Consider the following 110100-nt stretch of genomic DNA (forward strand, 5'->3'; position numbering starts at 1 on the left):
CGCGCCGACCCCCTGGCCGCAGCCCCAGATGTCCTTCCAGGCCTTGGCGCCGGTGGTCGCCTTGTCGAAGTCCATCTTCGACGGATCGGCGACTGGCAGGTTGTCCGGGTCCATGCCGGCAGCGACGATCGACGACTTCAGGTAGTTGCCATGGATGCCGGTGAAATAGTTGGAATAGACGATGTCGTTGGCATGGGCCTCGACGATCGCCTGCTTGTAGGCGTCGGAGGCGCGCGCTTCCGTCGTGGCGATGAAGGGGGAGCCGATATAGGCCATGTCGGCGCCCATGGCCTGTGCGGCGAGGATGCCGCCGCCCGTGGCAATGGCTCCGGCGAGCAGCAGCGGCCCGTCGAACCATTCGCGGATTTCCTGTACGAGCGCAAACGGCGAGAGCGTGCCCGCGTGGCCGCCCGCGCCGGCTGCGACCGCGATCAGCCCGTCGGCACCCTTGCGGATCGCCGAATTGGCGTGCCGGTTGTTGATGATGTCGTGCAGCACGATGCCGCCGTAGGAATGCACGGCCGCGTTCACCTCGGGGACGGCCCCGAGCGAGGAAATGACGATCGGTACCTTGTACTTCACGCACATCATCAGGTCGTGTTCGAGCCGTTTGTTCGAGGTATGGACGATCTGGTTGACGGCGAAGGGTGCGGCCGGCTGGTCCAGATGTGCGGCGTTGTAGGCCGAAAGCTCCTCGGTGATCATGGCGAGCCATTCGTCCAACTGGCTTTCCGGCCGCGCATTGAGCGCTGGAAAGGCACCGACGATCCCGGCCTTGCACTGCGCGAGCGTCAGTTCCGGATGCGAGATGATGAAGAGCGGCGAGGCGACCACCGGTATGCGGAGGTTCTCGGAAAGGACCGCGGGAAGTGCCATGAAAGACCTCGGTGTTTTACGTTTACGGAAACGTCAATTTATTTAGCAGAGGATCGGGGGATGGAAAAGACCGTGTCTGCAGGTCAATTCGGAGCCTGTCACGAAGAGAATGTCGGCTGCTCGGGGTGGCCGCAGGGAGAGCCTGATCCGGCTTGCCGACGGTGACTTGGTCGAAACCAGGCCACTTTTTTCTGAGTATCTTCCCTCCTGCGGACGCGAGGCCTTGCAGATCGGCGGGGCAGCCGTTACCGAATCGCTAAACAACGGTGACGGGATCGGCCCGGCTGCCGATCGATGAGGGACATCAGTGAACGGATTGGAAGCGGCCATCAGGAACGCTCTAGAGCGATCGGATCGCACCAATGCGGAGACGCGTGCCCGGATCTATCAGTCGGCGCGGCACGCGCTGGAAACCGGGTTGCAGAAGCAGGGCATCACCGACCCCGAGATCATCGCCCAGCAACGGCATAAGCTGGAGGCGACGATCCACGCCATCGAGCTGGAGGAACGCGGCCGGCTCCCGGCCGTCGAGTCCGAGGTGAGGCGTCCTCTGTCGGGCGATCTGGCCGCCGAGCTGTCGCAGCACCCTGCTGCACCTGCGGTGCGGGCGGTCCGCGAGCCGGCAGTTCCCGCCGTCGAACCCGGTCCGGGCGAGCGCCGCGAAGGGGCAGCTGCCGCGAGTGATTTCGGTGACCTGCGGGCGGAGCGTCTGCATCGAGGTGCAGAAAGCGTCGATACGTCGATGGATCGGAACGAGATCCGGACCGAGGCTACGGCGATGGAGGTCCGTCCCGAGACGCCGATCCACCCGCGGAAAAAGCGGCGCGGCCTCTTTGCCCGGCTCTTCATGCTCGCTGTCCTCCTCGGGGCGATGGGAACGGGGGCATGGTGGGTATATACCTCCGGCCTCATGTTGAGCGAGGCGGAGCGGGATACCAGTGTCCCCAATCCGCCGCCCCAGGCCGTGGAGGAGGATTTTTCCGGCACGCAGGAGCCGAAGCCGCTGGAAACCCGTAACGGTTTTTCCGACGAATGGATCGAGATTTTCGAACCGAAGCGCATCGACGTCATTCGGCCGCGCGCCAATGCCGCGGTCGATGTCGTCACTGCCCGCGACGGAACGGCCATGAATGTCGTTTCGCGTTCGGCCGACGCCGACGGAAATGTCGAAATCACGGTGCCGACCGATGCACTTCGCGAGATGGCCGGCAAGACGTCGACCTTCGCCCTCACCGTGGAAGCCTCGGGTGACCAGCCCGTGCAGATCGCCGTCGAATGTGACTTCGGCCGGTTGGGTGACTGCGCGCGCCATCGCTTCACGGTCGATACCCAGAAGACGGACGTTCTCTTCCGTGTGACCTTCGACAGGTCCATGGCGCCGGCGACGCCCGGCCGGCTCCTGCTGAATGCCGGCCTCGGCGGAGCCGGACAAGGCGTTAATCTCTATTCCGTCCGCCTCTTGCCTGGGCAGTGATAACCGGAAGCCGCCGCACTATCCGGCGGCTCTTCACGAACTGGTGAGGAAATTCGGCCCCTTGCCGATGATCTTCTTGTCCATCTTGCCGATCTTCTCCTCGTCCTTGCCTTCGTAGTCTATCGAGGTGAGGATGTGACGGATGGCGTTCAGCCGGGCGCGGCGCTTGTCGTTCGCGCGGACTATGGTCCACGGCGCATGATCGGTATGCGTTTCCTCGATCATCCGGTCGCGCTTCTTCGTGTAGTCGTCCCACTTGCCGAGCGCGGCGATGTCCATCGGAGAGAGCTTCCAGATTTTCAGCGGGTCGTGGCGCCGGTCGTGAAAACGTTCGACCTGCATTTCCCGGCCGATGTCCAGCCAGAACTTGAAGAAATGGATGCCGTCGGCAGCGATCAGCTTCTCGAAATGTGGTACCTGCTTCAGGAATTTCTCGTATTCTCCTTCCGTGCAGAAGCCCATGACCGGTTCCACGACCGCCCGATTGTACCAGGAGCGGTCGAAGAGCACGAATTCGCCACCGCTCGGAAAATGCGGCACATAGCGCTGAAAATACCACTCGGTCCTCTCCGTCTCCGTCGGCTTCGTCAGCGCCACCACGCGCGCCGAGCGCGGGTTCATGTAGGAGAGCGTCACGTGGATGGTGCCGCCCTTGCCGGCCGCGTCCCGTCCCTCGAACAGGGCCATCACGCGCTGGCCAGTCTTCTGCAGCCAGAACTGCACTTTGACGAGCTCGATCTGCAGGAGCCGCAGTTCCTTCTCGTAGTCATCCTCGTCGAGCTTCTTGTCGTAAGGATAGTGCCCGGAGGTCAGCGACTTGTCGTCGATCCAGTCGGGAAGATGCGGATCGTCGATGTCGAAGACTCTTTCCTTCCCGCCGATCTCAAGTATGACCGCACGGCCTTCTGCTGGCTTATTCATTGGCATTTCCTTCGTCGCCGACCGGAGATGCACCAGTGAGGACATATTCGCGACGCCAACACAAGCGTGGGCCGGGTCCTATCGTCGGGGGATATCCCGTGGCGGCCGTGGCAGATGCCGTAAACATCTGTCATGAATTGTGTTTATCAGGGGTCGCATGGGTTTCTGGAAGTGGCAGGCGAGGGCTGCGTGGCTGAAGATCGCGGTGCTTTGAAAGTGGTGATGTCGCGCCTTCGCGCAGGGTGGAGCTTTCTGGCCGCAGCGGCTCTTGTTGCGGTGGCCGCCTACTTTGCCGGCGCGCAGCCGCCGTTCTCTCTCGTTCTCTGGTTCCTTGCGGTGCTGGCGGTGCTCGTTCGTGAGCCGGCTCCTCCGCGCATGCAGGAAGAACCTACAGAGCGTATGGAAGCCGTAGAAGCCACGCTCTCGCAGGTGGAGTCCGTGCTCGGAGCGCTTGACCTGCCGGTCGTGGTCATCGATGGCGACGCGACCGTGCTCGCCCAGAACAAGGCTGCCGAGAAGGCTTTCGGTCCTTTGCTTTCCGGGCTTCATATTTCCACCCGCTGGCGTTCGCCCGGCATCCTCGACATGATCCGCGAGACGATCGAGACAGGCGAGCCAAATCAGATCGAACATTCCGAGCGGCTTCCCTCCGAGCGGGTCTATATCGTCCGCTCGGCGCAGGTCGAGAAACTCGCAGGCGCGCTGCCGCAACTCTTCCTCCTGTCGTTTCGCGACATATCCGAACTGCGTCGGCTCGACCGGATGCGCAGTGACTTCGTTGCGAATGCGAGCCACGAGCTTCGAACGCCGCTCGCTTCGCTGCGCGGTTTCATCGAAACCCTCCAGGGACCCGCCCGCGGCGATCCGAAGGCCCAGGAGCGATTTCTCGCGATCATGCTGGACCAGGCGACGCGCATGAGCCGGTTGGTCGACGATCTCCTGTCGCTTTCCCGGCTCGAGCTCAAGGCACATATCGCGCCGGACCAGACGGTCGATCTCATCCCCGTTCTGGGGCATGTGCGGGATTCGCTGGCGCCGCTCGCCGCCGATCTTGGCGTTGATATTCGCCTGCACCTGCCGGAGGGGAAGGTCGAGGTCCTCGGCGACCGCGACGAACTGGTGCAGGTTTTCGAAAACCTCATGGAGAATGGCTGCAAATACGGGCAGGAGGGCAAAGTCGTCGACGTCTACCTTCGTCACGGCGACGGCGCACCGGTGGAAGTGAGTGTCGTCGACCACGGGCCCGGCATCCCGGCCGAGCATGTTCCCCGTCTGACGGAGCGTTTCTATCGTGTCAGCGTGGCCGACAGTCGGTCCAAGAAAGGTACCGGCCTCGGTCTTGCGATCGTCAAGCACATCCTGACGCGTCACCGCGCACGCCTGATCGTCCGCTCAGAGATGGGCAAGGGAACCGACTTTACCGTCCGCTTCTGACATAAAGCCACTGTCGAAATGTAGATCATTGTCGAAAACGCATTAAATATCAATCAGTTAATCTGTCACAAATCTTTCACCAAAGTGACATAAAAGGGAAGGGCAACAGTGAGTATGAACGTGCTGCTGATGCACGGGGACGGTGAGGCCGTTTGCGGCTGCATCCACACACTAGCCCACTCACGGGAGATTGAAATGAACACCCTGAAACTTTCCCTGGCAGCCATGGTCGCCTCGGTTGCTTTTGCCGGCGCTGCTGCCGCTCGTGACCAGATTCAGATTGCCGGTTCTTCGACCGTTCTGCCTTACGCGTCGATCGTTGCCGAAGCCTTCGGCGAAAACACCGATTTCGCGACCCCGGTCGTCGAGTCCGGCGGTTCGGGCGCCGGCCGCAAGAAGCTCTGCGAAGGCGTGGACGAAAACACCATCGACATCGCCAATTCTTCTTCGCGCATCAAGCAGTCCGACATCGACGCCTGCGCCAAGAACGGCGTGAAGGAAATCCAGGAAGTCCGCATCGGCTATGACGGCATCGTCTTCGCCTCGGACATTAATGGTCCCGAGTTCGCCTTCACCCCCGCTGACTGGCACATGGCGCTCGCTGCCAAGGTCGTCAAGGATGGTCAGCTCGTCGACAATCCGTACAAGAAGTGGAACGAGATCCGCGCCGATCTGCCGGATCAGGAAATCCTCGCCTTCATTCCTGGCACCAAGCACGGCACCCGCGAAGTCTTCGACGAGAAGGTTATCATCGACGGCTGCAAGGAAGACGGCGCCTTGGAAGCACTCAAGGCAGCCAATGGTGGCGATGAAAAGGCGGCCGAGAAGGCTTGCATGGCGTTGCGCACCGACGGTGTCTCCGTTGATATCGACGGTGACTACACCGAGACGCTGGCTCGTATCGATGCCAACAAGAACGCCATCGGCGTATTCGGTCTGTCGTTCTACCAGAACAACACCGACAAGCTGCGCGTTGCCACCATGTCCGGCGTAATGCCGTCCGTTGAAACGATCGCCAAGGGCGAGTATCCGGTTTCCCGTCCGCTCTACTTCTACGTCAAGAACGCTCACCTCGACGTGATCCCTGGCCTCCAGGAATACATCGAGTTCTTCGTTTCCGACGAGATGGCTGGCCCGGATGGCCCGCTGGCAGCCTATGGTCTGGTTTCCGATCCGGAACTCGCCAAGACCCAGGCGGCTGTGAAGGCTCGCACGCCGATGGGCGCGCTGAATTAATCTACGCCGACCGGTGGCGCGATGATCGCGCCGCCGGTCTTGCTCTTTCTGGAGGTTGCTGGCGAGATGAGTCCGGGCATCGTTGTCCTTGTCGTGGCGGCAATTTCGGCCGTCGGGTATGTTCTCGGTCGGCGTCGTGCCGTGTCTCTCTCGGCGAGTGAGCGCGTCAGGCTTCACTCTCTCCCCGGCTACTACGGTCAGACTGTTGCGCTGTTTGCGGCCGTTCCGGCCGTTATCGTGCTGGCCGCGTGGCTGGTCGTTCAGCCTCTCCTCGTCGAAACGCGCGTCACCGGTATGATACCCGACAGCGTTATCCCCGAAGGTGGCGCGCGCAGCCTCGTCATGGCCGACGTCCGCCGGATCGCAGACGGCATCGACGCCGTGCTGGCGCGCGGCGGTATCAGCGAGGGAGAACTTTCCGAGATGCGGGCGGACGCCACCGACGTCCGGGGTTTCCTGGCCGAGGTCGGCGTGGCGCTGGGTAACGACGTACCGCCGCCTGTGTTCGAGGCAGCCAAATCCTACCGTCAGATTTCCAAGACCGGCAACTTTGTCGCCGGCGCTTTGGCCCTGGCCCTTTCGATCGGCTTTGCGCTCTGGGCGTATCGCCGCATTGCGGTCGATCTGCGGGCGCGGAACATCAGCGAGCGGTTCGTCCGGGCCTTGCTTGTTTCGGCGTCGACGATCGCCATTCTCACGACGGTCGGCATTATCGCCTCGCTGTTCTTTGAAACCTACTCCTTCTTCAGGGTCTATCCGGCGCAAGAGTTCTTCGTTTCCACCGTCTGGAACCCGCAGTTCCGCGGTGGTTCGGAACTGGGCATCCTGCCGCTGCTCTGGGGCACCTTCTACATTTCTCTGGTGGCGCTCATCGTCGCCGTTCCGCTCGGCCTGATGATCGCGGTCTACCTTGCCGAATATGCCGGGCCGTCCGTGCGCAGCGTGGTCAAGCCCGCCATCGAGGTCTTGGCCGGCATCCCGACCATCGTCTACGGCCTCTTTGCCCTCGTCACCGTCGGACCGTTCCTGCGCGACTGGATCGCGCAGCCGCTCGGCCTCGGAAACTCTTCGTCTTCGGTGCTGACGGCGGGCATCGTCATGGGAATCATGATCATCCCGTTCGTGAGCTCGCTGTCCGACGATATTATCAACGCTGTCCCGCAAGCTCTGCGCGACGGCTCTTACGCCCTCGGCGCCACGCAGTCGGAGACGATCAAGCAGGTCGTGCTTCCGGCCGCCCTGCCCGGGATCGTGGGTGCCGTGCTCCTGGCGGCGAGCCGCGCCATCGGCGAAACGATGATCGTCGTGCTCGGCGCGGGCGCGACCGCCAGGCTTTCGCTCAATCCGTTCGAGGCGATGACGACCGTCACCGTCAAGATCGTCAGTCAGCTGACCGGCGACACCGAATTTGCGAGTCCCGAGACGCTGGTTGCCTTTGCCCTCGGTCTTACCCTTTTCGTTCTCACGCTGGGGCTGAATGTGCTGGCGCTCTACATCGTGCGCAAATACCGGGAGCAGTACGAATGACCGAGATTTCCACGTTCGGCGCCTCGGTTGCCGAATCCCGAGGCAAGTCGCTGTTTGCCGCCGATGAGAGAACCCGCCGGCGCAATGCTGCCGAAGCGCGTTTCCGGATGATGGGCCGTATCGCCGTCATCATCGGCATTGTCGCCCTTATCGGGCTGCTGGCCTCGATTCTGTCGAACGGTATGTCGTCCTTCCAGCAGACATATGTCTCGCTCGATATCTTCCTCGATCCGGCAAAGTTGGACAAGGCGGGCGACCGCAATCCGGAGGCGATCGCCAAGGTGTCCACCTTCGGTTATGCGCCGCTGATCCAGAAGGCTCTCCAGGATGCTATGGTCGGGAAAGGCATCGCCGGCGACGGGGTAAACCCAAAGGCCGCCGCGGAACTGATCTCCAAGGAAGCCCCGGCGGACCTGCGCAGGTTCGTTCTCGCCGATCCTTCGGCGATCGGCCAGACGGTCCATTTCGATCTTCTCGCCGCCGGCCGCATCGACGGCTACTACAAGGGGCGCGTGACGATGGAGAGCGCCAAGCTCGACCGCAACATATCGCCCGAGCAGTTGATGCTTGCGGACAAGCTGAAGGAAGCAGGCATTCTGACGACCAGATTCAACTGGTCCTTCTTCACGGCACCGGACGCCTCGGATACGCGCCCGGAGGCCGCCGGTCTCGGCGTCGCCATCATCGGCTCCGCTTACATGATGCTCATCGTCTTCGTACTTTCGCTGCCGCTCGGTGTCGCGGCCTCGATCTACCTCGAGGAATTCGCGCCGCAGAACAGGTTCACCGACCTCATCGAGGTGAATATCGCCAATCTCGCCGCGGTGCCTTCCATCGTGTTCGGTATTCTCGGCCTCGCTGTCCTCATCAATTTCGTAGGGTTGCCGCAGTCCGCGCCGATCGTCGGTGGTCTCGTACTGACGCTGATGACGTTGCCGACAATCATCATTGCCACGCGTGCAGCGCTGAAGGCGGTGCCGCCGTCGATCCGCGACGCGGCTCTCGGCGTCGGGGCCTCGAAGATGCAGGCAACCTTCCACCACGTGCTGCCGTTGGCGATGCCGGGCATCCTGACGGGTACGATCATCGGCCTGGCCCGTGCCCTCGGAGAGACTGCGCCCTTGCTCCTCATCGGCATGGTGGCGTTCGTGCGCGAATATCCGTCCGGGCCACCCGAAGGCTTCTTCGATCCGGCCTCCGCTCTTCCCGTGCAGATCTACAACTGGACCCAGCGCGGCGATCCCGCCTTCGTGGAGCGCGCCTCCGGTGCGATCATCGTGCTTCTCGTATTCCTGATGATGATGAACCTGATTGCGATCGTTCTTCGCCGTCGCTTCGAGCGCCGTTGGTAAGAGGGCTGACAATGAGTAACATGCCGACCACAATGACGACCACGACGAAGGCTGCAACAATGAACGAATCGAAGATCTCGGCCCGAAAGGTTCAGGTGTTCTACGGCGACAAGCACGCCATCAAGGATGTGGAGATCGAGATTCCGCCCCGCTCGGTCACCGCCTTCATCGGACCTTCCGGCTGTGGCAAGTCGACCTTCCTGCGTTGCCTCAACCGCATGAACGACACGATTGCCAATTGCCGGGTCGAGGGACATATCTCCATCGACGGCGAGAACATCTACGATCCCAAGGTGGACCCGGTTCAGCTGCGTGCGAAGGTCGGCATGGTGTTCCAGAAGCCGAACCCGTTCCCGAAATCGATCTACGAGAACGTCGCCTACGGCCCGCGCATTCACGGGCTTGCCCGCAAGAAATCGGACATGGACGACATCGTCGCGTCGGCACTGCAGAAAGCCGGTCTCTGGAACGAAGTGAAGGATCGCCTCGATGCACCGGGCACCGGGCTCTCGGGTGGTCAGCAGCAACGTCTCTGCATCGCCCGCGCCGTTGCAGTCAGCCCTGAGGTCATCCTTATGGATGAACCTTGCTCGGCGCTCGATCCGATCGCAACCGCGAAGGTCGAGGAGCTGATCCACGAGCTTCGCGCGAACTACACGATCGTGATCGTCACGCACTCGATGCAGCAGGCGGCGCGTGTGTCGCAGCGGACGGCGATGTTCCACCTCGGCGAGCTCGTCGAGGAAAACGACACCGACAAGATGTTCACCAATCCCGACGATCAGCGCACGCAGGACTACATCATGGGTCGCTTCGGCTGACGCCCCGTCCAACCGCGCAGACGCACTCATTCGAGGATCACGACATGTCATCGACCCACATCTACTCCGCCTTTGACGAGGAACTGAAATACCTGATGCGCCGCATCTCCGAGATGGGCGGACTTGCCGAGCAGATGGTGGGCGACAGCGTCCGCGCTCTGGTTCACGGGGACGCAGCACTGGCGCACAAGGTGATCTCCGACGACGTCATTATGGACGCAGCCGAGCGCGAAATCGGTGACAAGGCCGTCATCACGATCGCCCGTCGCCAACCCGTCGCGAGCGACCTTCGCGAGATCATCGGCGCGCTGAAGATCGCCAGCGACCTGGAGCGGGTCGGCGATCTCGGCAAGAACAACGCCAAGCGGGCAATGGCGGTGCAGAGCGCCGGCATTCCGCGCAAGCTCGCTCGCGGCATCGAGCACCTCTCCGAACTTGCCCTCGTGCAGCTGAAGGAAGTCCTGGACGTCTACTCCACGCGTTCGGCGGAGAAGGCGAAGTCCGTTCGCGATCGCGACGACGAGATCGATGCCGTCTACACATCCCTGTTCCGGGAGTTGCTGACCTACATGATGGAAGACCCCCGCAACATCACCAGCTGCACGCACCTTCTTTTCTGCGCCAAGAACCTGGAGCGGATCGGCGATCACGCCACCAACATCGCCGAAACCATCTACTACATGACCACCGGGGCTCAGCCCGAAGGCGAGCGCCCGAAGGAAGACCTGACGACGGACGTCGGCGCGATCACCGAATGATGTCGTTGCGGAGGACGAGCAAGCGATGCAGCCGAGGATAGTGGTAGTCGAAGACGAGGAGGCGCTGAGCGTACTCCTTCGTTACAATCTGGAAGCCGAAGGCTATGAGGTGGAGACGATCCTGCGCGGCGACGAAGCGGAACTGCGCCTTCAGGAAAGGGTGCCAGACCTCCTGCTGCTCGATTGGATGCTGCCGGGTGTTTCCGGGATCGAGCTTTGCCGCAGGCTGCGCATGCGACCGGAGACCGAACGCCTGCCGGTCATCATGCTGACGGCGCGAGGCGAGGAAAGCGAACGGGTGCGCGGTCTCGCGACCGGCGCCGACGACTACGTCGTTAAGCCGTTTTCCACGCCGGAACTGATGGCGCGCGTGAAGGCCATGCTGCGGCGGGCGCGTCCGGAAGTCCTGTCGAGCGTTCTCCGTTGCGGCGACATCGAGCTCGACCGCGAAACCCATCGGGTCCATCGCAAGAGCCGCGAAGTTCGCCTCGGCCCGACCGAGTTCCGGCTTCTGGAATTCCTGATGACGTCGCCCGGCCGTGTCTTCTCCCGATCGCAGCTTCTGGACGGCGTGTGGGGGCACGACATCTATGTCGACGAGCGTACTGTCGATGTCCATGTCGGCCGCTTACGCAAGGCGCTGAACTTTTCCAACATGCAGGACGTCATCCGCACCGTGCGCGGCGCGGGCTACTCGATGGAAGCCTGATCTCCTAGCGTCCCAAATACGAAAACGGGCCCTGCAGGGCCCGTTTTTCTGTTTGCCATGTTGGCCGAAGCTTACCGTTCCGCCTTGCGACGCTCGGAAACCGGCTGGTAAGCGAGCTTCGCGTGGTAGCTGCAGTAGGGCGAGGAATCGAGAGACTCGCAGCCGCAGAAATGGAATTCGTCGCTCATCGGATCGCCGATCGGCCACTTGCAGGTACGCTCCGTGAGTTCCGTCAAGCCGAGGCGGCGGGAAATCGGAATCACGACATTCGAGGAAGTTACGGCGCGGACCGCTTCGACGACGTCAGTCTGGCCCTCTTCCTTGAGCATGGCACCGCCTGCCGGACGGGCGTTGGCGCGCGTGGGGATGCGCGCAGCAAAGCCAGACGGGCGAGGAGCCGGTGCCGGACGTTTCGGTGTGCGCGCCGGTGCCGTGCCGCCGCCCGACTTCGCGCGTCCAGGCAAGTTCAGACGATGGACCTTGCCGATCACCGCATTCCTGCTGACGCCGCCGAGCTGCGCGGCGATCTGGCTTGCGCTCAAGCCTTCGGCCCAAAGCCTCTTCAGTTTTTCGACGCGCTCATCTGTCCAATTCATGCCATTATCTCCGCCGTCGCGATTTTGATGGCAGAATCCGTCACCGTTGCTTCGAACGAATCCGAAACAAGACTTCCTCGATACTTTCGGTGACTATTTCTGCCGCATGCAATCTTTTAATGTAAATTTAACCTAGTGTGGCGCTGACTCCGTGACAAGAGTCGGAAGAATCAACGGGAATCGATTTTCAAGTTTTCCCCAACTTGCTGGTCCGCGATGGCAGTGAGAAATCAAACCTGTGAAAGCCGTCCCGACATCACAAAAATCCTTTGCCTGTCGCAGTTTTGTTGACAGCGCAATGGGAAATGCCGATAGTGCCAGCCGCCGCCGAAAGGCGGCATTTTTGATTTTTTCGGGGATTTTTCTCCGGGAAATCGGAAGATCGTTCTTGACATCTATCGGTTGCGAAGGAGCTGTTCCGCCATGGCTGAAGCCACGCCGCTTTACGAAACCTACCTGCGCGCGCCTCTGCGTTTCGAGCGCGGCGAAGGGGTTTGGCTGATTGCGGAGAATGGTGAGCGATATCTCGATTTCGCGGCCGGCGTTGCGGTGAATGCGCTCGGACATGCGCATCCGCATCTCGTCGAGGCGCTGAAGGCGCAGGCCGAAAAGGTCTGGCACCTGTCGAACCTCTATGAGGTGCCGGGTCAGGAGACGCTGGGTGAACGGCTGACGAAAGCGACCTTCGCGGACAAGGTGTTTTTCACCAATTCAGGCGCCGAGGCGCTGGAATGCGCGATCAAGACCGCGCGCCGCTATCATTTTTCGAAGGGGCACCCGGAGAAGTTCCACATCATTACCTTCGAGGGCGCCTTCCATGGCCGCACGCTGGCGACGATCGCGGCAGGAGGACAGGCGAAGTATCTCGAAGGTTTCGGCCCCAAGGCGCCGGGATTCGACCAGGTGCCGTTCGGCGACATCGAGGCGGTGAAGGCAGCGATCACCGATAATACGGCTGCGATCCTCATCGAACCGGTGCAGGGTGAAGGCGGCATTCGTACCGCGTCCAACGAGTTCCTGCGGGCACTTCGCCAGATTTGTGACGACAAGGGGCTTCTTTTGATCCTCGATGAAGTCCAGTCGGGCGTCGGTCGCACGGGGAAGCTCTTCGCGCATGAATGGGCAGGCATCACACCCGACATCATGGCCGTCGCAAAGGGTATCGGCGGCGGCTTTCCGCTCGGCGCCTGCCTTGCCACGGCGGATGCCGCGTCCGGCATGAAGGCTGGTACGCACGGCTCCACCTATGGCGGCAACCCTTTGGCGATGGCCGTCGGCAACGCCGTACTCGACGTCATTCTCGCCGATGGTTTTCTGGAGCATGTGCGAGACGTGGCGCTGGTCTTCCGGCAGGGCCTGGCGGCCCTCCATGACCGCTTTCCCGATGTCATTGAGGAGATCCGCGGCGAGGGCCTGATGCTCGGCATCAAGGCGAAGGTGCCGAATGCGGAATTGCTTCAGGCCATGCGTGCCGAGCACGTTCTCGGCGTCCCGGCCGGCGACAACGTCATTCGCCTGCTGCCGCCGCTCATCACGACGGCGGAGGAAGCGCGCGAGGGCCTCTCGCGGATCGAACGCGCGGCCGAACGGGTGCACCGCGCCCACGAAAAGCAGGCGGCGCAAGCCTAAGCAGCAGAAGTTCAGACAGGTTTTCCCATGGCATCTCCGAAGCATTTTCTCGACCTCTCGGCCGTCTCGTCCACCGAGTTGCGTACCATCATGGATGACGCCCGCGTGCGAAAGCAGGCAACCAAAGCCGGAACGGCGGACAAGCCGCTCGCCGGCAAGATGCTTGCGATGATCTTCGAGAAGCCGTCCACCCGCACGCGTGTGTCTTTCGACGTCGGCATGCGTCAGCTCGGGGGTGAGACCCTCTTCCTTTCCGGTACGGAAATGCAGCTCGGCCGTGCCGAAACGATCGGCGACACCGCAAAGGTCCTTTCGCGCTACGTGGATGCGATCATGATCCGCACGACCGATCATTCGCGCCTCCTGGAAATGGCCGAGCACGCGACCGTTCCCGTCATCAACGCGCTGACCGACAGCACGCATCCCTGCCAGATCATGGCTGACATCATGACCTTCGAGGAGCATCGCGGTCCGGTGAAGGGCAAGACGCTCGCCTGGACCGGAGACGGCAACAATGTCCTGCATTCGCTCGTGGAGGGAGCCGCCCGCTTCGGCTACCGTATGAACATGGCCGTACCGCTCGGGTCCGAACCGGACGACAAGTACCTCAACTGGGCGCGCGACAATGGCGGCGAAATCATGCTGTGCCATGAGGCCGAGCGCGCGGTTGAAGGTGCCGATGCAGTCATCACCGACACCTGGGTTTCGATGAACCAGGAGCATAAGGCCAGGGGGCACAATGTCTTCCAGCCCTATCAGGTGAATGGCGCACTGATGGCGCACGCCAAGCCCGATGCCCTGTTCATGCACTGCCTGCCCGCGCATCGCGGCGAAGAGGTCACCGACGAAGTGATCGACGGTCCTCAATCCGTCGTCTTCGACGAGGCGGAAAACCGGCTGCATGCACAGAAATCGATCCTCGCCTGGTGCCTTGGCGCGATCTGAGGTGGTTTGCTCGGGTCTGCAGCGTCCGGCTTGATCTTCTCGCCTGGCGACCCCATGTGAGCGGTAAATTCGGGATTTAAGCGTCCCGACAGTCAAGCGCCGTCGGCGCAAGGAGTACAATAATGGCAGACAGGGCCTCTGAACTCGGCGAATTCGGTTTCGCCGGAGATGACCGCGTTGTTCCGTTTCAGGTGGAAGGTCTCGATGTGCGCGGCCGGGCCGTACAGCTCGGCCCTCTGGTCAACACAATTCTCGCGCGGCACGAATATCCGGCGCCCGTCGCCCGTCTTCTGGCGGAGGCGATGGTCCTCACGGTTCTGATCGGCACGTCCTTGAAATTTCAGGGTAAATTTACTGTTCAGACGAAGAGCAACGGGCCTGTGGACCTTCTGGTTGTCGACTTCTCGACGCCCGAAGACGTGCGCGCCTATGCCCGCTTCGACGAGGATGCGCTGGCAGCCGCGGTCGCAGACGGCAGGACATCACCCGAAGCTCTGCTCGGCGAGGGCATTCTTGCCTTCACCATCGACCAGGGCAACTTCATGCAGCCTTATCAGGGGATCGTGCCTCTCGACGGCACCTCGCTCGAGGAGATCGCCGGGGTTTACTTCCGTCAATCGGAACAGATTCCGACACGGGTCCGTCTTGGCGTCGCCGAGTTCTTCGATCGCGACGAGGAGGGACACCCGCGCCGCGGATGGCGGGCAGGAGGCCTGATGGCCCAATTCCTGCCCGAGGCGCCTGAGCGGATGCGCCAGCCGGACCTGCATGGCGGCGACGGAGACGATGGCGAGTATGTCTTTTCGGAGGACGATGCCTGGTCGGAAGCGCAGGTGCTCGTCGACACCGTCGACGCCGACGAGCTGACCGATCCGCAGATCGGCATAGAGCGTCTCCTATTCCGCCTCTTTCACGAGCGGGGCGTGCGGGTTTACCAGCCGCAGCCGGTCTTCGACCGGTGCAGTTGCTCGCGGGAGAAGGTGAAGGGCGTCTTGAAGAGCTTTTCCGACGAGGAGATCGAGCAAAGCCAGGAAGACGGCGCAATCACCGTCACCTGCGAGTTCTGCTCGACCACCTACCGCTATGAAGCGGCCGAGGTTCGTGAAGGCTGAAATTGAAGGCGCCGCCGTCCAGGCGGGCGGCGCAGTTTTTCATTGCGGTCGGGTGCTGGATTCATCGGGTCTCAGTTGAGGACTCGCAGCATGCCCGGCGCGTCCAGCGAGAAGGCCGGGATCGCCACCTCGAAGAGGTCGCCTTCATCGGTCTCCATCTGGTAATGGCCGAACATGACGCCCGAAGGCGTGTCCAGAGGGCAGCCCGAGGAATATTCGTAGGTGTCGCCGGGCCTCAGCTGCGGCTGTTCGCCGACAACGCCCGGGCCGGTGACCTCATCGACCTGGCCATTCTGGTCGGTAATGTGCCAATAGCGGTTCACCAGTCGAACCGACCTGTCCGAGTGATTGGTGATCGCCACCCGATATCCCCAGACGTATCGTCCGTCATCCGGGTCGGACTGCTCCTCCAGATAGTAAGGCTCGACACTGACTTCGATATCCTGCGTCAGGGCTCGATACATAGGGTTGACCTTCTTTATGCCTTGCTAACCATATCTATCAGCTCGCCGCACGGGTCAAGGAATGCGGACGTTCCGAGCAAGCAAAGTGTCGCGACTTCGTAAAATTGGTCCTAACGACGACCAGTGGTTTTGCCGCTCGCTCTGCTGATGGGTTTGTCCGGCGCTCGCAAGGGGCGCCGGACAGCAGGGGCGGGTTGTGACTCAGGCCGGAACCTTGCGGAGTGCCTGTGCGAAGTCTTCCAGCAGGTCGTCGGTGTCCTCGATGCCACAGGAGAGCCGTACGGTGCCGCCCGAGATGCCGAGTTCGGCGCGGGCTTCGTCGGTCAGGTTCTTGTGCGTGGTCGTTGCCGGATGGGTAATCAGGCTCTTCGAGTCGCCGAGATTGTTCGAGATCTCGACAATCCTCAGTGCATTCTGCAAGGCGAAGGCGGCGGCCTTGCCGCCCTTCAGTTCGAAGGCGACCAGCGTCGAGCCGCCCGTCATCTGCTTGGCGATGATGTCTGCCTGCGGATGATCGGCGCGACCGGGATAGACGACGCGTGCGACCTGTCCCTGCTCGGCAAGGAAGTCGGCGATCTTCGCGGCGCTCTGGGTCTGCTGACGCACACGCAGCGGCAGGGTCTCGACAGCCTTCAGAAGAGTCCAGGCGTTGAACGGAGACATGGCCGGGCCGGTGTGGCGGAAATAGTCCTGGAACTCCTCGTCGATCCACTCCTTGCTCGACAGCACGACGCCGCCGAGGCAGCGACCCTGGCCGTCGATATGCTTGGTCGCGGAATAGACAACGACATGCGCGCCGAGTTCGAGCGGCTTCTGGAAGAGGGGGGTCGCGAAGACGTTGTCGACCACCAGCTTGGCGCCGACTTGATTGGCGAGCCTGGCAACGCCGGCGATGTCGATTACTTCCAGTGTCGGGTTCGTCGGGCTTTCGAGGAACATCACCCTGGTGTTCGGACGGATCGCTTTTTCCCAGTTTTCCAGATGGCGCCCGTCGACCAGCGTACATTCGATGCCGTATTTCGGCGCGAGCGTCTCGACGACCCAGCGGCAGGAACCGAAAAGCGCGCGGGCCGCGACGATGTGATCGCCGGCTCTCAGCTGGCAGAGAATGGCCGCGGCGACGGCCGCCATGCCGGACGCGGTCGCCCGAGCCTCTTCCGCCCCTTCCAGCAGGCACATGCGTTTTTCGAACATGTCGTTCGTCGGGCTGCCGTAGCGGGCGTAGATGAATCCGTCGTCCTCACCCTTGAAGCGCGCTTCCGCCGCCTCGGAGGACTCGTAGACGAAACCCTGCGTCATGAAGATCGCTTCCGAGGTCTCGCCGTACTGAGAGCGAAGGGTGCCTCCATGGACCAGTCGCGTTGCGGGACGCCAGTTCTTGCTCATGCCACTCAGCCTTTCAAACACAAAAAAACCGGTCGCGATTTCGGACCGGTTTCAAGCACCCGGTCTCTTTAGCCATTTGTTTAACGTGGCTGCAAGCCGACCGGCCAAATCACCACGGGATAAGCTTGCCATACGCCTATCCCGGGCTTGCGTCAATTCCTCGACTTTGGTTTTGTCGGGCCAAACGGGATGGGACAAGATGACAAGGACCACGGGTATCCTGGCGGATCGCGCCATTGACGCGCTGTTCGGTGAAGGTCGGCTGAAAAGCGAGGCGCCCCTCGACGCCGACCAGGTGCAACCGGCAAGCCTGGACCTGCGCCTCGGTTCGAAGGCGATGCGCGTCCGCGCGAGCTTCATGCCCGGTCGCGAGCACAAGGTCGCCGACAAGCTCGAACGCCTGACACTGCACGAGATCGATCTCGAGGACGGGGCTGTGCTGGAAACCGGCTGCGTCTACATCGTGCCGCTGATGGAAAGCCTCGACCTTCCGCAGGACATGTCCGCCTCGGCAAATCCGAAGAGCTCGACCGGACGGCTCGACATTTTCACCCGCGTGATGGTCGATCACGCCCAGGAGTTCGACAAGATCCCGGCCGGCTACCGTGGACCTCTCTATCTCGAGATCAGTCCGCGGACGTTCCCGGTCATCGTCCGGCGTGGATCACGCCTGTCGCAGATCAGGTTTCGCGTTGGCCATTCCTTGCTGAGCGACACCGAACTGCTCGATCTGCACCAGGCGGAGACGCTCGTTGCGAGCGAAATGCCGAACGTCTCGGGCGGTGGCATTGCACTGTCGATCGATCTCAAGGGCAGTGGCCCGGACGGCCTGATCGGCTATCGTGGCAAGCATCATACCTCCGTCATCGACGTCGACCGCAAGGCGGCCCATGACGTGCTTGATTTCTGGGAACCGCTCTACAGCCGCGGACGCGACGAACTGATCCTCGATCCGGACGAGTTCTACATCCTCGTTTCGCGCGAGGCCGTCCACGTACCCCCGCTCTTTGCCGCAGAGATGACGCCCTACGATCCGCTGGTCGGCGAATTCCGCGTGCACTATGCAGGTTTCTTCGATCCCGGTTTCGGCCATGCCAGTGCTGGCGGCGCCGGCAGCCGCGCCGTCCTTGAGGTTCGTAGCCATGAGGTGCCTTTCATCCTCGAACACGGGCAGGTGATCGGGCGTCTCGTCTACGAACACATGCAGGAGCGCCCGGCAGGCCTTTACGGCACCGGCCTCGGCTCCAGCTACCAGGCGCAGGGACTAAAGCTGTCCAAGCATTTCCGCGTTGGCTGAGGCGCGCCGCAAAGCCGCGACTTCGCTGCGCAGTTCTCTCAACTCCGCAAGGATGAGATTCTGGCTGTCCTTGAGGTCTTCCTGGTCTCCCGTGCTCGGAATCTCATGCTCGGCCTGCATGGACGAGACGATGATCCCGATGAAGAGATTGAGGACCGTGAACGACGTCGCGACGATGAACGGGATGAAGAAAACCCAGGCGAGTGGGTGAAGCGTCATCACCGGACGCACTACGTCGCCGGTCCAGCCTTCGAGCGTCATGACCTGGAAAAGCGTGAAGGCGGACTTGCCGATATTGCCGAAGAGTTCCGGAAAGTCCGCGGCAAAGAGCTTGGTCGCGGCGACCGAGGAGACGTAGAAGACAAGGCCCAGCAGGAGGAAGATCGAGCCCATGCCGGGGAGCGCAGAGAAGAGCCCGCCGACCACCCGCCGCATGGAAGGCACGACGGATATCAGCCGGAAGAGCCGCAGGACGCGCATTGCCCGAAGGATCGAGACCGTTTCCGTGGCCGGCACGATCGAGACGGCGATCACGAGAAGATCGAAAACCCGCCAGGGGTCGTGAAAGAAGCGACTTCGATAGACCATGAGTCTCGCCACGATCTCCAGGACGAAGATCGCAAGAAGCGTGTGATCCATCGCGTAGAGCAGGGATCCGTAGCGAGCCCACAGGACGGGGGAAGTCTCAAGTCCCAGTGTGACGGCATTCAGTAGGATGAGAGCGGTGATGGCCGTTTCGAAGCGGTTGGATTCGAGAAGGCGACGGAGCAAGGGCATAGTGGCAATCCGGATGTCTGGCAGTCGTCGCCACATTGCTCCGGGAAAGTAAAAACTTGGTGGCTTTGGCGCGCGTCTTGCAAAGCGTCGCCGCGCCGGCTCTTCACACTTGACAGACCGGGGGAACTGTTGGATTTGTGCCCCTGTCGCGGGTGTAGCTCAATGGTAGAGCAGCAGCTTCCCAAGCTGAATACGAGGGTTCGATTCCCTTCACCCGCTCCAGCAACTTCAAGTACTTGCATTTTCGGCGTGTCACTCGTGTCAGTTCCGTGTCACTGACGGTTCTTGGTTCGTGCCTCTGCGACCTTGCGGCTTGATTCGAGGCCGTCGCCGCGGCTGTAGCGGCGGGTCATCTTCGTGGTGGCATGGGTGGCGAGTTCGCGGGCCGCTTCGAGCGATCCCGTCGCCTCCACGGTTTCCGACACTGCTCCGGCGCGGGAATCCATGGACCATACGTCGGCCGGCACGCCCGCCTTGTCCCGCACCTTGCGGAACTTCTCGGTATAGCGATTGTCCCAGTACGGCTTGCCGGTATCCTCGTCCAGCACGACCGGCCCGATCTCCGGAAGCCGATAGGCTTTCAATGCCTCCTGCACCAGCGGAAGCACCTTCAGGTCGCGCGCGACCTCGGCGCCGGTCTTGCTCGTCCTGACCTTCAGGATCATCTCCTTCGAGATGTCTCCGGCCGTCAGCCCGCGCCAGCGGAACGGCCCGCCCTCCGGCGTCGGTGCCCATTCGCCGATCACGTCGATCCGTCGCAAGGCCGTCTCGAACTTGAGCGCCTCGACGAAACCGACGGACGGGCATTCCATCTCGGCGCTCATCTTCACGATCGCGAGGCACTGGTCGTAGCTCATCGCCGTCATGCGAGGGGCTGGCTGCTCGAAGCGCATGTTGGCGAGGATTTCGCGCGCCTGGCCGCATCCCGCGAGCCGCTCTCCGGCGCCATAGGTCAGGATGACCCGCAGGAGCTTGATCGCGCCTGCCGCCCTCCTGTGGCCCCGCTTTCGCCAGTTGTCGAACCACCTGGAGAAATCGGAGGCCCGGAGCTTGTCGATGCGTCGCTCGCCGACCGCCTTTTCGAGAACACGAAGGCTCGGCTCATAGTCGCGGATGCGCGTCGAGTGCTTCACCTTGCGCAGGGTCGCGGTCGGATCATCCTTGTAGCACGCGATCAGCGACTTGATCGTGCCGTCATAGGCTGGCGGCATGTCGCGCTTATCGAGATCGCGCCGCAGCTCTTCCGTCAGCCGGCGGCATTCCACGGCGATCTGCTCGTCCGTCAGGCCATCGGCGAGACGGACCGCCGACAAAAACGAAGGGGCGGATTTGACCGCCCGCTTCGGATTCCAGTAGTGGACGGGCGTCCCGTCCTTGTTGCGCCGGTATTGATATCCCGGTCTGTCAGTCCTCATCCCAATTTTCCTTTCCATCTGGGGCAAGTGCGCCAGGCGGAAGCACGCCGGCATTCTCCTCCGCATCCGTCTCGTCATCCCGCCTCCTTGCCGATGGGATGAGCGTGACCACGAGGGAGCGGATATCGATCTGCACGGCGGCGCCCTGGTTCCTGGCGGCGCGGATTATGCGCTCCATATCGGCCTGACGGAAGGCTCCCCTGCTCATCGGCCCTTCATCCATTGCTTGAAGTCGCCATACATCCTCCGCCAGCGGGCGGCGGCGGCGGGGTCGGTGTCGAGTTCGGCGCGCGACTGGACGGCGAGCATGGTGCGCACGCGGGTCGCGATGTGGATGCGGTCGGTCGTCTCGACGCCGTGGACCTCGAAGAGCCAGCGCAGGAAGGCCGCGTCGCCGCAGGCGATGGCGCATTGCTGGGCGAGGCTTGCTTTCTCCTTCTTCGCCTGCAGCTGCTCGATCTCGCGCTTCTGGCGGCGGATCACCTCGAACGCCTCTTGCGCGACCGTGAGGACGGCGCGGAGGAAGATGGGCGCATTGAACAGCAGCTCCTCGTCGTCAAAGGCGCATCCGCGCTCGACGGTCGCCAGCACCTGCACCTCGCCGGTCATGGAATCGCGGGCGCCGATCTGCGGCCGGCCGACTTCGGCATCGTGCAGCCGCACCCATTCGTCCGAGGCGAAACCGGCCGTGACCTCGGCCCGCTTGTAGATCGCGCGCGCCTCGTCGAGGGTCATGGGGCCTCCGTGGTGGCAAGGGCGGCTTTGATGCCTGGCATGTCTTCGCCGAGGTTTTCGAAGGAGTAGCCGGTTCCTTTGCCGGAAAACCATGCGGCCATATGCTCAATGTGGTCGATCGCCAATTTGAGTGCAGAACGTGTATTGTCACGCTCGATACGAAGTGTGTATGCAGCAGCTCTGGCAGCGTCCCTACTTCCTTCTGCTTCCCGCCGCAGGCGCCACTGCTCGGCGCGTTCTGCCTCAATGGATTCCAGCGCGTTGGCGGCGTGCCTCAGTGTCTCCCGAAGCTCATCCTCCATTTGCTCCCAGCCCGCCGTGTCGCGGATCATCTGGGGCGTGATGGTTCCCCGCACATTCGATTGGGGGGATGGTTCTGCCTCGACAGCCTTTGGCTCGACTTCAAAAACGCCAAGACCGCGCGCTTGCATCTCTTTCAGCAGGTACAGGCCGACATCGATCGCATCACCCGAGTAGTGCTGCTTCAAGGCTGAGACAGCACAGCCAATATTCCACGCCACACCATTGCCCGGTTGATGTTCGTAAGTGTAGGCGCGATGAGGCCCAGGAGGATCATATGCTGCGCCGTACATGCCTAGCGCTCTGGTGAGCGTCAGGTGTATCCCCTCCACAATCGATAGGGGCGCGGGTGTGCGGCGGTTCCAGTCTTCGACCATGACCGCCATGCGTTCCTCGTCAGAAAGATCCGGATGATCCCCTCGACACATGATCATGTTGGCGTTGCACCCTGTGCAGTAGACCGCAGCGCCATGATCGATGCGACCGGTCTGCATGGATCGATACGCCTGCTGGAAGTCCTGCTCGGCTTCACCGCCGCAGAACGGGCAGGGCAGAAGATCAGCCATTGTCCGATCCCTCCGCGATCCTGTCGATGTTCACGCCGAGCACGCGCATCACGGCGTCCGTCTGCCATGTCGTCAGGTCACGATCGCCCTCCAGACCCTCGGTTGCGCCGGGATCGAAGATCCCCGACGCAATGCGCTTGCGGAGATCACTGATGTCCGTCATGTCAACGATGTGTCGGCCGTTCTTGTCTTCGTAGACTGGAACGGCACCTTCCTCGCCGCTGGCGCAAACCTGCCATGCGTAGCAAATGGGATCTCCGTCTCGCGCCGGCCGAATGTGCGTCACCAAGGGCCGACTGTTCGGAGCTTCGACGGCAGTGGTGGCGGAGCTCTGCTGCCTGTCGACGGCCTCCCGGAGCCACTCGACGACATGGCGCATGATATCCATGGCTTCGTCGATCCCGGAGAGATTGGCGATGGATTGATCCCGCAGGGCGGATTGCAAAAGATCATCGGTTGCATCCTGAACGCGATCAGCGATAAACGCCGCGACCTTCGCGCGTCGCCTGTCGGCGTAGGGATCAAGGCTCGTATCATCCGCGATACCGAGATAATTCAGGATCGTGCGGGCGCAGATCGTGTCGTCAACAGACCAGTCATCTGCTCGCGGAGCAGTCTCGGTTCTCGTCATGTCCGTTTCTCCTGACGTCCGGGGCGAATTGCGGGGGTGAGGCCGACGAGCAGGATTTCCTTTTCCTCGCCGTCGCCGGCGACGAGGAGGCGTTTTCCCTCGGTCATGACGCCGTCGAGCTGGAGCCAGAGCTGCAGCGCCTCGCGGATGACCTGGCAACGGTTGATGCCGTGGCGGTGCGCGGCCTGCTGGAGCGTCTCGGCCAGCGCCGGCTGGAGGGTGATGGCGATGTTAAGCATGGCGCACCTCCGGGTAGCCATTGTGCTCGACGCCATCGAGCAGGCGGCCGGCGCGGCGCTTGCCAAGGCACTGCATCCATACGTGATTTTCTCCGGAGGCGGCGAGATCGCTTCCGTTCTCGCCGCGATCTGTCAGGCGGGCCGTGCGGACGTCTTCAACGACCGGATAGCCGAGGCTTTCAGGTCCTCGAGGCGCCCACTCTCCCCATTGCTTGAACAGGAACGGCACGCCGGCCGCGGCGCACTGGTCGCGAAGCGACCGGGCCCAGTCTGGATGCATAGGGCGGGCGTCCGGCCCGCTCTCGCCGCCGGCGACGACCCAGTCGAGATGGGGTTTGCTATTGGGTCCGAAACTCAATCCATCGCCATCGTGGCCGTCACATTCCGGGCATGCCTGATAGTCTTCAATTGCTGACCCGCACTCCGGGCAGTTCTCCGGGACATGTTTTCCGGGAGCGATCCCGCGCCACCCACACTCGTGGCAGTAATCCAGCGGGGAAACTCCGCCCCAGCCGCAGCCACAGCCATAGTCGTGCTGCCACTGTCGAATATCCACCGGCCCCAGCAGCGGCTCGGCACTGATCCAGCGGATCGCGGCGGGGGTATCGAGCAGGATCGGGATGCGCTCTTTGGCCCGGCGCTGGTCCTCGACCGAGACGCCGAGCCAGACATTGGGCAGGGGCGTCCGGACAGCATCAGAGACTTGGTCATGCAGGGCATCGGGATCCTGCGCGCCCCAATGCCAAGCCGCCCATTTTCCGACGGCGCCGGATCTGGCAGGCAGTGCTTTCAGATACTCCCGCATCCGCTCCGGCCGCTTGGTGAGTACCTGAAACGTATGCTGCGGGCAGAGCGCCATGACGGCGAAGACCTGGTCGATCCATTCGTCCGGCACGCCTTCGGCGAAGAGGTCGCCATGGGCGCAGACGAAGATCATCCGCGGTTTCGTCCAGCGCAGCGGCTGGTCTAGCCATTCAGCATTGAAGCGCACTTCGCCGGTCCAGACCGGGCCGGCCTTGGTGTCCCTTGTCAGGCCCTTGCGGCTCGGGTGGTTCTTCAGCCGCGTGCCGGCGAGCTTCATCGCGTAGCAATTGGTGCAGCCGGGAGAGACGACGGAACAACCGGTGATCGGGTTCCACGTCGCATCGGTCCATTCGATCTTAGTACCGTCAGCCATCAGTCATTCTCCCTGACGCGCTTGATTTTCTCGATCTTCTGGGCCGACTGTCTCTCGACCGTGCGGCGGACATCGGCGGCGTCGGCGCCCATGACGTCGATCTTGTCGCCGCCGGCGAAATGCACCCGGAAGGTGATGAGCGGACTGGCGGCCTCAGGCTTGGTTTCAGCGGCCATTGGCGTCTCCGCGCGTCATGCGATCGATATTGCATCGGTGGACGGTGAAGGTGTATGCGCCAACCCACGGGTTGGCATCCCACGCGCCTGGGCCGTTGATGCTGTCCCATAGGTGAGCGTAGATCGAAGTCGCCGGCCCGATGTGTTGTGGGTTGAGGCTCGTGTCGTCCGGCAGGCAACCCTCGGCGACTGCATCTCTTTCGTTGATGGCCTGCAGCCGCTCAACCCGTACGTCAGTGACGATCAGAGTGAGACGTGACGCCCATCTAGGCATGAAGATTGATGGCTTGGACAAGACGCGTGCGGGAATATTGATGTAGTTTCCGGTGTCGTCAGTCTCTGCGCCAGCCTTCTCGACTTTCGCACAAAGGCGCTCAAAGAAACCATCGTCGTCAGCCGTGAGCCGACGGCTATTGGCCCCGTCTGCCTCATAGGTGATCCATATATCTCCGTCTTCGTCCCACGACCTAATGCGGTACTTTTCCTTTACCCAAAGCCGGTCGCCTTTGTAGGCAAGAAGCCGCGCGACGTGCCAATCATTTGTCACATCGGTGTCTCTGGTAAAGCCGTAGAGGGGCGCATCAAACCAGCAATGGCGAACGACTCCTTCCGGCGGCTGTGGCTTTATCACGCGGCGCGTCTGCGTCTTCCTGCCGTCCAGCAGCGCGCGGACCATCGGTGCGGAAAAAAGGATAGGACGATCAGCCATTCGCTTGACCCCTTCTCTGCAGCCAGGCGCGGGCGGCGCGGGAGAGATCGTGATCCTCCTCCGGATTGCCGCGCAGGTTGACGATGGTCAGCACGAGCCGGCAGGCCCAGAGCAGCGTGCGGCCGCTGCGCACGCCGCCGAGGCCCTCGAGGCGGATGCCGGAGAGTGCGCTTTCCCGCGCGACCTCGATATCCGCCGTGATGACGGCGAGGTGGTCCTCGGCGTGACCGAGCTGCTCGACGGCGAAATCATCCACCGGCGGAAGGGCGGCCCGCGGGCCCAAGCGGCGGGCGGGGAAGGGCAGGATGGTGCAGAGGTGCGCCATGGTCAGCCCCTCACACGGTATAGCGCGACGGCGCCGGCCGCGGCGTGCCGGGCGGCAAGGGGTTGCCTTCGCCATCGGTAAAGGCGTCGATATCGTCGCCCAGGCAGTGGTCATGATAGGCGCCGCCATTGACGTCATCGCCGAAATAGGGATCGCCGTCATAGAGCGGTTCGTTGCAGGCTTCGCAGCGGCAGCCTTCGCGCTCCGCCAGACGATCGATGCGCTCCATCTCGGCGAGGATGAGGGCTGCGGCGCGTTTCAGGTCGGCATAGTAGCCCTTCGGCTTCCACCATTCCGGCGCAAAGGGCCAGCCTTCCGGCGGGGCGGAAACATCCTCGCCATCGGCGCGGGAGATGGCGGAGGCGAGATAGCCTTCCGCCGCGGCGGCCAGTTCGCGGCCTGTGTGCTGGTCGTCGTGATCCTCCGTCCAGCCCTCTTTGGTGATCTGGCGGTTGCGCTCGCCGATGACATCGGCGATCGGATTGCGCGGAGGTGCTGTGCGTGACGTCATCTGATCTGTCCTCGTCTAGAGCCTGGTGTCCATCTCGACGGCGATGTAGCGGTCGCGCCAGTCCGGCCAGTCCGGCCAGAGGTTGACGACCATGCGGGGATCGCCGTGGAGAAAGGTGTTCATGAACTTGCGCGCGTCGAAGACCGGCAAGGTGATGGCGTAGGAAATCGCCGCCTGCGCTTCCGCGCAGCGCAGCTCGGCTGCGGCGACGCGCGGTGCATTGCGGCTGTCGTGGACGATGCGGAAGCCGAAATAGCCTGCGGTGGCAAGCGCCGCGCCGGCCACGGATGCGGCGATGACGGCGCCGGGGTGGCCGGCGGCAACGGAAAGAGCCTCAATGAGCGGGGACATGGGGCGCCTCCTGCCGGACAGGATCGCGGTCCGCGCGGTGCTTCGGCGCGAAATAGTCCCGCGCCGCATCTGCGACGGCGTATTCCGCCAGCGCCTGGATTTCGCGAAAGCCGCATTCCTCGGCGATCTGGCGCAACCGCGCCTCGGTCGCCTCGTCGATGTGGATGGTCAGCGTTGCCATGGCGCGCCTCAGATCTGCGTTGCGGCGAAGAAGCCGAGGGCGAGCGCGATGGCGCCGGCGGCGGCAAGCTCGATATCCGGCCGGCGGAGATAAAGGCCGAGCGCGCGAAGGCTTGGCCGGGCGCGGGGCGGGCGGGCGGGCGGAAAATGCGATGGACTGCGAGCGGAGCATGATGTGCCTCCTTCATCCGTTCGGGAAACCGCAGCGGGGAGGCTGCGGAAACCGGAGCGGATCAGGTCATGCGCCGCGCACGGCGCGATCGGCGAGGACGTTCTGCAGCGCTTCTGCGTCAAACCACGCATCAACCTGACGGCCATCTGCGGCGACGTATTCAACGAGAAAACTGGGCGGACGGCGGGAATATTCGGCAACGCCGATGACTTCGCCTTTCTCGCCGGACTTGGCGAGCATCACCTTGTCGTAAAGATTGAATTGAAACTTCTTCATTGCTGCTTCTCCTATCGGAACGGCCCATCCGTTCGGGAAACCGCAGCGGAAAAGCTGCGGAAACCGGAGCGGATGCGTTAGGCGACGCGGCGGGTGGTGCGCTCGGCGACGATGATCGCGGCTTCGTGGGAAAAGGCTTCGATCTCTTCTTCGGTGAAACCCTGGCGCTTGAGGTCGAGGCGGGTCATGCCCTCGCCGGTCTCGATTGCGAAATTCGCCATCCGTTCGGCGATGGTGCTGGTCTCGGTGTTCTTCCTTGCAGGCATAGGCGTCATCCACTCGTTGTGATCCTCCCTTCGACCGCCCGCCGCCGGCCGAGGGGGTGGAAGCCGGCGGCGGGGACTTGCGGTCATCCCGCCCTGGGAGGAGGGGGAGGCGGGATGAGGGGAAGATAGTGGGAAATGTCCCATGCGTCAACGGGGGAATTGAAAATTACCCACGCAGACGTTGTAACGGACTCACGGAAGTCGTGTGACGCGAATTGAGCGCAACAAAAAAAGGGGCGGTATTCCGCCCCTCGAAATTACTGAATATAGCTAAAAACGTGACGCGATTTGCAGTCGTTGCTCAGGGTTGTTCCTTTGAAAAGGCTATGCCGCTCGCGATGAGTGCAGACCAGCAATTCTTGGCGAGAGCGGATGGATCGGAAAAGACCTTGACGGAATGCACGGCATTATAGCCGCGATCTGCCGCCTGCCTCTTCATAAGGGCAATGGCATTTTCCTTGCTCGGGGGTGCATCCCATAGCTTGTTGCGGCAGCTGGTGCCCATGACGCGCTGCTTCTCGTCCGTCAGCGGCGGACCGCCATCGACGATCTCGACGACGGCATTGTCGGCGATCTTGACCGGGCCGGCGAGACCGGTGTGAACAAGGCCAACATCGCTGTTCTGTGCAACGGTTCCGCAAGCGGAGAGGGCGAGCGGCAGGATTAAGACGATGCGCTTCATGCTGATGTCCTTTCCGCTTCGGCCATCAATCGCTTGCGGACATCGTTCTTCCACGCGGACGCAATGCTGGGAATAAAAAAGAGATCGGATAGCAAAAACAACACGCCGGCCATCAGCATGAATGCTCCATAATGGTTCTTGCTGATCATAGCGAACCATCCGCCATAAATCAGAACGAGAATGAGGATAGCCGAGAGCGGCCTGCCGAGGTAGAAGCGATGCGCGCCGAAACTGCCCAGAAAAAACCAGAGCAGATAGGCAACGCCGAGCGACTTCGCCTCATTGGTCACCCGTTGCTCGATGAGGATCTGCTTTTCGGTACTGATTGACATGATCTTGCCCCTTTCCCCGCATGATTGTGCGGAGAGTAGAAGGCAATTTATCCGCTGGCAAGACGGTTCAGACCCCGAACAATTCGTTCATCGTCAGCACGCGGTGGATCGCCGTCACGTGGTCGCGCATCAGCTCGATCTCCGCGACGGGATTGCGCTTGCCGATGACGACGGCCTTTTCCGATCGGCGGCGGTAGATGCCGAGAGAGGCCTCGTTGGGCGCATGTTCGCCATTGCTGCACTGGACGACGACGATATCGCCGATGCGCGGCGGGCGATGCGGGTTCACATAGATCAGGTCGCCGGGGAAGAACTGCGGCTCCATGGACGAGCCCTCGACGAAGAGGGCGTAGATATCCCGCGCGCCGACGAGCGCCGGCGGGCGGCGGACGTAATCGACGACGCCGCCTTCGAACTGGAACGCGCCACGACTGAGCGAGCCGGCCGCCGTGCCCATAACCGGAATGTCGAGGGGCATTGACTGCCTGGGCGGAAGTGCGGGTGCGCTGGTCGCGACGGTCGCGTCTGATCCTGCGATTGGCGCTGGTGCAAGATCGTCCGGCGACAGGCGCACCAGTTCGTTGCGGCCCAGGGCTGCGGCGTCGACGCGAATCGCAGCTGCGAGAACGGCGATCTTGTCGTGCCGGACGGCCTTCTTCCTGCCCTCGACGATATCGCGAATGAAGGTCCGCTCGAGGCCCGCTTTCGTGGCGGCTTCAATGGGACCGATCTGCAGCTCTTCGAGCCGTGTCTTAACGATTGTTTGCAAAGCGTTTGTCATGGCGTGACCGTAGTATTTTTCCCACGAATGGGGAAAGAGGATAAATCCCATTGCAAAGTTGAATTGATCCCATTATAAGAGCCGCATGGAAAAGGCTCTGGCATCAAACCTGCTGCAACTGGCGAGCGCCTATGGCGCGGCGACATCTCTCAGCGATTCCACGATCGGCAGGCTATGTGCCGCCGACGGCCGTTTCTTCTCCCGCATCCGCGACGGCGCGACATTCACGGTAAAGAAATACGACGAGGTAATCGCGTGGTTTTCGCGCCAGTGGCCAGAAGGGGCCGAATGGCCCGCCGACGTGCCGCGGCCTGTGATTATCCCGGAGGCCGCGGAATGACGGGGAAGGGTTATTTTCGCTCGCGGCCGGTCGCGCTTCGCGCTGGCCTGCGCGGGCGCCTCGCACGGGCTCGGACGGCCTGGCGGCCTGTACGGGTGCCGTCCGGAAAAGTTGGCGCTCTGGTCGATTTGATGATGCCGAATGCATGCGGGCCTCCGTGATGTGACGGCCTGACCCTACGGCGCGCGGATGCGCCGTTCACGGAATCCTTTCAGATCATTTTTTCCTTGACCGAAATCAGGGGTGCTTTCGTGTTTTCTTTTTCCTGTGAAGATGCCGGCGCGATCAAGGCCGCGACAGCCGCGAGCATAGAAGCCGTGGGCGGCGTGAGCCGCGCGGCCGATGCGCTTTCGATCGGCTCCTCGACGCTGACGAAATACGCCTCTCCCAACGAGGAGTGGCGGCAGAACTTCATTCGTCTCGATCTCGCCGTCCGGCTCGACCGGGCAAGCGGACATCCTTTCCTCCTCGAAAGCTTTTCCGGCCTCGTGCGGCGTGACGGCGTACATGCGCCCGCCGACGTGACGCCGACCGCCGTGCTTCGGCTCAACGCCATTCTCGACGATGTGGTGCGCGAGGTCGCAACGGCGATCGACGATTCCCGGATCGACGCCGGCGAGCGCCTCGCCATCCGCAAGCGGATCGTCGCGGCCCAGCGGGAGCTGGCGCGGCTCGATGCACTGATGCGGTGAGGGCGCCATGGCCGACGAGACAGCAGACGAGATCAGGGACCTGACAACGAAGATGACGGCGCTGGCGCTGGCCGGCGACAGGGCGGCCTCGATCGGGGCGGCGATGACGTCCGCAGTGCTCGTCTGCGTCTGCCACGACATGACGGACGAGGAGATCCGCGATCTCTTCGATCTGGCGCTCGGCGAGGCACGCGCGGCCGACATCTCGGCCCAGAAGAGGGGCGCGCATTGATGATCGCGGCCTCCGAACATCAGACACGGCGGGAACTGCTGGTGCGGCAGGCGCAGACGGAGCGCGTGCTGCACCTCTTCGTTTCGGAAAAGTGGTCGACCTGGGCGATCGCCCGGCATCTCGGCATGCCGGAGCGCGAGGTCTGTGCGCTGATCGACGACAGCGGATGGGGGCGGTGATGGGCTGGATCGAATGGACCGGAGGCGCAATGCCGGTCGATGGCGACACCGAAGTCGTCATTATGACCGAAGCCGGGCGCATCGTCGAAGGAAAGGCGAGCGACTTTGAATGGGAGCTTTCCGGCTCGCGGCACGACATTATCGGGTATCGGCTGCAGGCTGACGACGACCGGAGCGAGGCATGAACGCACTCGCCCCGATCTCTGCCGACTCCTCCGAACTCGTCGCCACGATCGAGCGGGCGCGCACGGCGCTTTCCGCCGGCGATGTCGAGGCCGCGCTGCTGCTCTCCTCCGGGGCCTATGAGCAGGCCAAGGCGGCGGGCGCCTATGCGGAAAAGGTGAAAGCGAGCCGCGAACTGATCGACAAGGCGCGGCGCATGCAGGCCGATGCGCTCAAGATCGAAAGCCTCTGCTATGTGGCGATGGCCGACGCAGTGGACGAAGCGCAGGTGAACGGCAAGCTCTCGCGTGGTGGCCGGCAGAAAACGGTCCATGACGAGGACCGTTTCACGCTCGAAGAGGTCGGGATCGACAAGCGGCGCCTGCACGAGGCCCGCAGCATCCGCAATGCCGAGCGGGCGGAGCCCGGCTTTATCGAGCGGGTGGTGGAAGCGCGGCTCGACGAGGGGCTGGAGCCGAGCCGGGCGGGGCTGAAACGCGCCGCCGGCCACGCGATCGGCACCAAGACCGCGACGAAGGACGAACGCGGCGACGACCTCTACGAAACGCCGGCAGAGGCCATGCGCACGCTGCTGGCGCTCGAAAGCTTTTCCGGGACCGTGCTGGAGCCGAGCGTCGGCAAGGGGGCGATCCTGCGGCCGCTCGAGGCGGCGGGCTATGAGGTGCGGATCTCCGATCTCGTCGATCGCGGTGTCGCGACGCAGCACGGCGAGTTGCAGCAGGTCGGCGATTTCATGGCCATGCTGGCGGAGGGCGAGGGCGTTGGTGCGGACATCGTCACCAACCCGCCCTACGGCATCGCCAATGCCTATATCGCCCATGCGCTGAGAGCCTTCCGGCCGGGCAAGATGGCGCTGCTGCTCAACCTCAATTTCCTCGCCGGCTTCGACGATCCGGACCGCTGCTTCGTGATGGACGAGAACCCGCCGAGCCGGGTCTATGTCTTCACCCGGCGCCTGCCGATGATGCACCGCGACGGCTGGGAGGGAAAGAAGGCCTCCAGCCAGATGAATACCGGCTGGTTCATCTGGGAGCGCAACGAGGACGGCAGCTACGGCAGCGAGGAAACGCGGGTGATCCGCGTGGACTGGGCGCGCTTTGCCGATGCGCCGGCGCTGCTGCCAGGAGCCGGCGGCAATGTCTCCCCGGCGGTGGTGATGGGCCCGGTCGTCGACGTGGAATTCGCCCGCGAGACGCCGCGGCGGACGGTGGAGGAGCGTGTTGCGGAACGGCTGGACGAGGCAGTGGCCTATGCCACGGGGCTGAAGTTCATCACGGCCGGCGAGCTGCGCCGGCTGCTCGGCGTTCGGCCAAGCACGGGCGACGCCCTGGTCGCGGCGCTGGTGGAACGCGGCATGTTCCTGGGCCCCGCCGACGAGCACGGCCGGTTCTGGGCGCATGGCATGCGTGAGGAAGCGCCATGACCGACGATTACGATGCGCAGAAGGATGGCTTTGAAAGCTATAACGTCTGGATTGCCGCAAACCGCGCGCGCCTGCTTCGCGAGCGTTGCGCGGCGGCGAGGCGTGTCGAGGTCATCGGCCAATGCGAACTCTATCTCGGCGACTGCATGGAAATCATGCCGCACCTCGGGAAGGTCGACGCGGTCGTGACGGACCCGCCTTACGGGATCCGTCGTGATCAAGGAATGGGAGATGGCGGACACTGCGGCAAAACCGGAAAGAAGCGCAAGGCATCGCGCTATACCGGAAGTTGGGATCGGGAAAAGCCTGCCGGCGAAGTGTTTGACGCAATCGTCGATTGCGGAAAGCACATTATTGTTTGGGGTGGGCAGTTTTTTACTGATCGCCTTCCACCGTCCGGAAAATGGTTGTGGTGGGACAAACAGCAAACAATGCCATCGTATGGAGATGGCGAGTTGGCATGGACAAATCTCCCTGGCGAGGCGTGTAGGAAATTTACCTATAGCCTGAACGGCATGATTGCCAGGAGCGAAACTGGCCTGCATCCAACGCAAAAACCAGTTCCGTTGATGATGTGGTGCCTATCGTTCCTTCATCATAACTCGTCTGTTCTGGACCCATTCATGGGCTCAGGGACAACCGGCGTTGCCTGCGCAAAGACAGGCCGTCCATTTGTCGGAATAGAGATCGATGAGACCTATTTCGATATCGCCTGCCGTCGGATCGAGGATGCTTACAGACAGGGCGACATGTTCGTATCAGCGCCGAAGTGCGCGGAACAGGAAACAGAACAGTTCGGCCTCAACCTCGGAGAGGTCGCGCCATGAAGCCCGAATTCTCCCCCGATGCGCTGCGCCTCTTCCTCACCGCCCAGGTGCGGCATGCCGGCAATCTGGCGGCGCATTTCCCGCCGGAGCGGCGGGCGGAGGACATCGCGCGGCGCAATGCCGAGCGGGCGGAAAAGGCGGTGATCGCCAAACGCGCCAATATCTCGAAGGCGGTGCTGCAACAGGCGATGACCGGCGGCCAGCCGGTGATGGCCGCCCATGCCGAGCGGCTGTGGTTCGCGCTCGGCTTCGACCTCGTATCGATGGAAATCATGCTGGAGGGATACCGATGAGCGGATTGCCGAACGGGCGCGACCCGGCGCGCGCCGATTACGACTGGCGGGCCTTCGCCCGTGCACTCAGGGCGCGACACCGGGGAGAGACGCGCGGCATCCGCGCCATCGGCGCCGAGATCGGCGTGACGGCCTCCGACCTTTCCCGCGCCATGGGCGGGCAGATGGTGAGCACGGCCAAGGTGATCGCGCTCTGCCGCTGGCTCGGCGTGCCGGTGGAGCGCTTCTATCTGCCGCCGGAAGAGCAAGCAAAATCAACGTGTTTCAGCAGCCGCCCCGTGGAACGCGGCGGCAAGGACGAAGGAGTCGCAGCATGAAAATCGAGACGAATGCAGGCATGCTGAAAACGGCGCTGAAGGCGCTGAAACCGGTCGTGGAGAAGCGGTTTACGATCCCGGTTCTCAACATGGTCAAGTGCGCCGGCGGGAGCCTGACGGCGACGGACCTCGATTGCGAATTTTCCGTCTCGCTTCCGGCGACCGCCTTCGAAGGCGAGGGGCTGTTGCCCTTCCGTGAGATGCTGGCGTTGACCTCCGTGCTTTCCGCCGACGAGCCGCTGACGATCACCATAGACGCGGCCGGCGGGCCGGCGGTGGTTGCCGGGCGGGATGGGCGCTATCGCCTGCCGACCGCCAAGGTGGAGGATTTTCCGCATATTTCGCTCCCCGACAAAAGGGAGCATATCACCGTGGACGGCGAGGCATTGCGCCAGGCGATCGGCTATGTGCTGCCTTTCGCAAGCGGAGAAGAGACGCGCTATTACCTGAACGGGGTATGTCTGTTCGGCCACGCCGTGGTGGCGACGGACGGGCACAGGCTGGCGCTTTGCGAGGGCGTCAATGCGCATGACTTCAAGAACCTGATCATCTTCACCAAGGCGGCCAAGCTTCTCGCCGGAATGCCGCCGGTGACAAGCCTCGGCGTCTCCGGCTCCGGGCTGCGCATCGTGGCGGCGGCCGGCGGCATGCGGCTCGTCGCCAAGCTGATCAACGGGACCTATCCGCATGTCCGCCGGGTGATCCCGAAGGATGCACCGGCGGCGGAATTCGACCGCGTGGCGCTCACGGGCGCGCTGAACCGGCTGACGGCGCTTTCTCCGCGTAACGCGGTGATGCCGGTCTCGGTGGTTTCCGACGGCAGTGCGGTGGCGCTTTCGGCGAAGAACTTCGACGATGTTTCCGGAGACGAGCGCCACGCGGCAGCAGGTGCGCCGATATCCGCTGTTTTCAACGCGCGCTACCTGCGCGAGACCTTGCGCATGGTCCGCGGGGACACGGTGACGATGAGCCAGATCGAACCGTTTGCGCCGGTTGTCTTCCGGACCGGAGACGAAAAGCGGCTCCTGCTGCTGATGCCGATGCGCAGTCACGACGACATGATCGACAGGGCGCGCGGTTTCCTTGGCGCGGCGAGCGACGAGAAGGCGGCGGCGGCATGAACGACAAGCTGCCGATCTTCGACGAACTGGACCGGATGACGGATGACGGCGCGCGGGCGGACTGGCTGATCCGCCTGCCGCTCTCGCTGATGATGACCTACCAGCAGGCGATCCGCCGGCGCTTTGCAGCCCAGCAGTGGCCGGAGGCGACGGACTATCTGGACGTGGTGCTGACGGCGTGCCGCTCGGTGCGGGACGAGGCCGGGCTTATGCGTGTTGCCTGCGAGACATCAATGGTCGCGGCGAGGAGCACGCTGCAGATAAGTGCCGTGCGGAGGGCGAAGGGATGAACGCAAACTTCTCCCTCGACAACCGCATGACGGTCGTCCTTTTCGCCGGCATGGGTGGCGGATGCGACGGGCTGGAGATGGCCGGTTTTCCGGTGCATCTCGCGATCAACCATGATCCGGTCGCCGTCGCCGTGCACCAGGTGCGGCACCCGCACACGCGGCACGAGCGCTGCGACGTCTTCGAGGTCTGCCCGAAACAGGCGACGCGGGGCCGTGGCGTCCGGGTGCTGCACGCCTCGCCGGACTGCACGCATTTTTCGGTCGCCAAGGGCGGCAAGCCGGTGTCGCGGCGTCGTCGCTCGCTGGCATGGGTGGTCTGCCGCTGGGCGGGGCAGGTGGGGCCGGAGACGATCACGCTCGAAAACGTGCCGGAAATCCAGACCTGGGGGCCGTTGATCGCCAAGCGTTGCCCGAAGACGGGCCGCGTGATGCGGCTCGACGGTTCTGTCGCCGCCAGGGGCGAGCGCGTGCCGGTGCAGCAGCAATGGCTGATCCCTGACCCGAAGCACAAGGGCCGCATATGGCGGGCATGGCTCGCCCACATGCACGGCCTCGGCTACCGGTTCGAGGGTCGGGTGCTCGTCTGCGCGGACTACGGCATTCCGACGATCCGCAAGCGCTTCTTCGGGATTGCGCAGGCCGGCGGCGGCGATATCAGCTGGCCGGAGCGGACGCATGCGCCGCGCAAGCTGGCAAAGAAGCTCGGCCTCAAGCCGTGGGTCGGCGCGCATACGATCATCGACTTCTCGCTTCCGGTGAAATCGATCTTCGGCCGAAAGAAGGAACTGGCCGAGGCGACCAAGCGGCGCACGGCGCGCGGCGTGGTGCGCTATGTCGTCGAGGCGGCGAAGCCTTTCATCGTGCCAATCACCCATAGCGGGGCCGACAGGGTGCATTCGCTCGACGAACCGCTGAGGACGTTGACGACGGCGCATCGGGGGGAAATGGCGGTTGCCGTTCCTCATCTCGCCGTCATGCGCAACAGCGGGAAGCCATACAGCGCGGCCGACGAGCCATTGCAGACACTGACGGCCGGCGGCGCCAATCCGGCATTGATCGCCGCGACTCTGGTGCAGTCAGGCTATGGCGAGCGGGAAGGACAGGTGCCGCGGGCGCTCGACATCGGCGAGCCGCTCGGAACGCAGGTCGCCGGCGGCAGCAAGGCGGCGCTGGTCGCGGCCTTCCTCGCCCAGCACAACAGCGATCCGCGCGCGGACGGCACGAAACACGCCCGCAAGGGCAGAAGCATCGAAGAGCCGCTAGCGGCCGTCACGACCTCGCCGCAGGTCGGCGTCTCCGCCGTCTTCATGGCGCAGCACTCGGCCGGATCGCATCCCGGCCAGCCTGCGCGCGATCTGGCGGAGCCGCTGTCGACGGTGACCTCGACCGGATCGCAGCAAGGCGTCGTTGCCGCGTCCATGCTCAACCTGCGCGGCACCGACAAGGCGGGGCGCGACGCCCGCGAACCTCTGGCGACGGTTTCCGCCGGCGGCAGCCATGCCGGGCTGATCCTCGGCTTCCTGCAGCACTACTACGGCACGGGAGGACAGGACCAGTCGCTCGCCGATCCGCTCGGCGCACTGACGGCCAAGGCCCGGCACGGGCTGGTAACGGTGAAGGTCGGCCGCGAGACATACGTGATCACCGACATCGGCATGCGCATGCTGGAGCCGGAGGAAGGGGCCGCCGCGCACGGCTTTGCCAAGGGCAGCCTGCCGGACACGATCACGATCGACGGGAAGACGCGCAAGCTGACCAAGACCGAGAAATACCACCTCGTCGGCAACAGCGTGCCGCCGCGCATGGTGCAGCTGCTCGCCGAATGCAACGTGCGGCGGGAGCTGGTGAGCCTGGAGGCGGCGGAATGAGCGACGTTGACGAACCGCGGCTCTCGATCATTCCCGGCTGGGTGGTGACCTGCCCGGACCTCAAGGGCAAGGATCTGCAGGTGCTCTGCATTCTCGGCCGCAACGCCAACCGGCGACACGGCTGGACGCGCCGCAGCCAGGTGAAGATTGCCGAGCAGCTCGGCTGCGCGCGTTCCACGGTGCAGGCCTCGATCAACCGGCTGGTGGAGATCGGCGCGGTGGAGCGGCGCGAGGTGGTGAGCGAGAACGGCCGCGACAGCGCGCACTGGTACCGGGTGATCTACGATGCAGCGCCGCCGGCCGGCTATGATTTCGATGCATATCGCGCCGACGAAGACGAGGAATGCGGTCCTATTTCAGACGCGGAAGAGGAGGTACCCCCTGCCGGTATACCGGCACCCCCTGCCGGTCCAGAGTCGGCACCCCCTGCCGGTCCAGAGTCGGCACCTATGTTAAATACCTCCTGTTTAACACCTCCTGAAGAACGGGAGAGAGAAGGCGCGAGCGCGAACGAGGGAAGAGAAGAAAATCCCAAGGCGGCGGTGCGCAAGTTCGACAAGTGGTGGCCGACCTATCCGAACTATGCCGGGACGAGCCGGGACGCGGCGCTGCGCGAATGGATGGCCATGCGGCCAGATGAGCGGGAGGACTGTATTGCGCGGACGCCGGCCTTCATCAGGGCGACCGAGGCGATCAAGGGCACGTTCGTCTATCCCTCGGTCTATCTCAGGGAGCGCAAGTGGCTGCTGATGGACGTGCCGACATCCGCCCTGGCGCCGCTGGTGCTGCACAACCCGTTCTCGCGGCCATGGATGGCGCGGCGGTTTGCCGAGCTTCTGCAGCCAATGGCGGAGCGGGGATGGCCGGCGCTGACGATATGGCAACAGACGCAGATGCGGGATGCCGACCGGGCGCGGGAAATCGAGCGGCAGCGCCGGGCGCGCTATGGCTGGCCGAAGGTGACGGAAATGCACGACAAGGCCGAAAGGCGTGTCGGCATGCTGGTGCACGGGCCGCTCGTGGCGATCGCGGAGAGCTTCGTGAAGGTGCACCGCGACAGCGACGAGGCGGCGCGATGGAAGGCGCTGCACGAGCGGATGGGCTGGCCATGGCTGCCGGAGCCATCGCCGGAATGGCTCTACTTCCCGCCGGGAGAGCCGGAAGACGCGATGGCGGAATTCAGGGCGGCAGTGGACGGCACGAGGAACGGAGCGAGCGATGATGCAGCATAGGGCGATGAACGGCGTGGCAATTGCAACATGCGCTCGGTCGAGCTTCGACGAGCGGGAGGCGGAGGCGCGGCTCGAAATGCTGGAGATGGCATCGCGAATCATCCACGCCGATTCGCCGTGGTTTGCGCTTCGGGTGATGACCGGGCGCGAATTCGTCGTGCAGGACGCGCTCGAAGTCCTGGGGATAACCTCGCTCGTGCCGCAACGGAAAGGGCCGGATCTGCGGCGTCGGCACCGGGTCATTCCTGGCATCATGCAGCCGGTGATCTACGGTTACGTGCTGGTGCAGAGCGACCCGAGCCCGTCTGTTCTGGTGGCGTTCAAGGCGGTCGACAACGTGATCGGCGTGCTTGGCGGAGCGGAGAAGCCTATGCGGCTAAGTTCTTCGGAAGTCGGACGTTTTCAGGCAATGGCCAAGGCCGGAGCCTATGACTGGGAGCAGGATTGCGGGATCGTGGTGAAAGCCGGCGACAAGGTGCGCGTCAAGCTCTTTGCCTACTCCGGGTTCGACGCGGAAGTGATCACACCGAACAGCAAGGGCAAGGGCGACGTGGTCGTATCGGTGAACATCTTCGGGCGCGAGACACCGGTGACCATGCCTATTGCCATGCTCGAGAAACTGTGAGAGTCATTCTTCCACTGGATGAGCTGATGATCCTGAAGTGAGCCTCTGAGAACGCCTAGAAAGCGGGGAGCAATCCCGAGGTCGGTACGCCGGTCAGCCCCAGCCCTGACAGCCTCGACGAGCGAGGCACCGATTCAGGGCCAGTGCGAAAGCTATGACCTGATGACGGATGAGAGCCCGGTGATGAGCCGGGCTTTGTCGTGTCTAAAGGGTATGAAGCGCGCAAAGCAGTTCAGGCCTGCCGGAGCACCGACCAGACAGGAACAGAAGCGCGACGCGGACAAATGGCGTGGCAGTGCCGCCGAGCGTGGGTATAACCGCCGTTGGGGAAAGGCTCGGCTCACGCATCTCGATCGATATCCGTTGTGTCGTGGCTGTGATGCCGAAGGGATGATCGTTGCAGCAACGATCGTCGACCACGTCGATCCGCACCACGGAGAACCTGATAAGTTCTGGGACACGGACATGTGGCAGTCGTCATGCAAATGGCATCACGACAGCGTCAAGCAACGCCTCGAACAGATGTACACACGCGGTCAGGCCACGCTTTCCGATCTCTGGCTTGATAGCCCTCTTGCCGTCCGCATCGCGAAGGGCATGCGGTGCGATGAGGCCTGACAAGGGGGGGGGAGGGCAAAAGTCCACAGCCCCTCAAATGAAGACCGGCAGCCTCACATCAAAAAAGGGGGCGCGATATTTTTGGCGATAACTTTTTTTTCTGCACCGGACGGGGACCGGATGCGGCGCTTCCACGAAACGGGTGATGGCAAACGATGGGACGGCGCAAGGATGATCCCCTGCTGCAGGCCGCCAAGGGCTTTCCCGGTCGGCGTCAAAGCAAGGTCGAAAAGGAAATCGAGGCGGCGGCGGAAGCTGCGGCTTCCATGCCGTCGACGCCCGACAATCCGTTTCCGATTCCGGCGCTGTTCCTGAACGCTCCGGCCTACTGGTCGGAGGCGATCAAGATATGGAAGGAAAAATCGGAGGTGCTTAAGGCGGCGGGTCGGCGCCGTCCTGGATATCGCCACACGCTCGCGCGCTACTGCATGTGGAGCCAGTTCTTTTTCGCTGCAGGCGAGCAGCTCCGGCGGGATCTTCCGAAGGGCGGCGCGACGGTCAAGGTGAAGAAGGGTGACGGCGAGTATGTCTACCGCACGCACCCGAACATCGACTTCATGGCCAAGGCTGAAACGGCGCTGAGGCTCCTCGATGCAGAGTTCGGATTCACGCCCGTGCGCGACCAGGACCTCGTCCGCATTGAAAGCTTCAATGCCGGCCAGGGACGACTCCCGCTCGGCGGCACTCATCCGCCGTCCGCTCCGGCGAAGGACGAAGACAGCGGGAAGCACGTCGCCGGCGGAGACCCCATGGACCTGATGAACAGCGCGGACAGCCCACCGCCGGGCGCGCGCCCGAACTGAGGGCAGCAAAATGGCCGCGCCTTTCCCGCTGGCCATGCCCTATCCGGACTGGCTCGCCGCCGTCGCCGACGATCCGGAATATGCCTGGGCCATCTCCGCGTGGAACAGGGCAGCGGCTGTCGAAGGTGCATGGTTCGATCACGCAAAGGCCGACAGGATCGTCGAGCAGTGGTCGAAGATCTTCCGGCTGACGAACGACCGCTTTCGCGGCGTTCCGTTTCGGCTGGTCAAGTGGCAGGAGATCACGGTCCGCCTACTGGTCGGATGGAAAAAGCCGATCGAGGTCATAGACCCGGCGACGCACAAGCCGAGCGTCGAGCATGTGAGGGTGTTCCGCCGGCTCGACCTGTGGATACCGCGAAAGAACGGGAAGTCGGAATTCCTCGCCACGCTCGGCGTGCTGTTCTTCGTGCTCGAAAAGGTCAACGGCGCCGAGGCTTACGTCTTCGGCCGCAACGAAGACCAGGGCCGCATACCATTCGGCAAGATGCAGGACATCATCCGCGAGGCGAACGGCCTCATGGAAGATGCCCGCGGTAACGAGCGCATCTCGCTGCATGACAAGAGCATCTTCCTGCGCGAAACATCATCGCTCTGCCAACTGCTGACGGGCGCCCCAGACGGAAAACACGGACGATCACCGACCGTCATCGTCGGCGACGAAATCCACGAGTGGAAGACCCGAGATCTCGCCGACACGCTTCGCCAGGGCACCGGCGCACGGCTCCAGCCGATCGAACTCTATGCTTCGACGGCCGGTCGGAAACAGAACCGCACCGGCTACGAGTGGTTCGAAGAGTCGATCGCGATCATGCGCGGGGATCTCGATGATCCGACCACGCTGGTCGTCTATTTCGGGATAGATGACGAGGACGACTGGACCGACGAGGCGGTCTGGCGCAAGGCGAATCCGAGCCTCGGTCTGACGCCGACGCTCGATTATCTTCGCACTGAGTTCAAGAAGGCCAAGGGACGCCCGGCACAGGAAGCCGTTTTTCAGTGCTACCACCTCAACCGATGGGTGGATCAGGTTTCCGGCTGGATACCGCGATCGAAGTGGGCGCTTTGCACGTCCGATGCAAAGTCATGGTCGACGCTTTGGGCCAAACACAAGGGTCGAAAAGCCTATCTCGCCTGCGACGTGTCGTCGACCCGCGACCTGACGGCGCTTGTCGTTGTCATTCCACCCGACGATGACTGCGAAGAGTGGGTGATCATCCCGCTTTTCTGGGTTCCAGAGGCCACGCTCGACGAGCGGGCCGAGCAGGACCGCCGGGTCGACTGGAAAAAGTGGGTGAGGGAAGGGGCCCTGCGCACGACACCAGGCGACAGCGTCGATCAGAGCTTCGTGCAGCAGGCGATCAAGGACGCCTTCGGCCAGTTCGACGTGCAGGCCTTCGGCTTCGACCCGTGGAACGCGCGCAAGCTGGCCGGCGACCTGCAGAACGACGGCATGGATGCCAAGCTGCAGATCGAAATGCGTCAGGGGCATCAGACGCTGGGTGGCCCGACCAAGGAATTCGAGCGGCTCGTCTTTGCCGGGAAAGTCGAGCACGGTGGGCATCCGGTGCTGGCATGGATGGCCGGGCACTGTTCCGTCCGCTTCGACGTGAACCTGAACTACGTTCCGGACAAAAAGAACTCGCTCGACAAGATCGACGGCATCGTCGCTGCCGTCATGGGCATTGGGCTGGCGATGAGCGGCGAGGAAGATGGCATGGCCGACTATTTCAAGAGCCTGGAAGGTGCGAAGTGAAGTATCTCCGGAACATCGCCATCAAGGCCGCCAACACCGTCATCCGGACGCTGACAATCCGCGAACCAGATGGGTGGATTGCCGACTCGATGCGAAGTGATTCCGGCGAAAGCACCACAGCGCCATCGGCGTTGAGCCTTTCAGCCGTCTGGGGTTGCGTCAATCTGCTCGCCGGAACGCAGGCGAGCCTGCCAATCGAAGTCTTTCGCCCCGATCGAAGTGGGCAGCGAGTGCTCGCGCGCGATCACAGGCTTTACCGTATCCTGCATGACAGCCCGAACTTTGATCAGACAGCTGTAGACTTCTGGGAATTCATGGCTGCATCGCTCGAACTGTACGGCAATGCATATGCGAGAATTGAGCGCAATGCCGGAGCTGTTGCATCGCTGCATCCGATAATTCCCGATTTGGTAAAGGTGCGCCGTCTTGCAAACGGCGACCTTGAGTATCGATGGAGCGAGGAAGGCAAGAGCTTCGTCGCAACGAGCAGCGAAGTACTGCATATCCGGGGATTTGGTGGCAATCCGCTGGGCGGTCTTTCGACGCTACAGTTCGCCCGGCATGCCTTAGGCCTTGCGCGCGCCGTCGATCGTGCGGCTGGGAACACGTTTCGCAACGGCCTGAGGCCGTCCGGCGTGCTGACATTCGACAAGTTCCTGACTGCCGATCAGCGGAAGACCGCACACAACGAACTCTTGGCACAGTTCGTCGGTGCAGCCAATTCCGGAAAGCCGATGGTGCTCGAAGGTGGCACCAAATGGGAGCAGCTCACCATCTCTCCCGAAGACGCGCAGATGCTGGAATCCCGATCGTTTTCGGTTGAGGAACTCTGCCGCTTCTTCGGTGTGCCTCCCTTCATGATCGGCCATACCGAGAAGGTTTCTGGATGGGGAACGAGCCTAAAGGAACAGACCATCGGCTTCCAGAAGTTCGTCTTGCGTCGGCGCCTGAAACGTATCGAGCAAGCTCTGATGAAACAGCTCTTGACGGCGTTTGAACGAGCAAACGGATACGTCATCGAGTTCAACCTGGAAGGTCTTCTGCGTGGCGATAGTGAAGCCCGGTCAGACTTCTACCAGTCAGCCCTCAATAACGGTTGGATGACGATCAACGAAGTGCGGGCTCTTGAGAACATGCCGCCGGTTGCGGGTGGCGATGTGCCGCGCATGCAGATGCAGAATGTTCCGCTCACCGCCCAGATCTCCAAGCTTCCGATCGAGCAGGCCGGACAGCAGCAGCTACCAGCGAAGGACGAGACGCGATGAAGACCAAGGATTTTTCCCTGCAGGTCAAGGGCCTTTCTGAAGACGGAACCTTCGAGGGATATGGCTCGATCTTTGGCAATGTCGACAGCTACGGCGAGAAAGTCATGCCGGGCGCTTTCGTCGCATCGCTGGCCAAGCATCGTCGCGAGGGTAGCAACGTACTGATGCTCTGGCAGCATAACCCTTCAGAACCAATCGGCATATGGGAAGACCTTGCCGAGGACGCCAAAGGACTGTGGGGCAAAGGACGGCTTATTCTGGAGGTCCAGAAGGCGCGGGAAACGCACGCGCTGATGAAGGCCAGTGCTATCGGCGGTTTGTCTATCGGATACCGCGAAGTGAAGGTCACGCCGGACGGCAATGTCCGGAACCTTGAGGAACTGGACCTGCGCGAGATATCGCCCGTGTCCTTCCCGGCAAACCGCCGCGCCCGTATCGAATCGGTAAAATCAGAACGCATGGACGAATTCGCCCGGCGGCTGCGCGACGGCGACCCCATGCCGATCAAAGAATTCGAGGACATCCTGCGTGAGGCAGGGGTTCCGAAAAGCATGGCTGTGGCGATCGCCTCGCACGGCTATGCGAAGGCCATTCGGAGCGAGTCCGAGGGCGACAAGGCGAATGACGGCGCTGCCTTCCTGCGCGCCCTTCTCTCCAACTGATCCTCAACTCCGAAAAGGATATCACCATGCGACGCAACATCTATTCCATGGCCGCCCTCGGCATTCTTGGCGCCATGACTGCCAACGAACGCGCGGCCGGACGTTATCTGCGGGACGGCGATGGCCATCCGTCGCCAGCCGAGCTGGCCGGAAAGGTCAAAAAGGAATTCAACGATGCGCTCGATGCCGTCAAGGCCGTCGCCGAGGAGGCGCTCGGCAAGTCCAAGAGCGGAGAGCAGCTCACCGCTTCGCTAAAGGAAAAGGCCGATGAGGCTTTGATCAAGATGAACGTGCTTCAGGAGCAGGTCTCCGAAATCGAGCAGAAGCTTGGCCGTGTCACCAAGTCCGAGGACGAGCGGCCGAAGTCGCTCGGCGAGCGCTTCGTCGAAGACGAGAATGTCAAGTCGTGGCTCGCCGAAAATCCGACCAAGGGCAAGGCTGACATGCGGATCAAGGCGACACTGACGTCGCTCACCACGGATGCCGCCGGCTCTGTGGGCGATGCCATCGCGCCGACACGGCTCGCTGGTATCCAGCCGCTCCCGCAGCGCCGGATGACCGTGCGCAGTCTCATCGCGCCAGGGCAGATGGACGGGTCTACCGTCGAATATGTCCAGGAAACCGGGTTTACGAACAACGCCGGCATGGTGGCCGAAGGTGCTGCCAAGCCGTCGTCCGATATCAAGCTCGACCTCAAGAGCACGTCGGCCAAGGTCATTGCGCACTGGATGAAAGCATCCAAGCAGGTGCTGGAAGACATTCCGCAGCTGCGCTCGATGATCGATGCTCGCCTAACCTACGGTCTCGAATACAAAGAGGAGAGCCAGCTTCTGAACGGCGACAATACGGGCCAGAACCTGCACGGCATCATTCCGCAGGCGACGGCCTATTCGGCTCCCATTGCCCTGGCCGATCTCAACATGCTTGACGTCATCCGCCTTGCCATGTTGCAGGCGTCTCTCGCCGAGTATCCGGCCAGCGGCACGGTCATGAACCCGATCGACTGGGCATCGATCGAAACGCTGAAGGACAACATCGGCCGCTACATCATCGGAAATCCTCAGGGCGGCGTAACGCCGACTCTGTGGCGGCTCCCCGTCGTTGAGACGCAGGCGATGACGGTCAACAAGTTCCTGACCGGTGCCTTCATGATGGGCGCTCAGGTCTTCGACCGCTGGGACACCCGGGTTGAGGTCGGCTACGAGAACGACGACTTCACCAAGAACCTTGTGACGATCCTCGGCGAGGAGCGCCTGGCACTCGCCGTCTATCGCCCGGAGGCCTTCATCTACGGCGACTTCAACACCGCGCTGGCGGCCTGAACGGGCCGGTAGCTGCCGGCGGGCGGCATCCGCCCGCCGCATCGAAAGGAAGATAGATGACCAAGAACCTCAATTGGAAAGTCCTTCGTATGCACGAAGGCGACCGCATCTACCACGAAGGCGAGGTCAGGCAAGGTTCCATGGAAGAACTTGGTCATCTCTCGCCGCTGACACTGCAGCTGATCGAACCGGAAGCCAGAAAGGCCGAGGGTGCTCCGCTCAACAAGGCCGAAGGCGCCGCACCGGCGAACAAGGCCAGAACCGGCCGCAAGGCCAAGTAGAGGCCAGTTGGCCGCAAAAGGAGAGTGAACATGAAACGCTACAAAGTAACCGTAACCACTGCCGCGGATGGAACGGCTACGGCCTATACGCCGCGCCTTTCGGGCGAAGTCCATGCCGTGCACTACGTGAAGACGGATTTCGCGGACGGGGTGGACTTCACCATCACGTCGGAAGCGACAGGCCAGGGGATATGGACCGACACCAACATCAATGCGTCGGAAGTCGTACAGCCTCGGGTTCCTACCCATGATCAAACCGGTGCAGCGCTGCTCTACGCAGCTGGTGGAACCGCGGTCGCCGATCGCATCGCTGTCGCCAACGATCGGATCAAGATCGAGGTCGCCCAAGGTGGTGACACCAAGGTCGGAACCTTCCACATCCTCGTCAACTAAGGCTGCATTACATGATCGCCCCCGTCCTCGTCACCGCCGCCGATCCGATCGTCACTGCTGCGCAGGCCATGCGGCAATGCCGGATCGATGCCGATGCCCTGGATGCGGGGGCGATGGCGGAGGTCACGACGCTGCTCGAAGGCTATATTGCGGCGGCGACGGCTTTGCTCGAAGGGTGGAACGGCATCCTTGGCGGGGTCTGTCTCGGGCTCCAGACCTGGCGGCAGGATTATGACGACATCGCCCAGTGCCTTTCGATCCCGCTTGCGCCTGTCACCGGCATCACGTCAGTGACATGGCGTGACTCCGCAGGGCAGGTGTCGACGATCGATCCAGCCGAATACAGCCTCAGGACATTATCCGGTGGCTGGAGCGTCTGCCGCTTCCGTGACGCCTATGCCCTGCCGAGCGATCTCGACGAGGTTGGTGCTGTCAGCATCACTTTCACGGCCGGTTACGAGACCGTGCCGGCACCGATCGTGCAGGCAATCCTGCTGACGGTCGGCGCCTGGTACGAAAACCGGGAAGAGACGGTCATCGGGGTTTCGGCTGCATCGCTTCCGGAGGCCGTCGCCGTCGATCGACTGGTCGGTGCCTACAAGCGGGTCGCGCTCTGATGCGTGCGGGGAAGATGGATCGGCGCGTAACACTGCTGAAGTGGCAGGAGACCGGCCGCGATGCGATGAACACGCCGATCGAGGGATGGGCCGCGGTTGCCACCGTCTGGGCGCAGCAGCGGCCGGAGCGCGGCGGCGAACGGTTCACAGCTGCGCAGATCGCCGGGGCACGGGTCATGACGTTTCATATCCGCTATCGCACCGATATCGGCGTGAAGGACCGACTCTCCTACGAGGGGCAGATCTTCGAGATCAGCGACGTGCGCGAGCTCGGCCGTCGCGTTGTCAGCGAAATCGATTGCGTCGCGGTGCAGGAGTGAGGCGTGAAGGGAACCCGCGTCGAAGGCCTGCGAGATCTTGATCGTGCGCTCGGCGAGCTGCCGCGCCAGACGGGAAAGCGCGTGGCGGTCAAGGTGCTGAAGAATGCCGGCGGTCCGCTCGCCGAGGCCGGCGCCACGAATGCGCCGCTTGGCCCGACTGGAAACCTGAAAGCGAGCTACGGTGTCGGAACGAAGCTGACCCGGCGGCAATCCAAGCTGAACCGCAAGCAAAGCCCGGTCGAGGTCTATGTCGGGCCGAACGATCCAGCGGCAATCCAGACGGAATTCGGAAACGAGCACCAGGAGGCCGAGCCGCATCTGAGGCCGGCATGGGACGCCGGCAAGGAAAAGGCGCTCGACGACATCAAGACCGGGCTTTGGGACGAAATCCAGAAGGCAGCGAAGCGGCTCGCCCGCAAGGCCGCGAAAGGCAGATAGGCCATGGAAGAGGCGATCACCGCCCTGCTGCTCGCCGATGCGCGGGTGCGTTATCTTGTTTCCGATCGCCTGCACTGGGGTCGACTTCCGCAATCCGTGACCGGAACGCCTTACGTGATCCTTACAGTGATCGGCGGTCTTCCCGACTATGTCGCCTCCGGACGCTCAGGTCTCAAGCAGAGCCGCCTGCAGATCGATGGATATGCAACGACGCCGACAGTCGCCCGCGATTGCGTGGATGCGGTCGTCCGCGTGCTCGAGCTTAGTCGCGGGATATTCTCCGGGGTCCGGCTGCAAGGGGGAACCGTCGCAGGGGAGCGGGATTCCCAGCCTGAAAGCCCTGCCGGGAAGGCCGCACTCTACCGTCGATCGACGGATTTCATGCTCTGGCATTCCGCCTGAGCCTTCTACAACCTCGAAAGGACACGACCATGCCTGACACACAGGCCCGTATCGGGCACGGCATCACGATGGAAATGGCGGATCTGGCCACGCCCACCGTCTTCACCTATCTCTCCGAGATCTATGACGTTACGCCGCCTTCGGACACGACCGATACGCCGGACGCGACGCATATGCAGAGTCCGAACAAGACGCGGGAATTCATCGACGGTCTGACCGATCCCGGCGAGGCTTCCTTCGAGATGAACTATGTTCCAGGCTCTGCTTCCGACAAGGCGCTGATCGCCGCCAAGGGCAAGCGCAAGTGGCTTCGCCTGACCTTCCCGAACGGCGTACAGCTTCTCTTCATCGGCATTCGTCAGGGCTACGAGAAGAATGCCCCGACCGACGACAAGATGACGGCATCCGTCACTTTCAAGGTTTCCGGCGAGCCGATCCTCACCGATCCGACCGCGCCGCGCAACATTACCGCGCCCGCGATCACCGGAACGGCCAAGGTCGGTTTCCCGCTCACTGTCGATCCCGGCATCTGGGCCGGTGCGGACACGCTCACCTATCAGTGGGAAGTCGCTGCAACGCCTGTCACCGGCGCGACCGGGCTCGCCTATGTTCCGGTGACGGCAGACATCGGCAGCACCGTGACCTGTGTCGTCACTGGCGCCAATGACGACTTCTCGACGGATGCCGAGAGCGCGGCCACCGTTGCCGTTATCGCCTGAGGCATGCCATGACGAACGAGATCAGGGGCATCGTTTCGAAGGATATTTTGGGCGAACGCCTGGACCTCAAGCTTGCGGCAAACGAATGGTGCGAGCTGGAGGACGAGCACGGCAAATCGACCGACGAGATCCTGACGGACTTCTTCGGCATGGTCGAAAGCGGGAAGCTGCGTATCAAGATGCTGCGCTCGCTGTTTCGCGCTTCGCTCTCCTCCGCAAAGCCGGGGCTCACACTGCAGGGTGCCGGCGACATCATGGCCAAAATGGACCTGGTCGAGGTCGGGCGCATCGTCGGCGAGGTGATCGTTGCATCGCTGCCGCAGCAGAATCAGGAGGAAAATGCGGCGCCGGGAAAGCCGAAGCCGCCGGCAAAGCGAAACCGCTGAACTGGCGGGATCTTCATTCCGCATGGATCGAGGCGGGGCAGGCCACCGGCGAATTCTGGAGCCTGACCCTCCGGGAAATCCTGATGGTGCTCGCCGCCGCCATGAAGCGGCGGCGGCACGAGCATGACGAAATGGCATGGGCCGCGTGGCATACGGCCTATCTGACAGCCTACGCGCCGCAGAAGGCGCGGGAATTCGTCAAGCTCGAAAAGCTGCTGTCGCGCACGGAGAACCGGCAGACGGCAAAGTCCGGCGACTGGCGCAGCCAGCTCGCAAAGGTCACGGCCTGGGTGAAAGGCAGATAGTCAATGGCAAATGCGGTGATCGGTGCCCTGCGCGTCGTCCTCGGGATGGATACCGCGCAATTCGACAAGGATGCCGGCAAGGCGCAGGCCAAGGCCAATGCGTTCGGCGCGGCGCTGAAGACTGGCTTCACGATTGCCGCCGGCGCTGCCGCCGCGGCGGCCGGCGCGCTCGGCATCGCCGTCAAGGGGGCGATCAACGAGGCAGATGACATGTCGAAAGCCGCGGCGAAGCTCGGCATTCCGATCGAGGAGCTTTCGCAGCTACGCTATGCCGCCGACCTTTCCGGCGTCTCAATGGATGGGCTTTCGACCGGCGTCAAGAAGCTGTCTACGATGCTCGCCGATGCAAAGAACGGCAGCAAATCGGCGATTGATGTCCTCAAGCAGATCGGTGTCACGGCGACGGACTCCTCCGGGAACCTGAAATCCTCCAGCGTGGTCATGGGGGAAATCGCCGACCGGTTCGCGGCGATGCCGGAGGGCGTGGAGAAGAGCGCGCTTGCGGTCAAGCTGTTCGGAAAATCCGGTCTCGATCTCATTCCGATGCTGAACGGCGGTTCCGCGGCGCTCAGGGAGATGATGGCCGAGGCTGATGCACTGGGCCTGACGCTCACGGCAGAGACCGGAAAGGCGGCCGAGCAGTTCAACGACAACCTTTCGCGCATCAGCTATGCCGGGAAGGGCGTCGTGACGCAGCTGACAGCTACGCTCGCGCCGGCGCTCGCCGTCATCAGTGACGGTTTCGTGGTCGCCGCGCGCGCGACCGTCGGTCTTCTGCAATATCTGCCGCAGATCGCCGAATATGCGGCGGTTGCCGGCGGTGCGCTGGCGGTTGCCTTCGGGCCGGCACTGCTATCAGCGGTCGGATCGGCAACCGTTGCGATCGGAACCGGCCTTGTCGGCGCGATCCGCGCTGTGACCGTCGCGGTTGCATCCAATCCGCTCGGCGCGATCGCTCTCGGGATCGCTACGGCGATCGTCGCCATCTATCATTTCCGCGACGAGATAAAGCAGGCCGTCGGCGTCGACGTCGTGCAGGTCGTGAAGGATGCCGGAAACGTCATCATAAACTCGTTCCGGGCGGCGATCGAAGACATCAAATTTGCCTGGTCGAGTTTTCCGGACATCATCGGCGCCGCCGTCATCGGGGCGGTCAATGCCGTCGTTTCCGGCGTGCAGACCATGATCGCCAAAGCCGTCGAAATGCTGAATTCGTTCATTTCCACGGCAAACGGCATTCTATCCACGATCGACATAGAGATTCCGCAGATACCAGCTCCGGAGTTCCAGGGGGCAACGCTCAAAAACGATTATGCCGATCGACTGAGCAAAGCGGTTTTCGACCGAAACAAGGCCATCTCCGATATCATGGCCAGTGACCCGATCGGGAGCGTGACGACGGCGATCAGCAGCAGCTGGTCTTCTGCCAGCGACGCAACGAAATCGCTGACTACGGACATCAATGCGCTTGGAACGGCGCTGGATACCACGGGCGGGAAGGCCGGCGGAGCGGGAACCAAAGCCGAGGACCCGTGGGAAGGACTGCGAAAGGCCACGAAAGATACCAACAAGGCGATGGAAGACATGCAGAAGACCGCCGAAGGCATGGGGCAGGGGATTGGCTCTTCCTTTGCCGAGGCGATCAAGGGCACCAAGGACTGGCGAGACGTTGCACTCGATGCCCTCAAGTCCGTTCTCGCGGCCATGGTGCAGAATGCGTCGTTTGGTGGCGGTTTCGGCGGATCGCTGTTGAAGGGTCTGTTCGGCGGGCTTGTCGGGTTTGCCAATGGTGGAACCATTCTTCCGGGCGGGTCCGGGGGAATTGACAGCCAGGTCGTCGCCTTCCGCAAAAGCCCGACGGAACAGGTCGATATCTACGATCCAAGCAAGTCGCGGGCGAGCGGCGGTGGCACATATGCCCCCGTCTACAACATCGATGCGCGCGGGGCGGATGCGGGGGCGGTGGCGCGGATCGAGCGGGCCTTGAAAGCGGTCGACAGTTCCGTCGAAAGACGGTCGGTTGCGGCGGTGAACCAGCACAAGACGAGGGGCGGGCTCTATGGCAAGACTGCTTAACTGGCCGTCCGGGCTCGGTATCCGTGCGTCGCAGCCGCTTTCCGGACCGCGGACGGTCGGCGCGGCATCGTCCACGTCGATCGGAAACTTCACCCAGACGGTCGCCTCGGCCTTCGGCGGGTGGACATACGCCTTCACCTTCCCTGTCTGCAAGGACAGGGCCGCGCGGCGGCTACGCGGATGGGTTACTGCGCTACATGGCGGGGCGAACGCGACGCGCGTTCCCTTCATCGACGGCGACCTGATGACGTTTTCCGAGGCCGGCGCGAGCTACAGCGCCCAGGTGGAGCGCTTCGGCAATACATGGTCTAACGGCGAGGGATGGAGCAACGGGGAGAACTGGGCGGCGTCCATGCCTGTCGTTTCGGTTGCTGCCGCTGCGGCATACGACACGACGATCGTCAGCCTCACCAATGAATTCTGGGGGCACGGCCTCGATGACGGCGACTTCATCGGCTTCTTTCCGTTCCATCTCGGGAAATACATGGTGATGCAGGTGATCGCGCCCGGCACCTATCGCATCTGGCCGCCGCTGCGCAAGGCTCTCACCACGACCGACAAGGCAACACTGAACCCGGTGCTCGCCATGCGGATGGCGGGCGAGGGGGCGGCAAGCCTTTCGCGCGGGCTTGCGATGATGGAAGAGACAACGATCTCCCTTTTCGAGGTCGAAGATTACAACGTGCGCGACTATTTTGCGGACTGAGGTCAACGGCAAGCCATGGCTTTTCTGTTCTCCGAGGCGGACCGGCTTTTTCTCCGGCGCCCGCATATCGCCCGTGCCTGGTTCGCGGAGCTGATGCTGCCATCCGGAACGTGGCGGCTGCACAACGGCGTCGGACGGAAGACCGTCGGCGGCTTTGAGTGGATCGGCGTGTCCGATCCCGCAGGACGGCAGATCGTTTCCATTTCTGCGGTGCAGGATCCGCGCTTCGGGCAGGCAGCGAAGGTCGATATCGTGCTCTCCGGCGTTTCGGCGGAGTTCATCCGCTCGGTGAAGGACGAGGCGCGGCAGATCGAGGGGGCGCTCGCCAACATCTATTGGTGCGCTTTCGACCAGGAGACGCAGGAAGTCTGGTCCGGCGGGCTGAAACCGCTCTTTCCTGGCTATCTCTCTTCTCCGCGCCGGACGTCGCAGGGGATCGGCGTCAGGACGGTGTCCTTTACGGTCGAGAGCCTCTGGCAAAGCCAGAACTACCCGTTCGGCGGGCGATGGACGCCGGCCGACCAGGAGCGCCGCTACGCCGGTGACAAGGGTCTGCAGTTCGTGGGCATCAAGGTCAACGAGATCATCAAGGCATGAACGAGCTTTCGGAAAAGCTGCGGACGCATATCGATGCGGCCAACGCGCGCGACATGGTCTGGGGCGTCGACGACTGCACCGCGTGGGTGGCCGCATGGCTCGAAACGGCGCTAGACACGTCTATTGAACTGCCGCGCTGGACGACCCGCGATGAGGCCATGCAATTGATAGACGCAGCGGGCTCGCTCGAGGCGCTCTGGAACGACGTGCTCTGCAATGCCGGTTTGCACGAGACCGGCGATCCGCAGGAAGGCGATGTCGGGCTCATCCGCTCCAGCAAAGGGGATGTCGGCGGCATCTTCCTGCATGGCGGTTATTTCGCGTGGCGGGGCGAACCGCGCGGCATCGCGATCCTGCGTCCTCGCCTCATCCTTCGGAGCTGGTCTATCCGATGAAGTTTCACATGCTTCACCGCGTCTATCTGCTCGCCGGCGTTTCCTACTTCGCCACGGCGCCGGACGTGCTCGCGGACCCGGTTTCGCTGCTCGCAACGGCAATTCAGGGGTTTCTGCTTTCGAGCACGGCCATCGCCGCAACGGCGACAGGCGCTATTGCAACGATCGCTGCCAATGCGATCGTGATAGGCGGCCTCGCGGCCGTCTCGCTGCTCGGCGGCCGGCGCGGTGGCGCGATCAAGCCATCCGACGCCAAGTCCACATTCGAAGCGGCCGACAGCTCGGTCATCGAAGGGATCGGCCGCGTTCGTGTCGGCGGGATGAAAGCTTTCGGCAATACCGACGGCTCGACGCGCTGGCGCCTCGTCGCCCGCCTGCAGGGGCCGATCGACGCGATCGAGGCCTATTATGTCGGCGGTCGCGAGGTCGTGGTCGATCCGGACGGCAGCGTCACCAGCCCTCCCTGGCCGAAGCGCAGCGGCGGCAGCTGGATGAAGATCGAGGACAAGCTCGGCACGGGTTCGGAAACCGCTTGGTCAGCGCTGGTGACGGCCTTCCCGTCGCTCTGGACATCGGCACACCGAGTGCGCGGGATCGCGCAATCGCTGGTCACCTATTACAATCCGGGCCTTACATCCGGAACCTACCTGAAACTCTATCAGGCGGGCGTGCCAGACACGGAATGGCTGGCGCGCGCCTCAAAAATATACGATCCGCGAACAGGTCTGACGGCATGGTCTGACAACGGCATCCTCGCTTGCGCGCACGTGCTGCGGCGCGACCCTGCCTTCGGTTTCGACGGCTTCGACTGGGATCTGATCGCCGCATCAGCGAACAAGGCCGACGTGCTGGTTGCGACCAAGACCGGTACGGAAAAGCGCTCGCGCGTCTCCGGTATGTGGGCATGGGAGAGCGAGCGCGGCGCGACCATGCAGCAGCTGATGGATTCCGCCGGCGTCGTGCTGCGGATGACGGATGCCGGGAAAATCTGGTTTGACCTGATCGACGACGTGCCGACATCCGAGATCGATTTCGATCCGATCGACATCGTCGAATATTCGTGGAAATCCGGCCCGGAGGCGGTGGAGCGGCCGAACATCTGCCGGCTCGAATACTATTCACCAGAGCGTAACTACGACATGGCGGAGATCGACCTTTCCGGCATCGCCTGGGCGCGGGTGCAGGACGAGATCGACCGCTACGGTCCGAAATATCTCGACATCAAACTGCCGTTCTGCCCCTCTGCATCGCAGGCGCAGCGGATCGCCCGGCGGATGTTCGCGCTTTCCCGCGCCGACAGCGGCGTGATGCGGACGAACATGGTGGGGCTGGCGGCCTGGGGGCGGTATTACGGCCAGATCACCGAGCCGGACACCGGGGATATCGAGCTCGTCAGCCTCGCGGCTCCTGAGATAGACGACGAAGCGGGGCTCGTCGACATTCCCTTCGCGATCTGGCCGACGCTTTCGGCGTGGAACCCGGCCGTAGACGAGGCCGATGCGCCGGACGAGGTGCCGGAACTCGGCTATACGTCGGATATCCCGCAGCCGAATGCGCCGACGGCGATGGTGCAGGTGGTCTATCCGGATACATCACGGGAATTCCGCATCGGCTTCTCGCTCACCGGAACTTACGACCTCTCGGAGGCGAATTACCGAACCTATACGGGCGCGCTGCCGAACGGCTGGACGGCGATGACCGAGGGGACAAATTTCGCTTATGTCGCCGGCGATCTGGAAGGCGTCACGGTCGATTGTCGCGTGCGGATTTTCAACGGGGAGGACGGCAGTCCATTCTCGGAGATCCTCAATGGCATCGTTGCAATCGACAACACGGCCCCGACCATGCCCGTGGCATCGAGCGGGGGCATAGACGCCGGGACGCTGAATGTGTCCGTCCATGGCACGAGCCTGAACATGGTGGCGATCCGGATGAGGAAACGGATCTACAACGATATTCTCGGTTGGGGCGACTGGTTCGACGTCGTTACCTATGCCGGACGTCCGATGCAGGATCTCAACTTCAGCGATTCTGCCGCATCGCAGGAAGTGCAGTGGCTGCTTCAGTGCCTGACGAGCAACGGCACCGAGGGACCCGGCCTCGTCTATCACTATACGCCGCCGGCGCCGTGAGCCGGTCTGTGTTCGAAAAACAGCACATCAAAACATTATGGAGAGGTAGATGGCGGTCCTGACAAAGGCGGCAGAGAGCGTGTTTGCGCCCTACAATATCGACGGAACAGCGCGACAAATAGTCCCCGGTGACGCCGCAGTCTGGGGAACAGAGATCGAGACTGTCCTAGACGACGGGATCGGCGCGGCGAACGATCGGATCGATGCAATAGAATCCGAAATATCGGTTATCGACGGCCGTATTGATGCTATCGAGTCGATTGCCACATCAGGCGCCCAATGGAAACAGCCGGTTGCGGTTTCCACAACTGCAAATATCACTCTTTCCGGCGAGCAGACGATTGACGGTATCACGACTAGTGCAAGTCGTGTTCTCGTCAAGAACAATACGACCGCATCGCAAAACGGCATTTGGGTGACGGGGTCTGGGGCGTGGACAAGAGCAACAGACGCCGATTCAGCCGCGGAAATCCTCGGAATGGCCGTCTACGTTACGGGCGGAACAGCAAATGGTGGAAAGCAGTTCATCTGCACCACGCCTGCGACTATCGTCGTCGGAACTACTGCGCTGACGTTTCAGCAGATATCCGATCAGTCTGCACTGAATGCAAATCTTTCGTCTGTTACGAACACCGTCAGCAATTTTTCGGCGCATGCAAATCTGTTTCGCAATGGTAATCTAGCCAATGACGGAGATGGTGTTAAGTTATTCTCGCCAGACGCTGGAATCTACTCTGCGTATAGCGCGCGGTTCAACAAGTGTGACAGCCAGGTAATAGCTGACCTTGGATGCACGACGGCGATATATGTCCCTGCGTCCCTCGGCGGAAACGGCAACCTCGTTATCCAGGAGGTTAACCTCGTTGGTGGCTACATTCTGGTATCGATGCTGGTTCATTCCAGCGCTGTGAACTGGACGTTCGGAAATGCAAACGGTCTGCAGGTTTATGCTAGGTATTCCGATGGAACGAACGTCACAATCATGTCATCCAACGGGACGTTGACACATACAGACCTCGGATCGAATACGCGGCGATACACCGGCACGATCGCGCTCAATGCGGCAAAGACATGTGTGCGGATCGACGCCGGACTCAATGATGCTGGAACACGCACAGCAAATTTCTACATTACTGGGTTTTGGGCATCATGGTCGCTCGCACAAATCACGCTCAACCAGACTGCCTATCCGAATTGGACGGCATCCGTTCCTGATGTCCAGTCTCTGCAGAAGGAATCAGCCGACAATACGTCTCGCTTGGCGAGGTTGGTGTTTGACGCTCTCAGCACGGATATCGCCAATCCACTTTGGAGCGTCATTGTTACGCTGATCGGCGATTCAATTACCTGGGGACTCGGAACATCAGATGCCGGCGTTTCAGAGCCACGGGCTCACTCGCTGAGTGACCCGCGTGACGTGCTTACGAGTTCCTCATGGGCGAACAAACTCGGAAGATGGCTCGGGTACAAGGTATGCAACCAGGAGAATTTCAGCAACCCGGCACCAGGCGTCAGGCAATATCGTCAGTCACATCTCATCGCGCCATGGGACAATCCAAACGTGACGGTTAACCTTTCCACCGGCGCTCCGAAGCCGAAGACGTCTACTGCCGCGAGTGGTGGAAAATTATACCGCTACACGAGCGTTCCGCCATCAAACGAAATGCAGTTCACATTTTTTGGTGATGAGATAACAGTCTGGTTCACCACAATCGGGGATGACCCGAGCGCAACGTTTACGGTCTATGTCGACGGATCCGCGGTGGCGACTGTCAGCCATTATGGAGTTCCTGCGGCATATTCACAATCCTATATGATCTCTGCTGCGCTCGGTAAGCATGTCGTCAGAGTGGTGAACAACTCTGCGACACAGAATCTCCGTATCGAGGCGCTGGAACACAACAGAATCTGCCGTGTGGTCAATCAGGGCATCATCGGCACGATGTCTACCGAATGGGTGCCGACTGGAACCCTCTTGGCCGATGGTCTCACGGCGGACTCCAACCACGTCGTCATTCAGCTCGGAACAAACGATAGAGGTCATACGACACAACCGAGGGCTCCACAGCAGATCATCGATAGCCTCACGACTATCATAACATGGATCGGTGAAAACAGGCCAAATGCCAACATTGCCCTGATGGCGCCACCGCAGGCGATCGGAACGAGCGAAGAAGGCGGCGGCGGCACCTATTACTATTCGACTGCTGAGGTTTCCCAGGCAATTGCCATGGTTGCAAGGAGACTTGGTTTACCATTCCTTGATAACTATGCCATGACCGCACAGCTTGGCATCAATGGGGACACGTTCCTGTCGGATAACCTGCACCCGAATGATTTCGGCCATTCTGAGATGTTCAAGAGTATCGTCAGGTTTATTTCCTAGACGCGCTTCGTCCATCTGCATCATGCGAGCCAGCTTCCGCTAACCACTATATCAGGATACATCCATGACCGGAATCATCTCGCCGGCGCAGCTGCGCGCGGCTGCAAAATCGCGCGTGAACGAGGCTAACATGACTTCGCTTCTCGTGGCGCTCGACAAATACGGCGCCAAGGTCGGGCTCGACCGGCCGCATCGGCTGGCGCAGTTTCTCGCCCAGGTGATGCACGAGAGCGGGGATTTTCGCTACGATCGCGAGATCTGGGGCCCGACGAAGGCGCAGGCGCGCTATGACACGCGCACCGACATCGGCAACACGCCGGCGAAGGACGGCGACGGCAAGAAATTCCTGGGCCGGACTGCGATGCAGATCACCGGCCGCGGCAACTATGTCGCCTTTCGAGACTGGTGCCGGTCGATCGGCCTCGACCCGCCGGATTTCGAGAAGCAGCCGGAGCTGATCAACACCGATCCCTGGGAGGGCCTCGGGCCGCTCTGGTACTGGGACAAGGGCAACCCGACCGGCAAGTCGCTCAACGTCCTCGCCGATCGCGGCGACGTGGAGACGATCACCAAGCGGATCAACGGCGGAAAGACCAACTTTGCCGACCGGGTGGAGCGGCTGACGCGGGTTTCGCTGGTGCTGCTCGGCTACCATGCAAGCGAGGTCAGGACATTCCAGAAGGCGGCCGGCATCGAGGTCGACGGCGATGTCGGGCCGGAGACGCGGGCGGCGCTGCAAAAGGCGCTGCTGGCGCTGACACCCGGCGAGGCGGCGCGGCCGGAGGTGAGCGCATCCCCCGTCGTCGAGGAAAAGCCCGTCCTGCCGCCGAAGGTGGAGAGGGAGGTGAAGACGAAGGCCGACCGCACGAGCTGGCTCGTCGCGCTCGGCGGCTCTATCGGCACGACCATGACCGGGCTGCTCGGCGCGCAGTGGCAGACGGTGCTCGCGATCGGCGGTGTCTCGCTCGTCGCGCTCGCGCTGATCATCCTCCTGCGCGGGCAGATCATGGCCGCGGTGCGCGAAATCCGTGCCGGCGTGGAGGGCTGACCGATGGCTGATTTCATTATCCCGATCATGCTGATCGTCGGCGGCGTGTGCTGGTCATTCCTGCGCATGTATGCCGACATGATGCGGCCGGTTCCCCTCGGCTGGGGGCCGGGTTATGCCGGGCCGGCTGCGGCGCTCGCCGGCGTGGCGTGGCTCGCGCATTCGGTTTCCGGATTGATCGGCTAAGCGGTGACACACTCAAGAGGGATTGCCATGTCTGAAATTCGAACTCCACCGGTGACGGCGGTTCTTTTCGAGGATCGCGACGATTTCTTTCGATCGGATATCGCCGGCTCCATCCATATCGCGCGCCATGAAGACGATCCGAAGGAAGTGTCGTTCTGGTATCGCTGCCCTTGCGGCTGCGGCGCCAAAGCACCGCTTTCGGCCGGGGACGGATACAAGCCAGTCGATGGCCCGTCGTGGACGTGGAACGGATCAACGACCGCGCCGACTCTCACGCCGAGCGTGCATCACGTCGGACACTGGCATGGATGGCTGACCGACGGAGTTTGGAAATCATGCTGACGTTTGGAATCGCGGATTACCTAAAACTCGGCGTCGCCGCGCTGGCCGGCGCGCTGCTCGTTTCCGGGCCGCTCTATCTCGCCGGACGGAGCGACGGGAAGGACGCCGGCCGACTCGAAGCGGCGAAAGAGGCCGGGCAGCGCATCACGCAAATGGAGAAGAACAATGCGGAGTTCAATCGTCTTTCGGATCGCGATCAGTGTCTTGTGTTCATGCATGACAGCGGCCTGCCAGCCGAGGCTTGCGACTAACGGCGCCGGCTATCAGTTCGTGCGGTTTGCCGATCCCGCTGCGGCGCGGGCGGCATCGCAGGACGCGACGGCTGGGCCGTCGATCGCCTCCAACAACCGCCAGTGCGCGCGCGATGCGGCTTGCCGGAAGTGACTTTCGCCGATCGAACCACGGACCATCTCGAAGATTGAAGGGGCAGGGGCTTGAGCGAGGACAGCGATATGACCACAGTGAAGGCGCCAGCCTGGAAATGGGAGTGGAACCTCAACACGATCGTGATCCTGATCGGGTTCGCCGGCGGGATTGCCGCATGGGGAGCGACCTGGGCGCGGCTGACGGATGGGCAATCCGCCAATCGCGCCGCGATCGACCGGATCGACAAGCGCGTGACGAGCCTCGAGGCGCTGCCGCGGCTGATCGACAATCACGAATTCCGCATCGGCAATGTCGAGAAACAGGCGACCGATTCGGCGACGGCCATGCGGGCGGTGGAAAGCACGCTCAACAGCCTCGCCACAGACATGCGGGTGACCCGCGAGATCCTGCAGCGGATCGAGGCAAGCCAGAGCGGGCGGGTGCGGTGAGTGTGCGGAAACAGACACGCTCCATAGGCATCATGAAAAATCTTGAGTGACACGCCGCATTGTGATTACTCACCGTTCTCGAAGCTTCCCAAGCTGAATACGAGGGTTCGATTCCCTTCACCCGCTCCAGCTTCTTCCTTACCCTGCGTCGTTCCTGCGTTCCGTGCGTCTTCCGCGTTGCCCTGTCCGCAAGGCGGCGAGGCCGAATAGCGTGCAAAGCGTGAACACGGCGCCACCCAGGAATGTGCCCTCCGCGCCGGCGAGGTCCCATAGGCCGCCGGCGATCATGCTGGCGGCAAGCAGCGCCATTCCGGTAATGAGGTTGAACATTCCGAATGCCGTGCCGCGCAGCTCGGCCGGCGCCGTGTCGGCGACGAGTGCCGAGAGGAGCCCTTGGGTGAAGCCCATGTGCAGACCCCAGAGCGTCGCTCCGGCAGCCAGCCCGATCAAGCCGGAGCTGAACGCCAGGACAAGATCCGCGGCAAGCAGCAGGAAAAGTCCGGCGACCAAAAGGGTCATGCGGTCCATCCTGTCCGACAGGGCACCCGCCGGATAGGCGGAAAGCGTGTAGGCGACGTTCATGACCACCATCACCAGCGGCACGAATGCAATGGGAAGGCCGATATCTTGCCCCTTGAGCACCAGGAAGGCTTCGCTGAAGCGCGCCAGGGTGAAGGCCGTCGCAACCGCGACGATCTTCCAATAGGCCGTTCCGAGACGAACGAGTTCGGCACGGCGGAGCGGCATGCGTGCGGTCCGTCGTGCGGCGATGTTCGGTGGCTCTCTCACCGCAAACATTATGAGCCCGGCCGAGAGAAACGCCGGAGCGACGGCGATCCAGAAGACGGCCGTGAAGTTGTCGGCGAAGAGCCACATGAAGAGGATGGCGAAGAGCGGCCCGAGGAGTGCGCCGAGGGTGTCGAGCGACTGTCTGAGACCGAAGCTTGCGCCTCTGAGCTCAGGAGATGCGATGTCGGCGACCAGGGCGTCACGCGGCGCGCCGCGAATGCCTTTGCCGATCCGGTCGACGAAGCGGGCCGCAACCAGCCATCCGATATTCGGTGCGAGCGGGAAGACCGGTTTGGTCACGGCGGCGAGTGCATAGCCGAAGGCGGCAAGCAGCTTGCGTTTGCCGAGCCAGTCGCTGAGAGCGCCGGAGAAAACCTTCGTGATGGAGGCAGTCGCCTCGGCGATCCCTTCGATGACACCGACGGCAAGGGTCGATGCGCCGAGCGTCCCGACGAGATAGAGCGGTAGCAGGGCGTGGATCATCTCGGATGAGACATCCATGAACAGGGAGACGAAGCCTATGGTCCAGACGGCGCCGGGCACGCGTTTCCAGGTGCCCCAGGCGGACCCTGCCTGTTCTTCTCCCATGCCCTTCTCCTTTTGCCGGCATGTGATCTTCACGCTCGCCTGCGCGCATCCTTCGCGGCAGCGCCTTTGACAGTCAAGCCTGGCCACCTTCAGGCGTGGCGCCGGGGTGGTCGACCGCGGCCGTAGCCGTCGCTGGGTTCGTCGCCGGCACCGTAACCGGGCGCGGCTCGTGCGGCGTCTTGTTCCAGAAGAAGGGCTTCGCCTTCAGCTCGAAGGCCGCGCGCCAGGCGGCATAGGAAACCATCATCCAGTAAACAGGTATGGCGAGCCAGCGCCAGCCGAGAAGGCGTCGCTCATACTCGATCATGGCGGAGACACCGAGCCCGAGAAAGACGGTGTAACTGCCGAAGATGTTCATCGCGTCGACGCTGAAGAGCAGGTTCTTCAGAGGATGGATGCTCTCGGCAGGGCTTTGGAGCATCGCTGCGGCCGAAGCGATGACGAAGACGAGGATGGCGGGGTGCCCAAGTGAGGAAATGAGCATGCCGCCGATCAGCAACTGGAAGACGATGAAGGCGCCGGTCCCCATCTCCCGGCGGGCCCGTCCCGGATCACGCATCACAACCAGCCAGGTCTGGAGCCAACCCTTGAACCAGCGCGTTCTTTGCCCGACCCAGACAGGTGCCTTGATCGGCGCGTCTTCGAACGTGTGCCGACGGATCGTCTCGGAGCGATAGCCGAGCCGATAGAGACGCATGCCGAGGTCGGCGTCTTCGGTTACATTGTAAGGATCCCACCCACCGGCGGCGCGTAGCGCGGCTGTCCTGAAATGGTTGGAAGTGCCGCCGAGCGGCAACGGCATGCGATAGCGGGCAAGCAGCGGCAGAAGCGCGCGGAAGAGTGCCGCGTATTCGAGCGCGAATACCGTGCTGATACAGGACTCACGCATGTTGGTAATGATAAGCGGCGCCTGCAGGCAGGCAACCTCGGGAGCCGCCGTCCGAAAGCGGGCGTGGGCTTCCTTCAACTGACCCGGATGCGGCCGATCTTCGGCGTCGTAAATTGCGAGATAGTCGCCGCGCGCACCGGCGAGTGCATAGAGGAGCGCCTTGGGCTTGGTGCGCGGTCCGCCCGGCGGTACGGCGATGATCTCCATATGCGGTCCGGGCCGCAGCCTGCGGATTGCCTCGATGGTATCATGGTCGTCGGCCTCGCAGACGAGCTTGACGTCGAGCCGGGACCGTGGCCAGTCGAGCCGCTCCAGCGCCGCGATCAGTTGGGCCGCGACCGGCGCCTCGCGGTAGAGTGCCACCAGCACCGAATAGACCGGCAGCGGGTCGTCGGCGATCAGCATCTCCGGCAGTATCTCGCGACGGCGAGGGCGGAAGAGTGCCCCGAGCCGCAAGATCATCGCTGCGAAATAGAGCGAGGACAGCAGCACATGGAGTGTCAGCGCGACCGGCCCGGAGGCGAGCAGCAGCGCGGCCGCGCTGCCGGTCAGGAGTGTGCCCGCGACGAAACCCTGTCGACCGGTCATGACGATGCGCGCCGAGTGCTGCGGGTTTTCGTCGAACAGGGCGTTGGAGACGGAGGCAACCCGGCGTGTTGCACCTGCCTGCCATACCGCCCGGCGGAGAGAGGAAGTCGATGCGACCGCCAGCGCGGCCTTGAGCGTCGGATGGCGAACAAGCCGTTCGGCAAGATCGGCAAGATAGCGCGCTTCCGGGACTATGGCGGTCAATGGTGCCTTGTCCGGAGCGTGCAGGCGCAGGATGGTCGGACGTTGCAGGAGCACATCCAGCGCCGCTCGATCCATGATCTGGTCGGGCGGAATCTCCTCCATGAAGGGCAGGCCGAGCAAGCGCGCCATCGCCGCATAGTACACCTGCTCGTCGACGCTACCGTCGGCCAGTAGTTCCTGTTCGATGGTACTTCCGTTTGCGCGCGCCCGGCGCGCCAGGTTGTTGATGAAGGGTTTGGAGAAGCCGAGTTGGCGCAACGCCAGCGCCTCCGCCTGAAATGCATGGGAAAAGCCTGCGCCGGCAGCGGTTTTGCCGCCGTCGGAACGCGCAGTCGCCACCTGCCAGGCGGCGCCGTTCGGCTCCCCTCGGTATTCCCCGGCTTCCATGCTTCTGATAAACCGTCATCGATCGATGACGCCCCAGCCTATCCCGGATGGATCATAATGGCACACGCAAAAGTTTCATCCCTGAATTTGGAGGGTGTGCTCGCATTCCTTGTGTACGGTTGCATCATGCTATCCCCGGCGGTTGCCCCAGCGCCTGCGTCGGCACAGCAGCTTCCAGTACTTTTCGATGCGAACGAACGGCTGCCGCGCCCCGACTTGTCGACGCTGCTGCGTCTGCGCTTCCTGACCACGACGGACTTTCCACCGTTCAACTTTGCTGACCAGACGGGGCGCCTTGCCGGCTTCCACGTAGAGCTCGCCCGTGAGATTTGCGCTGAACTCGACATCGAAGCCAAATGCCAGATTCAGGCGATGCCGTATGCCGATCTGGAGAAGGCTCTCTCGGAAGGACAGGGGGAGGCGGTCATTGCAGGTGTCGGGGTCACGACGGAGCTCCGGCGTCGCTTCTCATTTTCTCGCCCCTTCATGCAGTTGCCTGCGCGGTTCGTTCGTAACGCCGGCGTCGATATCCCCGGTGGAGAGGTTGCAGGTCTGGCCGGTCGCCCCGTCGGCGTGGTGACGGGCACGGCCCATGAGGCCATGCTGAAGGCCTTCTTCCCCGATATCCGCGCAACCGGCTTTACCGATCGCGGCGCGATGCTGCAGGCGCTGAAGGAAAAGAAAGTAGACGCAGTCTTCGCCGATGCGCTGCAGCTGTCTTTCTGGACGGCGGGCGAGGCTTCCGGCCATTGTTGCACGATGATGGACGGAGCCTACGTCTCGGAAAAATTCCTCGGCGAGGGGCTGACGATCATGCTGCGGCAGGACGAGGAGGTACTAACCGCGGCCATCGATAGCGCGCTTGCCGCGATTTCACGCGACGGAAGGTTGCAGGAAATCTATCTGCGCTATTTCCCCAACAGCCTCTACTGACGGCGGCAGTGGCCCCTCAGGCGGGACGATAGCGAGCGATGGCGCTATGCTCGATCGCCGCGCAGGTGAGCTTGTCCAGCTTCAGCCGGTCACGCAGCAACTGCAGCAGCCGGATTTCCTCCGGGCGGATGCAAAGGTCGACTGCGGTGATTTCCACGGCGAGTGCATAGGCGGTATCGTAACTGCGCGGCGGAATGGCATCACGGACGACTTCCAGCGCGATATCCAGCCCTTCCGGTCCGGCGAGGATATCGGCGCAACGCTGCGACACCTCGATCAGCCGTTCCTTGTCGAAACCCTTGAAGATCGGCAGCACGTCGATCAACTGACCGATACGACCGAGCTCCTTGTCGTTCATCGCGTTGTCGACGGCGGAGGCCATTACCATGACGAAAATCAGGGCTTCCTGGGTGGTCAGGCGCTTGCTCATGTGCGGAAGAAACCTCGTTGTTTTTCCGTAGAGTAGGCGTGGCGTGACGGTGTTTCAAGGCTGACCGTTCAGGCTCTCGCGCGGATCGTCGCCGAAAATGCCTCGCTGCTCCCGGCGCGCGATGGATGTCAGCTCTGAAAGGACCGATCCGTTCGCGGCTTCCGCCCACCCATTGCTCACGAGCCAGGTGCCGATATCCGTCCCGCCGACACGGCAGACGGTCACCAGTGTGTCCTGTCGGTTGACCGCATTGTGGTCGCAGGCAACCGTTCGGTTGCGGATCAGCAGGCGTTGCTGCGTGCGAGCCACCACACCGCAGGGCCAGGGGGGACCACTTCTGGAGGGACACCGGCGCCCGACCTCGGTCGGCGTGACGCCGGCGAGTCTGACCCGGCGACCACGTGCCGCGAGCATGCCTGCAGCACCCGTCCAGGGGCGCTGCAAAAGGATGACTTCCACCTCTTTTTCATCCTTCGCGCCGAGAGGCGGTCGGGGCGCGATGCGTTCCAGCGTCTCGCCGGGTCCTTCGATCGGAGAGGCGAATGCTCCGGGATTGATCGCACGCACGCGGCGGCTCTCGAAGGCAGGCGGAGTCTTCTCTGGCGGGGCGATAGTGATCTCCGCCTTCGCGGCAGGCGGGACGGGTCGCAGATGGGCGCCGGCAATCACCAGGGCCGAACCCCAGGCAAGGATCACGATACCACTTGCAATCACCGCCGCACGACGCATGCCCGAGACATTCTCACTGGCTCGCCCAGATGATCCGGGCGATCCATTCGAGGTCGCCCATGTCGAAGCTGCGATTGGGGTGTTCGGGATTGAGCGAAAGAAGTTCGATCGATTTTGCCGTCTGGCGCGCGAGCACCTTGGCCATCACCTCGCCCTCGCGGGTCTTCACCACGACGCGGTCACCCCGGCGCACCTGAGCGCCCGGTTCGACGATCAGCACGTCGCCGTCCCGGTAGAGCGGCAGCATGCTGTCTCCCTGGATTTCCAGGGCATACACGCCCGCTTTGCGATCCGGTGACGCCGGGAACTCGACAAGGTCCCAGCCCTGGCCCGCCGGAAAGCCGCCGTCGTCGAAAAAGCCGCCGGCCCCGGCCTGCGCAAAGCCGATCAGTGGAATAGCGCCGGGCGTCGCCGGCAGTGCGCCCTGAACCACGCTCACCCGCCCGTCGTTCGGCTGCATGTAGCTCATGAACTGGTCGATGCTTGCTCCGGTCGCCTCGAGCACCTTGGCGATGGATTCGGTCGACGGCCAGCGCATGCGCCCGTCGGCGGCGACACGCTTCGATTTGTTGAAAGAGGTGGGGTCGAGACCCGCCCGTCTGGCAAGGCCGGAGGGCGTCAGTTGATTGCGCTCCGCCAGCTTGTCGATCGCGCTCCAGATACTGTCATGCGATAGCATCGTCGCTCATGCTCCAGGGAAACAACGGGCAGAGACGGGCCTTCCGCTCGGCACGGATTTTATTCAAGCTGATCGCCGGAGTAAAGAGTAAAAGAGGAATAAAATCCTCTCTTGCGGCTACGATCCTGGCGAATATGTGCCGGACGTATAGATTCCGCGTGTCAGGCGACCATGGCCATGTTGATCTTGCCGAGCTGGATCACGGCCTGCGTGCGGCTGTCGACCTTGAGCTTCAGCAGGATCGCCGAAACATGAGCCTTGATCGTCGCTTCCGAAACGCCGAGTTCGTAGGCGATCTGCTTGTTGAGCAGGCCTTCGGCGAGCATGCCGAGCACGCGGCTCTGTTGCGGCGTCAGCGTCCGCAGCCGGGCGATGAGATCGGCGACCTCCGGATCCTCCTGCCCACCCTCATAGAAGGCCGGCGTCCAGATATCGCCTCTGAGGACAGTCTGTATGGCGGTGCGGATGTCGTCGATGCCCGACGACTTGGAGATGAACCCGGAAGCTCCGAGTTCCAGGGACCGGCGGATGGTCGTCTGGTCGTCGCTCGCCGACACGATGACGATCGGCAGATTGGCGAATTCGGCCCTGAGCGCCATCAGTCCGGAAAAACCGCTGACACCCGGCATTGCGAGGTCGAGCAGTAGAAGATCGGCGTCCGGATGCTGCGACGCGGTCTTGCGCGCCGCCTCAAAATCACCCGCCTCGATGACCGTCTTCTTCCCTTCCATGCCGTCGACGGCCTGTCGAAGGGCTCCCCGGAAAAGCGGATGATCGTCTGCGATGATGATGGTGAGTGCTGTCATGTGCTCGCTCCCTCCCAAGAGCGCCCGGCCCGGTACGCCTGCAGGGCGGTCATTTGTCTTTTAGCGACACCTGACAATATATACAATAGTCTAGTGTCTAGGTGCGATCGGGCGCCGGCCCGGTCTTTTCTTCCTTGCTCTTGAACTCCTCGACCAGGCCGAAGAAGCTGCGCATGAAGCGCTCCATGATGCCGATCGATCGTTCGACTTCCTCGTCGGACGGCAGATCTTCTCGCTGGCGTCCGGCAAGCGGCTGGCCGGCAGCAACGGCTGCTTCAAGCGCAGCTACGCGCTTTTCCAGCCGGCCGAGGTCCTCCTCGTAGGCCGCGCGTTCATCGGCCGCCATACGGCAGACCAGCGCGCCGTCCTGTTCGCGACACAGCGTCATGGCACCTGTCCGCGTATCCAGCCGCACGAAGGCGTCCCCGGATCTTTCAAGCCGGAAGCGCCCGTCCACCGGCTCCTCGGCGCTCGCAACCAGCGGTCCGGTCATGCAGAGCAGGATCGCTGGCAAGAGAAGCTGGAATTTCATGGTCTTTCTCCAAAAAAGCGTTGGCCTGCACCCATTCCCGCCCCGTTGCCGTGGACAAAATGCACGGTTTGCGGCAAACCCTCCCTGCGCCGTCACCGGGCAGAAAAGGATGAGCTCTTGCATAGTCTCATATACAAGATAGTACCGTGCGACTTGTGGCAAAAGGCGGAAGCCGACGGTATTTTCTCCGGTGCGGCGATTGACCTCAAGGACGGCTATATCCACTTCTCGACCGGCGCCCAGGTCCGCGAAACGGCCCGGCTGCACTTTGCCGGTGTCGAGGGTTTGCTGTTGGTCGCAGTCCCGGTCTCCACTCTCGGAGACCGGTTGAAGTTCGAGCCCTCGCGCGGCGGCGACCTCTTCCCGCATCTCTATGGCGAGCTGCCGGTTTCCGTGATCGCCTGGCAGAAGCCCCTGCCGCTCGGGCCGGACGGCTTCCACATCTTCCCGGAGCTCGGCTCATGACCGGACCTTTCAAGACACTCGCCCGCCGCGGCCTTTTCCTGCTCGACGGCGAGACGGCGCACGGCCTTTCCATCGCGGCCCTGAAGACGGGGCTCGTCCCCGGTTGCCGCGTGCCCGCCGATACCCGTCTGACGCAGACGGTTGCGGGGATCGTCTTCCCCAATCCGCTCGGCCTCGCCGCCGGCTACGACAAGAACGCCGAAGTGCCGGATGCCATCCTTCGCCTCGGCTTCGGTTTCACGGAGGTCGGCACCGTCACGCCGAAGCCGCAGCCCGGCAATCCGCGGCCGCGCATCTTCCGTCTGGAAAAGGACGAAGCGGTCATCAACCGTCTCGGTTTCAACAACGAGGGCCATGACGCCGCTTTCGCACGGCTCAGTGCGCGTCGTGCGGGCGGCATCGTCGGTGTCAACATCGGGGCCAACAAGGACAGCGCCGACCGCATCGAGGACTACGTCACCGGCATCCGCCGCTTCTATACCGTAGCGAGCTATTTCACCGTCAACATCTCCTCTCCGAATACGCCCGGACTGCGCGACCTGCAGGCCCGCGAGAGCCTGGCTGCTCTGCTGTCGGCCGTGCTTGCTGCCCGCGACGACGAGGCGGCGAGAACCGGCAAACGGCTCTCAGTCTTCCTGAAGATCGCGCCGGATCTCACCGAGGAGGGGATGGATGACATCGCCGCCGAGGTGATGAGCCACAATCTCGACGGCCTCATCGTCTCGAACACGACCTTGTCGCGTGACGGCGTGAGCGATCCGCGTCTGGCCGCGGAGGCGGGCGGCCTCTCCGGCAAGCCGCTCTTTACGCGTTCGACGGCGGTGCTTGCCAGAATGCGTAAGCGCGTCGGTCCGGCCTTGCCGATCATCGGCGTCGGCGGGGTCTCCTCGGCGGAGACGGCGCTCGAGAAGGTGCGCGCGGGGGCCGATCTCGTGCAGCTCTATTCGTGCATGGTCTACGAAGGCCCGGGATTGCCGGGGCGGATCCTGCGCGGATTGCCGGCGCTGCTCGATCGCGAAGGCGTGGCGTCGATCCGTGACCTGCGCGACAGCGGCCTCGATCAATGGCTGTCAGTGAAGCTCTGAGCCACCCGCGCCGGCAGGCGAGCAAGTAGCAGGAGGCCGCGCAAGGCCAGGAACAGGTTGAGCGACAGCCAGAGGCCGTGATTGCCGAAAAGCGGCACGAAGAGCGCCAGCGACAGGCCGTAGCCGGTGAACGCGAGCAGCATCATGTTGCGCATCTCGCGGGACCATGTCGCGCCGATATAGACGCCGTCCATCTGGAACGCCAGCGCGCCGGTGAGTGCGGTGACCGCCGCCCAGGGCAGATAGTCCGCGGCAATCGCCCGGACGTCGGCGGCCGTCGTCATGAAGTCGATGATGGCGCTGCCGAAGACCAGGAAGAACAGGCAGGAGACCAGCGCGAGCCCCAATGACCAGAGTGCGGTGAGCCTGATTGCCCGGTCGAAGCCTTCGCGGAAGCGGGCGCCGACCGCTCGTCCGACAATCTGCTCGGCGGCATTCGCCATGCCGTCGAGATAGAAGCTTGCGATCATGAAGAAATTCATCAGCACCGCGTTCGCCGCCAGAATGCCGGCGCCGAAGCCGGTGCCGATGCGTGTCATCAGCGTGAAGGCGGCAAGCAGCGTGAAGGTGCGGATCATGAGGTCGCGGTTGATCGCCAGGAGTGCCGAAAGCTTGGCGCGACTGAATATCTCGGCGACCGTCGGTCCGTCCTTTCGGTCGAAGCGCGGGATGATGAGTGCGAGCCCGACAACGGCTGCCGTCGCTTCCCCGATGAGCGTGCCCCAGGCGACGCCGGCCACACCCCAACCGAGAACGAGACCAAGATAGATCGAGAGGACGATGTTGGTGCCGTTGAGGATCGTCTGCAACAGCAGCCCGGTCGCTCCGCGGCCGAGCCCCAGCACAAAACCTAGGATGGTGTAATTGGTGAGTGTCAGCGGCCCGGCGAGGATTCGGATCGAGAAATAGGTTGCCGTTGCCACGGCCGTCGTGCCCTCCGGGCCCATCATCCGCAAGCCGACGGAAAGCAGCCACGGTGAGGCGGCGAGAATGATGAGCCCGAGCCCGACGGAGAGTACGAGCGCCCGCCAGAATATGGCCTGCTGCTCGTGTTTGTCGCCGCGGCCGAGAGCCTGCGCCACCAGGGCGGTCGTCGAGGCGCGCAGGAAGCTGACGCTCGAAAAGATGAGGTCGAAGAGAACGGCGCCGATCGCAAGACCCGCGAGCGCCGCCGCATCGCCGGTCCGCCCGACCACTGCGGTGTCGGTGAGGCCGAGCAGCGGGGTCGTCAGAAAGCCGAGCGTCATCGGTACGGCGATCGAAAGCACCATCCTGTGGGTGACGTCAAAGCTGTCTCTTGCTCTGGTCCCGACGTCCACGCGCCCGTCTCCAGCTGGATTGCCAGGGCGGGAATCGCCTAGCTCGCGAGCACCATTGCCCAATAGGGACGGTTTGCGGAAGAGGGATTATGCGCTACGGCAACGCCGAGACCGCGATAGGCGCCGAGCATGTTGTGCAGGTGCTTTTCGGATCGTATCCAGGCATCGACCGCGTCCGCCACCTGCGACTGACCTGCGGCGATGTTTTCGGAGGCCGGCAGCGGTACGCCCATCGACTTCATCCGGAGAAGAAAGTCGTCACCTCTCCCGATCAGATGTGACATCTCACCGGCCCGCGCCATCCGCTGCGCCTGCGAAAGCGCGGCAGCCTCGGCGATCTTGCTGTATTCGAGGGTGGGGAGCCCCTTGCTGTTCCGAAGGGTGTTGACGAGCGGCAGCGCGCCGTTCGTCTCGGCACGCGCCGTGTCGTCGCCGGACGGCACGATGTCCGTCGTCTTGCAGGCGGTGAGGCCACCCGCCAGGCCGATGCCTGTCAGCATGAGGAAGCGTCGCCGCGGCAGGTATCGAAGCACGGTCACGGGCATGTCAGCGTCGGTAGCTCATTAGTCTCAGGACGATGAAGACGGGAATGACGATGGTCGCGCCGAGAAGCAGGTAATCGCCCACCCGGCCGAGCGCGGCAAAGCCGCGGTACCAGAGTTCGAGGATGAAATGCCGGACGCCTTCCAGGATGTCGATCGGGTAGATGCCGAACACCGTCATGACGAAGCCAACAATCAGCGACACGACCAGAAGCTTGACCACAGTGCGGCCCGGCGTATCCCCGAGAAATCTGTTCACCCCATCCGACATGTCCGGTCTCCTGTTTTCCACCACATAAGCAGACGTCTGCCGGCCTGCAAGCACCTCACCCGCCCGCTCTTGCGGGTGTCGCGCAAATAGCTCTTGTGTTTTTTCCCGCTTTCGGTCAAGACCGCGCGCCTTTCCAGGAAAGCCGCCATGCAACAGATCCAGTTCTCGTCCGGTAACCTCACTGCCGATCGTCGCGCCGACTACGCGAAGATGCTGAGCGAGGGTGGCGACCCTGCGGCTGCTGCCGAGCTCATGGAACAGGCGCTTGAGCTTGCACCCGATTGGGCGGCCGGCTGGCTCCGGCTCGCGGAATACAGTGAAAAGGCGGGCAAGATTGAGGCAGCGATCGCAGCATTGCGGCGTGTCGTCATTCTCGACCCGCAGGACGTGTTCGCCGCCCGGCTGAAACTCGCCGTGCTCGGCGCCGAGCCGATGCCGGAACAGCCGTCGAGCCGTTATGTCGAGGCCCTTTTCGACGACTATGCCGATCGTTTCGAGACCTCGCTCGTCGAGAAACTCGACTACAGTGTGCCGGGCAAATTGGCCACCCTTATCCGGGAAGTCGCCGGAGAGCGCCGCTTCCGTCTCGCAATCGACCTCGGCTGCGGCACGGGCCTCTTCGGTGTGGCGATCCGTGACTGCGTCGACAGGCTTGAAGGGTTCGACCTTTCGGCCAACATGCTCGCGAAGGCATCCGTCAAACAGATATACGATCATCTCGGAGAGGCCGACCTGTCGCTTCCCACCGAACGGTCGGGCCTTTTCGGATCGGGGCTCGCCGGGGGTCGCGCCGATCTCGTCGCGGCTGCCGACGTGCTGATGTATCTCGGTAGCCTGGACAACGCCTTTGTGCTCGCCGCAGCTCTTGCTGCACCCGGCGCGCTCTTCGCCTTTTCCGTCGAAGAGGCCGACGCCGGGCAGGGCTTCGAACTCGCGCCTTCCTTGCGCTACCGCCATTCGGAGGCCTATGTCCGGCAGGCGCTGGCCGATGCCGGCTTCGACACACGGCAGGTCACGCGCTCGGTTATCCGCATGGATTCCGGAAAGCCAGTCCACGGCATCCTGTTTCTTGCCGAACGGCGCGCCTGAAGGAACGAAAATTGCGAACTCACTGGTAGGTCAGTATTGCTGACATATCGCGCTTGCGAGCCGAAATGATGCGGTGCACAATATGCACGTTCTCAGACATTCCGGAGGTCGTGACCGTGGCGCAGGTGAGCAGCATGTGGGGCATTTTGAATACCAGCCCGACCCGGCACACGATCGCCGAGGATGTCCAGGGCATCGTCACCGGAAGCATGGTGTCGGCACTCGGCCTTTATCTTCTCGCCAAGGTCGGACTTCTCACCGGCGGCATGGCGGGTGTCGCCTTCCTGCTCCACTACGCAAGCGGCGTCAGCTTCGGGCTGATCTTCTTCCTGCTGAACCTGCCGTTCTACATCCTGTCGCTTCGTCGCGTCGGGATCGATTTCACGCTGAAGACCTTCGCCGCGATCGCGCTGACCTCGCTGATCGTCGAGTTCGAAGGCCGGCTGATCGGCATCAGCACCATCGATCCTATCTGGGGTGCCATCCTCGGCGGCCTTCTCCTCGGTTACGGCGTGCTGGCTCTCTACCGCCATCGTGCGAGCCTCGGTGGCATCGGCATCCTCGCGGTTTACCTGCAGGAACGTTTCGGCGTCCGCGCCGGTCTCGTACAACTCGCCTTCGATCTCACCGTCATGGTCTTCGCTTTCGCGGTCGTCAGCCCGGCGGTGGTAATCTGCTCGGTCGTCGGCGCGGTGGTGCTCAATTTGTTTGTCGCCATCAACCACCGCTCCGACCGCTACGTCGTTCTCCGGTGATTGTGGAGAGCGGAAGTCCCTTGAGCTTGGCACGAAACCGCATTACCGCGTAAACGACAGACGGGGTCTGGTACGGGTGAGAGGACATCGAGCATGGCGATGAGCGACGTGAGGCCGAAGCTGCGGGAGATGATGGCATCGTCCGCCGAGCATCACTCCATCATCGAAGATACGCAGGGGCTTGCGGCAGGTGGCATGCTGGTGACGCTCGGCGTTATGCTGCTCTCCGGAGCGGGGCTTCTGACGGGCGGCACGGCGGGCGTCGCCTTCCTCCTCCATTATGCGACGGGTTTCAGCTTCGGTGCCGTCTTCTTTGCCGTCAATCTGCCCTTCTACTATCTGGCGCTGAAGCGCTTCGGGCTGGCCTTCACGCTGAAGACCTTCGCGGCGGTGGCGCTGACTTCGGTGCTCTCCGAGACCGTGCCGAGCTACATCGGCTTCTCAAACCTCGATCCGCTGGTGGCGGCTCCCTTCGGAGGCCTTCTCATCGGCGCGGGCCTACTCGCCCTCTTCCGCCACCGGGCAAGCCTCGGCGGCTTCGGAATCCTTGCTCTCTATCTGCAGGACCGCTTCGGATGGCGGGCCGGGCTGGTGCAGCTCGCCTTCGACGGCATGGTGCTGGTGTTCTCCTTCTTTCTCGCCAGCTACTACATCATCTTCTGCTCGGTCGTCGGTGCCGTCGTGCTCAACCTGACGCTTGCGATCAATCACCGCAAGGATCGCTACATCGCGATGTGAGCGACGACGGCTTCTGGCGTCGGTCAAGTCAGGCGGCTTGCGCGGGTTCGTCGATCGGATGCTGTGACCGGAAGCTGACGCAGAGCCGGTTCCAGACGTTGATCGTGCCGATCGCCGTCGTGATCTTGACGACCTCCTCGTCGGAGAAGTGCTTGCGGATTTCCTCGTAGGAGGTGTTGGGCACCCCTGTCTGCGCCACGTTGGTCACGGCCTCCGTCCATTCCAGCAACGCCCGCTCGCGGGCGTCATAGAGCGGCGATTCCCGCCAGGCACAGACGAGATTGATCCACTGTTCGCTGAAGCCGTCGTGCCGCGCCTCCTTGACGTGCATATCGACGCAGTAGGCACAGCCGTTGATCTGCGACGCGCGGAGCTTCAGGAGATGGATATGCCGAGGTTCCAGGCCGCAGTTGCGGATGTATTGTTCGAGGGCGAAAACTGCCTTGTAGGATTCGGGCGAGGCTTTGGCGAAATCGAAACGTGGCTGCATTGCGCTTCTCCTTGGTTGCTTGGAAGGTCCTGAATATCGGTCGTTCAACGACCGGTCTGCCGCACGTGGCAGGCGATGAAATCGGTGCCCCGGCCGGCAATCGCACCGTCCTCGTCCACGGCCTGCACGCCGGCGAGAATGTCGGCGATGCTCGTCTTCGCGAGTTCACCGCGGTAGACGCGCTCGGCGGCATGCATGGCGCTCGCGATCCCACAGGGAGCCTGGAAATAGCGCACGGGAAGCGGTTTCGGGCCACGCTGGCGGATTTCGGCGCAGCGGAACGCCGGGGCCGGACCCTCGATCGCCAGAACGATGTTGAGCAAAGAGATGTCCTTCGGCGCGAGCGCCAGCCGGTAGCCGCCCTTTGGCCCCGGCACCGTGGCGAGAATTCCGGCACCCGAGAGCGCCTGAAGATGTTTCAGAAGGTAGCTGGCCGAAACGCCGTGGTACTCGGCCAGAGCGGCAGCCGAGAGCACCTGACCCTCGGCGAGCCCCGCCAGCATCGTCACGCAATGGATTGCCTGTTCTATGCCTTCGCTGAGCTTCATCTTGTAACGTCCTATCGCGGATAAGAAATATCCATGATTCTCTGCGGCTGTCAATTCGCTGGCTGGCGCCACGGTTTCGATTTTCTTTTCCAATTCCGATCCGGCTTCACTACCTTCTCACCGTGAGCGCGACCGATTCCACCACGACGGGTTCCTCCGTCTCTCTTCCCGATGCCTTTCACCGCTGGTTCGCGGACAAGGGCTGGCAGCCGCGCGCCCATCAGCTGGAGTTGTTGGCGCGCGCCGAACGGGGTGAGAGCACGCTGCTGATCGCCCCGACCGGTGCCGGCAAGACACTGGCCGGCTTCCTGCCGTCGCTCACCGATCTTGCGCGAAGGGGCAGACGCAAGCCCGGCACGGCCTTCACCGGCATCCATACGCTTTATGTCTCGCCTTTGAAGGCGCTTGCCGTCGATATCGAGCGCAACCTGACGAAGCCGGTTGCCGAGATGGGCCTGCCGATCACGATCGAGAACCGTACCGGCGACACGCCGCAGTCGAAGCGGCAGCGCCAGAAGCTCAATCCGCCGGACATCCTGCTCACGACACCGGAACAGGTCGCGTTGCTGATCGCCAACGGCGAGGCGGCGCGCTTCTTCAAGGATCTCCGCTACGTCATTTTCGACGAGCTGCACTCGCTGGTCACGTCGAAGCGCGGCCACCTACTTTCGCTCGGGCTTGCGAGACTGAGGCGTCTGGCGCCGCGTCTGCAGACTATCGGGCTCTCGGCGACCGTTGCCGATCCGCCCGATCTCATGCGCTGGTTGGTGGGCCAAGAGCTGGGAAAGACGTGCGAAGCAGGTCTCGTTACCGTCGAAGGTGGCGCCAGGCCCGATATTTCGATCCTGCACACGGAGGACCGAATTCCGTGGTCCGGCCACTCCGCCCGCTACGCGATCCCGGATCTCTACGCGATTTTGAAACGCTTCCGGACGACGCTGGTCTTCGTCAACACACGCTCGCAGGCCGAGCTTCTCTTTCAAGAACTCTGGACGGTCAACGACGACAACCTGCCGATCGCGCTACATCACGGCTCCCTCGACGTCGGGCAGCGCCGCAAGGTCGAGGCGGCAATGGCGGAAAACCGGCTGCGTGCGGTCGTCGCTACCTCGACGCTCGACCTCGGCATCGACTGGGGTGATGTCGACCTCGTCGTCCATGTCGGCGCGCCGAAGGGTGCCTCGCGGCTCGCCCAGCGCATCGGCCGCGCCAACCACCGGATGGACGAGCCGAGCCGCGCGATCCTGGTGCCCGCCAACCGTTTCGAGGTCATGGAATGCCAGGCGGCTCTCGACGCCAATTACCTCGGCGCGCAAGATACGCCGCCCGTCGGAGAGGGCTCGCTCGACGTCCTTGCCCAGCACGTGCTCGGCATGGCCTGTGCCGAGCCGTTCGATGCCGACGCGCTCCATGCAGAGGTCACGTCGGCGGCGCCTTATGCTCGCCTGCCGCGCGAGACCTTCGACCGGATCGTCGATTTCGTGGCCACTGGCGGCTATGCGCTGCGCACCTACGAGCGATACGCCCGGATAAGGTGCAACAAGGAGGGGCGCTGGCGCGTCTCCAATCCGCAGATCGCCCAGCAATATCGCCTCAATCTCGGAACGATCGTCGAGATGCCGATGCTGAACGTGCGGCTGGTGAAACGCAGTCATCTCGGCTCCCTCGGTCGTGGCGGGCCGATGCGCGGCGGCACGGCGCTCGGGCAGGTCGAGGAATATTTCCTCGAAAGTCTTTCTCCGGGCGATACCTTTCTCTTCTCCGGCAAGACCGTCCGCTTCGAGGGCATCCGCGAGAACGAGTGCCTCGTCTCCAACGCGTTTTCGCAGGACCCGAAGATCCCCGCCTATGCCGGCGGCAAGTTCCCGCTTTCCACCTATCTCGCCGACCAGGTCCGCGCCATGCTCGACGATCCGGCCCGCTGGCGAGCATTACCGGACCAGGTGCGCGACTGGCTGGAGATCCAGCGCGAGAAATCGGTTCTGCCGAGGCGAGGCGAGCTGCTGATCGAGACCTTTCCGCGTGCCAGCCGTTTCTACATGGTGGCCTATCCTTTCGAAGGGCGGCTTGCGCATCAGACGCTTGGCATGCTGCTTACCCGACGGTTGGAGCGGATGGGGGCAAAGCCGCTCGGCTTCGTCGCCACCGACTATTCGCTCGCCGTATGGGGCTTGGAGGATATCGGCGCGATGGTGCAGTCGCAGAGGCTGGCGCTCGGCGAACTCTTCGACGAGGATATGCTCGGCGACGACCTCGAGGCCTGGCTTGCCGAATCCTGGATGCTGAAGCGCACCTTCCGTACCTGCGCGGTGATCGCGGGGTTGATCGAGAAGCGCCATCCGGGCAAGGAAAAGACCGGTCGGCAGGTGACGGTTTCGGCCGATCTGATCTACGACGTGCTGCGTACGCATGAGCCGGACCACATTCTCCTGCAGGCGACGAGGCAGGATGCCGCGGCCGGGCTTTTGGATATTGCCCGCCTCGGCGATATGCTAAAGAGAATCAAGGGCCACATCACCCACCGCCGGCTCGATCACATCTCGCCGCTCGCCGTGCCCGTGATGCTGGAGATCGGCCGCGAACCAGTGGCAGGCGAGGCCCAGGAACATGTGCTGGCGGAAGCCGCAGACGAATTGATCGCCGAGGCGATGGCCTAGGACGGCCGCCATCGAAGGGCAAGGCCCGGAAGGAAAAGACAAGCGGATGAACCGGCTCGCCGCCCTGAGAAGCCCGCTTTCGGGAAGCGCCGAACTGACGGCCGAATTTTCCGTCGCCGGCGCCGGTGCGATTTGCGATCCCACCGGAGCACTCTATCTTCCGGACCTCGATCTTCTCGTCGTCTCCGATCTCCATCTCGAAAAGGGCGCCGCCTTCGCCCGTCGCGGGCAACTGCTGCCGCCCTACGATACACTCTCGACGTTGCGGCGACTTGAGACGGTCGTCACACGTTACAATCCGGCGATTGTCGTCAGTCTCGGTGACAATTTCCATGATCGCGTCGGTTCGGCGCTGATGCCGCCGGACTTCCGCGCGATGATCGCGGCGATGGCGCGCGGCCGTGAGTGGATCTGGATCAACGGCAACCACGATCCCGACGGCACCGTCGACCTGCCGGGCAGGTGTGCCGACGAGTTGCGCTTCGGCAATCTGGTCTTTCGCCACGAACCCTCGCTGATCGACGGCAGGGCTGAAATCGCCGGCCATCTGCACCCTTCCGCAACCGTTCGTCGGCGAGAAAAATCAGTGCGCCGGGCCTGTTTCGCGACCGACGGCGCACGCCTGCTGATGCCGGCCTTCGGCGTCCTGACCGGCGGCCTCGACCTGCGCCACCGTGCCTTTTCCGGCCTCTTCGACCAGACGGCGCTGATCGCGCATCTTCTCGGACGGGACCGCATATACTCGGTCCGCTACGCCAATCTCATGGGGTGATCGCACAACGGTTTGTGCCGAGGTTTCGGCTCAGATTTCGCCGGACATCTCCCTCCGCCGACGATCGAGTTCTTCGCTGTAGCGCCTCAGCGTGTAGCTTTCCGTAAGCAGGCCGACGACCCGTCGCTCGATCTGATTGTTCACCACGGCAAGCGCTTCCGCTTTCAACCTGTCGAACATCGCTGCCGCCTGTTTGGCGTTCATCGTGCCGAGCAGAACGTCGTTCTGGTATTTCGCGAAGGATGCGATCGTCGGCGGTTCTGCCGCGTCTTCCCTGAGAGCAGCGTAGACGTCCGGCAGGAGTACGATGCCCGCATATTTGCCTGTCTCGTCCGTCAAGAGGACCCGCTGCGTCGATCCCAAGGGGAACTCTTTGCGGAAGTCTTCGAAGGGCGTGTCTGCGAACGCTGTCCGGACGTCCGCACGCATCATGCGTGAGACGGTCAGATTGCGAATCCAGCCGACGTCGTGCGCGCTGCGTATGGTTTCGCCGCGCAGATGGAAGCGCCAGGTCGCGAAGGAGTATCCGAACGTCATGCGTGCAGTGATCGAAGAGGTGATGACTGCCGCAAGCGCGAGTGCCGTGATCGGGAAGTCCCCCGTCATTTCCAGCGCCAGGAACGTCATCGTCAAAGGGCCGCCGATGACGGCGACGGCAAGGGCGCTCATGCCGACCACGGCATAGATCACCGGCGTGACCGTGGCATGGGCGAACACGTAGGGAGCCGAATAGGCGAAGAGCTTGCCCAGCAAGGCGCCGATGAAGAGCGAGGCGAAGAAGAGACCGCCGCGGAAGCCGGAACCGATCGAAACGGCAGATGCCACCGACTTCAGGGCAAGGAGCACCAGGAGTGTGGGAATCGTGATGCTCTCCCCGAGATTGAGATGCAGCGCGCCGTGGCCGGCCGAAAGCACCTGTTGATCGATCAGGGCCATGAGGCCGACGACGATGCCGCCGAGTGCTGGCCGGAATGTCGGCGACACCGAACTCTTGCGCGCCGTCTCCTCGATCAGCGTAACCCCCTTCATGAGAAGGATGCCCGCACCGGCGCAGAAGACGCCGAGCAAGATCGCCGGAACATAGTCTGCCGGGACAACGCTCCCGAATTCGCCGACGTCGATCATGAAGGCGTCGCCGAAGAGGAGGCGGGTGATGATGGTCGCGATCAGCGCCGAAACCACGACAGGCGCGAGGCTCACGATCGTATAGGTACCGATGATGAGTTCGAAGGCGTAGAAGGCGCCCGTCAGCGGCGCATTGAACGCAGCTGCGATTGCACCCGCCGCACCACACCCGACAAGAATGCGGAGATCAGCGCGGCGCAGTTGCAGCAGGTAGCCGATCTTCGAGGCGATCCCCGAGGAAAGCTGGGTATAGCCGGCCTCCAGTCCGACGGAGGCGCCGAACCCGTTTGAGATCAGGTTCTGGACGGCTACGATGATGCTGTCGGTCAGCGACAGGCGCCCGCCGTGCAGCGCGTTGGCCTCGATCGGGTCGACCATCGGCTTCTTGCGCCACTCCCGCAGGATGAGAAACACCGCACCAATGATGATGCCGCCGATGATCGGCGCGATGAGAACAAGAAATGGATCGATTTCGCTGGCGGCACTCAGCCGCTCGCCGGACGGCAACCTGAACATGAGGCGGTGCAGCGCCTGCGAAATCCAGCTCATGGCCGCGACAACAAGACCGGCCGCCACACCGACCGCCACCGCCGCGGCGATAAGCCCGAACTCGCTCCGGCGGATGAGTACTCGCAGGCGTGCCGGGTCGACAACAGCGCGAATGGAAGACGACGAACGTAACAGGTGCTGGAGCATGATGGTGCGACGAGGGGGCAAAGAGATGCATGCTACTTAGTGCGAACCGCCTGCAGAGGCAAACTCGTAACCGACCTTACCCGTCGCTATGTGAGCACCTGGCGACCTCCATCACGCATGCACCGGTGAAGCCTGCGCAGCTAAAGAGGTTTCCTGCCTGGCCAGGGATTGATGCCGTCTCGCAGCCACAGCAGCGCATCGAGCCAGAAGCCGCTGGCGTGCCGGGCATGGAAGAGATCGAAATGTCCGAGACGGTCCACGCCGAGATCAGCGGGTGAGAGCACGACTTCCGTCGCGGGCGCGTGTCGATAGTATCGAAGGGCTCGTCTGATTGCCGCCACCGTCGCGAACTCATCGTCGGACGCGGTGATTGCCAGGATCGGAGCGGTCACGGCGGCAAAGCTCTTCAAGATCGCTTGCCGTTCGCGCGCGGGATAGCTCCGTTCCATGTGTTCGCGTCGAAAGCTCCACTCGTTCGCGACAGCCGCCGGCAGATCTTCGAGCCAACCGAGACGTTCTCCGGGAAAATAGCCGAAGACCGCAGTCAGAGCCGGCATGACCAGGTGCCACTTGAGGAACAGACGCAGCCGCTCGCGGGCCGCGTAGTCGCGCCAGTAGGCATATTGCGCCCCGACGGTAAGCATCCGGTCGATGCGCCGGGCGTTCGCCGCAAAGCCGGGCAAAAAGCCGCCGATGCTGTGGCCGACGACGGCGACGGGGCCGTCGCCGAGCTTCTCGGCGAAGTCGAGCGCCGCCTCGAAATCGCGCTCGCCCCAGTCGCGCCAGCGAAAGCCGCAGCCGCGAAGACGGCCGGGCCGTGAAAGGCCGATGCCGCGATAGTCGTAGGTGAGGACGTTGAAGCCGTGTTCGGCGAGAAAGCGGGCGAAGTAGTGATAATAGCGGGCGTGAACGCCCGTCGCGGCATTGACGACGACGGTACCGCAGCGGGGATCGACACGGCCGCTCCAGACATGGCCGTGGAGCGTCACGCCGTCCTTGCACCTCAGAGTGATCTCCCGCCCATCGACGGACTGTAGGCCATCGTTTGCAAGATGCCCGGAGCGTTCCTGCGTCCGACTGTATTCCGCCATCGCCTCCTCCTCCTCCTCCGTCACTGTCGACGCGACCGAGGCTAGCAGCGGCTATGTCTTGTGCATACTCACTGGTCGGTATACATGTTTCTTATGGCCACCTCCGAGCTACCGACCCGCGACCGCATCGTTTCCGCCGCCGCCAAGCTCTTCTACGATGAAGGCATCCGGCGCGTGAGCGTCGATGCCGTGGCCGAGGAGGCAGGTGTCACCAAGCGGACGCTCTATTACCATTTCGCCAGCAAGGACGATCTCGTCGCCGCCTATCTGGCGGGACGCGACCAGCCGAGCTTCTCAAAATTCCAGCACTGGTATCGGGAAAGCGAAGGGCCGCTGCCGGAGCGGATCAAGGCTGTCTTTGCGGGTCTCGCAAGGTCGGCGCGTCATCCCAAATGGAAGGGTTGCGGATTCCTGCGAACTTCTGCCGAGCTTGCCAACATGCCCGGCCATCCGGCGATGAAGATTGGCGCCGCCCACAAACGGCGCCTGGAGGACTGGCTGGCGGATATCTTCGCGGGGGAAGGCGTGCAGGAGCCGCGCATGCTTGCAAGGCAGGTCGTTCTTCTCGTCGACGGCGCATTCGCCGTCGTGCTCCTCAATCGCGATCCGGGCTATATCGAGACCGCCGGTGCCGCTGCCGCTACACTGGTTGCCGCGGCGACGGATCGACAGTCAGCCTGACCTGAACGCCTCACCCGTGGTCGCCCACCGCGTATCGCAGGATTACCGCGCCGGTCTTGACAGCTCTGGTTTCGAGCAGTGTCAGCTGCCTCGGAGTTTCTGTCGGCTTGAAGTGCGGATTGCCGCCACCCAGCACGACCGGCACCAGGCAGATCCGGATTTCATCGATCAGGCCCGCCTTCAGCAGGTCGTCGCAGAGTTCGGCGCTCCCGAAGATGAAGATGTCCTTGCCTGCCTGCTCCTTCAGCATCTTCAATTCCGAGACGGGATCGCGAACGATGCGCGTGTTGTTCCAGTCTGCCTTTTCGAGACTGCGGCTGGCCACGATCTTCGCGATCGAATTCATGTAGGCCTTGATTTCCGGTTCATTCGTCGCCTCAGGCCAGTAGGCGGCCATGCCTTCATAGGTTTTCCGGCCGAAGATGAGCAGGTCCGTTTGCCGGCTTATTTCGAGTGCATAGGCACTCAGTTCATCGCCCCAGGCGAGTTCATGAAAGTGCAGATCCCATGGTGCCTTGCCTTCGAAATAGCCGTCCAGCGTCATGAGGTTCCAGATGATCAGTTTGCGCATTTCTTCCTCCACTTTAAAACCAGTTGCAATTAGAAAGCAGTTGAAAATTAGCAAGACTGATTTTACAATGCAAGCGGTTTTTGGAGAGGGAAATGGAAGAGACGCATCGTTCCGGATGTCCGATAAATCTGACGCTCGAGGTTCTCGGCGATCGCTGGAGCCTGATCGTCATACGCGACGTGATGTTCGGCAATCGCCGGCACTTCCGCGAACTCCTGCAGAATTCGGAGGAGGGGATTGCCTCGAACATCCTTGCGGACCGGCTGAAGAAGCTGGTGGAAAGGGGGCTGCTGACGCGCGCTGACGATCCCAGTCATAAGCAGAAGGCGATCTACAGCCTGACCGAAATGTCGATCGAGCTCGTGCCGCTGTTCGCCGAAATGGGCGCCTGGGGCAGGCGGCATCTTGCCGTATCGGAAGATCTTGCGATTCGGGCGGAACTTCTGGAGAAGGGCGGGCGGACGCTCTGGCGGGATTTCATGGACGAACTGCGCTTCCTCCACCTCGGCCTTCCGATGCCCGAGGGCACGCCGTCGGCCTTGTCGAAGCTGACGGAGGCCTATCTGGCGACGAAGGCGAGGATGGAGACCGTCGACGGGTGACCGCGCTCAGTCGCGCCGGAAGATCAGGCTCGCGCCCCACCCAGTGATCAGGGCGAGCAAAACAGCCAGAACGCCATAGGACAGGGGTTGTTCGTGCGCGGCATTGGTGATGGAGTCTTCGAGCCCCGTCTTGATGACCCTGAGCGGCAGTTCGCGTTGTGCAAGGAATTCGCCGCTCTTGAAGAGATAGGCCCGAACCATGTGAACGCCGTTGGGAATATTGGCCGGCAGTTTGAGCGTCGCCTTAAACAGGCTCGCACTGACGAAGCGCACGCCGCCGGTGTCGCTCTGGTAAAGACCGCTGGTCTGCTTCAGGCGGCGGAAGGCCTCCCTGAATTCGGCAAGGTTGGCGGCGCTTTGAAAGTAGCCGGTCGGTGTCAGCGGCATGTAGTCGACGCCCAGCCCGAGATCGACGAGCTCCTGCTGCGCGGTGATCTCGTCGAGCGGTCGCGTGCTTGCCAGCGAATAGGACTGCGGCATCCGCTCGAACGTCATCGAATTGCGGTTAACCCAGATGCCGAAGAGCCGCTCCTTATGGCGGACGGTCGCTTCGTCGCGTGGCCCCTCGAGCGTCACCACCACGTCGTACTGGCCGATGGCGAGAAGCAGCGCGTCGGTGTTCGTGAGCGCCCCGAAGATCGTGAGATCTGCCCCGCGAAAATCGGAGGTGATCGCGATTTCGCTGGTCGATGTGCCGATGTCGAGGCTTTCCATGTCGGGAGCGGTCGACTGGAACGGAACCTGTCCGGCGGCCTCGCTCGCGAGGAACGCCAAAAGGACCGTGACGGCGGCGAAGAGCATCGTGCGCATCGGCATCAGCCCCCCATTGCGCCTGTGGCGATCGAATAAAGATCCTCGGGCGTCACGACCAGATCGATCGCAAGGCGCACGCCGACGGCAAGCACGAGCAGTCCCAGCAGTGCGCGGAGCTGCTCGCCGCGCAGCCTCTGGCCGACCCGGACACCATATTGTGCGCCCACGACACCCGCGACCATCAGCAGGAACGCCAGCACGATGTCCACCGAATAGTTCGTCGTCGCCTGGACGATGGTCGTGTATGCCGTAACGAAGATGATCTGGAACAGCGATGTGCCGACGACGACGTTGGTCGGGATGCGCAGCAGGTAGATCATCGCCGGCACCATGATGAAACCGCCGCCGACGCCCATGATCGAGGTAAGCACGCCGATCCCGAACCCCAGCCCGATGACCGGCAGGATGCTCAGGTAGATCTTCGACTTCTTGAAACGCACCTTGAAGGGCAGGCGGTGCACCCAGATGTGCTGACCCGGCCGCCGCAGGGTTGCCGGCTCGTTGCGCGCGGCCCGCCGCATCGCGTTCAGGCTCTCCATCAGCATCAGGCTGCCGATCGTCCCGAGAAATACGACGTAGAGCAGGGAGATGAAGAGGTCGAGTTGACCGGCGCTGCGCAGCCAGGAAAAGACGTAGATGCCGGCCGTCGCCCCCACGAGACCGCCGACGAGCAGGACGAGCCCGAGCTTCACATCCAGCGTACCCCGTCGGAAATGGGTGATCGCGCCGGAGACGGACGAGGCGACGACCTGATTGGCGCCGGTCGCCACCGCCACGACGGGAGGGATGTTGTAGAAGATCAGGAGAGGCGTGATCAAGAAGCCACCGCCCACACCGAACATGCCGGACAGAAAACCGACGGCCGCGCCCATGCCGAGAATGATGAAGATGTTCACCGACAATTCTGCGATCGGCAGGTAGATTGTCACGGGTAGCCTCTAAATGCGTGCGCCCCGCAGGTGCGGGGAATGGAAAGCGTCGGTTTTCCGGCGGGCTCCGAAGAGGGGCGAGACCGGGTCAAGTCATTGGCAGGCTTGACCTCCGTCATATTTTTCATGCGCCCGTCGGTCAGACCTGTCAATTCCGTGGCATGGCTTTACGCGCGCATTTTTCCGGTTTTGTGACGGCGCACGTCATTTGTTGCGCGCTAGCAATTCCTTCACCAGTTTGTCCGTGACCTTACCGGTCGGTTCCATGCCGACCGAGGTCTGGAAAGCCTTGATGGCGGTGACCGTCTTCTCCCCGAGTACCCCGTCCGGCACGCCGGCGTCGAAGCCGTTGTTGTTCAGGATACCCTGGATGTTGCGGATCGCCTTCTGCATGTCGACGCTGGCGGTCTTTACGCCTGTGCCCGCCCACTCGTCCGGGACGTCGGTCGAGTTGGTTTGCGGGTCCAGGGGCTGCGGCTTCCAGAGATCGACGGCGGCGCGTGCCTTTTCGAGCTGATCCGGCGCCATGACGTTGGCGACTTCGTCGCGCTTCTTGGCGGCGTCCTTGTCACCGGCCTTGGCGGCGATCGCAAACCACTTGTAGGATTCGACCAGGTTCTGCGGAACGCCGTTGCCGCGCGCGTTCAGGATCGCCAGGTTGAACTGGCTGTCGGAGACGCCGAGTTCCGCCGCCTTGCCGAACCATTTGGCCGCTGTCGGGTAGTCTTGTGTTCCCGTCGCACCCGATGCGTGCATGACGGCGAGGTTGTGCATGGCGCTCGCATTGCCCTTTTCGGCGGCGAGCTCGTAATAGTGACGGGCCGTTTCGACGTTGCGTTCGACGCCGCTGCCGTTTTCGTAGAGGTTGGCCAGCCGGTACATCGCCGGGGCGAAGCCCTTGTCCGCGGCCATCTTGTACCATTTCGCGGCTTCGGCGAAGTCGCCGTCGACGCCACGGCCTTCGGAGTAGCGGGCCGCGACCTCGAAGAGCGCGAGCGGGTCCCCCTGCTTGGCGGCGATGACGAGAGACGCTGGCTTAATCGCATCGGGAACTGCGATGGTCTCAACCGGCGTATTTTCCGCTGCGCCCACGTTGGGCGTGGTCTGCCCCGCCGATGCCGCCTGCACCGGGGTGGCGGAGGACAGGGTCTCCGCGGCCTGCAGATCTGCGGCCTTCGTGGGGGCAGCCGGCGTGAGCTTGCTGCTCTCGTCGAGTGAAACGGGTGCCGTGAGCGCCGCCGGGGCTGACGGAGCGGTCCCTGCATCCGAGTTTGTCGGCTCCGTCCGGTCTTCAGCCTGTGCCGGTGTGGCCCTCTCGTCCTCGATGGATGCGTCGGCCGTTTTCTGGGCGTCCGCGCCGGCCCCCGGCTGTTTGGCGCTGACGTCGCCCGCCGGGCCCGCCGTGGTCACTGGCAGCGGCTCGTCGCTGCGCAACAGCGTGTTGACGAGCGGCATTGACATTGCGACGAGCAGCACGGCGCCGACAGCCATCAGAATCGGCCGGCGGTAGCGCGAAAGCATGGAGTCTGCCGCCTTGCCGGTTTCCGTCTTGGCTGGGCCGGCACGATAGGTCCGGTCCATTTCGCTGGCCGCGGCCTGTGCGGCGCGGCGGGCGGCGGCGATGTAGTCGGTACGATCGCCGTCGGCGGCGGGCCCGTTGCCGGACTCGCGCTGTGCAGCTTGCGTCGCCCGAACCCGTTCCAGGATCTTGCGCACGTCCGGTGCCCCCGAGCCGGGCTCGAGCAGTTCGTTGGCTTCTTCGGGCGGCAGCATCTCAGACGCGTCGATGGACGGGCTCGGATCGACCAGAGTGCGCGGCGCGGGCGCGCCGTCGTCCTTCTTCTGGCCGGGAATCAGGCGCTTGCCGAGCCCGGAAAGAAGGCTTGGTTTCGCCACCTTCTTCGGTACGGCCTTTGAATTGTGCGCCGGTTCCGGCGCCTCGAGCGCATATTCTTCCGCTCCCGGGATCGCGGCCGCTGGTGCGATATCACCGGTGATATGCGCAGGCTGCGCCTCGACCTGGGCGTGCCGCTCCACCACCGCCGCAGAGGCGGGGGGCGCTACGGGACCGTCGAGCGGACTACGCTCCCGCGTGCTGACGCGCGTGTCGATCTGGTCGAGCTTTTCGGCGATCTGAACCAGCGTATCGTGCAGGGCCTCGAAGGTGCGATGGGTCCGCTCCTCCGAATTCCGGCTGACCGACTCCAGGTCCTTGAGGTGGTCGGCCAGTGCCGAAAGCGCTGCGAGGTCGGCACCCGAAGCATCCCCGCGGGTCGCCTGCGTATGTGCGTAGCTCTCCATCACCGTCTCTGCCGCCTGGCGAGCCGCCTCGATGATGTATTCGTCGCTGGTGGCGATATAATCTTCCAGTGCCGCGACGCGGCCGGCCATGACACCGTTGCCGGCGCCGGCGTCCGAGGGCGAACTGCTGATCAGCGTCGAGAGGTGGGCGATCTGTTCTTCGAGGCCGCGCAGAGCGGAGGTGTCCTGGGCGGGGGCGACGGCCGTCTCCTCCAGCCGGTCGACGATCGTATTGAGCCGCTGTTCGAGTTCGCGGAATGCGAAATCGCCGGCAGAACCCGTCGGCGCGGGGACCGCAAGGGAGCTGATGCGCTCGGCGAGCACGTCGAGACGGTCCGCCAGCCGGTCACTGACCGCGCCCTGGTCGAGCGCGTCGATCTTGCGGGAAATATCGGCGAGATAGCCCGTGAGTTCGGGCTGGGGTCCGCCCTGCTGGCCGCGCTCGAGCATATCGGAAAGCTGGTCGAGACGCTCCTCGAGCCGACGTGCGGTCTGTTGCGTGCCGAGCTCCTCGATGCGGGCGGTGAGCGCCTCCAGGCGGTGGCCGAGGTCGACCGTCGGGTCCTGCTGCTCGAAGGCTCGTCCGGCAATCGTCTCGATCTGCTGGGCGATGCCGGCGATGCGGTCCTCGATGCGGCCGATCGAGACGGTGTCCGAGCCGGCGCCGGAGTGGCGAGTTCCGGCGGCGATGGCTCGGGTGATTTCGTCGAGCCGCATGTCGATGCCCGCGAACTGCTCCATCAGCATGCGTTCGTTGGGATCGATATGCGCGCCGATGTGCTCGAGCGCCGTGGCGACGGTCACCAGCTTGTCTTCGAGGGCGCGGATCGCTCCGTGGTCGCCGAGATTGCCCAAGTGGCGCTTGATGTCGTCGAGACGGTCGGCGAGCGAGAGGAGTTCGGAGCGCAGTGCGCCGGCATCGAAACCGTCGAGACGCTCTTCGAGATCATCCCAGCGCCGCTCGATATGGCGAACGGAATCTTCGCGTGCGAGCCCGTCCATCAGCGAGCGCAATTCCTCGAATTCCGCCTGCAGCCGTTCGGTGCCCGGCGCCTGATATCGACCGAGCTCGCTGATCCCGTCGGCAAGCCTGGCGATGTCGCGGCGCATGTCCTCGGAAGGGCGCCTGTCTTCGGCGAGTGCACGGATGCTGCGCATTTCCGAGCGGAGAGCGCCGATCTCGGCGGCGAGGCTTTCGGAGATGTCGTGTTTCAGCTCCTGCCGCAGTCCGAGGAGCGCCTGGCTGATTTCGCGGGTCGCGTCCGGCTGGCTGCGTGCCGGTGGCTGCTGCGGGGTGAAGCGCTGGGCGGGTGCCGTGCGATCGGTGTAGCGTTCCTGCGAGCGCGGTTCGGAAGGGCGCCCTCGGCCTTCCTCGAGTGCGCGCTGGCGTTGCCGGATTTCGGCGAGCGGATCGCGCTCGCGAAAATCGCGGTTTTCGGGAGCGAAGTCGCGACGGGGCTCCTGCGAAGGACGCCCGCCTCGCGGGTTGTTGTTCATGAGCCCTTCGATGCGTGCCTCCAGCCCCTCGATGGTACGGCTCAGCGCATCCAGCGAGGATGAGCCGCCGGGGCGGGAAGGATTGGATCGCGATCCGTTCATGTTCGTGCTCGCTTCGAAATTGCCCGCCCCTGGCGGGTTTGGCTTCTAGGCGTGGCTGACGGCGGTGGCGTCGTCGATGGTCTTCTCGGCTTCGAAGTCCTTGCTGTGCAGTCTCCTGACACCCAGACGCTCGGCAGCGCACCCCCGGATCATCACGCTTCACTGCGTACATTTCGCGAAACGTGGTAAACAAGCCGTTAACCTGGCCTCTCTTTTTTAACGATTTGTAAGATTTCTGTGGCTCTCGAGCGCCGCCGTCGGCCCATGTGCCGTTCCTGCGCAGACTCGGTGAAATTTGCAGGCACGAAGAATTGACGTTTACGCAAACGTCAATATTATAGCGACGAAACCGCTGTCCGGAACAGTCTCGGAGGAAGATGACACATGCCCGTCTACAAGGCCCCGGTTAACGATACGCTTTTCGTGCTCAATGACGTGCTTGGCCTCGAACGGTACCACAACCTGCCCGGCTTCGAGGAGGCAAGCCCGGACATGGTCGAGGCCATCGTCGGTGAGGCCGCGAAGCTGGCGGAAGAGGAGCTGTTCCCGCTCAACCTTTCGGGCGACCAGGAAGGCTGCAAGCGCGACGACAACGGCAATGTCACTGTGCCGAAGGGATTCAAGCAAGCCTATGACGCCTATTGCCAGGGCGGCTGGATCGGCCTGGCCGTGCCGCAGGAATTCGGCGGGCAGGGGCTTCCCTACACCCTGCACGCGGCCGTCGGCGAATACATGTCGTCCGCCAACATGGCGCTGATGATGTATCCGGGCCTGACGCAGGGCGCGATCGCGGCCATCCTTGTTCACGGTTCCGACGCCCAGAAGCAGACCTATCTGCCGAAGATGGTTGAAGGCACCTGGTCCGGCACCATGAACCTGACCGAACCACACTGTGGCACAGACCTCGGCCTGCTTCGCACCAAGGCGGTGCCGAACGGCGACGGCTCCTACAAGATTTCCGGCCAGAAGATCTTCATCTCTGCCGGCGAACACGGCATGACCGAGAACATCATCCATCTCGTGCTCGCCCGCATAGAGGGTGCGCCGGAGGGCACCAAGGGCATCTCGCTCTTCATCGTGCCGAAGTTCATGGTCAACGAGGACGGCTCGGTCGGCGCCCGCAACACGGTTTCCTGTGGCGCCATCGAGCACAAGATGGGCATCCACGGCAACTCGACCTGCGTGATGAACTACGACGAGGCGACCGGCTATCTGATCGGCGCGGAGAACAAGGGTCTCGCCGCCATGTTCGTGATGATGAACGAAGCGCGTCTCGGCGTCGGCCTGCAGGGGCTCTCGATCGCCGAAGTGGCTTACCAGAACGCCGCCAACTATGCCCGCGAGCGCATCCAGGGCCGCTCGCTCTCCGGCGTCAAGGCGCCCGACAAGAAGGCCGATCCGATCATCGTGCATCCCGATGTCCGCCGTGCACTCCTGACCATCAGGGCGTTCACCGAGGCCGGCCGCGCCTTCACGCTGTGGACGGCGCTGAAATCGGACATCGCCCACCGCTCGGGCGATGCCGCCGAACGGCAGACCGCGGACGATATTCTCGGCCTGATGACTCCGATCCTGAAGGGTGTCCTGACCGACAAGGGCTTCGATCACGCCGTCATGGCCCAGCAGATCTTCGGTGGCCACGGCTACATCGAGGAACACGGCATGAGCCAGTATGTCCGTGACGCCCGTATCGCCATGATCTACGAAGGTGCGAACGGCATCCAGGCCCTCGACCTGGTCGGCCGCAAGCTCGGTATGAACGGCGGCCGTGCCGTCATGGCGCTGTTCAACGAAATCGGTACCTTCTGCGAGGAACATCGCAGCGACGAGGCGATGGTGACCTACACCAAGGGCCTGAAGAAGGGGTTGAACGACCTGCAGGCGGCTACCATGTGGTTCATGCAGAATGCCATGGCCAAGCCCGACAACGCGGGCGCCGGCTCCACCGATTACATGCACCTCTTCGGGCTGGTCGTCCTTGGTTACATGTGGGCCAAGATGGCGAAAGCCGCCAACGACAACCTCGCCGCCGGCACCGGCGATGCCGACTACTACAAGAACAAGCTGATTACCGGTCGCTTCTACATGGAACGGATCATGCCGGAGACCGCATTGCGCAAGAGCCGCATCGAGACCGGCGCCGACTCCATCATGGAGATGGCTGCGGAAGCGTTCTGACTTTCCCCTTCTCCCCGCCGGGGAGGAGAGGAACAACGAATTTCCGGCGCCCAGGCGCCCAAGGGAGAGAAACCATGACCGAAGTCTATATCTATGACCACGTGCGCACGCCGCGCGGCCGCGGCAAGAAGGATGGCGCGCTGCACGAAGTGCCGACGCCTCGCCTCGCGGCGAAGGCTCTGGAAGCCTTGCGTGACCGTAACGGCCTCGACACCTCGACCGTCGACGACATCATCTTCGGCTGCGTCGATCCGGTCATGGAAGCAGGTGCCGTGATCCCGAAGGCAGCCGCCTTCGAAGCCGGATACGCGTTCAGAGCCCCCGGCATCCAGATCTCGCGCTTCTGCGCCTCCGGTCTCGACGCGGTGAATTTCGCCACCGGCAAGGTCAAGTCCGGCTCCGACGACATCGTGATCGCCGGCGGCGTCGAGTCGATGTCCCGCATCGGCATGGGTATGTCGGGCGGCGCCTGGTACATGGACCCCTCGGTCAACTTCCCGGCTTATTTCATGCCGCAGGGCGTGTCTGCCGACCTCATCGCCACGAAGTATGGCATCTCGCGTGACGACGTCGATGCCTACGCCGTCGAGAGCCAGCGGCGTTCGGCCGAATCCTGGGCGAAGGGCCATTTCGCCAAGTCGGTCATCCCGGTGAAGGATGCCAATGGACTCGTCATTCTCGACCGCGACGAACACATGCGTCCCGGCACCGACATGCAGGCGTTGGCGCAACTGCAGCCCTCCTTCCAGATGCCGGGTGAAATGGGTGGCTTCGAAGCCGTGGCCATCCAGGCCCATCCGGAAGTCGAGCGGATCAACTATATTCACCACGCCGGCAATTCTTCGGGCATCGTCGATGGCGCCGCGGCCGTTCTGATCGGCTCCAAGGCGGGCGGTGAAGCCATGGGCCTCAAGCCCCGCGCTCGCGTTCGCGCGTTCACCAATATCGGTTCCGACCCGGCGCTGATGCTGACCGGTCCGGTCGACGTCACCGAAAAGCTCTTGAAGCGGACCGGCATGAAGATCTCGGACTTCGATCTCTTCGAGCTCAACGAGGCCTTTGCCGCTGTGGTGCTGCGCTTCATGCAGCATTTCGAGGTCGATCATTCGAAGATGAACGTCGCCGGTGGCGCGATCGCCATGGGGCACCCGCTCGGTGCGACCGGTGCCATGATCCTCGGCACGGTCCTCGACGAGCTGGAACGCCGCGATCTCAATACCGCGCTCGTCACGCTCTGCATCGGTGCCGGGATGGGTACCGCGACCGTTATCGAACGCGTCTGATCCGGGGAGGAAGAATATGACCTACAAGAACTTCACCATCGAAACCGACGCCGACGGCATTGCGCTGGTCACCTGGGACATGCCCGACAAGTCGATGAACGTCTTCACCGTCGAGGTGATGGACGAGATCGAGAAGATCGTCGACCAGACCGTCGCTGATGCAAACGTCAAGGGCGTGGTTTTCACCTCCGGCAAGAAGACCTTCTCCGGCGGCGCTGATCTCACCATGATCAAGGGCATGTTCTCCATGCTCGAAGAAGAGAAGGCGAAGGATCCGGACGGCGCGGTCCGCAAGCTCTTCGATGCCGCCGGCCGCATGACCTGGCTGTGGCGCAAGATCGAGACCTGCGGCAAGCCGTGGGTCGCGGCGATCAACGGCACTTGCATGGGTGGCGCCTTCGAACTCTCGCTCGCCTGCCATGGTCGCGTCGCCTCGAATGCGAAATCGGTGAAGCTCGCGCTGCCCGAAGTGAAGGTCGGCATCTTCCCGGGCGCCGGCGGTACGCAGCGCGTTGCACGTCTCGCCAATACGCAGGACGCCCTGCAGATGATGACCACGGGGTCGAGCCTGACCGCCGCCCGCGCCAAGGCGATGAACCTCGTTCATCAGGTCGTCGAGCCGGATCAGCTGATTTCCGCCGCCAAGCAGATGATCAAGGATGGCCTCAAGCCCGTCGCCCCCTGGGATGAAAAGGGCTTCAAGGTGCCCGGCGGCGGCATCTGGACTCCGGCATCGGCCCAGCTCTGGCCGGCTGCCTCCGCCATTCTGCGCCGTGAGACCGCCGGCAACTATCCGGCCGCGCTCGCCATCCTGAAATGCGTCTACGAAGGCCTCCAGGTTCCCTTCGACACCGGTCTCAGGATCGAACAGCGTTATTTCACGCAGGTCGTGCAGACGAAGGAAGCGTTCGGCATGATCCGTTCGCTCTTCGTCTCCATGCAGGAGCTCGGCAAGGGCGCCCGTCGCCCGGCAGGCGTAGAGAAAACCGAGCTCAAGAAGGTGGGCGTCGTCGGCGCCGGCTTCATGGGTGCCTCCATCGCCTATGTCACGGCAGCGGCGGGCATCCCGGTCGTGCTGATCGACCGGGACATCGAGGCGGCCAGCAAGGGCAAGTCCGTGTCCGAAGGCCTCGTCGCCGGCGCGGTCGGCAAGGGCCGGATGTCGAAGGAAGACGGTGAGAAGCTGCTCGCCCTCATCACTCCGTCGGCCGATTATGCCTCGCTCTCCGATGCGAACCTCGTCGTCGAGGCCGTATTCGAGGACCGCGAGGTGAAGAAGGCCGTGATCGAGGCTGTCGAGGCCGTCCTGCCGGAAGGCTCGATCTTCGCTTCGAACACCTCCACGCTGCCGATCACCGGTCTGGCGAAGAATTCCAAGCGTCCGGCCCAGTTCATCGGCGTGCACTTCTTCTCGCCGGTCGAGAAGATGATGCTGACCGAAGTGATCCTGGGCAAGGAAACCGGTGACAAGGCGCTCGCCGTCGCGCTCGATTACGTCGCGGCGATCAAGAAGACGCCGATCGTGGTCAACGATACGCGCGGCTTCTATGTCAACCGTTGCGTCTTCCGCTACATCAACGAAGCCTATGACATGCTGGCCGAGGGCGTTCCGGCGGTGATGATCGAGAATGCGGCGAAGTTCGCCGGCATGCCGGTCGGTCCGCTTTCGCTGAACGACGAGGTGGCCGTCGACCTTTCGCAGAAGATCATGCGGGCCTCCATCGCCGATCTGGGCGAGGCCTCCGTCAAGCCGGAGCACATGAAGCTTATCGACAAGATGGTGGACGAACTCGATCGTCGCGGCCGCAAGAACGGCAAGGGCTTCTACGAATATCCGGCGAAACCCGCCAAGAAGTTCCTGTGGCCGGGGCTCAAGGCGCTCTATCCGCAGCAGAAGCCGGAGAACGTCAGCGTCAAGACCCTGCAGGACCGTCTGCTCGTCACCATTGCGCTCGAGGCGGCCCGCACCATGGAAGAAGGCATCGTCACCGATCCGCGGGAAGCCGATGTCGGCTCCATCCTCGGCTTCGGCTTCGCCCCCTATACCGGCGGCACGCTCTCCTACATCGACGGCATGGGCGTTAAGACCTTCGTGAAGCTCTGCGAGAAGCTTGCCGCCTCCTATGGCGATCACTTCAAGCCGACGCCGCTGCTGCTCGAAATGGCCGCTAAGGGCGAGACTTTCTACGGTCGCTTCGACCCCTACGGCCAAGTCGAAAAGGCGGCCTGAGGCCTGCCTTTCCTTCGCGAGAAGGTGAGAACACGACTATGGAAGCCGGCCCACAAGGCCGGCTTTCTTCTTGGACGCATTGGCAGCGGGGGAGGAGACCTTACGAACCTATGGAATAGGGTCTCCGCAACCCCTGCCGCTCAAGCCAGTCGATCAACGCCTTTGGCTCGTCGGTCTGGATGATGGTGGCGCCGCGGTCGATCCAGAAGCCGTAGACTTCGTCCGGCCGCCCGCCGGACATCGCGAGTCCGTCGCCACGCCCGCCGGCGACCATACCCTCGGGCCGGTCGGTGATCGGATAGGTGTTGATCCAGAGATGGGTGTTGTTGCGGATCGCAACGGCGCGCGCCTGTGCCGAAAACAGGGCACCGCCGTCCGATGTCAGCGTGCGCGTCGCATCCTTGTGCCAGACCACCAGTTCGGCGGCCGGCGCCGCTACCTGCCTGTCGACCCTCTCGATGAAGCTCGCCTCGTGGACCGCATCGTCGGCGAGAATTGGCATGAAGAGTACGTCATCCCCGATGCGATCGAGCACCGCCTTCGTTCGGACGAGCCGTTCCTCGTTCCAGATCGGCGCCTTGACGACGATGCCGTCGGCCATCCCGAGGCGACGTGCGACCGCGACGATTTCGGGCAGGTCCTCCGGTTCGAGCTTGTTGTCGATGTTGACGAGGATCCGCCCGCGGGCGTGGGCCAGCATCTCCTCGAAGGTCGGGACGGTTTCCGCGCTCACCGCGCCGCTCGCCTCGACCTTCAGCCGGCACCGGCGAAGCTCCGCGAGCGTGTGGTCGCTCACCGCGCCGCGGCAGGTGGTGGTACGCTCCAGCGTCGGGTCGTGCATCACGACCAGCTTGCCGTCGCGCGACCGGCGGACGTCGAGTTCGACCAGTTCGACCCCGATCGAAACGGCATTGTCGATTGCTGCTTTCGAGTTTTCCGGACGCACGGTCTTCCCGTTTTCCTTCCAACCTGCCCGGTGCGCCACCACCATCACGTGGTCGCGCCAGTGGTTGGCGTCGCTCAGGCGTTCGCGGATCAGGGAGCTGCGTCCACCCACCGGCATGGAGGCGTCCGTAGCGATTGTCGGTGCCACAAGAAGCACGGCGGCAAGTATCGGGGCGAGGCGGCGCATCGGTCAATCCTCCATCCTGTCTCGTCAGGAAAGCGGATAGGCGGGGTCGGTCACAGAGGCGTGACGGATCGATGAATCTTCGATGACAGTGCTGGGGCCGAGGCTGGTGTCGCGAATTTCGCCCGAAACGTCTTGCAAAAGACGAAATCCGCTCTTAGTTGTACGCCATCGATCTTGCTAGACGAACTCTGTCCCGGCCGTTGGTGCCGTTCTGGCGAACTTCCCTTCAATATCGGTTACACCACCGCAGCGCCTGCATGCTGCACAACTTTCGACGCGATTGAAAAAGGAAATCGTCATGAACACTGGTACCGTAAAATGGTTCAATGCCACCAAGGGTTACGGCTTCATTCAGCCGGACGACGGCGCTGCGGACGTTTTTGTCCACATCTCTGCCGTTGAACGCGCCGGCATGCGCGAGCTCAAGGAAGGCCAGAAGCTCTCCTACGAACTGGCTCGCGACAAGCGCTCGGGCAAGACCTCGGCGGACAACCTTCAGGCTCTCTGATGGAAAGTGCTCTCCGGAGTGCGGCCCGGATGTACCGGCCCGCTTCGTCGAGACCAAGGAAAAGGTCGGGTTCGCCCGGCCTTTTTTGTTTCCGGATGGCGAGCGCTCCTGTCGAGGCGTTGGTCCCTTTACTTGTCGCGGTGGTGCCCTACGCTTCTTATGTGTGGGAAAGGAGCTGCGATGGACGACAATGCAAAAGCACCGGCCAGAACCACGTTGCGCACCATCGAGGTTGACCTGCCGGTCAACGCGGTGTGGCATATCTGGCTGAAGGCCATGGTGCCCGGGATCCAGGGTGCTCTTGCCTTCTCCAACGCGAACGGGAAGTTCGGCGAGGTGATCGCCAGCAATGCCGAAGAGTACTCGTTTCGCATCTATCACGTCTTCGGCGGCGGCCCAGTCGAGATAAGCTACGACACGGATACGACCTCCGTTTCCGTCGCCTATTGGTTTACTGCGCAGGAAGTGCTGGAGACGGGGATAGCCGTCGTGCACACCAATCCGGCGAACGCGCCGCCGGACCTGCCGGAGTGCTACCATTTCCGTCCGCCCTTCGGCTGGATGAACGATCCGAACGGCTTCGGGCGTTTCGGCGGCAGGCCGCATCTCTTCTACCAGCACTACTCGCACGGTCTGCGGTGGAACAACATGCACTGGGGACATGCTGTCTCCTCCGACTATCTTCGCTGGCGGCATTTGCCGATCTTTCTCTTCCCGTCGGAGGATCTGACTGCCCGGCCGGACCGGCGCGGCGGTGCCTTTTCCGGGTCGGCGATCGCTTTGCCGAATGCGCCGGGCATCCGCGTCTTCTTCACCGAGAAGGTACAGGATCGCGCACCGGAGCAGGAGGTCCAGATGACGGCGACCTCCTCGGACCTCTTCAGTGCCGGCCAGGCGGAAGTCATCCTGCCCAGCCGCCCGGAGGGCGAGGGCCTGACCTTCGACTTCCGTGATCCCTACGTCTTCAAGGGGCCCGACGGGCACTGGAAGATGCTTCTCGGCAGCCAGAGCGCGGAGGGCGGGGTCATCCTGCTCTACGAGACACAGGACGTCACCGCCGCAGGGGGCTGGACCTATCTCGGCAAGCTTCTGGTCAAGAAGCGTCATTCGACAACGGCCATCGAATGTCCCTGCATGTTGCCGCTCGACGGCGTGCTGACGGACCCCGCGACCCGCTGGGTTCTGATCTACGGGCTGATGAACAGCGTCGATGCGACGACCGGGCGGCGCAATCTCACCATGGCGGAGGTCGGCTGGTTCGACGGCCGGAACTTCTCCCGCGAGTTCATCCAGGAACTGGACTTCGGCACTGACAACTACGCGTTCCAGGCTTTTCTCGATGGTGACGCCCCGGTCGGCATGGGGTGGCTCGCCAACTGGGCGGATGCCTCCCCGACCATCGACTTTCCGACGGCCATGACGCTGCCGCGCACGCTTAAGCTCGGCGGAAATGGGCTTCTGACGCCGCCGATCGGCGCAGCCGAAAGCCTCAGGGGCCATATTCTCGACCGCACGCGCCTTGCCGTCGGCCAAAGGGTGTCGTTTCCCCATGGCGCGGTCGAAATCCTCTTCGAACTCAAGGAGCCGGGTACACCCTTCGAGCTCAAGTTCGACCATCCAAACGTCGACCTCAGCGTCGTCCAGGAAGAGGCGGGCCTTTCGATCCGCCACCGTGCCGGTGACGGTCCCTCGCCGAACTTCATTGCTCCGGGGGCAAAAGTGCGACGGCTGCGCATCTTCCTCGACTACGGTTCGATCGAGGTTTTCGCCGATCGCGGCCGGTTCGTCGGCACAAAGCGGATCGCCGGATTCGAGCCGGTCAGCGCCGCCCGGTTTGCGGCAGGGGCCGAGAATGTCGCCCACGCGACGGTCTGGTCACTGCGCCTCTGACGGCGTTCAGCCCTTGTTTTCGGCCAGTCCCCGGGTGCGGACGACCGTGACGGTACACGGTGCGTGGGACGCGACTTCGGCCGAGACGCTGCCGAGCAGGGAGCGCATTGCGGAGTTTGCCCTTGCTCCCATGACGATGTGGTCGACGGTGTTTTCGCGGGCATAGTCGAGAATGGCGTGAGCGGGCGATACGGCCTCGATTACGTGAAAGGTCATCGAACCCTCCGGTGCCTTGAGCGGCTCGGCCCAGTGCTTGAGGTCAACCAACCGCGCGATGTGCTTGTTGTTGCCCTCCTCGTCGAGATCGCTTTCCAGGCTGATGCGGGCGATCTTCAGCACGTTGAGGCAGGCGATGCGGGCATTGGGCGCGATTTGCATGATGCGGCTGACCGTGAGCCGCAGCGCATCGGCAAGCTCCGGCGTTCCGTCACGCAGGTCGATGGCGACCATGACGATCGGGGCGTTGGCGAGCGCCGCCGTCGCTTCTTTCGGCTTCAGGAGTTCGATTGGGTCCGGGTTGAACCGGCGCTTGATGACGTCGGCCCACCCATCGCACCGCATCTTGTCTGCACGGGCGGTCAGCACGACCTTCGAAAGGTCCTGCAAGTCCATGGCGAGTTGCGCGGCGGAGGGATAGCGGCGTGCGGGATTGACCTCGAGACAGCGCAGGATCACCTCCTGCAGCGCCTTCGGCAGTTCGGGGCGCAGCGCTCGCGGTGGAAAGGGATCGCGCCAGAGCCGCTTCTTCAGCCCCTTCAGTCGCTGCGGATCGCCGAAAGGTCGTTTGCCGGTCGCGAAGAAGTAGAGAAGCACGCCGAGGGCGAAGAGATCGCTGCGGAAGTCGCTGCGGACACCGAGGATCTGTTCCGGGGCCATGTAGGGAGCGGTGCCGTAAGGCAGTCGGAATTCTTCGTCCATCAGGTCGGGAAGCTCCAGGTGCCGCGCAAGCCCATAGTCGATCAGCACGGCCTCTCCGGTCTCCCGGAACATGACGTTCGAGGGCTTGACGTCGAGATGGACGACGTTCTGCCGGTGGAGGTCTGCGAGTGCCGTGGCGATCTTGAAGCCGAGCCTCGTCACGTCGTCCACGGGCAGGGGCAGTTCATCGAGCAAAGGATAGAGAGACTTGTCTGGCAACTGTTCGAAGACGATGTAGGGCTGGTTGGCGAAATCGCCGTTTGCCACGAAGCGCGGCACGTGCGGACCGGAAAGCCTGGGCAGGATCATCTGCTCCATCTCGAAGCCGACGATCATCGCCGGATCGATGCCGGTGCTGATCTCGGGCACCTTCATGAGCATCGGAAAGGTGATGTCGGGCCGGGTGACGGAATAGAGCTTCGCCATGCCGCCTTTGTGGGCGAGCGCACCGATGGTGAAGCCGTCTATGACGCTGCCCTGTTCGAGCCTGGCCTTCGCAATCATGCCGTCACCTGCCCCTGAATAGCCGGGTGGCGAGGCTTTCAGGGAGCCCCGCCGCCCTTATTCTCGCCGCCGCCGTTTCGATGTCGTAGCCTGCACGGCGGAATTCCAGCTCCCGCGCGTCGCTATCGTAGAGGCCGAAAGCTGCCGACGGATTGCCGTCACGCGGTTGGCCGACCGCGCCCATGACGGCGAGCCAGCGCCGCTGCTGCAGGAGCGGAATGCCGGTAGCCGTGTAGGGAGAGAAGCTGGTGATCTTGCCGCTTGGAGCAAGCGCGTAGAGCGCCGGCTGATGCACGTGGCCGCAGAAGCTGACCCGTGCGGTGCAGGCAGCAAAGTGCGCAGCCGCGGCCTCGGCGTCGGTCACGTAGCGGAAGCGTTGCGGCGAGGAGGCGTCTGCATGGACGTAGAGCCGGCACTCGTCGGTCGCGTCGAACGGCAATGTTTCGAGATAGGCCCTTTCGTCCGCCGCGAGCTGCGTGCGCGTCCACTCCATCGCGGCACGTGCCGTATCGTTCATCGAAACGCCGGGATCGGAGACCGCCTGGTCGTGATTGCCACGGATCACCACGGCACCCTGCTCCGCAAGCTCCATCGTCTTGCGGACGCACCAGCCGGGATCGCCGCCATAGCCGACGATGTCGCCGAGGATGACGACGCGCTCTGCGCCCTGCGCCTCGGCTGCGGCAAGGACTGCCTCGAAGGCCTGACGGTTGGCGTGGATATCCGAAAGAATGGCAATCCGCATGGCCCCTCCCTGGCGCATTTGGAACTTCGGCGTCAATTTAGGGCGTGTTCGGTTCGTGCGCTATTGGCCTGAAGCAGCATAGACCGGTCAGCGGTAAGGCCGCGGTTCACTCTGCGGCCGCACGCTTCAGTCCGGAGACGTGGGTGATGAAGGCACGAAGGGCCGCAGGCTTTACAGGCTTGTGCTGCAGGCCGATATTGTGGCGCTCGGCCTCGGCGCGCACCTCGATCGTCCGGTCGGCGGTGACCAGCAGCGCCGGCACTTCCGTGCTGTAGAGCGTCCGCAACCTCAGGATCGCCCCGATGCCGCTGCCGTCTCCGAGATGGTAGTCGGCGATGATGAGATCCGGAGGCCCGGGACTCGCAGCGACGATCGGGTCGAGCTCGGCGATCGACCCCGCGCACTCCACCTGGCAGCCCCAGCCCGAAATCAGAACGGCCATGCCGTCGAGGATGTTCGGTTCATTATCGATGCAGAGAACTCGGAGCCCGCTCAGGGGCTGCGCCGCCTCTCGCGCGCCCTGTGCGGCTGCCGATCTTACGACCTCCCGAACGTCGCGCTCACGCGGCACCACGACCTTGAAGGTCGTGCCCTTGCCCTTTTTCGAAGAGAGCTGGACGGGGTGGTTCAGAACCTTGGCAATGCGGTCCACGATGGAGAGCCCGAGGCCGAGCCCGGAGGCGGTCTTCGCACCCTCGTCGAGGCGCGCGAACTCCTTGAATACGGTCCGGAACTTCGACGCCGGAATGCCGATACCCGAGTCCATGACCTGGATGACGACATCCTTGCCGCTGCGACGGGCGCCGACCAGGACCTTTCCCGAACGGGTGTACTTAATCGCATTGGAGACGAGATTCTGGACGAGACGCCGCAGCAGGTTGGCATCAGAGTGCACCTTGAGAGAGGTCGGCATCACCACGAGCTTGAGATTCTTCTCCCGCGCCATCGGCCGGAAGTCGGTTTCGATCCGCTCCAGCAATTCCTGCAGGGGAACGGCCGTCAGTCTCGGCTTCATCGCTCCGGTATCGAGACGCGAGATGTCGAGAACTGCGCCGAGGATGTTTTCGACCGACTCCAGCGCGGAGTCGATGTTGCGCACCAGCGTGCTGTTTTCGGACTCTCCCAGTCTCTCGACGAGCGAGGACGAGTAGAGCCGTGCAGCGTTCAGCGGTTGCAGAATGTCGTGGCCGGCGGCGGCGAAGAAGCGGGTCTTGCCGATATTGGCGTCGTCCGCCGCCGCGCGTGCTTCGGCAAGGGCGTGGTTGACGCGGGTGAGCTCGGCAGTTCGCTCGCTCACCCTCTGTTCGAGCGTCTCGTTCGCCTGCTTCAGGGCCTTGTCGGCCGCGACCTGGCTGGTGATGTCGCTGAAGGTGGCGACGATGCCCTTGTCCGGCATCGGATTGCAGCGCACTTCGATGATCCGCTCGCCGCCCTTCAGCACCAGTTGGAACGGTTTGTCGAAGCGCTGGAAATTGCGCACTACCTGCGCCTGCTCTCCCGCCGCCACGTCTCCGCGGTCGGCGAGGATCGCGATGATGTCCGTGAGTGGGTAGCCGACCTGACCCACATGTTCCGGCAGATCGAGAAGGGTGCGGAAGCGCCGGTTCCAGATCGTCAGCCGGTTGGTGCTGTCGAAGACGGCGATGCCCTGGTCCATCTGCGACAGTGCCGTCTGAAGCATGTCCTGATTATATTGCAGGGCCTCGCTCGCTTGGTCGAGAAGCCAGGCGGTATCGGCCGAGGTGTCCTCGGCCTTCTGCAACATCAGCGACAGGACGAGGCGGGCCGACGAGGAGCCGATCGCGCTGCCGAGCAATTGTTCGGAAAAGTGAATGAAGGCCATGTCGGCCGGGCTGTCATCGTCGAGGTGGCGTCCCGCCGCCTGCTCGTAGCTGCGGAATGACCGCTCCATCCGCTCCTCGCCGAGATAGCGGGCGATCGCCGCCTTGAGATCCCCGACGCTGACACGGGTCTTCCAGCCGCGCGTGGCGAACTGCGAACGCGGATGCCGCTTGACGAAGATGCCGGACTGGATGCGCTCGACCGGCTTCAGGTTGCGGCTGACCGAGCCGAGCACGAACGCTGCCGTGTTGAGAAGGAGGCTGAGGACCGTTGCATTCACCAGAGGGTCCGTCCCCGGACCGCTGAAGGTCGCAACCCCCGGGAAGAGGAAGCTCAGGATGGTCGAGGCAAGCTCGGCGTTGTCGCCGACGCCGAAACTCGGCAGGAAGAGGAGATAGGCCCAGACGAAGATGCCGATGCTGAGGCCCAGGATCGCGCCACGTGCATTGGCCCGGCGCCAGATCAGCCCGCCGAAGAGGGAGGGGGCGATCTGTGCGATCGCTGTGAAGGACAGGAGCCCGATCGAGGCGAGGCCGGTCGTGTTGTCGGCGGAGTGATAATAGAGGTAGCCGAGGAGCACGACGCCGAGGATCGAAAGCCGCCGTATGTGCAGCAGCGTCTTGGCGAAGTCGGCGCGCTGGCTCGGTCGCGCGAGCACTTTCTGACGCAAGAAGATCGGCAGGACGATATCGTTCGAGACCATGATCGCCAGCGCGACAGAGGCGACGATGACCATCGCCGTCGCCGCCGAGAACCCGCCGAGAAAGGTGACGAGCGAGACGAGTTCCATCTCGCTGTGGAGCGGCAGCGACAGCACGTAGAGGTCGGCGTCGCCCGTGCCCCCGAAGGTCAGGATGCCCCCCATTGCTGCCGGCAGAACGAAGAGATTGATCGCGACGAGATAGAGCGGCAGGAGGATGCCGGCGGTCTTGAGTTCGCGGGCCGTGCGGTTCTCCACGACCGTCACATGGAACTGGCGCGGCAGCATGATGATTGCGAAGGCCGAAAGCCCGATCAGCAGCAGCCAGCGGCTGATCGGGGTCTGGTACGAGAGTGCCTCCATGACCGCCGGCGATTGGCTGGCGGTTCGCCAGAGATCGGCCGGCCCGTCGAAGAGGAAGAAGACGACCGAGATTCCGAGCGTCCAGAAGGCGACGAGCTTGACCACCGATTCCATGGCGATCGCCAGGATCAGTCCGTCCTGGTGTTCGGTCGCGTCGGTGTGTCGCGTGCCGAAGATCACCGCGAAGCAGGCGAGCGATATGGCGACCAGCAGCGGCAGGTCGATGAAATACAGGTTGCCGGTGCCAATACCGTATTCGGACGGATCGACCATCGCCGCGACCGAACTCGAAACGGCTTTCAGCTGCAGCGCGATGTACGGAATGGTCCCGACCAGAGAGATTCCGGTGACCAGCATGCCGACGATCGGGTTCTTGCCGTAGCGCGCGGCAATGAAGTCGGCACCCGAGGTCAGCTTCTCCGCCTTTGCGAGCTCGGTGATCCGCCGGATGATCGGCATTCCGAGCGTGAACATGAGGATCGGGCCGATATAGATGCCGGTAAACTCAAGGCCCCGCTCGGCCGCGAGTCCGACGCCGCCGAAATAGGTCCAGGAGGTGCAATAGACGGCAAGGCTCAAGGCATAGACCACCGGCCGGCCGCCGGCGGCGACGCCGAAGAGCCGGCTCTTCCGGTCGCCATAGCTCGCCACCGCGAAGAGCAGCAGCAGATAGGCGAAAGCCGATACGAAGATGATCCACCCTGGAAGCACGCTTTCTCCTCATCACGAGCGTCCTGTATCCATTCGGCAAAGCTTACGGGAAGTGCAAGCCTTTTTAAATCGTGGGAAAATTGATCTTAAGTCGAAGATGGGGAGTGATGACGATTGTCGGTTTTCGAACGTCGGGACTTTCATTAACATCACCTTGCATTCGGTTTGATCGGCAAGCGCAGGTTCTTTCACGAAACGTAAGGGGATAGCGATGTTCAACGAGTTCAAGACTTTCATAGCCCGCGGCAACGTCATGGATCTGGCGGTCGGTGTCATTGTCGGCGGCGCCTTCGGCCTGATCGTGAACTCGCTCGTCAACGACATCATCATGCCGATCGTCGGCGCTTTCGGTGGACTCGATTTTTCCAACTATTTCCTGCCGTTGAGCAGCAAGGTCACGGCGACAACGCTTGCCGCCGCCCGTGAGCAGGGACCGGTGATCGCGTACGGCAATTTCATCTCAGTCATCCTCAACTTCCTGATTCTCGCCTGGGTCATCTTCCTGATGGTGAAGGCCGTGAACACGATGCGTGAATCCCTGGAAAAGAAACCGGAAACGAAGGCCGAAGCCGCCCCGCCGCCCGCGGATATCCAGTTGCTCACCGAAATCCGCGACCTGTTGAAGACGAGGGCGAGCTGACGACGACCCGGGCTTAAGTCCGGGATACTGGCGGGACACACCACCTATCACCGAAATCGATCCCAGGCTCACGTATTGTCATGGGATTTTCGATCCGTGATCGGCTATGAACGCCAAAACGGAGAAGCCGAAGCATGTCTTTTGTCGCCAGCCTCAGCCCGCGTGCCGTATCTGCCCCGGAAAGCGGGATTGTCGAGATACTGAATTACGCCCGCGGACGCGAGAACCTGTTTCCGCTATGGGTTGGCGAGGGAGACCTGCCGAGCCCCGACTTCATCAACCGGCCGGCCAGTGATGCGTTGCTCGCCGGCGAGACCTTCTATACCTGGCAGCGCGGTATTCCCGAACTGCGCGAGGCTCTGTCGCGCTACTACGCCCGTCACTTTGCTATTTCGCTGCCGCCGGAACATTTCTACGTCACGGCGTCCGGCATGCAGTCGATCGTTCTTTCCGTTCAGGCGCTCACCTCGCCCGGTGACGAGATGGTCTTCCTGACACCGGCCTGGCCGAACATCGTCTCGGCCATCGAGCTCGCCGGCGCCCGCGCCATTGGCGTCGAACTCTCCTTCGGCCACGGGAGCTGGTCGCTCGACCTCGAACGGCTGGAAGCTGCAATCACGCCGAAGACGAAGGCGATCTTCATCAACACGCCGTCGAACCCGACCGGCTGGACGGCGAAGAGGGAAGATCTGACGGCGATCCTCGAGCTCGCCCGCAAGCACGGCATCTGGATTCTCGCCGACGAGATCTACGCTCTCTACTATTATGGCGCGGCTGCTCGCGCGCCGTCGTTCCTCGACGTCAAGGATGCCGACGACCGCATCATCTTCGTGAACTCGTTTTCGAAGAACTGGTCGATGACCGGCTGGCGCGTCGGTTGGATCGTCGCGCCCCCGGAAACGGGGCAAGTGTTCGAGAACCTCATCCAGTATTCGACATCCGGTGTCGCCCAGTTCGTACAGCGCGGGGCGGTCGCAGCACTCGACCACGGCGACGATTTCGTTCGGGCCAATTTCGAGCGGGCCGCCCGTTCCCGTGATCTGCTCTGCGATGCCCTGATCGCCACCAACCGGGTCGAGACCCTGAAGCCGGAAGGGGCGCTCTACGCCTTCCTGAAGATCGACGGGGTGACCGACAGCCGCGCGGCAGCACTCGACATCGTCGACAAGACCGGCGTCGGCCTCGCACCCGGAACCGCTTTCGGCAAAGGCGGCGAAGCTTTCCTCCGGGCCTGTTTCCTGCGCGATCCGCGCCAGATCGAGGATGCAGCCGGCAGGCTCTGCGACTACATCCTCGATCGCTGACGGCAGCGGAGCGCAGGGTCGGCCTTTCGCGGTTGCGAAAAGAATTTTGCCTTTGTCAAAGTTCGGTACAGAATTGCCTCTACGAAACGGCAGCACGCAGCACGAGTGCTTGTGCGGTTGTCGCGGCCACGTGTAGCGTTGCCTTGCGAATCAAGAGGAGAGTGGACAATGGCGATACTGGTTACCGGCGGTGCGGGATATATCGGCAGCCACATGGTCTGGGCGCTGCTCGACGCAGGCTACGAGGTCGCGGTGCTCGACCGCCTGTCGACCGGCTTTCGCTGGGCCGTTCCGCCCCGGGTTCGCTTCTACGAGGGCAATGTCGGCGACGTAACCCTGCTCGACCGGATATTCTCGGAGAACGCGATCGAAGCGATCATTCACTTCGCCGCGTCCATCGTCGTTCCGGATTCCGTCGCCGATCCGCTTTCCTACTATGAGAACAACACCGGCAACACTCGCGCGCTGCTGTCCGCCGCGGTCAAGGCTTCGGTGCCCCACTTCGTCTTTTCCTCGACGGCTGCGGTCTACGGCACGCCCGACAAGCCGGATCCGGTTCTCGAGATCGCGCCGCTTCGGCCCGAGAACCCCTACGGCCAGTCGAAGCTCATGAGCGAAATCATGTTGCGCGACACCGCGCGTGCCCACGGACTGAAATATGCAGTGCTGCGGTATTTCAACGTCGCCGGCGCAGATCCTGCCGGTCGCTCCGGCCAGTCGACCCGCAGGGCGACCCACCTGATCAAGGTCGCCTGCGAGGCGGCCCTCGGAAAGCGGGAGAAGGTCGACGTCTACGGCACCGATTACCCCACACCCGATGGCACCGGCGTACGGGACTACATCCATGTCAGCGATCTGGTCGATGCGCATCTGAAGGCGCTGGAATATCTGAGGAACGGCGGCGAATCCCTCACCGCCAACTGCGGTTACGGCCGTGGCTACTCGGTCCTCGAGGTGCTGGAAGCCGTCGGTCGGGTGCGGAGCGAGCCGGGCAGCAGCAATGGAGGGCCGCTCGAGGTTTCCTACGGACCGCGGCGTCCGGGTGATGCCGCCTTCATCGTCGCGGACCCGACGCTTGCGCGCACGGCTCTCGGCTGGACGCCGCGCCATGACGACCTCGATTTCATCGTCCGCACCGCGCTTGACTGGGAGCGGCGCCTGGATAGAGGTGAAGTCCAGCAGCGGACCTTGGCCGAAAGCGCCTGAGGCCGGCCGCTCGCCGCCGCGGGAGATTAGCCGCCGATCTGTTGTGCCATCTGGTAGAGCCCGGCGCACCGTGCGCCGGACGCGCAGAAGGCGAGAATCGGGCCTTCGGTCTCCTTGAGGAGCGCCCGCAGCTTCTTTGCCTGTTCCATCGGCACGCCGCCGCCGACGGGCAGGTAATAGGCGGGAAGATTGCTCGCCTGGGCTGCCTCCTCGATTGCCGAGAACTTCGGCTGGCCCCAGCCCTCGCCGTCCGGACGCATGCAGATTACCGCGGCATAGCCCGCTTCGGCGACCTTTGCGATGTCGCTCGGCTTCAGCTGGCCCGAGACGTGGAAATTCTGGGTGACGGGGCGGATATGCACGATACGGCTTCCTTTCACGGAGTGGATGCGGCGGGAGACATGGGCCGAAGGAGCACCTGTCCACTGTCTTGCAGCACAAATATAGATGCATCCATATGTATTCAAGTGGAAGCGTGGCCATAGCGGCAAAATGCCGGCGCTCATAGTGGCGATGCGACAGGGCGTCCCGTCTTTGCCGGCGTCGCTTCCGACAGTCGCCAGTGCCGGATGATAGCCGCCGGCAGCCGCGGTTCACCGGGTCCGAGCGGTAGCCATCCGTCCGGAGAGAAGTAGGCGCGGGTCCTCCTGACGAGTGGACTTCGACCGTCCGGCGCGAGGATGAAATTGTAGCCGTCGGTGATCACGAAGTCGCGGCTGAACTCGACCGAAATCCCGAAGTGTACCGCGGAATAGTCGGCGAGCTGCCGCGCGGCGTCGGTTGCCGGCGCAAAGTCGCTCCAGGTCGTGCGGTCGATGATCTCCGACAAGGCTTCGACGAGCCACGCCTGTGCCGTCTCGCCCGGCATGCCGGCGGGGGCGACGAGCTTCATGCGGATGGAACGGACGTCCCCCTGCGGCGTGCCCTTGGCAATGAAGAAGAGCGAGGCCTCCTCGCCATCGGTGTCGGTGGCCGCGTCGGGAGCGGCAAACCGCGTTTCCGACAGGCATTCGGAGGTGCGGCTATCGTACTCGCTGGGCCGCCAGCCGGGATTCTTGAGCCCGGCACGGTTCAGCTCAGTGCAGAGAGCCGGTCCGCGGATGCGGATTTCGCGAACGAAGGTGCCGGCCGCGGGCTCGATGAAATCGGTAAAGAAGTATCGGGGGACTTCGACCGGCACGGGTTCGAGCCGCCGTCCCTTGAGCGCGACGGGCGCTTCAGTTCCCGACGGTTCCGCAAACAGCCGGTCCAGCCCGTAGCGCCGTGCCAGCGACCTCAGATGGTGCATGTCGTTCGCCAGCAGGAAGGTTGCGACGATGGCCGAGAGAGTGACGACGACGAGGACACCGAAGAGGAGATGGCTGCTCCTCTTGGGCCGTGCAGGCTTTACGCCGACCTTTTTCCGGCTTGTGCGTCGTCTGATGCGGTGCGGCATGCGGGTCTTCTGATTTCGGTACCGGCCGTTTATGGCACGGAAACGGGCGCTTGGCCTATATCTCTCCTGCAGCCGAGCGTTGAGTGTCGACGGTGGTCACCTGTCCTCCCGGGAACGGCCAAGATTGGGCCGATCCGTCCTTCGTCGATATCCGGCGTTGACCACCTGGGAGGTCGTCCATAGGCAACCGGGATTGCAACCTCAAGAAGGATTGTCTCGATGCCGATGTCGCGCCTCCTGCCGGCTACCGCCGGTCTTCTTTGTCTCGCCATGTGCGGTTCCGTTGCCGCTTCCGACCTGTGGAGCGTGACCTCTCCGAAAGGGGCCTGCCACATCTCGTTCGGTCAGGATCCGGTGGCGGAAGGCATCTTTGCCGTCACGCAGCACGATTTTGCCTGTCCGGAGAACCTCAAGGCGATCTCCGGTTATTCGATGAACAATGGCGACGGCACCATCATCTTCTATTCCACTGCGTCCGGCCTTGAACAGGTTGCGCGTGCCGACAAGGAAGAGCCCGGTATCTATGTCGGCATGACGCTGGACGGGGAAACCCTGCAGGTCGTGCACGCCGACGCGGCCGAACCGCAACCGCCGCTGAAACCGGAGCCCGCTGCCGGCGGTGCCGGGTGCCTCCCCTATGCGGATGGTGGTTGCGCCCAGCCGAGCGACATCGGGGCGCCCGATGTCGCGGCCGGCATCACCTCGATCCATATGGTGACGCGGATGAATGTCCGCGCCATGCCGGGCACCGAGGGCGCTGTCCTCGGGCGCGTCGAGGCAGGACAATGCCTCGATATCGTCGGCTGCGTTGAGCAGAACGGCACGACCGTCTGGTGCGAGGTCCGGATGAGGACCTATCGGGGCTGGGTTCTGAAGCAGAACGACCGCAAGGTCTATGCGCGCAACGCCTGCGGCTGAGCGTGGCCTGATTGGAAATCGGCGACAGGACGGCCGCTTCGCGCGCGGCCGTCCTGCAATCTCCGGCTCAGATGTTTTCCACGACCGCCTCGCGCTCGCGGAGGTGCTCCATCCGGTTGTAACGGATGGACGACCAGAGCGAGATGCCGATGAGACCCGCACCGCCGAGCCCGGTGATCACTTCCGGGATGTGCAGCATCGTCTGGCAATACATGATCACCGAGAGGATCAGGATTGCATAGAACGCGCCGTGCTCCAGGTAGCGGTATTCGGCGAGCGTTCCTTTTTCGACCAGCATGATGGTCATCGAGCGGACATACATCGCGCCGATGCCGAGGCCGATCGCGATGACGAAGAGGTTTTGCGAGAGCGCGAAGGCACCGATGACGCCGTCGAACGAGAAGCTCGCATCCAGCACTTCCAGATAGATGAACGCGCCGAGGCCGCCCTTCGCCGCCTCCGTCATCGTCCGTTGCGAGGCGTCGAGAAGGCCGCCGACCACCTCGACGGCGAGGAAGGTGACGAGGCCGTAGATCGCCGAGTAGACGAAGGTCACTGCCTCCGCACCTTCGAGCAGATAGGAGAAGAGCAGGATCATCAGGAGCACAAGGCCGATCTCGATGCCCTTGATCGTCGCCGAGCGCGCCATATGCTTCTCGACGACGTCGATCCAGTGCACGTCCTTCTCGTGGTCGAAGAAGTAGGTGAGGCCGACCATCATCAGGAAGGTGCCACCGAAGGCGGCGATCGGCAGATGCGCGTCGTTCATGATGCGCGCATATTCGGCCGGCTCCCGCGCGGCGAGCAGGAAGGCCTCGATCGGCCCGAGATCGGCGGCGATCACCACGATCGCCAGCGGGAAGACGATGCGCATGCCGAAGACGGCGATCACGATGCCCCAGGTCAGGAAGCGATGCTGCCAGGCAGGCGTCATGTCCTTGAGCTTGTTGGCATTGACGATCGCGTTGTCGAAGGAGAGCGAGATTTCGAGTACCGCGAGAACGGCACAGATGAAGAAGACTGTTGCCATTCCGCCGATCGTGCCGGAGGACTGCCAACCGAGCCAGCCGCCGAGCAAGAGCCCGGCGGCCGTTGCGACGAAGGCCCACTTGAAGTAGTCGAGCATTCCTTTTTGAGAGGGGGTCGCGTTCACAGGTTCGCCCTCCCGGA

The 110100-nt window shown here is 63.0% G+C and carries 119 protein-coding genes, 2 tRNA genes, 1 pseudogene and 1 riboswitch (1 of these 123 only partly in view); of the genes and pseudogenes, 73 read left to right on the forward strand and 49 right to left on the reverse strand.

Going from position 1 to position 110100, the window contains the following annotated elements:
* On the reverse strand, window positions 1-876 hold the 5' portion of the coding sequence (locus EUU22_RS18260) for an NAD(P)H-dependent flavin oxidoreductase (RefSeq protein ID WP_129333410.1). Its footprint begins 84 nt before the window's first position; the window shows 876 of its 960 coding nt (coding positions 1-876); it begins with the start codon at window positions 874-876; its stop codon lies beyond the left edge, outside the window.
* 307 nt (window positions 877-1183) lie between these two features.
* On the opposite strand from EUU22_RS18260, the gene EUU22_RS18265 reads away from it, so the two are divergent.
* Entirely contained in the window at window positions 1184-2350 is a 1167-nt protein-coding gene (locus EUU22_RS18265) for a hypothetical protein (protein WP_129333411.1), read from the forward strand.
* Between the two features lie 33 nt (window positions 2351-2383).
* Here EUU22_RS18265 and ppk2 read toward each other — a convergent pair whose 3' ends face one another.
* The gene (gene ppk2 / locus EUU22_RS18270; RefSeq protein WP_129333412.1) at window positions 2384-3271 is read right to left on the reverse strand and encodes a polyphosphate kinase 2; all 888 of its coding nucleotides are present in this window, start codon (window positions 3269-3271) and stop codon (window positions 2384-2386) included.
* A 222-nt stretch (window positions 3272-3493) separates the two neighbouring features.
* Between ppk2 and phoR the strand changes: the two genes are divergently transcribed.
* The 7 genes and pseudogenes from phoR (at window position 3494) to phoB (ending at window position 11108) form a co-directional block, all read left to right on the forward strand.
* Window positions 3494-4705, forward strand: coding sequence for a phosphate regulon sensor histidine kinase PhoR (gene phoR, locus EUU22_RS18275; protein WP_129333753.1), 1212 nt, complete (start codon window positions 3494-3496; stop codon window positions 4703-4705).
* Between the two features lie 195 nt (window positions 4706-4900).
* On the forward strand, window positions 4901-5941 hold the full coding sequence (locus EUU22_RS18280; protein ID WP_129333413.1) for a substrate-binding domain-containing protein: 1041 nt from the start codon (window positions 4901-4903) through the stop codon (window positions 5939-5941).
* A gap of 66 nt (window positions 5942-6007) precedes the next feature.
* Complete coding sequence (gene pstC, locus EUU22_RS18285) at window positions 6008-7468, forward strand: phosphate ABC transporter permease subunit PstC (protein WP_129333754.1); 1461 nt, start codon at window positions 6008-6010, stop codon at window positions 7466-7468.
* Complete coding sequence (pstA, locus tag EUU22_RS18290; protein ID WP_129333414.1) at window positions 7465-8820, forward strand: phosphate ABC transporter permease PstA; 1356 nt, start codon at window positions 7465-7467, stop codon at window positions 8818-8820. The genes pstC and pstA overlap by 4 nt, the downstream gene beginning before the upstream one ends.
* A gap of 86 nt (window positions 8821-8906) precedes the next feature.
* Window positions 8907-9641, forward strand: a pseudogene (gene pstB / locus EUU22_RS18295) (phosphate ABC transporter ATP-binding protein PstB); the annotation flags it as partial.
* Between the two features lie 44 nt (window positions 9642-9685).
* Entirely contained in the window at window positions 9686-10399 is a 714-nt protein-coding gene (gene phoU, locus EUU22_RS18300; protein ID WP_129333416.1) for a phosphate signaling complex protein PhoU, read from the forward strand.
* A 25-nt stretch (window positions 10400-10424) separates the two neighbouring features.
* A complete protein-coding gene (gene phoB, locus EUU22_RS18305) occupies window positions 10425-11108 on the forward strand; it encodes a phosphate regulon transcriptional regulator PhoB (RefSeq protein WP_129333417.1) in 684 nt (227 codons plus the stop codon).
* 71 nt (window positions 11109-11179) lie between these two features.
* Here the strand turns inward: phoB and EUU22_RS18310 are convergent, their stop codons facing one another.
* Window positions 11180-11704, reverse strand: coding sequence for a GcrA family cell cycle regulator (locus EUU22_RS18310; protein WP_129333418.1), 525 nt, complete (start codon window positions 11702-11704; stop codon window positions 11180-11182).
* Window positions 11705-12127: 423 nt separating this feature from the next.
* On the opposite strand from EUU22_RS18310, the gene EUU22_RS18315 reads away from it, so the two are divergent.
* The 3 genes from EUU22_RS18315 (at window position 12128) to EUU22_RS18325 (ending at window position 15390) form a co-directional block, all read left to right on the forward strand.
* Window positions 12128-13333, forward strand: coding sequence for an aspartate aminotransferase family protein (locus EUU22_RS18315; RefSeq protein ID WP_129333419.1), 1206 nt, complete (start codon window positions 12128-12130; stop codon window positions 13331-13333).
* Window positions 13334-13360: 27 nt separating this feature from the next.
* Window positions 13361-14278, forward strand: coding sequence for an ornithine carbamoyltransferase (gene argF / locus EUU22_RS18320; RefSeq protein ID WP_129333420.1), 918 nt, complete (start codon window positions 13361-13363; stop codon window positions 14276-14278).
* Between the two features lie 122 nt (window positions 14279-14400).
* On the forward strand, window positions 14401-15390 hold the full coding sequence (locus EUU22_RS18325; protein WP_129333421.1) for an Hsp33 family molecular chaperone: 990 nt from the start codon (window positions 14401-14403) through the stop codon (window positions 15388-15390).
* Between the two features lie 71 nt (window positions 15391-15461).
* Here EUU22_RS18325 and apaG read toward each other — a convergent pair whose 3' ends face one another.
* Both apaG and EUU22_RS18335 read right to left on the reverse strand, forming a co-directional pair.
* On the reverse strand, window positions 15462-15854 hold the full coding sequence (gene apaG / locus EUU22_RS18330; protein WP_129333422.1) for a Co2+/Mg2+ efflux facilitator ApaG/CorD: 393 nt from the start codon (window positions 15852-15854) through the stop codon (window positions 15462-15464).
* A gap of 201 nt (window positions 15855-16055) precedes the next feature.
* Window positions 16056-17240, reverse strand: coding sequence for an O-succinylhomoserine sulfhydrylase (locus EUU22_RS18335; RefSeq protein ID WP_129333423.1), 1185 nt, complete (start codon window positions 17238-17240; stop codon window positions 16056-16058).
* A gap of 47 nt (window positions 17241-17287) precedes the next feature.
* Window positions 17288-17366, reverse strand: a riboswitch (SAM riboswitch).
* A 73-nt stretch (window positions 17367-17439) separates the two neighbouring features.
* Between EUU22_RS18335 and EUU22_RS18340 the strand changes: the two genes are divergently transcribed.
* Entirely contained in the window at window positions 17440-18537 is a 1098-nt protein-coding gene (locus EUU22_RS18340; RefSeq protein ID WP_129333424.1) for a 2'-deoxycytidine 5'-triphosphate deaminase, read from the forward strand.
* On the opposite strand, the gene EUU22_RS18345 is transcribed toward EUU22_RS18340, so the two are convergent.
* The gene (locus EUU22_RS18345; protein WP_129333425.1) at window positions 18505-19314 is read right to left on the reverse strand and encodes an ion transporter; all 810 of its coding nucleotides are present in this window, start codon (window positions 19312-19314) and stop codon (window positions 18505-18507) included. The genes EUU22_RS18340 and EUU22_RS18345 overlap by 33 nt on opposite strands.
* Before the next feature lie 148 nt (window positions 19315-19462).
* Between EUU22_RS18345 and EUU22_RS18350 the strand changes: the two genes are divergently transcribed.
* Window positions 19463-19536: transfer RNA gene (locus EUU22_RS18350), tRNA-Gly, on the forward strand.
* Window positions 19537-19586: 50 nt separating this feature from the next.
* On the opposite strand, the gene EUU22_RS18355 is transcribed toward EUU22_RS18350, so the two are convergent.
* From EUU22_RS18355 to EUU22_RS18435, 18 genes are all read right to left on the reverse strand, one after another.
* The gene (locus EUU22_RS18355; RefSeq protein WP_129333426.1) at window positions 19587-20729 is read right to left on the reverse strand and encodes a site-specific integrase; all 1143 of its coding nucleotides are present in this window, start codon (window positions 20727-20729) and stop codon (window positions 19587-19589) included.
* Window positions 20719-20937: a hypothetical protein gene (locus EUU22_RS18360; RefSeq protein WP_129333427.1), complete on the reverse strand. Its 219-nt coding sequence runs from the start codon at window positions 20935-20937 to the stop codon at window positions 20719-20721. Before EUU22_RS18360 ends, EUU22_RS18355 begins: the two co-directional genes overlap by 11 nt.
* The gene (locus EUU22_RS18365) at window positions 20934-21464 is read right to left on the reverse strand and encodes a hypothetical protein (RefSeq protein ID WP_129333428.1); all 531 of its coding nucleotides are present in this window, start codon (window positions 21462-21464) and stop codon (window positions 20934-20936) included. Before EUU22_RS18365 ends, EUU22_RS18360 begins: the two co-directional genes overlap by 4 nt.
* Window positions 21461-22330 (reverse strand): Lar family restriction alleviation protein, encoded by an 870-nt coding sequence (locus EUU22_RS18370; protein WP_129333429.1) that lies wholly within the window; start codon window positions 22328-22330, stop codon window positions 21461-21463. The genes EUU22_RS18365 and EUU22_RS18370 overlap by 4 nt, the downstream gene beginning before the upstream one ends.
* On the reverse strand, window positions 22323-22961 hold the full coding sequence (locus EUU22_RS18375) for a hypothetical protein (RefSeq protein WP_129333430.1): 639 nt from the start codon (window positions 22959-22961) through the stop codon (window positions 22323-22325). Before EUU22_RS18375 ends, EUU22_RS18370 begins: the two co-directional genes overlap by 8 nt.
* Window positions 22958-23200, reverse strand: a complete 243-nt coding sequence (locus tag EUU22_RS18380; RefSeq protein ID WP_165351208.1) for a ribbon-helix-helix protein, CopG family — start codon at window positions 23198-23200, stop codon at window positions 22958-22960. Before EUU22_RS18380 ends, EUU22_RS18375 begins: the two co-directional genes overlap by 4 nt.
* Window positions 23193-24377 carry a DUF5131 family protein gene (locus EUU22_RS18385; protein ID WP_129333432.1) on the reverse strand — a complete coding sequence of 395 codons (1185 nt, stop codon included), beginning with the start codon at window positions 24375-24377 and terminating at the stop codon, window positions 23193-23195. The genes EUU22_RS18380 and EUU22_RS18385 overlap by 8 nt, the downstream gene beginning before the upstream one ends.
* Complete coding sequence (locus EUU22_RS25330) at window positions 24377-24553, reverse strand: hypothetical protein (RefSeq protein WP_165351209.1); 177 nt, start codon at window positions 24551-24553, stop codon at window positions 24377-24379. The genes EUU22_RS18385 and EUU22_RS25330 overlap by 1 nt, the downstream gene beginning before the upstream one ends.
* The gene (locus EUU22_RS18390; protein WP_129333433.1) at window positions 24543-25262 is read right to left on the reverse strand and encodes a hypothetical protein; all 720 of its coding nucleotides are present in this window, start codon (window positions 25260-25262) and stop codon (window positions 24543-24545) included. Before EUU22_RS18390 ends, EUU22_RS25330 begins: the two co-directional genes overlap by 11 nt.
* Complete coding sequence (locus EUU22_RS18395) at window positions 25255-25587, reverse strand: hypothetical protein (protein WP_129333434.1); 333 nt, start codon at window positions 25585-25587, stop codon at window positions 25255-25257. The genes EUU22_RS18390 and EUU22_RS18395 overlap by 8 nt, the downstream gene beginning before the upstream one ends.
* A 10-nt stretch (window positions 25588-25597) precedes the next feature.
* Window positions 25598-26098 carry a hypothetical protein gene (locus EUU22_RS18400; RefSeq protein WP_129333435.1) on the reverse strand — a complete coding sequence of 167 codons (501 nt, stop codon included), beginning with the start codon at window positions 26096-26098 and terminating at the stop codon, window positions 25598-25600.
* Between the two features lie 15 nt (window positions 26099-26113).
* Window positions 26114-26449 carry a hypothetical protein gene (locus tag EUU22_RS18405; RefSeq protein WP_129333436.1) on the reverse strand — a complete coding sequence of 112 codons (336 nt, stop codon included), beginning with the start codon at window positions 26447-26449 and terminating at the stop codon, window positions 26114-26116.
* Window positions 26433-26630 (reverse strand): hypothetical protein, encoded by a 198-nt coding sequence (locus tag EUU22_RS18410; RefSeq protein WP_129333437.1) that lies wholly within the window; start codon window positions 26628-26630, stop codon window positions 26433-26435. The genes EUU22_RS18405 and EUU22_RS18410 overlap by 17 nt, the downstream gene beginning before the upstream one ends.
* A gap of 237 nt (window positions 26631-26867) precedes the next feature.
* Window positions 26868-27077, reverse strand: a complete 210-nt coding sequence (locus tag EUU22_RS18415; protein ID WP_129333438.1) for a hypothetical protein — start codon at window positions 27075-27077, stop codon at window positions 26868-26870.
* 77 nt (window positions 27078-27154) lie between these two features.
* Window positions 27155-27343 carry a hypothetical protein gene (locus EUU22_RS18420; protein ID WP_245485122.1) on the reverse strand — a complete coding sequence of 63 codons (189 nt, stop codon included), beginning with the start codon at window positions 27341-27343 and terminating at the stop codon, window positions 27155-27157.
* Window positions 27344-27644: 301 nt separating this feature from the next.
* On the reverse strand, window positions 27645-28025 hold the full coding sequence (locus tag EUU22_RS18425) for a hypothetical protein (RefSeq protein WP_129333440.1): 381 nt from the start codon (window positions 28023-28025) through the stop codon (window positions 27645-27647).
* Window positions 28022-28357 carry a TM2 domain-containing protein gene (locus EUU22_RS18430; protein WP_129333441.1) on the reverse strand — a complete coding sequence of 112 codons (336 nt, stop codon included), beginning with the start codon at window positions 28355-28357 and terminating at the stop codon, window positions 28022-28024. Before EUU22_RS18430 ends, EUU22_RS18425 begins: the two co-directional genes overlap by 4 nt.
* 67 nt (window positions 28358-28424) lie before the next feature.
* Entirely contained in the window at window positions 28425-29126 is a 702-nt protein-coding gene (locus tag EUU22_RS18435; RefSeq protein ID WP_165351210.1) for a S24 family peptidase, read from the reverse strand.
* Window positions 29127-29223: 97 nt separating this feature from the next.
* On the opposite strand from EUU22_RS18435, the gene EUU22_RS18440 reads away from it, so the two are divergent.
* The 41 genes from EUU22_RS18440 (at window position 29224) to EUU22_RS25340 (ending at window position 59859) form a co-directional block, all read left to right on the forward strand.
* Window positions 29224-29478: a hypothetical protein gene (locus EUU22_RS18440; protein ID WP_129333443.1), complete on the forward strand. Its 255-nt coding sequence runs from the start codon at window positions 29224-29226 to the stop codon at window positions 29476-29478.
* 251 nt (window positions 29479-29729) lie between these two features.
* On the forward strand, window positions 29730-30170 hold the full coding sequence (locus EUU22_RS18445) for a phage regulatory CII family protein (RefSeq protein ID WP_129333444.1): 441 nt from the start codon (window positions 29730-29732) through the stop codon (window positions 30168-30170).
* Between the two features lie 7 nt (window positions 30171-30177).
* Complete coding sequence (locus EUU22_RS18450) at window positions 30178-30402, forward strand: hypothetical protein (protein WP_129333445.1); 225 nt, start codon at window positions 30178-30180, stop codon at window positions 30400-30402.
* Window positions 30402-30581 carry a hypothetical protein gene (locus EUU22_RS18455; protein ID WP_129333446.1) on the forward strand — a complete coding sequence of 60 codons (180 nt, stop codon included), beginning with the start codon at window positions 30402-30404 and terminating at the stop codon, window positions 30579-30581. The genes EUU22_RS18450 and EUU22_RS18455 overlap by 1 nt, the downstream gene beginning before the upstream one ends.
* Window positions 30581-30766, forward strand: coding sequence for a hypothetical protein (locus EUU22_RS18460; RefSeq protein WP_129333447.1), 186 nt, complete (start codon window positions 30581-30583; stop codon window positions 30764-30766). The genes EUU22_RS18455 and EUU22_RS18460 overlap by 1 nt, the downstream gene beginning before the upstream one ends.
* The gene (locus EUU22_RS18465; protein WP_205687916.1) at window positions 30763-32187 is read left to right on the forward strand and encodes a hypothetical protein; all 1425 of its coding nucleotides are present in this window, start codon (window positions 30763-30765) and stop codon (window positions 32185-32187) included. The genes EUU22_RS18460 and EUU22_RS18465 overlap by 4 nt, the downstream gene beginning before the upstream one ends.
* Window positions 32184-33014, forward strand: coding sequence for a DNA methyltransferase (locus tag EUU22_RS18470; RefSeq protein ID WP_129333448.1), 831 nt, complete (start codon window positions 32184-32186; stop codon window positions 33012-33014). Before EUU22_RS18465 ends, EUU22_RS18470 begins: the two co-directional genes overlap by 4 nt.
* Window positions 33011-33307 carry a hypothetical protein gene (locus EUU22_RS18475; RefSeq protein WP_129333449.1) on the forward strand — a complete coding sequence of 99 codons (297 nt, stop codon included), beginning with the start codon at window positions 33011-33013 and terminating at the stop codon, window positions 33305-33307. The genes EUU22_RS18470 and EUU22_RS18475 overlap by 4 nt, the downstream gene beginning before the upstream one ends.
* On the forward strand, window positions 33304-33624 hold the full coding sequence (locus EUU22_RS25335) for a hypothetical protein (protein WP_165351211.1): 321 nt from the start codon (window positions 33304-33306) through the stop codon (window positions 33622-33624). Before EUU22_RS18475 ends, EUU22_RS25335 begins: the two co-directional genes overlap by 4 nt.
* Entirely contained in the window at window positions 33621-34745 is a 1125-nt protein-coding gene (gene dnaN / locus EUU22_RS18480; RefSeq protein WP_165351212.1) for a DNA polymerase III subunit beta, read from the forward strand. Before EUU22_RS25335 ends, dnaN begins: the two co-directional genes overlap by 4 nt.
* The gene (locus tag EUU22_RS18485) at window positions 34742-35035 is read left to right on the forward strand and encodes a hypothetical protein (protein WP_129333451.1); all 294 of its coding nucleotides are present in this window, start codon (window positions 34742-34744) and stop codon (window positions 35033-35035) included. Before dnaN ends, EUU22_RS18485 begins: the two co-directional genes overlap by 4 nt.
* On the forward strand, window positions 35032-36903 hold the full coding sequence (locus tag EUU22_RS18490) for a DNA cytosine methyltransferase (RefSeq protein ID WP_129333452.1): 1872 nt from the start codon (window positions 35032-35034) through the stop codon (window positions 36901-36903). The genes EUU22_RS18485 and EUU22_RS18490 overlap by 4 nt, the downstream gene beginning before the upstream one ends.
* Window positions 36900-38135, forward strand: a complete 1236-nt coding sequence (locus EUU22_RS18495) for an LvrA C-terminal domain-related protein (protein WP_129333453.1) — start codon at window positions 36900-36902, stop codon at window positions 38133-38135. Before EUU22_RS18490 ends, EUU22_RS18495 begins: the two co-directional genes overlap by 4 nt.
* Window positions 38122-38760 (forward strand): transcription termination/antitermination protein NusG, encoded by a 639-nt coding sequence (gene nusG, locus EUU22_RS18500; RefSeq protein WP_129333454.1) that lies wholly within the window; start codon window positions 38122-38124, stop codon window positions 38758-38760. The genes EUU22_RS18495 and nusG overlap by 14 nt, the downstream gene beginning before the upstream one ends.
* Before the next feature lie 162 nt (window positions 38761-38922).
* Window positions 38923-39378 (forward strand): HNH endonuclease, encoded by a 456-nt coding sequence (locus tag EUU22_RS18505; RefSeq protein WP_245485124.1) that lies wholly within the window; start codon window positions 38923-38925, stop codon window positions 39376-39378.
* A gap of 155 nt (window positions 39379-39533) precedes the next feature.
* The gene (locus EUU22_RS18510; protein WP_129333455.1) at window positions 39534-40181 is read left to right on the forward strand and encodes a P27 family phage terminase small subunit; all 648 of its coding nucleotides are present in this window, start codon (window positions 39534-39536) and stop codon (window positions 40179-40181) included.
* A 10-nt stretch (window positions 40182-40191) separates the two neighbouring features.
* Window positions 40192-41937 carry a terminase large subunit gene (locus EUU22_RS18515; protein ID WP_129333456.1) on the forward strand — a complete coding sequence of 582 codons (1746 nt, stop codon included), beginning with the start codon at window positions 40192-40194 and terminating at the stop codon, window positions 41935-41937.
* Window positions 41934-43202 (forward strand): phage portal protein, encoded by a 1269-nt coding sequence (locus tag EUU22_RS18520; protein ID WP_245485126.1) that lies wholly within the window; start codon window positions 41934-41936, stop codon window positions 43200-43202. The genes EUU22_RS18515 and EUU22_RS18520 overlap by 4 nt, the downstream gene beginning before the upstream one ends.
* The gene (locus EUU22_RS18525; protein WP_129333457.1) at window positions 43199-43864 is read left to right on the forward strand and encodes an HK97 family phage prohead protease; all 666 of its coding nucleotides are present in this window, start codon (window positions 43199-43201) and stop codon (window positions 43862-43864) included. Before EUU22_RS18520 ends, EUU22_RS18525 begins: the two co-directional genes overlap by 4 nt.
* A gap of 74 nt (window positions 43865-43938) precedes the next feature.
* On the forward strand, window positions 43939-45186 hold the full coding sequence (locus EUU22_RS18530) for a phage major capsid protein (RefSeq protein ID WP_439329168.1): 1248 nt from the start codon (window positions 43939-43941) through the stop codon (window positions 45184-45186).
* A gap of 56 nt (window positions 45187-45242) precedes the next feature.
* Window positions 45243-45467, forward strand: coding sequence for a hypothetical protein (locus tag EUU22_RS18535; RefSeq protein WP_129333459.1), 225 nt, complete (start codon window positions 45243-45245; stop codon window positions 45465-45467).
* A 30-nt stretch (window positions 45468-45497) separates the two neighbouring features.
* Entirely contained in the window at window positions 45498-45860 is a 363-nt protein-coding gene (locus EUU22_RS18540) for a hypothetical protein (RefSeq protein ID WP_129333460.1), read from the forward strand.
* Between the two features lie 11 nt (window positions 45861-45871).
* Window positions 45872-46477, forward strand: coding sequence for a head-tail connector protein (locus tag EUU22_RS18545; RefSeq protein ID WP_129333461.1), 606 nt, complete (start codon window positions 45872-45874; stop codon window positions 46475-46477).
* Window positions 46477-46797 (forward strand): phage head closure protein, encoded by a 321-nt coding sequence (locus EUU22_RS18550; protein ID WP_129333462.1) that lies wholly within the window; start codon window positions 46477-46479, stop codon window positions 46795-46797. The genes EUU22_RS18545 and EUU22_RS18550 overlap by 1 nt, the downstream gene beginning before the upstream one ends.
* A gap of 3 nt (window positions 46798-46800) precedes the next feature.
* The gene (locus EUU22_RS18555) at window positions 46801-47235 is read left to right on the forward strand and encodes an HK97 gp10 family phage protein (RefSeq protein WP_129333463.1); all 435 of its coding nucleotides are present in this window, start codon (window positions 46801-46803) and stop codon (window positions 47233-47235) included.
* 3 nt (window positions 47236-47238) lie between these two features.
* Complete coding sequence (gp17, locus tag EUU22_RS18560) at window positions 47239-47637, forward strand: tail completion protein gp17 (RefSeq protein ID WP_129333464.1); 399 nt, start codon at window positions 47239-47241, stop codon at window positions 47635-47637.
* A gap of 29 nt (window positions 47638-47666) precedes the next feature.
* Window positions 47667-48356: a phage tail tube protein gene (locus EUU22_RS18565; RefSeq protein ID WP_129333465.1), complete on the forward strand. Its 690-nt coding sequence runs from the start codon at window positions 47667-47669 to the stop codon at window positions 48354-48356.
* Window positions 48357-48364: 8 nt separating this feature from the next.
* Window positions 48365-48742: a hypothetical protein gene (locus EUU22_RS18570; protein WP_129333466.1), complete on the forward strand. Its 378-nt coding sequence runs from the start codon at window positions 48365-48367 to the stop codon at window positions 48740-48742.
* A gap of 83 nt (window positions 48743-48825) precedes the next feature.
* Window positions 48826-49047, forward strand: a complete 222-nt coding sequence (locus tag EUU22_RS18575; protein WP_129333467.1) for a hypothetical protein — start codon at window positions 48826-48828, stop codon at window positions 49045-49047.
* A 3-nt stretch (window positions 49048-49050) separates the two neighbouring features.
* Window positions 49051-51123 (forward strand): phage tail tape measure protein, encoded by a 2073-nt coding sequence (locus EUU22_RS18580; protein ID WP_129333468.1) that lies wholly within the window; start codon window positions 49051-49053, stop codon window positions 51121-51123.
* Window positions 51107-51829, forward strand: coding sequence for a hypothetical protein (locus tag EUU22_RS18585; RefSeq protein ID WP_129333469.1), 723 nt, complete (start codon window positions 51107-51109; stop codon window positions 51827-51829). Before EUU22_RS18580 ends, EUU22_RS18585 begins: the two co-directional genes overlap by 17 nt.
* Before the next feature lie 15 nt (window positions 51830-51844).
* The gene (locus EUU22_RS18590) at window positions 51845-52426 is read left to right on the forward strand and encodes a transcriptional regulator (RefSeq protein ID WP_129333470.1); all 582 of its coding nucleotides are present in this window, start codon (window positions 51845-51847) and stop codon (window positions 52424-52426) included.
* The gene (locus EUU22_RS18595) at window positions 52423-52821 is read left to right on the forward strand and encodes a DUF6950 family protein (protein ID WP_129333471.1); all 399 of its coding nucleotides are present in this window, start codon (window positions 52423-52425) and stop codon (window positions 52819-52821) included. Before EUU22_RS18590 ends, EUU22_RS18595 begins: the two co-directional genes overlap by 4 nt.
* A complete protein-coding gene (locus tag EUU22_RS18600; RefSeq protein WP_129333472.1) occupies window positions 52818-54953 on the forward strand; it encodes a phage tail protein in 2136 nt (711 codons plus the stop codon). The genes EUU22_RS18595 and EUU22_RS18600 overlap by 4 nt, the downstream gene beginning before the upstream one ends.
* A 49-nt stretch (window positions 54954-55002) precedes the next feature.
* Window positions 55003-57339: an SGNH/GDSL hydrolase family protein gene (locus tag EUU22_RS18605; protein WP_129333473.1), complete on the forward strand. Its 2337-nt coding sequence runs from the start codon at window positions 55003-55005 to the stop codon at window positions 57337-57339.
* A 64-nt stretch (window positions 57340-57403) separates the two neighbouring features.
* A complete protein-coding gene (locus tag EUU22_RS18610) occupies window positions 57404-58387 on the forward strand; it encodes a peptidoglycan-binding protein (protein WP_165351214.1) in 984 nt (327 codons plus the stop codon).
* 3 nt (window positions 58388-58390) lie between these two features.
* A complete protein-coding gene (locus tag EUU22_RS18620) occupies window positions 58391-58573 on the forward strand; it encodes a hypothetical protein (protein ID WP_129333475.1) in 183 nt (60 codons plus the stop codon).
* A 27-nt stretch (window positions 58574-58600) separates the two neighbouring features.
* Complete coding sequence (locus EUU22_RS18625) at window positions 58601-58915, forward strand: ubiquitination-like system serine protease family protein (protein ID WP_129333476.1); 315 nt, start codon at window positions 58601-58603, stop codon at window positions 58913-58915.
* Entirely contained in the window at window positions 58909-59166 is a 258-nt protein-coding gene (locus tag EUU22_RS18630) for a hypothetical protein (protein WP_129333757.1), read from the forward strand. Before EUU22_RS18625 ends, EUU22_RS18630 begins: the two co-directional genes overlap by 7 nt.
* A gap of 201 nt (window positions 59167-59367) precedes the next feature.
* On the forward strand, window positions 59368-59730 hold the full coding sequence (locus EUU22_RS18635; RefSeq protein WP_129333477.1) for a hypothetical protein: 363 nt from the start codon (window positions 59368-59370) through the stop codon (window positions 59728-59730).
* Window positions 59718-59859 (forward strand) — tRNA-Gly (locus EUU22_RS25340). The genes EUU22_RS18635 and EUU22_RS25340 overlap by 13 nt, the downstream gene beginning before the upstream one ends.
* A gap of 9 nt (window positions 59860-59868) precedes the next feature.
* On the opposite strand, the gene EUU22_RS18640 is transcribed toward EUU22_RS25340, so the two are convergent.
* Together EUU22_RS18640 and EUU22_RS18645 are read right to left on the reverse strand one after the other, a co-directional pair.
* Window positions 59869-61107: an MFS transporter gene (locus EUU22_RS18640; protein WP_129333478.1), complete on the reverse strand. Its 1239-nt coding sequence runs from the start codon at window positions 61105-61107 to the stop codon at window positions 59869-59871.
* A 73-nt stretch (window positions 61108-61180) separates the two neighbouring features.
* Window positions 61181-63046, reverse strand: a complete 1866-nt coding sequence (locus tag EUU22_RS18645) for a glycosyltransferase family 2 protein (RefSeq protein WP_245485129.1) — start codon at window positions 63044-63046, stop codon at window positions 61181-61183.
* A gap of 186 nt (window positions 63047-63232) precedes the next feature.
* Here EUU22_RS18645 and EUU22_RS18650 point away from each other — a divergent pair, with 186 nt between their 5' ends.
* Window positions 63233-64108, forward strand: coding sequence for a transporter substrate-binding domain-containing protein (locus tag EUU22_RS18650; RefSeq protein WP_129333480.1), 876 nt, complete (start codon window positions 63233-63235; stop codon window positions 64106-64108).
* A gap of 16 nt (window positions 64109-64124) precedes the next feature.
* On the opposite strand, the gene EUU22_RS18655 is transcribed toward EUU22_RS18650, so the two are convergent.
* From EUU22_RS18655 to EUU22_RS18675, 5 genes are all read right to left on the reverse strand, one after another.
* Complete coding sequence (locus tag EUU22_RS18655; RefSeq protein ID WP_129333481.1) at window positions 64125-64538, reverse strand: tellurite resistance TerB family protein; 414 nt, start codon at window positions 64536-64538, stop codon at window positions 64125-64127.
* A gap of 54 nt (window positions 64539-64592) precedes the next feature.
* A complete protein-coding gene (locus tag EUU22_RS18660; RefSeq protein ID WP_129333482.1) occupies window positions 64593-65267 on the reverse strand; it encodes a thermonuclease family protein in 675 nt (224 codons plus the stop codon).
* Between the two features lie 13 nt (window positions 65268-65280).
* A complete protein-coding gene (locus EUU22_RS18665) occupies window positions 65281-65946 on the reverse strand; it encodes a S24 family peptidase (RefSeq protein WP_129333483.1) in 666 nt (221 codons plus the stop codon).
* A 161-nt stretch (window positions 65947-66107) separates the two neighbouring features.
* Window positions 66108-66752: a response regulator transcription factor gene (locus EUU22_RS18670; RefSeq protein ID WP_129333484.1), complete on the reverse strand. Its 645-nt coding sequence runs from the start codon at window positions 66750-66752 to the stop codon at window positions 66108-66110.
* Window positions 66753-66849: 97 nt separating this feature from the next.
* Window positions 66850-67284, reverse strand: coding sequence for a hypothetical protein (locus EUU22_RS18675; protein ID WP_129333485.1), 435 nt, complete (start codon window positions 67282-67284; stop codon window positions 66850-66852).
* Window positions 67285-67401: 117 nt separating this feature from the next.
* Here EUU22_RS18675 and EUU22_RS18680 point away from each other — a divergent pair, with 117 nt between their 5' ends.
* Together EUU22_RS18680 and EUU22_RS18685 are read left to right on the forward strand one after the other, a co-directional pair.
* Window positions 67402-67749 (forward strand): DUF952 domain-containing protein, encoded by a 348-nt coding sequence (locus tag EUU22_RS18680; RefSeq protein WP_129333486.1) that lies wholly within the window; start codon window positions 67402-67404, stop codon window positions 67747-67749.
* Window positions 67746-68834: a quinone-dependent dihydroorotate dehydrogenase gene (locus tag EUU22_RS18685; RefSeq protein WP_129333487.1), complete on the forward strand. Its 1089-nt coding sequence runs from the start codon at window positions 67746-67748 to the stop codon at window positions 68832-68834. The genes EUU22_RS18680 and EUU22_RS18685 overlap by 4 nt, the downstream gene beginning before the upstream one ends.
* On the opposite strand, the gene EUU22_RS18690 is transcribed toward EUU22_RS18685, so the two are convergent.
* From EUU22_RS18690 to EUU22_RS18700, 3 genes are all read right to left on the reverse strand, one after another.
* Entirely contained in the window at window positions 68810-70105 is a 1296-nt protein-coding gene (locus tag EUU22_RS18690) for an MATE family efflux transporter (protein WP_129333758.1), read from the reverse strand. The two genes, EUU22_RS18685 and EUU22_RS18690, sit on opposite strands and share 25 nt — an antisense overlap.
* Window positions 70106-70191: 86 nt before the next feature.
* The gene (locus tag EUU22_RS18695; RefSeq protein WP_129333488.1) at window positions 70192-70698 is read right to left on the reverse strand and encodes a CAP domain-containing protein; all 507 of its coding nucleotides are present in this window, start codon (window positions 70696-70698) and stop codon (window positions 70192-70194) included.
* Between the two features lies 1 nt (window position 70699).
* Window positions 70700-70966, reverse strand: coding sequence for a DUF6460 domain-containing protein (locus EUU22_RS18700; RefSeq protein ID WP_129333489.1), 267 nt, complete (start codon window positions 70964-70966; stop codon window positions 70700-70702).
* A gap of 147 nt (window positions 70967-71113) precedes the next feature.
* Between EUU22_RS18700 and EUU22_RS18705 the strand changes: the two genes are divergently transcribed.
* The 3 genes from EUU22_RS18705 to EUU22_RS18715 all read left to right on the forward strand — a co-directional run bounded on the left by EUU22_RS18705 (window position 71114) and on the right by EUU22_RS18715 (window position 73548).
* Complete coding sequence (locus tag EUU22_RS18705; protein WP_129333490.1) at window positions 71114-72055, forward strand: class I SAM-dependent DNA methyltransferase; 942 nt, start codon at window positions 71114-71116, stop codon at window positions 72053-72055.
* Between the two features lie 116 nt (window positions 72056-72171).
* On the forward strand, window positions 72172-72810 hold the full coding sequence (locus EUU22_RS18710) for a YitT family protein (protein ID WP_129333759.1): 639 nt from the start codon (window positions 72172-72174) through the stop codon (window positions 72808-72810).
* A 99-nt stretch (window positions 72811-72909) separates the two neighbouring features.
* Window positions 72910-73548 carry a YitT family protein gene (locus EUU22_RS18715; RefSeq protein ID WP_245485164.1) on the forward strand — a complete coding sequence of 213 codons (639 nt, stop codon included), beginning with the start codon at window positions 72910-72912 and terminating at the stop codon, window positions 73546-73548.
* 28 nt (window positions 73549-73576) lie between these two features.
* Here EUU22_RS18715 and EUU22_RS18720 read toward each other — a convergent pair whose 3' ends face one another.
* Together EUU22_RS18720 and EUU22_RS18725 are read right to left on the reverse strand one after the other, a co-directional pair.
* The gene (locus EUU22_RS18720; RefSeq protein WP_129333492.1) at window positions 73577-74038 is read right to left on the reverse strand and encodes a carboxymuconolactone decarboxylase family protein; all 462 of its coding nucleotides are present in this window, start codon (window positions 74036-74038) and stop codon (window positions 73577-73579) included.
* Between the two features lie 44 nt (window positions 74039-74082).
* The gene (locus EUU22_RS18725) at window positions 74083-74586 is read right to left on the reverse strand and encodes an RrF2 family transcriptional regulator (protein ID WP_129333493.1); all 504 of its coding nucleotides are present in this window, start codon (window positions 74584-74586) and stop codon (window positions 74083-74085) included.
* Between the two features lie 122 nt (window positions 74587-74708).
* On the opposite strand from EUU22_RS18725, the gene EUU22_RS18730 reads away from it, so the two are divergent.
* Both EUU22_RS18730 and pdeM read left to right on the forward strand, forming a co-directional pair.
* The gene (locus EUU22_RS18730; RefSeq protein ID WP_165351215.1) at window positions 74709-77243 is read left to right on the forward strand and encodes a ligase-associated DNA damage response DEXH box helicase; all 2535 of its coding nucleotides are present in this window, start codon (window positions 74709-74711) and stop codon (window positions 77241-77243) included.
* Window positions 77244-77289: 46 nt separating this feature from the next.
* Window positions 77290-78015, forward strand: coding sequence for a ligase-associated DNA damage response endonuclease PdeM (pdeM, locus tag EUU22_RS18735; protein ID WP_129333495.1), 726 nt, complete (start codon window positions 77290-77292; stop codon window positions 78013-78015).
* A gap of 30 nt (window positions 78016-78045) precedes the next feature.
* Here pdeM and EUU22_RS18740 read toward each other — a convergent pair whose 3' ends face one another.
* Together EUU22_RS18740 and EUU22_RS18745 are read right to left on the reverse strand one after the other, a co-directional pair.
* Complete coding sequence (locus EUU22_RS18740; RefSeq protein ID WP_129333496.1) at window positions 78046-79836, reverse strand: chloride channel protein; 1791 nt, start codon at window positions 79834-79836, stop codon at window positions 78046-78048.
* 140 nt (window positions 79837-79976) lie between these two features.
* Window positions 79977-80927: an alpha/beta hydrolase family protein gene (locus EUU22_RS18745; protein ID WP_129333497.1), complete on the reverse strand. Its 951-nt coding sequence runs from the start codon at window positions 80925-80927 to the stop codon at window positions 79977-79979.
* A gap of 93 nt (window positions 80928-81020) precedes the next feature.
* Between EUU22_RS18745 and EUU22_RS18750 the strand changes: the two genes are divergently transcribed.
* A complete protein-coding gene (locus EUU22_RS18750) occupies window positions 81021-81608 on the forward strand; it encodes a TetR/AcrR family transcriptional regulator (protein WP_129333498.1) in 588 nt (195 codons plus the stop codon).
* A 10-nt stretch (window positions 81609-81618) separates the two neighbouring features.
* Here EUU22_RS18750 and EUU22_RS18755 read toward each other — a convergent pair whose 3' ends face one another.
* A complete protein-coding gene (locus EUU22_RS18755; protein WP_129333499.1) occupies window positions 81619-82179 on the reverse strand; it encodes a dihydrofolate reductase family protein in 561 nt (186 codons plus the stop codon).
* A gap of 92 nt (window positions 82180-82271) precedes the next feature.
* On the opposite strand from EUU22_RS18755, the gene EUU22_RS18760 reads away from it, so the two are divergent.
* On the forward strand, window positions 82272-82781 hold the full coding sequence (locus EUU22_RS18760) for a winged helix-turn-helix transcriptional regulator (protein ID WP_129333500.1): 510 nt from the start codon (window positions 82272-82274) through the stop codon (window positions 82779-82781).
* Window positions 82782-82787: 6 nt separating this feature from the next.
* Here the strand turns inward: EUU22_RS18760 and EUU22_RS18765 are convergent, their stop codons facing one another.
* The 3 genes from EUU22_RS18765 to EUU22_RS18775 all read right to left on the reverse strand — a co-directional run bounded on the left by EUU22_RS18765 (window position 82788) and on the right by EUU22_RS18775 (window position 88423).
* The gene (locus EUU22_RS18765) at window positions 82788-83597 is read right to left on the reverse strand and encodes a TIGR02186 family protein (protein ID WP_129333501.1); all 810 of its coding nucleotides are present in this window, start codon (window positions 83595-83597) and stop codon (window positions 82788-82790) included.
* Window positions 83597-84523 carry a sulfite exporter TauE/SafE family protein gene (locus tag EUU22_RS18770; protein ID WP_129333502.1) on the reverse strand — a complete coding sequence of 309 codons (927 nt, stop codon included), beginning with the start codon at window positions 84521-84523 and terminating at the stop codon, window positions 83597-83599. The genes EUU22_RS18765 and EUU22_RS18770 overlap by 1 nt, the downstream gene beginning before the upstream one ends.
* 204 nt (window positions 84524-84727) lie before the next feature.
* Window positions 84728-88423: a peptidoglycan-binding protein gene (locus EUU22_RS18775; RefSeq protein WP_129333503.1), complete on the reverse strand. Its 3696-nt coding sequence runs from the start codon at window positions 88421-88423 to the stop codon at window positions 84728-84730.
* A 384-nt stretch (window positions 88424-88807) separates the two neighbouring features.
* On the opposite strand from EUU22_RS18775, the gene EUU22_RS18780 reads away from it, so the two are divergent.
* The 3 genes from EUU22_RS18780 (at window position 88808) to EUU22_RS18790 (ending at window position 94114) form a co-directional block, all read left to right on the forward strand.
* Window positions 88808-90601 carry an acyl-CoA dehydrogenase C-terminal domain-containing protein gene (locus EUU22_RS18780; RefSeq protein ID WP_129333504.1) on the forward strand — a complete coding sequence of 598 codons (1794 nt, stop codon included), beginning with the start codon at window positions 88808-88810 and terminating at the stop codon, window positions 90599-90601.
* A gap of 74 nt (window positions 90602-90675) precedes the next feature.
* Window positions 90676-91884, forward strand: a complete 1209-nt coding sequence (locus EUU22_RS18785) for an acetyl-CoA C-acetyltransferase (protein WP_129333505.1) — start codon at window positions 90676-90678, stop codon at window positions 91882-91884.
* A gap of 16 nt (window positions 91885-91900) precedes the next feature.
* On the forward strand, window positions 91901-94114 hold the full coding sequence (locus EUU22_RS18790) for an FAD-dependent oxidoreductase (protein WP_129333506.1): 2214 nt from the start codon (window positions 91901-91903) through the stop codon (window positions 94112-94114).
* A gap of 100 nt (window positions 94115-94214) precedes the next feature.
* Here the strand turns inward: EUU22_RS18790 and EUU22_RS18795 are convergent, their stop codons facing one another.
* Entirely contained in the window at window positions 94215-95246 is a 1032-nt protein-coding gene (locus tag EUU22_RS18795; RefSeq protein ID WP_129333507.1) for a glycerophosphodiester phosphodiesterase family protein, read from the reverse strand.
* A gap of 298 nt (window positions 95247-95544) precedes the next feature.
* On the opposite strand from EUU22_RS18795, the gene EUU22_RS18800 reads away from it, so the two are divergent.
* Window positions 95545-95754 carry a cold-shock protein gene (locus tag EUU22_RS18800; RefSeq protein ID WP_129333508.1) on the forward strand — a complete coding sequence of 70 codons (210 nt, stop codon included), beginning with the start codon at window positions 95545-95547 and terminating at the stop codon, window positions 95752-95754.
* Between the two features lie 180 nt (window positions 95755-95934).
* Window positions 95935-97644 carry a GH32 C-terminal domain-containing protein gene (locus EUU22_RS18805; protein ID WP_129333509.1) on the forward strand — a complete coding sequence of 570 codons (1710 nt, stop codon included), beginning with the start codon at window positions 95935-95937 and terminating at the stop codon, window positions 97642-97644.
* A 6-nt stretch (window positions 97645-97650) separates the two neighbouring features.
* Here the strand turns inward: EUU22_RS18805 and EUU22_RS18810 are convergent, their stop codons facing one another.
* From EUU22_RS18810 to EUU22_RS18820, 3 genes are all read right to left on the reverse strand, one after another.
* Complete coding sequence (locus tag EUU22_RS18810; protein WP_129333760.1) at window positions 97651-99063, reverse strand: bifunctional serine/threonine-protein kinase/universal stress protein; 1413 nt, start codon at window positions 99061-99063, stop codon at window positions 97651-97653.
* 7 nt (window positions 99064-99070) lie between these two features.
* Window positions 99071-99811 carry a metallophosphoesterase family protein gene (locus EUU22_RS18815; RefSeq protein WP_129333510.1) on the reverse strand — a complete coding sequence of 247 codons (741 nt, stop codon included), beginning with the start codon at window positions 99809-99811 and terminating at the stop codon, window positions 99071-99073.
* Window positions 99812-99917: 106 nt separating this feature from the next.
* Window positions 99918-103427: a hybrid sensor histidine kinase/response regulator gene (locus tag EUU22_RS18820; RefSeq protein WP_129333511.1), complete on the reverse strand. Its 3510-nt coding sequence runs from the start codon at window positions 103425-103427 to the stop codon at window positions 99918-99920.
* A gap of 211 nt (window positions 103428-103638) precedes the next feature.
* On the opposite strand from EUU22_RS18820, the gene mscL reads away from it, so the two are divergent.
* From mscL to galE, 3 genes are all read left to right on the forward strand, one after another.
* Window positions 103639-104067: a large conductance mechanosensitive channel protein MscL gene (gene mscL, locus EUU22_RS18825; protein WP_129333512.1), complete on the forward strand. Its 429-nt coding sequence runs from the start codon at window positions 103639-103641 to the stop codon at window positions 104065-104067.
* Window positions 104068-104201: 134 nt separating this feature from the next.
* Window positions 104202-105371, forward strand: a complete 1170-nt coding sequence (locus EUU22_RS18830; RefSeq protein ID WP_129333513.1) for a pyridoxal phosphate-dependent aminotransferase — start codon at window positions 104202-104204, stop codon at window positions 105369-105371.
* 168 nt (window positions 105372-105539) lie between these two features.
* Complete coding sequence (gene galE / locus EUU22_RS18835; protein WP_129333514.1) at window positions 105540-106577, forward strand: UDP-glucose 4-epimerase GalE; 1038 nt, start codon at window positions 105540-105542, stop codon at window positions 106575-106577.
* Between the two features lie 26 nt (window positions 106578-106603).
* Here the strand turns inward: galE and EUU22_RS18840 are convergent, their stop codons facing one another.
* Window positions 106604-106939 (reverse strand): protein tyrosine phosphatase family protein, encoded by a 336-nt coding sequence (locus tag EUU22_RS18840; protein WP_165351216.1) that lies wholly within the window; start codon window positions 106937-106939, stop codon window positions 106604-106606.
* Between the two features lie 140 nt (window positions 106940-107079).
* Window positions 107080-108012, reverse strand: coding sequence for a DUF6030 family protein (locus tag EUU22_RS18845; RefSeq protein ID WP_129333516.1), 933 nt, complete (start codon window positions 108010-108012; stop codon window positions 107080-107082).
* 219 nt (window positions 108013-108231) lie between these two features.
* Here EUU22_RS18845 and EUU22_RS18850 point away from each other — a divergent pair, with 219 nt between their 5' ends.
* Window positions 108232-108930: an SH3 domain-containing protein gene (locus EUU22_RS18850; RefSeq protein ID WP_129333517.1), complete on the forward strand. Its 699-nt coding sequence runs from the start codon at window positions 108232-108234 to the stop codon at window positions 108928-108930.
* A 67-nt stretch (window positions 108931-108997) separates the two neighbouring features.
* Here the strand turns inward: EUU22_RS18850 and EUU22_RS18855 are convergent, their stop codons facing one another.
* Window positions 108998-110083 carry a DUF475 domain-containing protein gene (locus tag EUU22_RS18855; RefSeq protein WP_439329165.1) on the reverse strand — a complete coding sequence of 362 codons (1086 nt, stop codon included), beginning with the start codon at window positions 110081-110083 and terminating at the stop codon, window positions 108998-109000.
* Window positions 110084-110100: the final 17 nt, after the last annotated feature.

This window comes from Ciceribacter ferrooxidans (assembly GCF_004137355.1).
In the GTDB taxonomy this organism is placed as follows: Bacteria; Pseudomonadota; Alphaproteobacteria; order Rhizobiales; family Rhizobiaceae; genus Allorhizobium; species Allorhizobium ferrooxidans.

Bases quoted from the DNA above. Each gene is read 5' to 3' on its own strand.
- EUU22_RS18620 (WP_129333475.1), top strand. From the start codon at position 58,391: ATGGCTGATTTCATTATCCCGATCATGCTGATCGTCGGCGGCGTGTGC.
- EUU22_RS18705 (WP_129333490.1), top strand. From the start codon at position 71,114: ATGCAACAGATCCAGTTCTCGTCCGGTAACCTCACTGCCGATCGTCGC.
- nusG (WP_129333454.1), top strand. From the start codon at position 38,122: ATGATGCAGCATAGGGCGATGAACGGCGTGGCAATTGCAACATGCGCT.
- phoU (WP_129333416.1), top strand. From the start codon at position 9,686: ATGTCATCGACCCACATCTACTCCGCCTTTGACGAGGAACTGAAATAC.
- EUU22_RS18580 (WP_129333468.1), top strand. From the start codon at position 49,051: ATGGCAAATGCGGTGATCGGTGCCCTGCGCGTCGTCCTCGGGATGGAT.
- EUU22_RS18655 (WP_129333481.1), bottom strand. From the start codon at position 64,538: ATGAGCAAGCGCCTGACCACCCAGGAAGCCCTGATTTTCGTCATGGTA.
- EUU22_RS18335 (WP_129333423.1), bottom strand. From the start codon at position 17,240: ATGAGCAAGAACTGGCGTCCCGCAACGCGACTGGTCCATGGAGGCACC.
- mscL (WP_129333512.1), top strand. From the start codon at position 103,639: ATGTTCAACGAGTTCAAGACTTTCATAGCCCGCGGCAACGTCATGGAT.
- EUU22_RS18540 (WP_129333460.1), top strand. From the start codon at position 45,498: ATGAAACGCTACAAAGTAACCGTAACCACTGCCGCGGATGGAACGGCT.
- EUU22_RS18610 (WP_165351214.1), top strand. From the start codon at position 57,404: ATGACCGGAATCATCTCGCCGGCGCAGCTGCGCGCGGCTGCAAAATCG.
- EUU22_RS18365 (WP_129333428.1), bottom strand. From the start codon at position 21,464: ATGACCCTCGACGAGGCGCGCGCGATCTACAAGCGGGCCGAGGTCACG.
- EUU22_RS18675 (WP_129333485.1), bottom strand. From the start codon at position 67,284: ATGAAATTCCAGCTTCTCTTGCCAGCGATCCTGCTCTGCATGACCGGA.
- EUU22_RS18755 (WP_129333499.1), bottom strand. From the start codon at position 82,179: ATGCGCAAACTGATCATCTGGAACCTCATGACGCTGGACGGCTATTTC.
- EUU22_RS18585 (WP_129333469.1), top strand. From the start codon at position 51,107: ATGGCAAGACTGCTTAACTGGCCGTCCGGGCTCGGTATCCGTGCGTCG.
- EUU22_RS18590 (WP_129333470.1), top strand. From the start codon at position 51,845: ATGGCTTTTCTGTTCTCCGAGGCGGACCGGCTTTTTCTCCGGCGCCCG.
- EUU22_RS18460 (WP_129333447.1), top strand. From the start codon at position 30,581: ATGGGCTGGATCGAATGGACCGGAGGCGCAATGCCGGTCGATGGCGAC.
- EUU22_RS18470 (WP_129333448.1), top strand. From the start codon at position 32,184: ATGACCGACGATTACGATGCGCAGAAGGATGGCTTTGAAAGCTATAAC.
- EUU22_RS18325 (WP_129333421.1), top strand. From the start codon at position 14,401: ATGGCAGACAGGGCCTCTGAACTCGGCGAATTCGGTTTCGCCGGAGAT.
- EUU22_RS18565 (WP_129333465.1), top strand. From the start codon at position 47,667: ATGCCTGACACACAGGCCCGTATCGGGCACGGCATCACGATGGAAATG.
- ppk2 (WP_129333412.1), bottom strand. From the start codon at position 3,271: ATGAATAAGCCAGCAGAAGGCCGTGCGGTCATACTTGAGATCGGCGGG.
- EUU22_RS18355 (WP_129333426.1), bottom strand. From the start codon at position 20,729: ATGAGGACTGACAGACCGGGATATCAATACCGGCGCAACAAGGACGGG.
- EUU22_RS18640 (WP_129333478.1), bottom strand. From the start codon at position 61,107: ATGGGAGAAGAACAGGCAGGGTCCGCCTGGGGCACCTGGAAACGCGTG.
- EUU22_RS18345 (WP_129333425.1), bottom strand. From the start codon at position 19,314: ATGCCCTTGCTCCGTCGCCTTCTCGAATCCAACCGCTTCGAAACGGCC.
- EUU22_RS18830 (WP_129333513.1), top strand. From the start codon at position 104,202: ATGTCTTTTGTCGCCAGCCTCAGCCCGCGTGCCGTATCTGCCCCGGAA.
- EUU22_RS18650 (WP_129333480.1), top strand. From the start codon at position 63,233: ATGGCACACGCAAAAGTTTCATCCCTGAATTTGGAGGGTGTGCTCGCA.
- EUU22_RS18430 (WP_129333441.1), bottom strand. From the start codon at position 28,357: ATGTCAATCAGTACCGAAAAGCAGATCCTCATCGAGCAACGGGTGACC.
- EUU22_RS18510 (WP_129333455.1), top strand. From the start codon at position 39,534: ATGGGACGGCGCAAGGATGATCCCCTGCTGCAGGCCGCCAAGGGCTTT.
- EUU22_RS18505 (WP_245485124.1), top strand. From the start codon at position 38,923: ATGACGGATGAGAGCCCGGTGATGAGCCGGGCTTTGTCGTGTCTAAAG.
- EUU22_RS18535 (WP_129333459.1), top strand. From the start codon at position 45,243: ATGACCAAGAACCTCAATTGGAAAGTCCTTCGTATGCACGAAGGCGAC.
- EUU22_RS18760 (WP_129333500.1), top strand. From the start codon at position 82,272: ATGGAAGAGACGCATCGTTCCGGATGTCCGATAAATCTGACGCTCGAG.
- EUU22_RS18390 (WP_129333433.1), bottom strand. From the start codon at position 25,262: ATGGCTGATCGTCCTATCCTTTTTTCCGCACCGATGGTCCGCGCGCTG.
- EUU22_RS18415 (WP_129333438.1), bottom strand. From the start codon at position 27,077: ATGAAGAAGTTTCAATTCAATCTTTACGACAAGGTGATGCTCGCCAAG.
- dnaN (WP_165351212.1), top strand. From the start codon at position 33,621: ATGAAAATCGAGACGAATGCAGGCATGCTGAAAACGGCGCTGAAGGCG.
- EUU22_RS18600 (WP_129333472.1), top strand. From the start codon at position 52,818: ATGAAGTTTCACATGCTTCACCGCGTCTATCTGCTCGCCGGCGTTTCC.
- EUU22_RS18475 (WP_129333449.1), top strand. From the start codon at position 33,011: ATGAAGCCCGAATTCTCCCCCGATGCGCTGCGCCTCTTCCTCACCGCC.
- EUU22_RS18740 (WP_129333496.1), bottom strand. From the start codon at position 79,836: ATGCTCCAGCACCTGTTACGTTCGTCGTCTTCCATTCGCGCTGTTGTC.
- EUU22_RS25335 (WP_165351211.1), top strand. From the start codon at position 33,304: ATGAGCGGATTGCCGAACGGGCGCGACCCGGCGCGCGCCGATTACGAC.
- EUU22_RS18455 (WP_129333446.1), top strand. From the start codon at position 30,402: ATGATCGCGGCCTCCGAACATCAGACACGGCGGGAACTGCTGGTGCGG.
- EUU22_RS18780 (WP_129333504.1), top strand. From the start codon at position 88,808: ATGCCCGTCTACAAGGCCCCGGTTAACGATACGCTTTTCGTGCTCAAT.
- EUU22_RS18670 (WP_129333484.1), bottom strand. From the start codon at position 66,752: ATGACAGCACTCACCATCATCATCGCAGACGATCATCCGCTTTTCCGG.
- EUU22_RS18525 (WP_129333457.1), top strand. From the start codon at position 43,199: ATGAAGACCAAGGATTTTTCCCTGCAGGTCAAGGGCCTTTCTGAAGAC.
- EUU22_RS18765 (WP_129333501.1), bottom strand. From the start codon at position 83,597: ATGCCGATGCGCACGATGCTCTTCGCCGCCGTCACGGTCCTTTTGGCG.
- EUU22_RS18715 (WP_245485164.1), top strand. From the start codon at position 72,910: ATGAGCGACGTGAGGCCGAAGCTGCGGGAGATGATGGCATCGTCCGCC.
- EUU22_RS18575 (WP_129333467.1), top strand. From the start codon at position 48,826: ATGGTGCTCGCCGCCGCCATGAAGCGGCGGCGGCACGAGCATGACGAA.
- pstA (WP_129333414.1), top strand. From the start codon at position 7,465: ATGACCGAGATTTCCACGTTCGGCGCCTCGGTTGCCGAATCCCGAGGC.
- phoB (WP_129333417.1), top strand. From the start codon at position 10,425: ATGCAGCCGAGGATAGTGGTAGTCGAAGACGAGGAGGCGCTGAGCGTA.
- EUU22_RS18605 (WP_129333473.1), top strand. From the start codon at position 55,003: ATGGCGGTCCTGACAAAGGCGGCAGAGAGCGTGTTTGCGCCCTACAAT.
- argF (WP_129333420.1), top strand. From the start codon at position 13,361: ATGGCATCTCCGAAGCATTTTCTCGACCTCTCGGCCGTCTCGTCCACC.
- gp17 (WP_129333464.1), top strand. From the start codon at position 47,239: ATGGAAGAGGCGATCACCGCCCTGCTGCTCGCCGATGCGCGGGTGCGT.
- apaG (WP_129333422.1), bottom strand. From the start codon at position 15,854: ATGTATCGAGCCCTGACGCAGGATATCGAAGTCAGTGTCGAGCCTTAC.
- EUU22_RS18465 (WP_205687916.1), top strand. From the start codon at position 30,763: ATGAACGCACTCGCCCCGATCTCTGCCGACTCCTCCGAACTCGTCGCC.
- EUU22_RS18750 (WP_129333498.1), top strand. From the start codon at position 81,021: ATGGCCACCTCCGAGCTACCGACCCGCGACCGCATCGTTTCCGCCGCC.
- phoR (WP_129333753.1), top strand. From the start codon at position 3,494: ATGTCGCGCCTTCGCGCAGGGTGGAGCTTTCTGGCCGCAGCGGCTCTT.
- EUU22_RS18315 (WP_129333419.1), top strand. From the start codon at position 12,128: ATGGCTGAAGCCACGCCGCTTTACGAAACCTACCTGCGCGCGCCTCTG.
- pdeM (WP_129333495.1), top strand. From the start codon at position 77,290: ATGAACCGGCTCGCCGCCCTGAGAAGCCCGCTTTCGGGAAGCGCCGAA.
- EUU22_RS18775 (WP_129333503.1), bottom strand. From the start codon at position 88,423: ATGAACGGATCGCGATCCAATCCTTCCCGCCCCGGCGGCTCATCCTCG.
- EUU22_RS18660 (WP_129333482.1), bottom strand. From the start codon at position 65,267: ATGCGTCGTGCGGCGGTGATTGCAAGTGGTATCGTGATCCTTGCCTGG.
- EUU22_RS18805 (WP_129333509.1), top strand. From the start codon at position 95,935: ATGGACGACAATGCAAAAGCACCGGCCAGAACCACGTTGCGCACCATC.
- EUU22_RS18795 (WP_129333507.1), bottom strand. From the start codon at position 95,246: ATGCGCCGCCTCGCCCCGATACTTGCCGCCGTGCTTCTTGTGGCACCG.
- EUU22_RS18375 (WP_129333430.1), bottom strand. From the start codon at position 22,961: ATGACGAGAACCGAGACTGCTCCGCGAGCAGATGACTGGTCTGTTGAC.
- EUU22_RS18745 (WP_129333497.1), bottom strand. From the start codon at position 80,927: ATGGCGGAATACAGTCGGACGCAGGAACGCTCCGGGCATCTTGCAAAC.
- EUU22_RS18495 (WP_129333453.1), top strand. From the start codon at position 36,900: ATGAGCGACGTTGACGAACCGCGGCTCTCGATCATTCCCGGCTGGGTG.
- EUU22_RS18545 (WP_129333461.1), top strand. From the start codon at position 45,872: ATGATCGCCCCCGTCCTCGTCACCGCCGCCGATCCGATCGTCACTGCT.
- EUU22_RS18425 (WP_129333440.1), bottom strand. From the start codon at position 28,025: ATGAAGCGCATCGTCTTAATCCTGCCGCTCGCCCTCTCCGCTTGCGGA.
- EUU22_RS18815 (WP_129333510.1), bottom strand. From the start codon at position 99,811: ATGCGGATTGCCATTCTTTCGGATATCCACGCCAACCGTCAGGCCTTC.
- EUU22_RS18485 (WP_129333451.1), top strand. From the start codon at position 34,742: ATGAACGACAAGCTGCCGATCTTCGACGAACTGGACCGGATGACGGAT.
- EUU22_RS18625 (WP_129333476.1), top strand. From the start codon at position 58,601: ATGTCTGAAATTCGAACTCCACCGGTGACGGCGGTTCTTTTCGAGGAT.
- EUU22_RS18570 (WP_129333466.1), top strand. From the start codon at position 48,365: ATGACGAACGAGATCAGGGGCATCGTTTCGAAGGATATTTTGGGCGAA.
- EUU22_RS18595 (WP_129333471.1), top strand. From the start codon at position 52,423: ATGAACGAGCTTTCGGAAAAGCTGCGGACGCATATCGATGCGGCCAAC.
- EUU22_RS18685 (WP_129333487.1), top strand. From the start codon at position 67,746: ATGACCGGACCTTTCAAGACACTCGCCCGCCGCGGCCTTTTCCTGCTC.
- EUU22_RS18845 (WP_129333516.1), bottom strand. From the start codon at position 108,012: ATGCCGCACCGCATCAGACGACGCACAAGCCGGAAAAAGGTCGGCGTA.
- EUU22_RS18410 (WP_129333437.1), bottom strand. From the start codon at position 26,630: ATGGCAACGCTGACCATCCACATCGACGAGGCGACCGAGGCGCGGTTG.
- EUU22_RS18850 (WP_129333517.1), top strand. From the start codon at position 108,232: ATGCCGATGTCGCGCCTCCTGCCGGCTACCGCCGGTCTTCTTTGTCTC.
- EUU22_RS18440 (WP_129333443.1), top strand. From the start codon at position 29,224: ATGGAAAAGGCTCTGGCATCAAACCTGCTGCAACTGGCGAGCGCCTAT.
- EUU22_RS18720 (WP_129333492.1), bottom strand. From the start codon at position 74,038: ATGCAGCCACGTTTCGATTTCGCCAAAGCCTCGCCCGAATCCTACAAG.
- EUU22_RS18800 (WP_129333508.1), top strand. From the start codon at position 95,545: ATGAACACTGGTACCGTAAAATGGTTCAATGCCACCAAGGGTTACGGC.
- EUU22_RS18550 (WP_129333462.1), top strand. From the start codon at position 46,477: ATGCGTGCGGGGAAGATGGATCGGCGCGTAACACTGCTGAAGTGGCAG.
- galE (WP_129333514.1), top strand. From the start codon at position 105,540: ATGGCGATACTGGTTACCGGCGGTGCGGGATATATCGGCAGCCACATG.
- EUU22_RS18405 (WP_129333436.1), bottom strand. From the start codon at position 26,449: ATGTCCCCGCTCATTGAGGCTCTTTCCGTTGCCGCCGGCCACCCCGGC.
- EUU22_RS18360 (WP_129333427.1), bottom strand. From the start codon at position 20,937: ATGAGCAGGGGAGCCTTCCGTCAGGCCGATATGGAGCGCATAATCCGC.
- EUU22_RS18515 (WP_129333456.1), top strand. From the start codon at position 40,192: ATGGCCGCGCCTTTCCCGCTGGCCATGCCCTATCCGGACTGGCTCGCC.
- EUU22_RS18450 (WP_129333445.1), top strand. From the start codon at position 30,178: ATGGCCGACGAGACAGCAGACGAGATCAGGGACCTGACAACGAAGATG.
- EUU22_RS18370 (WP_129333429.1), bottom strand. From the start codon at position 22,330: ATGGCTGATCTTCTGCCCTGCCCGTTCTGCGGCGGTGAAGCCGAGCAG.
- EUU22_RS18395 (WP_129333434.1), bottom strand. From the start codon at position 25,587: ATGGCGCACCTCTGCACCATCCTGCCCTTCCCCGCCCGCCGCTTGGGC.
- EUU22_RS18635 (WP_129333477.1), top strand. From the start codon at position 59,368: ATGACCACAGTGAAGGCGCCAGCCTGGAAATGGGAGTGGAACCTCAAC.
- EUU22_RS18420 (WP_245485122.1), bottom strand. From the start codon at position 27,343: ATGCCTGCAAGGAAGAACACCGAGACCAGCACCATCGCCGAACGGATG.
- EUU22_RS18700 (WP_129333489.1), bottom strand. From the start codon at position 70,966: ATGTCGGATGGGGTGAACAGATTTCTCGGGGATACGCCGGGCCGCACT.
- EUU22_RS18385 (WP_129333432.1), bottom strand. From the start codon at position 24,377: ATGGCTGACGGTACTAAGATCGAATGGACCGATGCGACGTGGAACCCG.
- EUU22_RS18280 (WP_129333413.1), top strand. From the start codon at position 4,901: ATGAACACCCTGAAACTTTCCCTGGCAGCCATGGTCGCCTCGGTTGCT.
- EUU22_RS18380 (WP_165351208.1), bottom strand. From the start codon at position 23,200: ATGCTTAACATCGCCATCACCCTCCAGCCGGCGCTGGCCGAGACGCTC.
- EUU22_RS18400 (WP_129333435.1), bottom strand. From the start codon at position 26,098: ATGACGTCACGCACAGCACCTCCGCGCAATCCGATCGCCGATGTCATC.
- EUU22_RS18725 (WP_129333493.1), bottom strand. From the start codon at position 74,586: ATGAAGCTCAGCGAAGGCATAGAACAGGCAATCCATTGCGTGACGATG.
- pstC (WP_129333754.1), top strand. From the start codon at position 6,008: ATGAGTCCGGGCATCGTTGTCCTTGTCGTGGCGGCAATTTCGGCCGTC.
- EUU22_RS18790 (WP_129333506.1), top strand. From the start codon at position 91,901: ATGACCTACAAGAACTTCACCATCGAAACCGACGCCGACGGCATTGCG.
- EUU22_RS18490 (WP_129333452.1), top strand. From the start codon at position 35,032: ATGAACGCAAACTTCTCCCTCGACAACCGCATGACGGTCGTCCTTTTC.
- EUU22_RS18665 (WP_129333483.1), bottom strand. From the start codon at position 65,946: ATGCTATCGCATGACAGTATCTGGAGCGCGATCGACAAGCTGGCGGAG.
- EUU22_RS18530 (WP_439329168.1), top strand. From the start codon at position 43,939: ATGACTGCCAACGAACGCGCGGCCGGACGTTATCTGCGGGACGGCGAT.
- EUU22_RS18630 (WP_129333757.1), top strand. From the start codon at position 58,909: ATGCTGACGTTTGGAATCGCGGATTACCTAAAACTCGGCGTCGCCGCG.
- EUU22_RS25330 (WP_165351209.1), bottom strand. From the start codon at position 24,553: ATGGCCGCTGAAACCAAGCCTGAGGCCGCCAGTCCGCTCATCACCTTC.
- EUU22_RS18695 (WP_129333488.1), bottom strand. From the start codon at position 70,698: ATGCCCGTGACCGTGCTTCGATACCTGCCGCGGCGACGCTTCCTCATG.
- EUU22_RS18340 (WP_129333424.1), top strand. From the start codon at position 17,440: ATGACAAGGACCACGGGTATCCTGGCGGATCGCGCCATTGACGCGCTG.
- EUU22_RS18785 (WP_129333505.1), top strand. From the start codon at position 90,676: ATGACCGAAGTCTATATCTATGACCACGTGCGCACGCCGCGCGGCCGC.
- EUU22_RS18310 (WP_129333418.1), bottom strand. From the start codon at position 11,704: ATGAATTGGACAGATGAGCGCGTCGAAAAACTGAAGAGGCTTTGGGCC.
- EUU22_RS18690 (WP_129333758.1), bottom strand. From the start codon at position 70,105: ATGGTGCTTTCGATCGCCGTACCGATGACGCTCGGCTTTCTGACGACC.